At 44.5% G+C, this 115,343-nt stretch carries 87 protein-coding genes, 1 pseudogene and 1 riboswitch (1 of these 89 running past the window's edge); of the genes and pseudogenes, 55 read left to right on the top strand and 33 right to left on the bottom strand.

Translation table 11 applies throughout. The features are described from left to right. Nucleotides 1-45: the 3' end of a hypothetical protein gene (locus MSG35_RS01210; protein WP_248382535.1), read on the top strand. It extends 1,677 nt beyond the left edge of the window; 45 of the gene's 1,722 nt are visible here — the last part of the coding sequence; the start codon falls outside the window, past its left edge; its stop codon occupies nt 43-45. Between the two features lie 458 nt (nt 46-503). Here the strand turns inward: MSG35_RS01210 and MSG35_RS01205 are convergent, their stop codons facing one another. Further along, entirely contained in the window at nt 504-983 is a 480-nt protein-coding gene (locus tag MSG35_RS01205) for a porin (protein ID WP_017094086.1), read from the bottom strand. A 490-nt stretch (nt 984-1,473) separates the two neighbouring features. Here MSG35_RS01205 and MSG35_RS01200 point away from each other — a divergent pair, with 490 nt between their 5' ends. After that, nucleotides 1,474-3,033, top strand: coding sequence for a winged helix-turn-helix domain-containing protein (locus MSG35_RS01200; protein WP_248382533.1), 1,560 nt, complete (start codon nt 1,474-1,476; stop codon nt 3,031-3,033). Between the two features lie 131 nt (nt 3,034-3,164). Here MSG35_RS01200 and MSG35_RS01195 read toward each other — a convergent pair whose 3' ends face one another. Then, nucleotides 3,165-3,713, bottom strand: coding sequence for a mechanosensitive ion channel family protein (locus tag MSG35_RS01195; RefSeq protein WP_017092057.1), 549 nt, complete (start codon nt 3,711-3,713; stop codon nt 3,165-3,167). Nucleotides 3,714-4,076: 363 nt separating this feature from the next. Here MSG35_RS01195 and MSG35_RS24005 point away from each other — a divergent pair, with 363 nt between their 5' ends. Then, nucleotides 4,077-4,208 carry a hypothetical protein gene (locus MSG35_RS24005; RefSeq protein ID WP_256798065.1) on the top strand — a complete coding sequence of 44 codons (132 nt, stop codon included), beginning with the start codon at nt 4,077-4,079 and terminating at the stop codon, nt 4,206-4,208. Between the two features lie 173 nt (nt 4,209-4,381). On the opposite strand, the gene MSG35_RS01190 is transcribed toward MSG35_RS24005, so the two are convergent. Beyond that, nucleotides 4,382-5,056 carry a glutathione binding-like protein gene (locus MSG35_RS01190; RefSeq protein ID WP_248382532.1) on the bottom strand — a complete coding sequence of 225 codons (675 nt, stop codon included), beginning with the start codon at nt 5,054-5,056 and terminating at the stop codon, nt 4,382-4,384. A 498-nt stretch (nt 5,057-5,554) separates the two neighbouring features. Here MSG35_RS01190 and MSG35_RS01185 point away from each other — a divergent pair, with 498 nt between their 5' ends. From MSG35_RS01185 to thiM, 11 genes are all read left to right on the top strand, one after another. Further along, entirely contained in the window at nt 5,555-6,652 is a 1,098-nt protein-coding gene (locus MSG35_RS01185; RefSeq protein ID WP_248382531.1) for a YdcF family protein, read from the top strand. 129 nt (nt 6,653-6,781) lie between these two features. Beyond that, nucleotides 6,782-7,033, top strand: coding sequence for a DUF2999 family protein (locus tag MSG35_RS01180; RefSeq protein WP_004731647.1), 252 nt, complete (start codon nt 6,782-6,784; stop codon nt 7,031-7,033). 422 nt (nt 7,034-7,455) lie between these two features. Beyond that, nucleotides 7,456-8,484 (top strand): DUF4382 domain-containing protein, encoded by a 1,029-nt coding sequence (locus tag MSG35_RS01175; protein WP_248382530.1) that lies wholly within the window; start codon nt 7,456-7,458, stop codon nt 8,482-8,484. A gap of 173 nt (nt 8,485-8,657) precedes the next feature. After that, nucleotides 8,658-9,386 (top strand): AraC family transcriptional regulator, encoded by a 729-nt coding sequence (locus MSG35_RS01170; RefSeq protein WP_048606104.1) that lies wholly within the window; start codon nt 8,658-8,660, stop codon nt 9,384-9,386. Nucleotides 9,387-9,471: 85 nt separating this feature from the next. Further along, nucleotides 9,472-10,389, top strand: coding sequence for an EamA family transporter (locus tag MSG35_RS01165; RefSeq protein ID WP_048606106.1), 918 nt, complete (start codon nt 9,472-9,474; stop codon nt 10,387-10,389). A 98-nt stretch (nt 10,390-10,487) separates the two neighbouring features. Next, nucleotides 10,488-10,599: riboswitch (TPP riboswitch) on the top strand. A 97-nt stretch (nt 10,600-10,696) separates the two neighbouring features. After that, on the top strand, nt 10,697-11,590 hold the full coding sequence (thiD, locus tag MSG35_RS01160; RefSeq protein WP_248382529.1) for a bifunctional hydroxymethylpyrimidine kinase/phosphomethylpyrimidine kinase: 894 nt from the start codon (nt 10,697-10,699) through the stop codon (nt 11,588-11,590). Further along, the gene (locus MSG35_RS01155) at nt 11,580-12,338 is read left to right on the top strand and encodes an ABC transporter ATP-binding protein (protein WP_248382528.1); all 759 of its coding nucleotides are present in this window, start codon (nt 11,580-11,582) and stop codon (nt 12,336-12,338) included. The genes thiD and MSG35_RS01155 overlap by 11 nt, the downstream gene beginning before the upstream one ends. Continuing rightward, nucleotides 12,331-13,146 (top strand): ABC transporter permease, encoded by an 816-nt coding sequence (locus tag MSG35_RS01150; RefSeq protein ID WP_248382527.1) that lies wholly within the window; start codon nt 12,331-12,333, stop codon nt 13,144-13,146. The genes MSG35_RS01155 and MSG35_RS01150 overlap by 8 nt, the downstream gene beginning before the upstream one ends. 46 nt (nt 13,147-13,192) lie before the next feature. After that, the gene (locus MSG35_RS01145; protein ID WP_017068449.1) at nt 13,193-14,149 is read left to right on the top strand and encodes an ABC transporter substrate-binding protein; all 957 of its coding nucleotides are present in this window, start codon (nt 13,193-13,195) and stop codon (nt 14,147-14,149) included. Nucleotides 14,150-14,157: 8 nt separating this feature from the next. Further along, on the top strand, nt 14,158-14,838 hold the full coding sequence (tenA, locus tag MSG35_RS01140; protein WP_004731635.1) for a thiaminase II: 681 nt from the start codon (nt 14,158-14,160) through the stop codon (nt 14,836-14,838). A 29-nt stretch (nt 14,839-14,867) separates the two neighbouring features. Continuing rightward, on the top strand, nt 14,868-15,653 hold the full coding sequence (gene thiM, locus MSG35_RS01135; RefSeq protein WP_248382526.1) for a hydroxyethylthiazole kinase: 786 nt from the start codon (nt 14,868-14,870) through the stop codon (nt 15,651-15,653). Nucleotides 15,654-15,790: 137 nt separating this feature from the next. Here the strand turns inward: thiM and MSG35_RS01130 are convergent, their stop codons facing one another. Beyond that, nucleotides 15,791-17,734 carry a methyl-accepting chemotaxis protein gene (locus MSG35_RS01130; RefSeq protein WP_248382524.1) on the bottom strand — a complete coding sequence of 648 codons (1,944 nt, stop codon included), beginning with the start codon at nt 17,732-17,734 and terminating at the stop codon, nt 15,791-15,793. A 261-nt stretch (nt 17,735-17,995) separates the two neighbouring features. On the opposite strand from MSG35_RS01130, the gene thiE reads away from it, so the two are divergent. Then, nucleotides 17,996-18,613 carry a thiamine phosphate synthase gene (thiE, locus tag MSG35_RS01125; RefSeq protein WP_248382522.1) on the top strand — a complete coding sequence of 206 codons (618 nt, stop codon included), beginning with the start codon at nt 17,996-17,998 and terminating at the stop codon, nt 18,611-18,613. A gap of 130 nt (nt 18,614-18,743) precedes the next feature. Here thiE and MSG35_RS01120 read toward each other — a convergent pair whose 3' ends face one another. Together MSG35_RS01120 and MSG35_RS01115 are read right to left on the bottom strand one after the other, a co-directional pair. Further along, entirely contained in the window at nt 18,744-19,088 is a 345-nt protein-coding gene (locus MSG35_RS01120; protein WP_017064409.1) for a hypothetical protein, read from the bottom strand. Nucleotides 19,089-19,506: 418 nt separating this feature from the next. Next, the gene (locus MSG35_RS01115) at nt 19,507-20,409 is read right to left on the bottom strand and encodes a LysR family transcriptional regulator (RefSeq protein WP_048606118.1); all 903 of its coding nucleotides are present in this window, start codon (nt 20,407-20,409) and stop codon (nt 19,507-19,509) included. A gap of 137 nt (nt 20,410-20,546) precedes the next feature. Between MSG35_RS01115 and MSG35_RS01110 the strand changes: the two genes are divergently transcribed. From MSG35_RS01110 to MSG35_RS01090, 5 genes are all read left to right on the top strand, one after another. Beyond that, nucleotides 20,547-20,975 carry a PACE efflux transporter gene (locus MSG35_RS01110; protein ID WP_248382521.1) on the top strand — a complete coding sequence of 143 codons (429 nt, stop codon included), beginning with the start codon at nt 20,547-20,549 and terminating at the stop codon, nt 20,973-20,975. A gap of 180 nt (nt 20,976-21,155) precedes the next feature. After that, the gene (locus tag MSG35_RS01105; RefSeq protein ID WP_348983476.1) at nt 21,156-22,136 is read left to right on the top strand and encodes a helix-turn-helix transcriptional regulator; all 981 of its coding nucleotides are present in this window, start codon (nt 21,156-21,158) and stop codon (nt 22,134-22,136) included. A gap of 357 nt (nt 22,137-22,493) precedes the next feature. After that, nucleotides 22,494-23,870 (top strand): amidohydrolase family protein, encoded by a 1,377-nt coding sequence (locus MSG35_RS01100; RefSeq protein ID WP_248382519.1) that lies wholly within the window; start codon nt 22,494-22,496, stop codon nt 23,868-23,870. Between the two features lie 87 nt (nt 23,871-23,957). Continuing rightward, complete coding sequence (locus MSG35_RS01095; RefSeq protein ID WP_050644276.1) at nt 23,958-24,623, top strand: DUF3299 domain-containing protein; 666 nt, start codon at nt 23,958-23,960, stop codon at nt 24,621-24,623. 165 nt (nt 24,624-24,788) lie between these two features. After that, a complete protein-coding gene (locus MSG35_RS01090; protein WP_248383228.1) occupies nt 24,789-25,988 on the top strand; it encodes a carbohydrate porin in 1,200 nt (399 codons plus the stop codon). A 96-nt stretch (nt 25,989-26,084) separates the two neighbouring features. Here the strand turns inward: MSG35_RS01090 and MSG35_RS01085 are convergent, their stop codons facing one another. Then, nucleotides 26,085-26,552, bottom strand: coding sequence for a hypothetical protein (locus tag MSG35_RS01085; RefSeq protein ID WP_004731619.1), 468 nt, complete (start codon nt 26,550-26,552; stop codon nt 26,085-26,087). Between the two features lie 343 nt (nt 26,553-26,895). On the opposite strand from MSG35_RS01085, the gene MSG35_RS01080 reads away from it, so the two are divergent. Both MSG35_RS01080 and MSG35_RS01075 read left to right on the top strand, forming a co-directional pair. After that, entirely contained in the window at nt 26,896-27,903 is a 1,008-nt protein-coding gene (locus tag MSG35_RS01080; RefSeq protein ID WP_248382518.1) for a Solitary outer membrane autotransporter beta-barrel domain, read from the top strand. A gap of 118 nt (nt 27,904-28,021) precedes the next feature. Continuing rightward, nucleotides 28,022-29,083 carry a GGDEF domain-containing protein gene (locus MSG35_RS01075; protein WP_248382517.1) on the top strand — a complete coding sequence of 354 codons (1,062 nt, stop codon included), beginning with the start codon at nt 28,022-28,024 and terminating at the stop codon, nt 29,081-29,083. 36 nt (nt 29,084-29,119) lie between these two features. On the opposite strand, the gene MSG35_RS01070 is transcribed toward MSG35_RS01075, so the two are convergent. Beyond that, the gene (locus tag MSG35_RS01070; protein WP_050644271.1) at nt 29,120-30,115 is read right to left on the bottom strand and encodes a helix-turn-helix domain-containing protein; all 996 of its coding nucleotides are present in this window, start codon (nt 30,113-30,115) and stop codon (nt 29,120-29,122) included. Between the two features lie 159 nt (nt 30,116-30,274). Here MSG35_RS01070 and MSG35_RS01065 point away from each other — a divergent pair, with 159 nt between their 5' ends. From MSG35_RS01065 to MSG35_RS01050, 4 genes are read left to right on the top strand one after another with little or no spacing between them, the layout of a single operon-like run. Next, on the top strand, nt 30,275-31,396 hold the full coding sequence (locus MSG35_RS01065; protein WP_009844846.1) for an HlyD family secretion protein: 1,122 nt from the start codon (nt 30,275-30,277) through the stop codon (nt 31,394-31,396). Beyond that, nucleotides 31,386-32,405, top strand: a complete 1,020-nt coding sequence (locus tag MSG35_RS01060; RefSeq protein WP_048606138.1) for a DUF2955 domain-containing protein — start codon at nt 31,386-31,388, stop codon at nt 32,403-32,405. The genes MSG35_RS01065 and MSG35_RS01060 overlap by 11 nt, the downstream gene beginning before the upstream one ends. Before the next feature lie 22 nt (nt 32,406-32,427). Then, a complete protein-coding gene (locus tag MSG35_RS01055; RefSeq protein WP_248382516.1) occupies nt 32,428-33,528 on the top strand; it encodes an AI-2E family transporter in 1,101 nt (366 codons plus the stop codon). Next, nucleotides 33,529-34,188 (top strand): potassium channel family protein, encoded by a 660-nt coding sequence (locus MSG35_RS01050; RefSeq protein ID WP_017086389.1) that lies wholly within the window; start codon nt 33,529-33,531, stop codon nt 34,186-34,188. It begins immediately after the preceding gene. A gap of 112 nt (nt 34,189-34,300) precedes the next feature. On the opposite strand, the gene MSG35_RS01045 is transcribed toward MSG35_RS01050, so the two are convergent. Further along, a complete protein-coding gene (locus tag MSG35_RS01045) occupies nt 34,301-34,840 on the bottom strand; it encodes a DUF3332 domain-containing protein (RefSeq protein ID WP_248382514.1) in 540 nt (179 codons plus the stop codon). 664 nt (nt 34,841-35,504) lie between these two features. Between MSG35_RS01045 and MSG35_RS01040 the strand changes: the two genes are divergently transcribed. Next, the gene (locus tag MSG35_RS01040; RefSeq protein ID WP_248336013.1) at nt 35,505-36,098 is read left to right on the top strand and encodes a hypothetical protein; all 594 of its coding nucleotides are present in this window, start codon (nt 35,505-35,507) and stop codon (nt 36,096-36,098) included. Between the two features lie 230 nt (nt 36,099-36,328). Here the strand turns inward: MSG35_RS01040 and MSG35_RS01035 are convergent, their stop codons facing one another. Then, a complete protein-coding gene (locus MSG35_RS01035) occupies nt 36,329-36,538 on the bottom strand; it encodes a hypothetical protein (protein ID WP_004731601.1) in 210 nt (69 codons plus the stop codon). 621 nt (nt 36,539-37,159) lie between these two features. Here MSG35_RS01035 and MSG35_RS01030 point away from each other — a divergent pair. The 8 genes from MSG35_RS01030 (at nt 37,160) to MSG35_RS00995 (ending at nt 49,600) form a co-directional block, all read left to right on the top strand. After that, complete coding sequence (locus MSG35_RS01030) at nt 37,160-38,539, top strand: HAMP domain-containing sensor histidine kinase (RefSeq protein ID WP_248382513.1); 1,380 nt, start codon at nt 37,160-37,162, stop codon at nt 38,537-38,539. Continuing rightward, complete coding sequence (locus MSG35_RS01025) at nt 38,536-39,168, top strand: response regulator (protein WP_048610910.1); 633 nt, start codon at nt 38,536-38,538, stop codon at nt 39,166-39,168. Before MSG35_RS01030 ends, MSG35_RS01025 begins: the two co-directional genes overlap by 4 nt. A 417-nt stretch (nt 39,169-39,585) precedes the next feature. Continuing rightward, nucleotides 39,586-40,518, top strand: coding sequence for an ABC transporter substrate-binding protein (locus MSG35_RS01020; RefSeq protein ID WP_248382512.1), 933 nt, complete (start codon nt 39,586-39,588; stop codon nt 40,516-40,518). 100 nt (nt 40,519-40,618) lie between these two features. Then, complete coding sequence (locus MSG35_RS01015; RefSeq protein ID WP_248382511.1) at nt 40,619-41,572, top strand: iron chelate uptake ABC transporter family permease subunit; 954 nt, start codon at nt 40,619-40,621, stop codon at nt 41,570-41,572. Next, a complete protein-coding gene (locus MSG35_RS01010) occupies nt 41,565-42,515 on the top strand; it encodes an iron chelate uptake ABC transporter family permease subunit (protein WP_136978264.1) in 951 nt (316 codons plus the stop codon). Before MSG35_RS01015 ends, MSG35_RS01010 begins: the two co-directional genes overlap by 8 nt. Nucleotides 42,516-42,527: 12 nt before the next feature. Beyond that, on the top strand, nt 42,528-43,292 hold the full coding sequence (locus MSG35_RS01005; protein WP_017061894.1) for an ATP-binding cassette domain-containing protein: 765 nt from the start codon (nt 42,528-42,530) through the stop codon (nt 43,290-43,292). A 310-nt stretch (nt 43,293-43,602) separates the two neighbouring features. Further along, nucleotides 43,603-44,628 (top strand): two-component system response regulator, encoded by a 1,026-nt coding sequence (locus MSG35_RS01000; RefSeq protein WP_248382510.1) that lies wholly within the window; start codon nt 43,603-43,605, stop codon nt 44,626-44,628. A 10-nt stretch (nt 44,629-44,638) separates the two neighbouring features. Continuing rightward, the gene (locus tag MSG35_RS00995) at nt 44,639-49,600 is read left to right on the top strand and encodes a transporter substrate-binding domain-containing protein (RefSeq protein ID WP_348983475.1); all 4,962 of its coding nucleotides are present in this window, start codon (nt 44,639-44,641) and stop codon (nt 49,598-49,600) included. A gap of 94 nt (nt 49,601-49,694) precedes the next feature. Here the strand turns inward: MSG35_RS00995 and MSG35_RS00990 are convergent, their stop codons facing one another. Then, complete coding sequence (locus tag MSG35_RS00990) at nt 49,695-50,585, bottom strand: LysR family transcriptional regulator (protein ID WP_248382506.1); 891 nt, start codon at nt 50,583-50,585, stop codon at nt 49,695-49,697. A gap of 243 nt (nt 50,586-50,828) precedes the next feature. On the opposite strand from MSG35_RS00990, the gene MSG35_RS00985 reads away from it, so the two are divergent. Continuing rightward, nucleotides 50,829-52,004: an MFS transporter gene (locus MSG35_RS00985; protein ID WP_248382505.1), complete on the top strand. Its 1,176-nt coding sequence runs from the start codon at nt 50,829-50,831 to the stop codon at nt 52,002-52,004. A 226-nt stretch (nt 52,005-52,230) separates the two neighbouring features. Here MSG35_RS00985 and MSG35_RS00980 read toward each other — a convergent pair whose 3' ends face one another. From MSG35_RS00980 to MSG35_RS00970, 3 genes are all read right to left on the bottom strand, one after another. Further along, nucleotides 52,231-54,987: an immune inhibitor A domain-containing protein gene (locus tag MSG35_RS00980; protein WP_248382504.1), complete on the bottom strand. Its 2,757-nt coding sequence runs from the start codon at nt 54,985-54,987 to the stop codon at nt 52,231-52,233. A 47-nt stretch (nt 54,988-55,034) separates the two neighbouring features. Continuing rightward, nucleotides 55,035-55,346, bottom strand: coding sequence for a hypothetical protein (locus tag MSG35_RS00975; RefSeq protein WP_248382503.1), 312 nt, complete (start codon nt 55,344-55,346; stop codon nt 55,035-55,037). Between the two features lie 575 nt (nt 55,347-55,921). Next, nucleotides 55,922-56,887, bottom strand: coding sequence for a hypothetical protein (locus MSG35_RS00970; RefSeq protein ID WP_248382502.1), 966 nt, complete (start codon nt 56,885-56,887; stop codon nt 55,922-55,924). A gap of 153 nt (nt 56,888-57,040) precedes the next feature. Here MSG35_RS00970 and MSG35_RS00965 point away from each other — a divergent pair, with 153 nt between their 5' ends. Together MSG35_RS00965 and MSG35_RS00960 are read left to right on the top strand one after the other, a co-directional pair. Then, the gene (locus MSG35_RS00965; protein WP_048606174.1) at nt 57,041-57,508 is read left to right on the top strand and encodes an Lrp/AsnC family transcriptional regulator; all 468 of its coding nucleotides are present in this window, start codon (nt 57,041-57,043) and stop codon (nt 57,506-57,508) included. Nucleotides 57,509-57,674: 166 nt separating this feature from the next. After that, entirely contained in the window at nt 57,675-59,237 is a 1,563-nt protein-coding gene (locus MSG35_RS00960; RefSeq protein WP_248382501.1) for a PAS domain-containing methyl-accepting chemotaxis protein, read from the top strand. Nucleotides 59,238-59,422: 185 nt separating this feature from the next. Here the strand turns inward: MSG35_RS00960 and tkt are convergent, their stop codons facing one another. Both tkt and tal read right to left on the bottom strand, forming a co-directional pair. Continuing rightward, nucleotides 59,423-61,414 carry a transketolase gene (gene tkt, locus MSG35_RS00955; RefSeq protein ID WP_248382500.1) on the bottom strand — a complete coding sequence of 664 codons (1,992 nt, stop codon included), beginning with the start codon at nt 61,412-61,414 and terminating at the stop codon, nt 59,423-59,425. A gap of 87 nt (nt 61,415-61,501) precedes the next feature. After that, nucleotides 61,502-62,452 (bottom strand): transaldolase, encoded by a 951-nt coding sequence (gene tal / locus MSG35_RS00950; protein ID WP_009845571.1) that lies wholly within the window; start codon nt 62,450-62,452, stop codon nt 61,502-61,504. 459 nt (nt 62,453-62,911) lie between these two features. On the opposite strand from tal, the gene MSG35_RS00945 reads away from it, so the two are divergent. Both MSG35_RS00945 and MSG35_RS00940 read left to right on the top strand, forming a co-directional pair. Then, a complete protein-coding gene (locus MSG35_RS00945; protein ID WP_017065721.1) occupies nt 62,912-63,916 on the top strand; it encodes a sugar-binding transcriptional regulator in 1,005 nt (334 codons plus the stop codon). A gap of 173 nt (nt 63,917-64,089) precedes the next feature. Continuing rightward, the gene (locus MSG35_RS00940) at nt 64,090-65,457 is read left to right on the top strand and encodes a glycoside hydrolase family 18 protein (RefSeq protein ID WP_248382498.1); all 1,368 of its coding nucleotides are present in this window, start codon (nt 64,090-64,092) and stop codon (nt 65,455-65,457) included. Nucleotides 65,458-65,544: 87 nt separating this feature from the next. Here MSG35_RS00940 and MSG35_RS00935 read toward each other — a convergent pair whose 3' ends face one another. The 7 genes from MSG35_RS00935 to moeA all read right to left on the bottom strand — a co-directional run bounded on the left by MSG35_RS00935 (nt 65,545) and on the right by moeA (nt 74,736). Beyond that, nucleotides 65,545-67,839, bottom strand: a complete 2,295-nt coding sequence (locus MSG35_RS00935; RefSeq protein WP_248382497.1) for an EAL domain-containing protein — start codon at nt 67,837-67,839, stop codon at nt 65,545-65,547. A gap of 386 nt (nt 67,840-68,225) precedes the next feature. After that, nucleotides 68,226-69,074 (bottom strand): sulfurtransferase, encoded by an 849-nt coding sequence (locus MSG35_RS00930; protein WP_248382496.1) that lies wholly within the window; start codon nt 69,072-69,074, stop codon nt 68,226-68,228. A gap of 123 nt (nt 69,075-69,197) precedes the next feature. Next, the gene (locus tag MSG35_RS00925; protein WP_050620744.1) at nt 69,198-69,512 is read right to left on the bottom strand and encodes a hypothetical protein; all 315 of its coding nucleotides are present in this window, start codon (nt 69,510-69,512) and stop codon (nt 69,198-69,200) included. 206 nt (nt 69,513-69,718) lie between these two features. Continuing rightward, complete coding sequence (locus MSG35_RS00920) at nt 69,719-70,336, bottom strand: hypothetical protein (RefSeq protein ID WP_248382495.1); 618 nt, start codon at nt 70,334-70,336, stop codon at nt 69,719-69,721. Between the two features lie 11 nt (nt 70,337-70,347). Then, nucleotides 70,348-72,483, bottom strand: a complete 2,136-nt coding sequence (locus MSG35_RS00915) for an LruC domain-containing protein (protein ID WP_248382494.1) — start codon at nt 72,481-72,483, stop codon at nt 70,348-70,350. A 255-nt stretch (nt 72,484-72,738) separates the two neighbouring features. Further along, entirely contained in the window at nt 72,739-73,488 is a 750-nt protein-coding gene (gene moeB / locus MSG35_RS00910) for a molybdopterin-synthase adenylyltransferase MoeB (protein ID WP_248382493.1), read from the bottom strand. Between the two features lie 12 nt (nt 73,489-73,500). Then, nucleotides 73,501-74,736 (bottom strand): molybdopterin molybdotransferase MoeA, encoded by a 1,236-nt coding sequence (gene moeA / locus MSG35_RS00905; RefSeq protein ID WP_248382492.1) that lies wholly within the window; start codon nt 74,734-74,736, stop codon nt 73,501-73,503. 216 nt (nt 74,737-74,952) lie between these two features. On the opposite strand from moeA, the gene folE reads away from it, so the two are divergent. Next, on the top strand, nt 74,953-75,606 hold the full coding sequence (folE, locus tag MSG35_RS00900; protein WP_017061725.1) for a GTP cyclohydrolase I FolE: 654 nt from the start codon (nt 74,953-74,955) through the stop codon (nt 75,604-75,606). A gap of 463 nt (nt 75,607-76,069) precedes the next feature. On the opposite strand, the gene MSG35_RS00895 is transcribed toward folE, so the two are convergent. The 4 genes from MSG35_RS00895 to MSG35_RS00880 form a co-directional block, all read right to left on the bottom strand. Continuing rightward, nucleotides 76,070-76,723, bottom strand: a complete 654-nt coding sequence (locus MSG35_RS00895; protein ID WP_248382491.1) for a hypothetical protein — start codon at nt 76,721-76,723, stop codon at nt 76,070-76,072. Next, complete coding sequence (locus MSG35_RS00890; RefSeq protein ID WP_248382490.1) at nt 76,716-77,255, bottom strand: YaeQ family protein; 540 nt, start codon at nt 77,253-77,255, stop codon at nt 76,716-76,718. Before MSG35_RS00890 ends, MSG35_RS00895 begins: the two co-directional genes overlap by 8 nt. Before the next feature lie 117 nt (nt 77,256-77,372). Next, nucleotides 77,373-77,582 (bottom strand): cold-shock protein, encoded by a 210-nt coding sequence (locus MSG35_RS00885; RefSeq protein ID WP_010430417.1) that lies wholly within the window; start codon nt 77,580-77,582, stop codon nt 77,373-77,375. 448 nt (nt 77,583-78,030) lie between these two features. Then, nucleotides 78,031-79,116, bottom strand: coding sequence for a PQQ-dependent sugar dehydrogenase (locus MSG35_RS00880; RefSeq protein WP_248382489.1), 1,086 nt, complete (start codon nt 79,114-79,116; stop codon nt 78,031-78,033). Nucleotides 79,117-79,386: 270 nt separating this feature from the next. On the opposite strand from MSG35_RS00880, the gene MSG35_RS00875 reads away from it, so the two are divergent. From MSG35_RS00875 to MSG35_RS00855, 5 genes and pseudogenes are all read left to right on the top strand, one after another. After that, nucleotides 79,387-80,580, top strand: a complete 1,194-nt coding sequence (locus MSG35_RS00875) for a multidrug effflux MFS transporter (protein ID WP_248382488.1) — start codon at nt 79,387-79,389, stop codon at nt 80,578-80,580. A 116-nt stretch (nt 80,581-80,696) separates the two neighbouring features. Beyond that, nucleotides 80,697-80,819 (top strand): annotated as a pseudogene (locus MSG35_RS00870) (iron chelate uptake ABC transporter family permease subunit); the annotation flags it as partial. A 238-nt stretch (nt 80,820-81,057) separates the two neighbouring features. After that, nucleotides 81,058-81,870 (top strand): crotonase/enoyl-CoA hydratase family protein, encoded by an 813-nt coding sequence (locus MSG35_RS00865; RefSeq protein ID WP_248382487.1) that lies wholly within the window; start codon nt 81,058-81,060, stop codon nt 81,868-81,870. A 93-nt stretch (nt 81,871-81,963) separates the two neighbouring features. Continuing rightward, complete coding sequence (locus MSG35_RS00860; protein ID WP_248382486.1) at nt 81,964-83,148, top strand: outer membrane protein transport protein; 1,185 nt, start codon at nt 81,964-81,966, stop codon at nt 83,146-83,148. Further along, nucleotides 83,148-83,837, top strand: a complete 690-nt coding sequence (locus MSG35_RS00855; RefSeq protein ID WP_050648179.1) for a hypothetical protein — start codon at nt 83,148-83,150, stop codon at nt 83,835-83,837. Before MSG35_RS00860 ends, MSG35_RS00855 begins: the two co-directional genes overlap by 1 nt. Before the next feature lie 113 nt (nt 83,838-83,950). On the opposite strand, the gene MSG35_RS00850 is transcribed toward MSG35_RS00855, so the two are convergent. From MSG35_RS00850 to MSG35_RS00840, 3 genes are all read right to left on the bottom strand, one after another. Then, nucleotides 83,951-85,549, bottom strand: a complete 1,599-nt coding sequence (locus tag MSG35_RS00850; RefSeq protein WP_017091283.1) for a bifunctional aspartate transaminase/aspartate 4-decarboxylase — start codon at nt 85,547-85,549, stop codon at nt 83,951-83,953. 147 nt (nt 85,550-85,696) lie between these two features. Then, nucleotides 85,697-87,415: an aspartate-alanine antiporter gene (gene aspT / locus MSG35_RS00845; RefSeq protein WP_248382485.1), complete on the bottom strand. Its 1,719-nt coding sequence runs from the start codon at nt 87,413-87,415 to the stop codon at nt 85,697-85,699. A 109-nt stretch (nt 87,416-87,524) separates the two neighbouring features. Further along, nucleotides 87,525-87,797: a hypothetical protein gene (locus tag MSG35_RS00840; protein ID WP_017109456.1), complete on the bottom strand. Its 273-nt coding sequence runs from the start codon at nt 87,795-87,797 to the stop codon at nt 87,525-87,527. A 245-nt stretch (nt 87,798-88,042) separates the two neighbouring features. On the opposite strand from MSG35_RS00840, the gene MSG35_RS00835 reads away from it, so the two are divergent. The 9 genes from MSG35_RS00835 (at nt 88,043) to MSG35_RS00795 (ending at nt 101,683) form a co-directional block, all read left to right on the top strand. Beyond that, complete coding sequence (locus tag MSG35_RS00835; protein WP_248382484.1) at nt 88,043-89,182, top strand: efflux RND transporter periplasmic adaptor subunit; 1,140 nt, start codon at nt 88,043-88,045, stop codon at nt 89,180-89,182. Nucleotides 89,183-89,191: 9 nt separating this feature from the next. Continuing rightward, nucleotides 89,192-92,239, top strand: coding sequence for an efflux RND transporter permease subunit (locus tag MSG35_RS00830; protein WP_248382483.1), 3,048 nt, complete (start codon nt 89,192-89,194; stop codon nt 92,237-92,239). A 143-nt stretch (nt 92,240-92,382) separates the two neighbouring features. Beyond that, a complete protein-coding gene (locus MSG35_RS00825) occupies nt 92,383-93,063 on the top strand; it encodes a DUF3313 family protein (protein ID WP_248382482.1) in 681 nt (226 codons plus the stop codon). Between the two features lie 188 nt (nt 93,064-93,251). After that, nucleotides 93,252-93,887: an SDR family oxidoreductase gene (locus MSG35_RS00820; protein WP_248382481.1), complete on the top strand. Its 636-nt coding sequence runs from the start codon at nt 93,252-93,254 to the stop codon at nt 93,885-93,887. Between the two features lie 261 nt (nt 93,888-94,148). Beyond that, nucleotides 94,149-95,261 (top strand): NADH:flavin oxidoreductase, encoded by a 1,113-nt coding sequence (locus MSG35_RS00815; RefSeq protein ID WP_282449797.1) that lies wholly within the window; start codon nt 94,149-94,151, stop codon nt 95,259-95,261. Between the two features lie 419 nt (nt 95,262-95,680). Then, nucleotides 95,681-96,316 carry a CatB-related O-acetyltransferase gene (locus MSG35_RS00810; RefSeq protein ID WP_017082045.1) on the top strand — a complete coding sequence of 212 codons (636 nt, stop codon included), beginning with the start codon at nt 95,681-95,683 and terminating at the stop codon, nt 96,314-96,316. A 165-nt stretch (nt 96,317-96,481) separates the two neighbouring features. Then, nucleotides 96,482-98,128: an ABC transporter ATP-binding protein gene (locus MSG35_RS00805; RefSeq protein ID WP_248382480.1), complete on the top strand. Its 1,647-nt coding sequence runs from the start codon at nt 96,482-96,484 to the stop codon at nt 98,126-98,128. Continuing rightward, nucleotides 98,125-100,377: an ABC transporter transmembrane domain-containing protein gene (locus MSG35_RS00800; RefSeq protein WP_248382479.1), complete on the top strand. Its 2,253-nt coding sequence runs from the start codon at nt 98,125-98,127 to the stop codon at nt 100,375-100,377. Before MSG35_RS00805 ends, MSG35_RS00800 begins: the two co-directional genes overlap by 4 nt. Continuing rightward, on the top strand, nt 100,370-101,683 hold the full coding sequence (locus MSG35_RS00795; RefSeq protein ID WP_248382477.1) for an HlyD family type I secretion periplasmic adaptor subunit: 1,314 nt from the start codon (nt 100,370-100,372) through the stop codon (nt 101,681-101,683). Before MSG35_RS00800 ends, MSG35_RS00795 begins: the two co-directional genes overlap by 8 nt. A 98-nt stretch (nt 101,684-101,781) precedes the next feature. Here MSG35_RS00795 and MSG35_RS00790 read toward each other — a convergent pair whose 3' ends face one another. The 3 genes from MSG35_RS00790 to MSG35_RS00780 form a co-directional block, all read right to left on the bottom strand. Then, nucleotides 101,782-111,645, bottom strand: coding sequence for a VCBS domain-containing protein (locus MSG35_RS00790; RefSeq protein ID WP_248382476.1), 9,864 nt, complete (start codon nt 111,643-111,645; stop codon nt 101,782-101,784). 263 nt (nt 111,646-111,908) lie between these two features. Further along, nucleotides 111,909-113,930, bottom strand: a complete 2,022-nt coding sequence (locus MSG35_RS00785; RefSeq protein WP_248382474.1) for an FAD-dependent oxidoreductase — start codon at nt 113,928-113,930, stop codon at nt 111,909-111,911. A 153-nt stretch (nt 113,931-114,083) separates the two neighbouring features. Further along, entirely contained in the window at nt 114,084-115,112 is a 1,029-nt protein-coding gene (locus tag MSG35_RS00780; RefSeq protein WP_248382473.1) for an AraC family transcriptional regulator, read from the bottom strand. Between the last annotated feature and the right edge of the window lie 231 nt (nt 115,113-115,343).

Raw genomic sequence — 115,343 nt, 5'->3', positions numbered from 1 at the left:
GAGCTTGAGAATTACAATATTGTTGCAATCGGCATTGGGGTATAACCGGCACGGCAAGACTATGAAGCCCCTTGCCTGAAAGGACTTGAGAAAGATAAATACCACCGTTTAACTGCTTCTCTGCTGTCAGTAGTAGGTTAGTGCTATATGTTGGACGACTACAAAGCTCTCCCTGCCTGCTCTCTGCGTATTCGGCATGTGGTGGTTGACTGATTTCGGCCTACCGATTAGATGCTTTGCTATACCTTATGTAATCCGTTACGTGCTAATTGAGTAGGACCCGAAAACAGTTCTGTCCAGAAATATGTTTGAGATCCTCTGTAATTTCGGGCAGTTAAGCCTCAAGTCTCCTCTACGTCTCATAATTCGAAGGAAACAGTGCTCGTTTAGCCTCTTCATCACGTCCAGTTTTAAATTCAACGCAAAAAGCCTCTGATGGTATGTCAGAGGTTTGATGGTGTTCGTTGTGTAGGGAAGGCTAGGGAGCCTTAATACTTACCCTATTAGAAACGGAATTCAGCGCTTAGTGCGTAGCTGTTGTCTACGATTTTTGCTTCGTACATTGTGTATTCCAGCGCAACACGAACAGGACCTAGAGTCACACCTGTACCCACACCGTAGTAAATGTCGTCTGTATCACCTAGGTTACTTTGGAAGTGACCGATACCTAGACGACCGTATACGTCAAAAATCGTAATAGGTAGTGTTAGTTTTGTACTTGCTAACCATGCATCTGAATAAATGTGCTCGAAGTCTTTGTGTGTATCAACAAAATCCGCGTATCCAGCTTCAACCGATAGTAGGTCATTAATCTGGTAGCCTAAGTAAAGGCTGTAGCCGCTATTTTCATCACTGAAATCTGTATTGTCGCTTTCAGCTTGGTACTCAGAATATAGGTAGCTAGCACCAATATATGGGTCAGCGCTTGCTTGAGTTACGAAGAAGATAGCAGCGATAGGAAGAATAAATTTGTTCAGTTTCATGGTTTAAAGCTCTTAATATAAAGGTTAACTAATGTTCCCTAGTCCGTCAGCGGGTGATGTGTCTACATCAATTCTTATGTCCTTATTGCAAGTGACTACAGGGAACGTTATGCCTTTCTCTCGTTTGCATGTCGCCCCTCACTTGCGGTGTGGAGCTATCATGCAGATTTTGTGATTCGCTGACATAACGTAAAGCTCACCAGTTCATAAAGTTTCATAACTTCAATGTCAAGAAAATATAAAGTTAATTATTACAGTTAGTTAGGCTCTATTTTTGTTGAGAGAATTTTAGGGGCGCTCGTATTAATTTTTGCTTGCTCTGAGTTTTGACAATAACCGCCGTGAATTTTATGGAAATGCTTCTGAATGATGTCGGCTGAAACGAAAATTGTGAAAAATCACACACAACAGGTCGAAATTATCAGCAAAATCATTGGATTGAAGCTATGTTTAGACGATAAGAAGAGCCATAAAGAGTGAGTGAGCGTGAATGCTTGAGAAAAACATCAGTTTTATCGTCGATGAGTGGCAGTTTATGCCTAACGAAGGGCAGATTCAGTTTGCTGATTCGTGTATTACGATTGATAACCGCCTCACTAAATTGCTTGAGTTTTTATGCTTGAACCCGGGGTTGACTCATACGCGTGATGAGTTAATTGAAGAGGTTTGGAGTGGTAGTGTATTAACCGATCAAGTTGTCACTCAAGCGGTATTTGAACTACGAAAAGTTCTGAAAACACACAGTAAAAGGACAAGCAGTTATATTGTTACCGTTCCAAAGCGTGGTTACCGATTTGATGGTGAAGTGAGGGTTGAGAAAGTAGAGCTCCAAAAACCTGATTTCCAAAAACCAGCTTCCCAAAAACCTGCTCTCCAAAAAACTGAGCAGCTTGATGTTAATGAGCGCCAATCAACGCCTGAAGCCAAAGAGCTTGTCAAAAGAGAAGATCGGGAAGAGGGCTATGTAAATCCATCAGAAAATTCTCCGAGAAGTAGAAAGCTGCATTACATACTGGCGTTTTTGGCGGTTGTCATTGTTTTACAATCATCATATATGTGGTTTTCTCAGAACAAACAAAGCCCTTCGCAAGCAGGCTCAACTCACTCATTAAGTCATTATGAATTTCGTTATGTTGTATTGAATGTAACGGAAGAGGTTAAGGCGCAGCCAGAGCTCTATGGAATCGTAATTAAACTGATTGAACATATTGGTTTTTATAGCAATATCAGAGTGGTTAAGTCTGATGAGCATAAGAAGTTGGCCGCGATTGAGTTTAATATCTCAACGGCAAAAAGCAGTGACGGCAAGAAAACACGTTTATTGGTGAAGTATGTTAACCGAGCGTCGGGAGGCGTGCATTTAAACCGCCGTTATTCCACCAACTTTGCTCGTTTCCATGAGACGTTTCCAGCGATGATCGACGATCTATTGCGTGCTATGTATATCGATGTGCCTGAAGAAGAGTTACAGCGCAATATTTCTGTGTTCCCACAGGATAAAGAATCGGTCAAGGCGTTGATGTCTGCGACCGGGGTTTCTTATAGCACAGTGGATTTTGATATGGCGCTTAAGCATTTTCGAGAGGCCAGAGCGCTGGCTCCAGATAACGCTTATGCTATTTCAGTGAGTTACATAAGTGAAGTGCTGGCGGTTTTCTCTAAAGATGAGGAAAATATTCAACCTAGAATCAAGGCGTTGAATGAGCAATATTCCTCGTCTTTGTCTGCCATTCTTAAGCGAGGAAATAATCCTCGTGTTTGTGAAGCGAACGCAATATTAGCGCTGTCTCAAAGTGAGCCTGATAAGGCGTTAAAGATCTTGTTGTCGATTCCTTACAATCAACATACCCCTCTGACTTATCTGTTAATGGCTAAAGCAGAAGAGGCGCGTGGCCATATCACGGGCGCCAAAGAGTTGTATTTACAAGCGACACAAAATACCTCTTCACCGATTGCATTGACGCTAGCCGGTCCGTTGTTCTTTGACAGTAATTTAGACAAACTGATTGAACAACTTCAGGGCGTCAAACTCGATGTTGACGGTAAATAGTCAAAGTTAAAAGCAGATAAAAGCGGTAGCACTAGAATGAGCAGTCGCACTGGAAATAGCAGTTGCACTAGAAACAGCAACTGAAACCTAACTAATGCGTTTCGCTTCTCTATTACATGATAAGGCCTCGGTTACCGAGGCCTTTCTGTACGTGGAGAGTTCTTCTTTAATACCTTAGTTACGCTTTTCTGCAACAGCAGAGAATTTGGGTAAGCAATTAAGTTGCCGCTTGGGTGTTTGATTAGAGTATGAAACATCTTAATCTCAAGGATCTTTCCTTCGATATCATCACCATCTGCAACAATTATTGAATCGCCAATTCGGTAAGGGAATACGAAGAAGATCAGAAAGCTCGCGGTGATATTACTCAGAATTGACCATTGGGCGATGAAGGCGACACCAAAAACCGTCACCAAGGACGAGATGAAAATGGTGAAGTTCCCATAGCCAATTCCACTGACGATGATATAGGTCGCAAACAACAGTATGAACGAGAAAATGTTGAAGCAGCGAATGATGAACATTGTGCGTGTCGTCGCGACAGACTTTACCTGTGCAAGGTTGATAACGGTCGTCGAAATAAAGCGCTTGAGAAGCCAATAGGCAAGAATAAATACAAGGGCAAGCAGCAAATCATATTGCTTTAGTGTATTAAAAATGTGGACTAGAAAGTTCGGCATAACGACCTCTATTGTGATGAGCCGTTATTGTGCATAGTTGTTTGAATGTGCGCATCATCAAACGATTATCGTTTTATAATATGAGAAATGAATAGAAGTCCTTTTTGATTTCAACAAACCTGGTCGTTATGGGGCCGAGTGACAAGCTATTGATAAATATTACTTTATATTTTGTTTATATTTTTATAACTGATATGTAAGCCTTCTGTGATGTCTGATGTCATTCAATTTGTAGAATAAGCGCTCCTTTGTTCTTCATCGAGTTAGTCATGACAATCATAGTTATAAAATTAGTGTTTATTTATATCCATAAAAGGCGAAAAACCAAGCAGTCAAAGCCGTTAGAAATGAGGTTCTTTTAAGATGCTGACCTTACTCATTACTCAATTCGTAATTTTCTGGACAGTGGTTGGTCGTATTCGCGCAACGTCTGTTTCTACACGTTTGAAATCGAGAGTCGGTACTGCTTCTAAAGGCTTTAAAGGAAATAGATAAGGATTGCTTTATAACAGGCGAGCTTTATAACGGATGAACTTAATAGAACGAGCTTAACTCACCAATCAAGCTCTGTTTTGACAATACGGCTCAGTGCGTAACTGAGCTTCGTATTCATGTTCTGAACGCTTAATTGGTGAGTGTCGGTAATAGAGTTCTTGTTACTGTTACTGCTATTCAGCGAAGTTAGATGGGAATAACGCTCTAAGTGCCTCTTCATCACGTTCGGTTTTAAATTCAACGCCTTTGCCGATTTCGCGAGCACGCAGTGCGGCAGGGCGGGCGTTGATTGCATCGAACCAGCGCTTTAAGTTCGGGTAAGGTGCTAGGCCTTCTTCACCAAGCACGAAAGGTGCTTTATCAACCCAACCCCATGCCGCGACATCGACAATGGTGTACTCATTTCCGACGAAAAACTCACGACCTTCCATATGTTTCTCTAACACCTCGTAGTGACGTTGTGCTTCGCGTAGATAACGGTTTACCGCGTAATCTAAGCCTGCTGGCGCAGCATGACGGAAGTGTACCGATTGGCCAGAGTATGGACCAAGGCCGCTCGCGATAAACATCATCCAAGAGAGCAGTTCGGCTCTATCTTCTGGCTGACCAGCTAGCTTGCCTGTTTTCTCAGATAGGTACAGCAGGATAGCGTTAGAGTCGAATACACGTTGTCCTTCGTCTTCAATCGCAGGCGTTTTGCCATTTGGATTGATTAAACGATATTCCGGTGAATGCTGCTCACCCTTTAAGGTATCGACAGGAACAAGTTCAAAATCTAGGCCTGTCTCTTCCAAAAACAGAGCGATCTTCATTGGGTTTGGTGTTTGGTGAAAATAGAACTTAAGCATGGGGTAACTCCTTGTATTGGTCATTTATTAAAGCACCACTTGAACGATCGTTCAATGATTGATTTTGAATTATTTGAAAATATGTCGATTCGCATTTCGCGGCCATATGTTTAGAGCTTCGTTATCTGTGGGTAGGATCAACATCGAACAATTCGGTGTGTTGGATTTTAAGTTGTTGAAAAAATGAGCTTAAAGTTGTTGTTTGGGCGTGTTGTTTTCTGCGGAGTTTGGATTTGTGATGGGTGGTTTTCGGTGGAATAGGGCGTATGAAATCCGCAGTTAGATATTCCAAAATGATCGGTGAATTCCCCTTTAAACCAAAATTATCTGGATACACAGGCTTATTGGTAAGTTCAAAATCGTGATCTGTTGCCACACCTTATGCAACAAATGAATATTAACCTCGGAGATTCTGGTGTGGTTCACAGTTTTTTAATCTTAGGGACTTACATTGGTGAGCAAATCTGATGTGAACACTTAACGACACAGGATCTTTCCATGAAAAAGAACATTATCGCCCTCGCTCTTGGTGGCATGCTCGCTTTTGGCGCAACACCTTATTCTTTTGCTGCTAACGATGGCGCAGTACAGGCTTCAGCGGATTACGCGCAGTTGGTGACTAAGCGACAAGTTGTCGACCAATTACTTCTTGATGCGTTGCAGGCGTTTAAGTCTCCGGCAAGAATTTCTCACGCGGGCTTCACGGCTAAAATGCCAAGCAACATGGAAATTGTGACTAACCGATTGTTAGAGGCGTACCAGCTAGAACCTTACCGTACTGACCTGTTGATTTCGGCTGCCAATGCTCAGATCTACAACAAGAATGCAGAGCGCGCTATTGAGCTATTTGAGCAAGCATTGACGGTTGCGCCAGACGATGTTGACCTTCACGCTTACCTCGCGGTTTGGCAAAGATTTGAAGGTAATGAAAATGAATCCAACAAGCATATGGAGAAACTGGAAAGCCTGAACAAAGGTAAAGCAGAAGACATCAAACGTATTTTTGCTACGGTTGACCGCGTGTTGGAAACACCGTTGAAAGAGTCGGCGGACAAAGGGTTATTGGATGAACATGGCGCCATTGTGACTTTGGGCTACGCGCTTAACCCTGATGGTTCTATGCATCAAATCTTGATTGAACGCCTTGAAACCACATTAGCAATGTCGAAAGCGAACCCTGATGCAATGATCGTGTTAACGGGTGGCGTGCCTAAGAACCACAAGACAGAAGGTAAGTTGATGGCAGATTGGCTTATCGAAAAAGGGGTAAGCAAAGATCGCATCATTGAAGAGAATTACGCGACCAGCACGGTAGGCAATGCCTTATTCAGTAGCTATGCGCTTGCTCGTCATGATATTAAGCACGCGACCATTATTAGCTCGGCAAGCCATGTTCGTCGTGGTCAAACTCTGTTTGAAATTGCGAGCTGGCAAACTGGCCCTCAGGGCATTACCTTCGATACGGTTTCTTACCCAGACAAGCCGCTAGAAGATCTTAAGAAAGCGAGCAGTGGTGAGCTATTAGGTATCTACCGTGATGCTTTAAGAACTTATGGCATGTGGAGCTACCGTTCTTACCCACTGGAATCTCGTTAAGCCAAGCATTGTTTGCGTTTGGGAAAAGTGCGGTTCGCGTTAAACCAAAGCGTCACTTGTTAGTACAATCGAGCACAGCTAGATGATATGCTGTGCTCCTATTTAATTTAGTGTTTCAAAGGCAAAAAAATGAATCCGATTTTAGCAATGTTGAAAGAGAACAATATTAGCGACGAGCAGATCAGTGAGCTATTCAAAACGCTGACAGAGAACCCTCTTGCAGCAATGGCGACAATCAGCCAACTTGGTTTACCACAAGATAAGCTTCAAATGCTGATGGGTCAGGTGATGCAAAACCCTGCGCTAATCAAAGAAGCAGTTGAAGAGCTTGGCCTAGATTTTTCTAAGGTTGAAGCGGCTAAAGAGCAACTTCAAAAATAAGTGAATTTGAATGAGCTAATATCGAATTAGCGTTATCCACATTCAATAAAAAGGTCGTTTAAGTTCAGCAATAGGCTGTCTTAACGGCCTTTTTTGATCTTGGGGGCGATTTTTGACTTTGATTTGAGTGCTTTCAATCATCCTCTCCGACCCTATACATACCGACCATTCCAACACAATTGACAGCAACCTTGCCAAATATGTGCGACTACTGACAATTTACTTACTAGACTTAATTAACCTATGTGCGACCTGAGATGTGCACCTTGATGAACAGAGTTTTTGGATGAAGACAGCCCTAAATAATAGGGCTAGCCGATTTGGGCCATAAACGCGGTTTGTCTATGAGTCACATTAAGGAAAAGAATAAGAGGGCAACAAACTAAGCCCTTTATCGAGCAGTGATTTATAGGAAATTAGTTATGAAGTATTTAAAGGAAACCGCTTTAGCGAGCCTTGTGCTGGCTGGGCTTGTTGGTTGTGGCGGTGATTCAGGTTCATCAAGCAGCACGACACCCATTACTTTGAGCGTGAGTGATGCGCCCATTGATGATGTTAAAGACGTAACTGTGACATTCAGTAAGGTCGCTTTACTTCCTCAAGGGGGAGGTTCGCCACTGATTTATGATGTGTATAAAACGGACGAAAACGGCGATTACGTTGATGAAAATGGCGATCCATTGCCAGATGGTGAGGATCCGATTCCATTAAGTGTGAATTTGCTGGATTACCAAGGCAGCGATGCGCTTCCTTTGATTGAAAATGAGGTCATTCCGGTAGGCAGCTATAAGTTGTGTGTGTTTGCCAATGATGGCGATCACCCAACAGATCCATCTTACGTGATAGAAAACGATGATACGCCCCGTGAGTTAACGGTGAAAGGTAATGGGGCGTGCCCGCAAGGTGTGGGTAAAGAAGATAACGCTGGCGTGCTTTACTTTAATGATTTATTTAATGTGAACCAACAGAGTAACGATTTTGTTGTCGAGTTCGATCTTCGACGCGGCCTAAAGAACAGTTCAACATATCCTGATTACACTATTCAAAGAACGTCTGTAAGCCTTATCAATACGGTTGAGACCGGAAATATTGAAGGTACTGTTGCGAAGCAAACCTTTGATGCTTGTAGGCTTACAACCGATAATACATTTGTTCAGGCGGTCTACTTGTATGAAGGCAACATCGACAAAGATGACATGACACCGATTGGTGGTAGTGAGGAAGTAAAACCAGTCACTTCAACTTCCGTTGTGCTTGGTGAAGACCAAACTAATTTTGAATTCTCACTGGGCTTTATTGATCCAGGTACTTACTCATTGGGTTATACCTGTACCGCACAGCATGACAGTGATGAAGATAATGCAGCGCCACTAGCCGCTGGGTTCGCAATATACGAAGCTCAAAATGGCGTGCAAGTAACGGTTGGTCAAGACAGCCAAGTGTCATTCTAACGTTTATGTGAATGACGCTTTTTAATCAAAACGGCCTCTTGTTTGGAGGCCGTTTTTGATCATGTCGCCTAGCTAGCATGAATTTGATGCGCATTGAGTGTGACTCTAGGGAAGTGATAATGTAACTTTGTATCTCTTACTTTAACCTAGCGAAATGTACTCCGGCGTTGATTATGAAATCTAGCTTAAGCATTCGATCTTACACCAAGCAATTTAATACTCATGCTCATGATGACCATCATCAATTGGTATTGCCGATCCAAGGCAGTATCAATATCGAGATGGTGGGGTATGTCGGTAAGGTGGCCGTGGGAGAATGTGTGGTGATTCCGGTAACCACAGCGCATGCGTTTAAGGCGGATGAAGCCGCGCGGTTTATTGTCGCGGATATGGCGGAGTTGCCGCAGCACTTGTTAGAACATGAGCTCTCGGTTTTCACGATAACACCACCTTTGATGAGCTTCTTGTTGTTTGTTGAGAAGCAGCTGGAGTATCAGGTCGATAGTGGTATTGAGTCATCAATCTTGGATGTGTTTTCACTGCTGTTAGATCAACAACAAGTGAGCAAGAGCATCGACCCTCGAATCCGTGCGGTACAGAGGTTGATTGCGGATAACTACACCCAGCCGTTATCCATTTCACAACTTGCTGAAACGGCCTGTTTGAGCCCTACCCAATTCAAAAAACGCTTCAAAGAGTGCCTGGGGATCAGTGCGCTTAAATACATCACTCGATATCGTATGGAGAAAGCCCAAGCCTTGTTAACCCACACCGATTTACCGGTTCAGTTGATTGCCGAAAATGTGGGGTATAGTGATGTATCTGCTTTCAGTCGTCGCTTCTCTCAGCACTTTGGAATGTCTCCAAGGGCGTTTCTAGGCTCAATGAAAGACAGTCTTTAGAAACAACAATAGCGTCCTTTCAGCAAACTAACTTTTATCAATTTTCACTATTATCTATTTCAGAACTGAAAATTGGGTAATAGAAATGAATCTTGCCATCAATCGCATTAACGAATTCCAAACGGGCACTTTAGCCATCTTGTTTGCTTCTATTTTATGGGGCACGACAGGCACTGCCGCAAGTTTTGCTCCCGATCTAAGTCCATTGGCGATTGGCGCTTTCTCTATGGGCGTTGGCGGCCTAATGCAAGCGGGCTTAGCGTATCGAAAAATCCTATTCGCTTTCGACAAACTTTGGCAGAACAAGAGGCTGTTGGCAGTGAGCGCTTTGGCTTTGGCGGTCTATCCTTTAGCTTTCTATTCTTCAATGAAATTATCTGGCGTGGCGATTGGTACCGTGGTTTCGATTGCTACAGCACCTTTCTTTTCTGCATTGTTAGAGTGTCTGATTAGCAAAAAGAATAATATCAACCGACGTTGGCTCACTAGCTTTGCAATTGGTGTGGTGGGTATTGGGATGTTGGTGTTTTCAGAATCTTCATCGGTGAGCGAATCCGGTGATGATCTCAAGCTATTGGGTATTGCTTTAGGTCTGCTCGCGGGGTTGTGTTACGCCATTTATTCTTGGGCGACAAAAGCACTGATAGATAAAGGGATTAAGTCGCAAGCGGCGATGGGCAGTATTTTTGGCCTCGGCGCGATACTGTTGCTGCCAACACTCTGGTTTACGGGTGATAACCTGTTTTCCTCGCAGACCAACGTATTAGTGATCAGTTATCTGACCTTAATCCCACAATGCTTGGGCTATGTCGCCTTCAGTTTTGGTTTACGCCATGTCACCGCGAGCAGTGCCAATCTGCTGACTCTGTTTGAACCAGTAGTTGCAGCGGTGCTTGCCGTCTGCGTTGTCGGTGAGCTGATTCCTTTTACAGGCTGGCTAGGTATGTCTCTGATTGTGCTGTGCTTGTTTATACAGTCGAAGCCAGCTAAAGGAACGTTATAAGTGTTTGTTTTGTAGTGCCTAATTGAAATTTATTCATGCGTAATTCTTATAATTGAATAAAATCAGTATCTCAGTTGTGAGAGTGCTGTTACTATCGCTATCAATAGTCGGGGGGCATATACCTTATTTGGTGTTTGCTGAGATCGTTAGTCGAGACCCGTTGAACCTGATTCAGTTAACACTGGCGTAGGGAACTATAAGCACTCGATCTACGTCTGCACTCATGAAGACTGTTCATGAATCTATTGCGACTTCTCGTTCGATCAGTGTTCGTTCTCCTACGTCTTGTAAGATAGTAGGAGCGACAATGACACACAGTTCTATTTCAAAAGATTTAACGCCAAAAGCCTCAGCTTCACAGCACTCTGCTGATGGTTCGATTCGCACGAACACTCCGATTGTATTGACGATCGCCGGCTCAGACAGCGGCGGCGGAGCAGGTATCCAAGCGGATATTAAAGCTATGTCTGCGACAGGTAGTTTCGCTTGTTCGGTAATTACCGCGATCACATCTCAGAACACGCAAGGCGTTTCCGCCATTTTTCCTATTCCACTCGACCATGTCGCTAGCCAGTTAGATGCGGTTTTCACTGATCTCAATATCGTAGCTGTGAAAGTCGGCATGTTGGCCGATTCGCAAATCATCAAAGTCGTTGCGGACAAAATTAAGCAGTACCAACCTAAGCATCTAGTGATTGACCCTGTGATGGTCGCGACAAGTGGTGACCTTCTTCTAGAAAACTCGGCTATCACGACGCTAAAGCAAGAGTTGATTCCGCTGGCAGACATCATTACTCCTAATTTACCTGAAGGCGCAGCATTAACAGGCAAGCCAGTACCTGAAAGCGAAGCTGAAATGCAGGGCATGATTGAAGACCTGCGTGCTTTGGGTGCTAAAGCCGTTCTCTTGAAAGGTGGCCACTTAGAGAAGGATGAGAACAGTAACGACCTACTGATTCTGCAGACTACCTCTGCCTTGATTAGCGCTAAGCGTTTCCCGACTAAAAACACGCACGGTACGGGTTGTACGCTTTCTTCTGCTATTGCTTCTTTCTTAGCGCAAGGCAACACGCTGTCAGAGGCTGTCGACCTAGGCAAACAATACATTTCTCGCGCGATTGCTCACGCTGATGAGTTACAAGTCGGTCAAGGTCATGGCCCTGTAAATCACTTCTTCGCTGGACACGGTAATGTCCGTTAATACGGTTGGTGTTCAGCTCAGCAATGCCTCCTTACGTTATAACGACAGTGAGCACGCGACCTTGTCTGGGTTGTCGCTTAGCCTAAACGCGGGTAAGTGGACGGTATTGCTGGGTCGAAGTGGCTGCGGAAAAACCACGGTATTGCGTTATCTGGCTGGCTTGTTGGACGAGAAGGTGGAGTGGCAGGGCACATTGGCAACGTCCGATGAATTGCCTTTAACGGATCGAATCGCTTACATGGCGCAGCAGGATTTGTTATTGCCGTGGCTATCGGTCATCGACAATGTTTGCCTGAGTCATCGTTTTCAAAATCCAGCTTCTGATAAAGCAGTGCAAACTAATCAAGCACTCGAGTTGTTAGCTGCGGTTGGTTTGGCTGATTATGCGAATGCGATGCCGGATCAGTTGTCTGGAGGCATGCGTCAACGTGTCGCTTTGGCTCGAACTTTAATGCAAGACAAGCCAGTTGTGCTGATGGATGAACCCTTCTCTGCGCTGGATGCAGTAACAAGACACAAGCTGCAAAGTTTAGCGTGTGAATTGTTAAGAGATAAAACCGTTGTGTTGATTACTCATGATCCACAAGAAGCGGTGCGTTTGGCGGACAATTTGTATGTGTTGCAAGGCACACCTGCGAATGCTCAATCTTTATCCGTGCCTCTCACGTCAACACCACGAGTGTTGGATGGAGAATGCGCTGAGTTACAACAAGCGATCTTAGATCAGTTGGAGCGTGATTATGAATGATCTAACGCGAAGCGAAGCTGTGGCTCGTTCAACTAACGCACAGGCTACCACTACACGCCCTCGTCAGATGAATCCAGTTGTTCGTTTGCTTATCAGCAGTGCTGTGATTCTCGGTTTATGGCAGTTAGTTGTGGTTGTCTTCGAGATGCCGAGCTTCATTCTGCCAGCGCCAGCAGAAGTCTTTTTAAAGCTGATTGAACGTTACGATGTGTTACTCAAACACACTTGGGTGACTGCGCAAGAGATCTTACTTGGCTTGTTACTCGGATTGTCTATGGGGCTATTTTTCGCCCTGCAGATGTTGATGTTTGATCCGCTAAAGCGTTGGCTATTGCCTATCTTAATTGCCAGCCAAGCGATCCCCGTGTTTGCTATCGCGCCAGTATTGATGCTGTGGCTTGGTTACGGCATTGCCTCAAAAGTGGTGATGGCGGCGATCATTATCTTCTTCCCTGTGACCACATGTTGCTACGACGGCCTACGTAATACACCGACAGGCTATCTCGATCTTGCCAAGACGATGGGTGCATCGAAGTGGCAATTGCTACGCCATATCCAACTGCCTGCCGCATTGCCAACCTTAGCGTCTGGCATTCGTGTGGCGGTGGTGATTGCCCCAATTGGCGCGGTCGTCGGGGAGTGGGTGGGTTCGAGTGAAGGGCTGGGTTACCTAATGCTGCAGGCCAACGCGCGCATGATCATTGATGAGATGTTTGCTGCCTTGTTCATCTTGGCGGTGCTGTCTATCTCGCTCTACTTCGTTACAGATAAATTACTCAAAAAAGCTATCCCTTGGGAAAACCAATGATGGCTTCGCTCAACATAAGAATAATATTCAAAAGGAAAGGTTAACCGTGAAAAATACAAAATTGATAGGTGCAGTGGCACTGCTTGCTTCGCTAGTTTCAGGTCATGCTTTAGCGGACTCTGAACAAAAGAAACTGACACTGATGTTGGATTGGTTTGTGAACCCGAACCATGGCCCGATTGTGATCGCTCAAGAGCGTGGCTACTTTGCTGACCAAGGCTTAGATATTGAAATTCAAGAACCTGCAGACCCAAGCACGCCAGCAAAATTGGTCGCGGCAGGTAAGGTCGATTTAGCGGTAACTTACCAACCAAGTTTAACCATGGATGTGGCGGCAGGCCTTCCTTTAGTTCGTGCATCAACCCTTATCGCGACGCCACTGAACACACTAATGGTACTGGATAACGGCAAGAACGATTCGTTAGCGGATCTGAAAGGCAAGAAGATCGGTATTGCGATCGCAGGAAACGAAGAAGCGACTATCGGCACTATGTTAGCGCAAGAAAACGTTGCGTTTACAGATGTGCAAACCATCAATGTCGGTTGGGCACTTTCATCTTCATTGGCATCAGGCAAGGTAGATGCAATCTGGGGCGGCTTACGTAACTTTGAAACTAACCAATTAGCCCTTGAAGGCTTTAAAGCAAAAGCGTTCTTCCCAGAAGAGCACGGTGTGCCAGCTTACGATGAGCTTATCTTTGTGGCGAATGCAAAGCAGCACGACGATGAAGCGATCAAAGCGTTCAATAAAGCATTGGAACAAGCAACGACTTACATCGTGAACCACCCACAAGAGTCATGGAGCGAGTTTGTTGCGTATTCACCAGATACGTTGAACAACGAGCTTAACCAACGCGCATGGAACGACACACTGACTCGTTTTGCACTTCGTCCTTCTGCTGTAGACCTAAAGCGTTACGACGATTATGCACAGTTCATGTTCGACAAAGGCATCATCAAATCACTACCAAAAGCCGCTGACTACGTACCGACTTTTGACTAAGGAATCTCATGAAATACCAAGACTTAATCCAAGCCTGTCAACAAGATTGGCAAGACTACACAGAGCATGATTTTGTTAAAACGTTGGCAAACGGCACACTCGCTCAGCCTTGTTTTCTGCATTATTTGAAACAAGATTTTCTGTTCTTAAAACAGTATGCCCGCGCTTATGCATTAGCGATTTACAAGGCAAAAACACTGGCTGATATGCGTCGTGCACTGCCAAGTGTTCATGCTCTGCTAGATTCTGAAATCTCTCACCACGTGACTTACTGTGGTCAGTGGGGTTTAACTGAATCTGACCTAGAAAACGAACCGGAAGATTTCGGTACAGTTGCTTACACGCGCTACGTTCTAGATGCGGGTATGACGGGTGATCTTGTCGACTTATATGCGGCACTGGCTCCGTGTTCCATTGGTTACGCTGTGATTGGTAAAGCACTTTTAGAAAGCAGCGATACCGTATTAGAAGGCAACCCATACGCAAGTTGGCTGCAACTGTATGGCAGTGAAGAGTTCCAGTCTGGCGTAGCAACGGGCGCGGAATACTTCAACCAGCTGCTTGCTGAAATTGATATCAACAGCGAGCGCGGCCAAAACATCGTTCATATCTTCAAAACCGCAACGCGTATGGAAGTGGCTTTTTGGCAGCAAGGGCTGAACGCTCTTAATGATTCAACAGCGGCTTAAAAGCGACTTTCACGAATAAGGATTTACCCATGCTAACTGAACAAATCATCCAATCGCTGCGCGCAGTACGAGAGCAAAAACCACTGGTTGTGAACATCACCAACTACGTCGTGATGAACAATACGGCCAATGCGTTATTGGCGATTGGCGCTTCGCCTATCATGGCACACTCGCAGCAAGAACTGGCTGAGATGATGTCTTTCTCTGGCGCGCTTGTGATTAACATTGGCACGTTAGACAGTGTTTGGACGCCGAGAATGCGCTTCGCGGTTGAACAAGCCAACGCGAACAACAGGGTTGTGGTTCTTGATCCAGTAGGTTGTGGCGCAAGCACGCTGCGTACCGAGACTTCTCGAGAAATCGCACGCTTAGCGGATAAGCTAATCATTCGTGGCAACGCGTCTGAGATTATCGCGTTAGCGGGTGAGCAAGCACAGAGCAAAGGCGTTGATGCACTAGATAGCAGTGATGCTGCATTAGGCGCAGCGCAATGCTTAGTGGCTGAATATGGCGCAAATGTGGTGATTTCTGGTGAGACGGATTACGTTGTCACGAAAGACTGTGTTGTGACGTTAAATAACGGGCACCCAATGATGCCGTATGTGACGGGCATGGGTTGTACCTTAACTACTTTGGCGGGCGCGTTTGCTGCTGTCGGTGATGAAAGTGGTTTGGCTGCTGCAGCGGTGTTGGGTGTGGTTGGCGAAATCGCGGCTGAGAACTCTGGTGGCCCAGGTAGCTTGCAAATGAACTTGCTTGATGAGTTGTATCAACTAGATGAAGAGACACTGATTCAGCGTCTGAAGATTCAGTAGGCTTAATCTAGCTCTAAGCCATCAGTTAGAAGCCTAACTTAAAACGCTTTAGTTAAAGAAAAGCCCCCGACACTTATGTGTAGGGGGCTTTTGTTTGTGACTCAGAACTGTATCAGCTTTGTGAAAGGCTGGTTTCGTTAGGTTCTAAATCGATTCACTTGGCTTTCTAGATGGTGAGCAACCTCGGTTAAGTTGCTTGCTGCACCAGAAATACTGCTGACCGATTCTTGGTTGCTTTGCGCGATGGTATTGGCACCTTGCGCATTTTCACCCAGTGACTTGGTTAAGCAATCCTGCTCATCGACGGATATCGCGATTTGGCTATTGGCCTGATTCAAATCTTGGATATGTTGGTTAATAACATGCAAGTTCTGAGAAGCTTGTTGCGCCTGAGTCGAAGCATCAGAAACCGTGCTGTGACTCTCTTTGATCGATTCGAGTGCGTCTTTAGCGCCACGTTGTAACGAGGTGATGAGTTCGTCAATCTGGCTCGCAGAATCTTGAGTACGCTTAGCTAGCGTTCTCACTTCATCGGCTACGACAGCAAATCCACGACCTTGTTCACCCGCACGAGCGGCTTCAATCGCCGCATTTAATGCCAGTAGATTGGTTTGCTCAGATACACCTTTAATTACTTCGAGAATGGCACCAATGTTCATCGACTCTTTGTGTAGGTCAGTCACTTTCTGGCTGCTGACCTGCATGCTTTCATCGGCGCTGCCAATCTCATGCAGAGTTTTGTCTACTTCTTTGAGTCCCATCGCCACATTCTCGGTGGCTTGGTTAGCAACTTGAGATGCGTGGTTAGCACTTGCCGCAATTTCTGATGTGCTGGAAGCCAATTGATCAACGGCAGAAGAGATGTTGATCATCTCACTGTTCAACTGTGTTGCGTTGGTCGAGCTGTTGTTAGTCACTTGATTAAGAGATTCGGACATCTCACCAATGCGCACACTAGAGCGGTTTACTTGGCCAACAATATCGCGCAGAGACTCAATGGTGATCTCCATATTAGTCAGCAGTTCGCCAATCTCATTTTTGCTCTCAATGTTCACTTCCACATTTAAGTTACCTTGAGAAAGCTCGTTGGTGATCTGTTTAACTTGTGCGATGCCTTTAGTAATAGAGCGAGTCACCAACACGGCGCTCGTCATGCCAATAACTAAAGCCACACCCGTCAGCAATATGATGATTTGAATTGAACGCTTTTCACTGGCTTGCAGTACAGGCGTGAGCGCTTGTTTCTGTTGCTCGAGAATACTTTGAGCATCCGCGACCGCAATCGCTAAGCTGTCACCAATAGAGGCAAGGCTAGCGGTTCTTTGCGTGTTCTCAATCATTTGTTGATGAACTTGCTCAAAGCCTTTTGCATACGCTTCGCGTTGGTTCGAGAAGTCTTCAATCAGCTCACTTTGATAAGGCGATGATTTAAGAGATTCAATGTCGCCTTCAATACCTGGTAGCGCGTATTCAAAGATATCTTTACCCGCCTCATAGGTTTTGAGGTCGTTGCTGTTTGAGTAACTCAGCACAGTGATCTTGGCTGCGAGGAAATTCTCCATCAACATGCCCGCGTATAAGCTCGCGTTTGGATCGTTGTTATTGTAAGACTCATACAACAAGCTCTGAGCCGCTTTCAGTGCGTTGGTTTCTCGTTTGACCATCTCAACGTTGACCAGTTGGTCAATGAGGATCTCACTCTGTTTCATTGACCCATAAGCCACATCAAACGCCGCCACGCTGTCTTGCACTAATTGCAGGCTAGCTAGGCTATCGGTTTTGGTGGTGGACTGGATTAAGTTGTTGAGCAGTTCATCAATCGCAAGTTTGCTTGATTGATAATTCGTTTCGTACTGTTCATCCAATGACTCTAAGTAACGTTCAGAAGCTAAACGCATCTGAAGAAAGTGCACTTGAATGTTGCTTGATAATGTCGCTTTTTGGCTGAGTTCGCTGTATTGGCTAAAGCCGTTCGACAAGGTTTGGATACCTTTGTAACTCACAAAGCCTGAAATGACGAAAAAGAGCAAGCAGATGGCATAACCTAGCTTGATCTTGAGCGCTATAGAAAGGTGGCGCATAACTATCCCTATATTTACCTGATTCCTTCACTGTGGAGTATTTCATAAAACAGCGTTCTGGACAGGCTTAAGTGAATAGTTTGTGTAATAAGTAACGCTTTCGTTAAAAATTCCAGGATTTTCGGTATGTTTTCAACGAGTTGCATATTCAATGGTGCGCGCTTAATTGAGCTAATTTAGTATTAACTTCCATGCACATGATGCGATTTGTCGGTAAAATGGTACAACGCCAATTTTAGACATCGACTCCAAAGGTACGATATGAACCCTTATAAGCTCTATTTAGTAACGGATGACCAGCAAGATATAGAAACGCTTAAGGTCGTGGTTGAACAAGCGGTTGCGGGTGGCGTCACTATGGTTCAAGTAAGAGAGAAACATGGGGACGTAAGGGCCTTCATTGAACGAGCACAAGCCGTAAAGTCGATTTTGGTTGGCTCAGGTGTTCCGCTGATCATCAATGACCGAGTGGACGTTGCATTGGCTGTCGACGCCAATGGTTTGCACTTAGGGCAATCGGATATGCCTGCAGAGTTAGCCCGTCAGTTGATTGGCCCAGACAAGATTCTTGGTCTGTCGATCGAAACTGAGCAACAGCTTCAAGAAGCCGATAGTTTGCCGATCGATTACATTGGGCTCAGTGCGCTTTTTGCCACACCGACTAAGACGAATCTAAAGAAATATTGGGGTTATGAAGGCATTCAAATGGCTTTGGGAACAACGAAGTTGCCGATTGTGGGTATCGGTGGAATCAACGAGTCGAACATTCCGCAGTTGGTTAAGACTGGTATTCATGGATTAGCCTTGGTATCAGCGATATGTCACGCTGAAAGCCCAAAACAAGCGACGCAGGATTTGCTATCTCTGATGGGAGAGTGAAGGGGGGAGTAGAACTAGAAAACAAATGAGGTTGGTCATCTGTTTTCTAGTGGAAGCACAAGCACAGAGTTGTGCTACATGTGTTTATCGATGGAGCATTTAAGGAGCTCTATCTAACACATCGTTTGGTCTATTGAATGCACAGAGCAACCGTGCCGATGACCATAAGAACGATCGCAGCGTACCAACCGTATTGTGCAGTTTTATCAGCAACAAACACCTTAATGTAGTTGATCTCTTCATGCGCCATTGCGATGAAGTCCGTGTAGTTAATCGACAACTCACGGCTAGCCTCTTTCAGGTCTTGTTGAAGCTTGTTGAAAGACTCATCTATGAAGCCCTTTGTTTCCGAAGCAGACGGAGTAGCAGTTAACGCTAGGCTATTCCAAACCGCCATACGCGATTCATATTCGCTTTCACTGACACAATTAAGTACGCGTAAATCATACTCTCGTTTGTTACGCTCTTTACCCATTTTCTCAGGGCAAATATTTCTTAAAACGTTCACGACAAATTTTCCAAAAGGTTCATTTAGATATAAAAAAGCACTCAAAGAGCGCTCATAAACTGGGTGCGAATCAATATTCAAAAAGTGATCTATTTGAAACCGATGTAAGCGACTGCAAGGCTGAGCGCTTATCTGGGAGATTTGAAGTTGGATCAGTGGTGTTAAAGAGCGATTTGGGTCTGTCTATATTCGTTTGAAAAGACAAACCCGTTGGGATCGCATAGTAGTTATGTCACTTTGGGACATCAACTAGGGTGTTTTATCCACACGACAAAGAAAATTATCGGCACTAAAAGCGGAAATGAGGTAGTGCTGGAGAAAACACCACCGTCATTGACTTAGGATTCAGTTGCTGAAATAGGCTGAACTCAAGAATTGGGGGAGGCTAGTTGGCTTGCCATTGATTGTTTTCTAATGAGTGGCCTTTTAGTTTTTCAAGTAAACTTGTTAACACTGGGCCATTGATATGGCTGCGAGACACTAAGCAACCTACTGGAGTAATCCAACCACCATGCTCGTGTGAGACAGGTAACGCCACAAGTTCGCCTTTTTGAATGCCTTCCATCACCATCATTTCAGGCACATTTGCCCAGCCAACGTTCTGTTCAACGAGATCGATGATCGTTTTGTGATTGTTGGCATACCAAAGCATTGAACTAATACCGTAGGTGAACCACAGTTCGCGCTGCTTTGAACTGCGATGCACACATTGGCGGTAACGCTTTAGATCTGAGTCTTGTACTACCGACATTTGGCTGAGTTCGTGAGTGGCGGAGCTAACCGTAAGAAATCGGGCTTGGCCCAGTAAGAAGAAGTCCATATCCACTTTAAGTTCACCATCCGCATAGATGATGCCAATCTGCGCTTTGCCGCGTCTTACGAGGTCTTCCACATCGAAGGTTGAGGCCGTAATAATATCGAAGTGCGTGATTGGGAACTGATCGGCCAGTGAGCTGATTATCTTAATGAAATTCTTATCTATGATGCTTTCATCAACCGCAATGATCAGTTCGTGCTCATCTTCTTGTGTGAGCGATTCTACTTTTTGGTCGAAGTACTTTTGTTGGTCGAGAATCGACTTAGCGACAGGTAATAACGCTTTACCTGTGTTGGTCAAAACGGGGATGTTTTTCTCTCGGTTAAACAGCTCTTGGTCGATGGCTATTTCGAGATTCGCGATCGACTGGCTGACTCCAGACTGAGCGCGTTTCAGTTTGCGAGCGGCGGCAGAGAAAGAGCCACTTTCACACACAGTGACGAAGACTTTTAATTGCTCAAAACTGTACATGTTATCTCTCGCTCAATACCAAAGGGGGTAATAACTCCTAGGCTATCACTATTCGTGATGGCTGTTAACTTTCTCTTATTATTTTAGGTGACATAATCTCGACCAATCCACACGTAATAGATTATTTAGAGGAATGTATGAGTACGTTAGAAAGAGTGTTTCACTCTGTGTTATTTGAAGTATTGGCCGTCACACTATCAATTATAGGCTTAGCGATATTTACCGATCATGATGTGAATGCCTTATCAGGAACCATGATAATTGTTGCGACCATCGCGATGATTTGGAACTACTGTTTCAACCGCATTTTTGATCGCTACTTCACGGGTGAAAAATCAAAGCGTTCGCTAAAGTTACGTGTTTTTCATGTCGTGCTATTTGAGGCAGGCTTGCTGGTGGCGACGATCCCAGTGATGGCTTACTTACTTGATGTGGGGATTTGGCAGGCATTTTTAATGGATATCGGCGTGACCATTTTTATTACCATTTACGCGTTTGTGTTTAATCTGATTTACGATCATATACGAGCATTCTGGGTACGCAGAGCGGACTTAGCCGTTCAGTAATCTACCAAGTCAGTAAACACGAGTTTGGCTACTAACCGTTTGTTTATTCGTTATTTTGACGGAGACATCCGGTTAGTAGGTCTAGGTAACGCGGCGTTTGTTCTGCTATCTTAAAAAAGGTGATAATTTGAGTTCGTGAACGAATAGATAAGGGAAAGGATGCCAAATACCCCTCAGATAATGACAGTTGTCGATAAGAAAGAAGTCGAATTGTTCGCGGAACTGTTCAAACATATTGATGGTGAAATCTACACCTTACTACGCAGTGCCCAAATCCCTAATGATATTCTCACCAGTAATGACCATTACGATTATCTCCCTGAGACAACAGTTAAAAACGTGGTCAAGATTATGGGGGAATCTGCGTCGAGAGAAGAGTTTTCGCTGTTTATGTGGAGTTTTTGCAAGCAAACCTATGTGCCAAGGTTTGTGGCTAAGCTAAGCCAGCAGGATTCATTGAAAAACGCGCTAGACCAATTTGGTGAGCAGCTGAAGCTCGTATCCAATGGTGCGAATGTCTATACCAAGCAATCCGGAGGCAAGTGGTGGTTGGTTCGCGAGAAGCCGTTTACTAACGCACCGTGGTTTAAGTTCGCTGAACTGTTCTCTGTTATTTTCATTAACGAGCTGCTTTCAGTATTAACACAAGGTCGTTGGAAGCCGTCTGAGGTCGGAATTCAAAATGGCGATCTCGAATGTTTTCAATCTCTACCACAAATGGGCAGTGCTCAGTTTTATACGTATAGACCGGTCACTGCCTTTGAGATCCCTGAAGACATCATGCTTGCACCGATTGTTTTACCCAAAATTGCTCAAGTATCAGATCTCACTAAGCCTTTACCTAGCTCATTCCTGAGCGCTTTTAAGCTTGTTATTAAACCTTATCTCACGATGGGGAAACTCCCAATTAGCTTAGCTTCTGAGATTCTGAATATTCATGTCAGAACAATCCAGCGTCGGTTGGAAAGTGAAGGGGTGGTCTACAAAACCTTGATTGAAGAGATGGTTCTTGAGCAGGTCTTGGAGTTGCTAGAGCAGTCCGATCTATCGATCACGCAAGTGGGCGCGAAGATGGGGTATTCCGATTCTTCCCACTTTACCCGTGCCTTCAAACGACAGATGAACATGACGCCAAGACAGTACCGAAAAGAGCACAGCTAACGCCGGTAAGCAGCAGTACCAAGCTACCAGTAAGAGCTTCGGCAATAACCGCTCCGCAGCGAAACTCTAGCCAGTAAGTAAAAATTCCAGCCAGTAAGCAGAAACCGTAGCCTGAACGCATAATTATTTATTGTCACCAAATGGCCATTTATCAACCTTGAACACTGGCAGTATCACTACTAAGTTATTGAATGTTGATGAGTTGTTTTTGCCTCGATTTTTTCCCGGAATTTTGATTAGATTTTTGTGATTATCGCGGCCAATAAAAACACCTTTGAAACCTCATAACACTCATTTGTAGTTACGGAATCGTTATGGGAAGTGGACGCCACTAACAAACGGAATCAAGGTGTAAAAATGAAAAATGCAGGTTTAAAGCTCTCTGTTGTTGCTCTTTCGTGTTCATTTGCTCTTTCTGCAAATGCAGCATCAACGCTATTTACTAACGTCGATATTTTCAATGGTACAGAAAACAAACTCTACGAAGATCATCACGTACTGGTTGAAGACAACCTAATCAAACAAATCTCGGCAAACCCTATTGAAGCCGGTGAAGCTACCGTCATTGAAGGTGAGGGCAAAACGTTAATGCCTGGCTTAATCGATGGCCATGCCCACGTTATGATTAACTATAATTTTGGTGATATCGAAACCAATAAAGATCTCACCGACATCTCTATTCATGCAACGCAAGTGGCTAAGCGCTACTTAGATGATGGTTTTACAACCGTTCGTGATATGGGCGGACCTGCTTTCGGTTTGGCTCGCGAAATTGAGAGTGGCAATGTCGTTGGTCCTCGAATTTATCCGTCTGGCGCATTTATCTCTCAAACATCAGGTCACGGTGATTTCCGAGATAGAAGTGATCCCGGTTTCACGCCTAATTCGGTTGGAGATATTTCTAACTTTGAAAGAATGGGCATTGGCGCTGTAGCCGATGGTGTGCCTGAAGTACTCAAAGCGACAAGACTGAACTTACGTAATGGTGCGACTCAGATAAAGATCATGGCCGGTGGTGGTGGTTCATCTCGATTTGACCCGATTGATACAACTCAATACTCGGTAGACGAAACCTGTGCCATCGTTGAAGCAGCAAAAGATTGGAACACTTATGTTGCTGCGCATACATTCAATGATCGCTCGGTAAATCGTCTGCTTGATTGTGGCGTAAAAACCTTTGAGCACGGATTCTTTATTAACGACGATACGATGAAAAGAATTGCAAAAGAGGGCGGATACGTTGTTCCACAGATGTGGGGCCTATCGCCAGATCTAGCAAAGAACCCGCTTATGCCTGCAGAAAAACTGCCGATGGTTGCTCAGCTTCAAGAGCAGTATGGTGACTACGGTAAACGCCTACTTGAAAATAACGTGAAAGTTGTTTTTGCATCAGACTATGTAGGTGCAGATTCGGATGCCGAGAGAGCTCGTCGTTACGAAATTTACTGGAGAACACAAGCGTTTGGTAGCAACTTCGAAGTGCTGAAACAAATGACTTCTACAGCTGGTGAAATGTTAGCGATGTCAGGTCCTAGAGGCACAACCCAAGGTAAGTTAGGTGTCATCGAAAAGGATGCCGTTGCAGATATTCTACTGGTAGATGGTAATCCACTGGAAGACATGACGGTATTAGGTGCGACCACCGAGTGGTTCGACGCTGACCCTGAATACAAGACTATCGATACGATTAAATTGGTAATGAAAGATGGCGTTGTATACCGCAACGAAATGTAATCTTTGGTTTGATGTTTAATAGTTAGGTAGGGGGAATTTCTCCTCTACCTAACGTAGTTTTACGATGTTTGTGTGAGGTAAAGTGTCATGGTTATTTTGAAGCCAATTTGTTCTCTGTTTGTATTGTGTTGTTTGTCGTTTTCATTATTGGCTAGCGAAGTGAAAGTTACATACTGGGACGAGTTAGTTCCAAGCATGGAGTTGATAGAAGACCCATTTCAAAAGCTTGATCGAAATCAGATGTTTGATATGGCGACCATTGCTCGCTTTAAAGACGCGCAAACTGAAGACGGTTTTGTCGCAAGTGACGAAGCAACGCAAGAAATAATTGAAGTGACAGAGAGATTGAGAAAGCAGGACGTCGATGTTGAAGCGCTGTTTGTTGCTCGTGAGCAAATTATGAAGCAACGAGAAGCGTTAGGTTCTAAACCAAATAATGAGGTTGTCGGTAGTAAGCATCGAATCCCTGGCTATATCACTCCGATTGAAATGGACGGAACTAAAGTTACTAAGTTCTTCTTAGTGCCTTCTGCAGGAGCTTGTATCCACACACCACCACCTCCAGCGAATCAATTGGTGCTGATAGATTACCCTCAAGGCATTGAATTGGTGAGCTTAATGACGCCAGTTTGGGTTGAAGGTGAGTTAACAGGGCATCAATCGAAAGAAAATGTGAATTACTCTGACGGCGCAGCCAACGTGCAGTCGGTCTATGCGATGAAAGCGGACGGTATAGAGCAGTATCAACCTTAAGCTAGCGCATCTAGTGCGCTCTAATCTCATGTTGGAAGTATTTAAATCACCCAGTGTCATCAAATGACAATTTTCAATGTGAGTAATAACTAAAATAAAACTAACTTAAAAAGCACTGGTGACGTGATGAACTCAAGATTTTCTAAAATAAGTATGGCAATTGTGATGGCGGCTAGTCCAATGAGCGGCATTGTTTACGGCGCTAACTTTGAAGGCCCAGATTCTGTTGAAAATACAATTGCAGAGCAGAAAGCACAAAAGAAATCTTGGAGGGAGTCATTAGCTGAAGATGGTTTTACATTTGGTGCCGATTACTTTGCTTTGGGGCTGACCTCAGGGGATGGGGTTGGCGGGGATAGCGTTGATGCATCGTCGGGAGTGGCGCGATTATACGGTTCATGGCATCTATTGGGAAAGGACACACAGAACTCAGGTAGCTTAGTTTGGAAGGTGGAACATAGGCATGCCTATGGTGATACTGCGCCAAAAGACTATTCATTCGGCCCACTTGGCTATGTCGGTTCAATTGGCCCTGCATACAGTGACCAAGGGTTTCGTGTTACGGACTTAAATTGGAAGCAAAAAATCAACGATGGCAAAGGCACTATTGTTGTCGGTTGGCAGGATGTAACGAACTACGCCGATGTTTACGCTCTAGCAAGCCCATGGTCTGGTTTTACTAACTTGGCATTCTCGACAGGCTCTGGTGCGATGGGCTTACCTGATGATGGTGTACTTGCGCTTTCTGCTGGTCATATGTTGGGCGAGAATTTTTATGTCGTCGGTGGTATCGCCGATGCAAATGGTCAGTCAGATGATATTTTTGATGGCTTTGATACCGCTTTTGGTAGCGATGCGTCTTACTTCACAACACTGGAATTAGGTTGGACGGCTTCGCAAGAGCAGATCTACACCGATAACTTCCATGTGACTTTCTGGGATTTTGGTGACGATACGCGCCACAGTAATAGCCTTGCTGCGGAAGGTGGCTCGGGCGTCAATTTCTCATGGAGCCAGTTTATGACGCCGCAAGTTATGCCGTTTGTGCGAGGTGGTTTCTCTGAAGGGGATGTTGCCCTTTACGATAAATCGATTTCTGTTGGTATGGGTTACTTTGGATTAGGAAAACCGACCAACAACCTTGGTGTAGCGCTAAACTGGGCGGAAGTGAATGGTGATTCTTTTGCAGCTAATGCGAAAGCGATAAGCGGTAGCACAGAGCAATGGACAGCGGAGATCTACTACAACATGCAGTTTGGTGACCATTTCCAAGTAACGCCAGACATCCAGTACATCAAAGATCCTGCGTTCTCTAGTGAGAGCAGCGCTTGGGTATTCGGTATTAGAGCGAGAGTCTTTATCTAACTTCTCTGCTTGTTAATCGCTGAAACGTAAAGAATAGATGTAAAAAGTGAGCCTTGATAGGCTCACTTTTTTGTCTTAGGTGTGTATCAAAAGAGGCTATGCTTTTTCGGCTTTGGGCGTGTCATCGAGTGCGAAGTAGATCTTTGAAACAATAATCTCTGCGACCAAAATAGTGAATACCACAGCGAAGAACGCCACCACACCATTCCATGGGCCTGTGAAATCGACCTTGTCTCCAAATAAGATATTGATGGCTTCCAGCATCACAAACTTAGAGCCCACTAGAATCACGTAACTGGATAAACCGCGATAAATCTTAGGCGCAGTGCCGGGTTTAGACTTGAAGTAATCTGCGAGCTTATGTTCTAAGCCAATAGACAGTTTGAGCAGGAGTTGTAGCAGAATCGCAGCTGCAAATGAGATGGTGAAAGACTCGATATTGACGAAGTCCCAGTATTCATCAAAAAAATTAAGAACGGTTAAATCGACGAGTACCGCAAGCGTGTATCCGACAAAGAGTCGTTGGGGCGTATTAAATCCATATACTTTTTCTATATTGCTCATCTACTTCTTCCTGAGTAAAGGGTTATAAAAAACTTAGGAGTTAATCCTATAATTTTCAACCGCTTATTGTTTTATATGCGAAACAGGTCTTAAAGTCAGTTTGGCGCATTATGGTAAGTAAGGGTTTTAAGAATGATCCAAGATAAGACTCCAATTTAGACAGAGGCGCATATGATTATTCATTTTAGAATCCAAGACGTAGAAGAACTTTCGGGAGCCATCGATTTAGCAACGCTCTTGCAGTTGGAACTGAGAGCAGTATCAACCACACCGTTAACTCTCTGATTGAATTAGTTAAGTTACCAATTACACTTAAAGCATAAGTTTGAATGGAGTCAACTTAATGCTTTCACCCCTATCGCACTATCCCCGTTATATTATTCTGCTCTTAATGGGCCTCAGTTCTTCCTCGGCCTATGCATCCAATGAATTGATTCAGAACCGCTTAGAGAAGATATTTTCTGTGTCAATTGCGCTGACTGACAGCGATGCCATTTCAATTGGCTTTGTGGATTTTGATCCTAATTCGTTTATCAACTTAAACGACAGTGGTTTTGGATCCGATAAAACCATCGATACTCGAAGCCAAGTGAGTGTGGGCTCCATCCCTTACTCTTCCGTGATTAAAACGGAGGATGACCCTGACTTTGAGCTTATTTGGTCTGTGCGAGGGTCTTATGCGCTTTCTGAACAGGATATTGAGATCTCATCAGATGTGACTCCTGACCGTCGTGTTAACCCAAATGAAGACTCGGTATTGGGCCTGTATGGCTTTTTTGGAGGGCAAAACCATTTAAACCAACATTGGTCTATCGCCTATGGCTTAGGCACTCACTTGCTCTATTACCGCAATAAATACGAATACAACAACAGCTACTCTCAAGCATTTCAATCTCAGCTAGACGGCTACGCGTTGAATACATCAGCATGGGCGCTTGTTGCAGAACCTTCAGTCAAACTTCAATACTTGCAACCAAAGGAGTGGGGCAGTTGGAATGTGTCTTCAAGAGTTCGTTACTTTTATGGAACAGGCTGGGGCGAAGCGAACGATGGCGATATCGGTAACCCAGAAGGGATGCGATTCATTAATGAACTAGAGTTTAGGCAAAATGTAGCGCTCGATGCTTGGTCGCTGAATAACCCTCAAATCCACTATAACTTAACAAGAATCGATGTCGCGGGTGATTTGACGGCTCCTTTAGATACGCACTATTACTATGAATTTGGGGCAGGATTAGTATTTGATGTGCCTTATGACTCTTACTTTTTTGACAACTTCGGGATTGGAATTAACTTCAATTATGGCAGCTCACTCAGTGGCGGTAGCTTGCTATTCTTACTCAACAATTAGCATAAGTTGTTGATCTTCAAAGTACTCATATAATTTGAATTTGTATGTGTCGTAAAATGGTAAATATCTTAATCAAAACTTAGCCATCATAGTCATTCGCCCATCACCAGAGCAAACTATGAACAAGTTAAGTTATGACCGAAAAATGCCGCTATACGTGGTGTCTGCACTTGTCCTCAATATGGCATTTAGCTTGTGGTTGCTGAGTATTGCTTCTACGCCAGCCATGGTTTTTTCGGTGTGCGCCTTGTTTTTACTTAGCACTCTGATTACCGCACGCCTTTATCGACATGAAATGGCTCAAAGTAAGAATAACTTGTCGGAAGCGATTATTGATGGTGTCGCAGGTTTTATTGTCCTCGATAGTCAATTGAGGGTTATACAAGTCAATCAACAGTTCTCTCGGGTTTCAGGTTATGCCTTTGACCAAGTTGAATCTCGTCCGATTTCTGATCTCTGTTTTATGAATAACAGCAGTCTCATTGCGACCATTACTCGCTCACTGAAGGAAAACCAGAGATGGAAAGGTGAGTTGAGTGGCGTCAGTCGACTTGGTGAGCAGTTTACCGTAAACGTTGTGGTGGAAAAGCTAACTGAAATTCTGCCGCACAATAACAAGTACGTGGTGACCTTTACGGATATTAGCCGACGCAAGATATTGGAGCGTCGATTAAGAATGCTGGTGGAAACGGATTCACTGACAGGGTGCTGGAATCGACGCCGTTTTGATAACGACTTAAAACATTATTCAAACCTGGCAGAGCGTTATGGTTACACGCATTCCTGTTTGGCGTTGATCGATTTAGATCACTTCAAGGCTATCAATGATAATCACGGCCATGACCAAGGTGATTCAGCGCTGAAAGAGGTCGCTGAACTGTTGAGAAACAATATCCGAGACACTGACATCGTCGCGCGAGTAGGCGGAGAAGAGTTCGCTATCTTGATGCCTGAAACCAATTTGGCAGAAGCGTTTGAGGCGATGTATCGATTGAAAGAAGTGATTACCAAAGGAACAACATTGAACCTGACTGTGAGCAGTGGTGTGTCTGAAATACAGGCGCAAGCCGAAGCGACCTATCGCAGTGCAGATAAGGCACTTTACCGCGCTAAAGGTAACGGGCGAAATAGAGTGTGTAGCTCTAGCCCAGACTGTGCTACTCCAATTGCCCTTGGTTAGATGCAGGCCGTGCTTGGTTGATCAATCGAGCGGAGCCTATGCCGAGATTGAGCGTTGGTAAATCTTCGGCGTAAGGCCAGACACACGCTTAAACGCACGAGAGAAATGAGAGATGTTGGTGTAACCGAGTTGGCTAGAAATGTAGGTCAGTGTGTGGCCTTCTTCCATCAGCTCGCAAGCTACAGAAAACATCAGGTTCTCTTTGATCTTTCGATAAGTGGTGTTTTCATTCTTGAGTTTGCGTTGGAACGTTCGCACTGAAAAGTTGAGCAGCTCTGCCGCCTCTTCAAGAGAGAGGTCTTGTTCTTTCATGTACGGTTTTAGAAGCTCATAAATACTATCGGTAAAGCTGGTATGCCACTCAATAAGTGTCGGTTTTGTACTGAGGTCTTTAGACGTAAGACGGATTGGGAGTTGTAAGATCTCATCAGGAATCTGCACAGCAGTCGACGAATGATCAACAAACAGTTGGCAGTTACTTGATACCAGTGTTTTGACGACATCGATGTCATGCCCTTGCAAGCGAACCTTAGTCGGTAACCATGGTGATTGCGACAAAATGGTTATTAACTCAATGATATAAATAACAGCGAAAGCTTCGCCCCATTGAAACATAGGTGAGTTGTCTTCCGGTGCTGTGCGGCAAAACCAGCTCTGACCGTGTTCTTGGATAAACTCGACTTTGCTGCCTGGTGAATCATAGGCAAAGATTGAATTGATCTGTTTTAGTGCATCACCAATGGTTTCGAATTCGGTAAATTGATGCAAGACATTTGGGATGATTCGACGTCGAAATGCAAGTCCGAGAATATCTGTGAACCGAGAAACACCAAGTTGGGCGGATGTCAGATAAATCAAACGTTTAATCGATTCTGATGGCACGAAGTCGCTTTCTGATTCGATGAGATCGGGCGGCAAACCAGAATCTTTGAGCAAAAGGTGAAGGTCGAGACCATAGTCAGAAAACACCTGAACCAGAATTTTGGCGTAGTTCGTTTGAATTACCGGGACTTGGTAGTGACTAGAGCTCATTAGAATACAATCCTGTATATATTGTCGCATTATTAGACGTGCATATCATTTGCAACGTTTTGTTTACTAAATCTAACCCTATTTACTTGAGTTTTCCATTACCGGGTTTATTTTTAAAGTATTAATTTTGTTGATGTTAGTTATCTAGAAGGGAGTCCCATGTCAGAAGTCAACGGGAATACGCAAGAAGCCAAGGAAGAAGTTGGCCAGCAAGAAAATGGAAAAGACAAAGTAAGAAAGGTCACCAACTACTTATTATTGTTCGTGGCGTTCATGTTGATCTTCAGTATCATTTCAGACCGCATCATTCCTATTACTGATAATGCTCGTGTAAAAGGTTATATCGTTCCAATCAAGCCTGAGGTGTCGGGTAAAGTACTCGATATTCTTGTTCAACCTAACCAACTCGTTAATCAGGGCGACAAGTTAGCCATTTTAGACGAGTCTGATTACCAAATAGCCGTCCAACAAGCGGAGCAAAATTTAGAGATCGCTGGCCAAAATGTTGGTGCGCAAACCGCGAGCATTGCTTCAGCCCAAGCGAAACTCACTTCAGCGATTGTTGAAAGACAAAACACCAAACTGCAAGCTAAGCGTGTTTTAGAGATGGCCGATAAAGGTGTCGTTTCTAAATCAGATGCAGATAAAGCGCGAGCAGCATTAGCAACTTCTCGTGCGGCGGTTGTGAATGCAGAAGCTGACCTTGACCGTGCTAAGAAACAAATGGGTAAAGAAGGCGAAGAAAATAGCCAAGTGAAAGCGGCGTTGCTGGCACTTGAACAAGCTCAATTGAATCTAGAGCGCACCGTGATTACTGCACCGACACAAGGTGGTGTTTCTAACTTTAGCCTCTCTGAAGGTTTCTATGCATCAGCAGGGCAAGCAATCATGACCTTTGTTTCAACCGAAGATATCTGGATTGAAGCTTATTATCGAGAGAACAGCCTAGGTAATGTAACGGTCGGTGATGAAGTTGAAGTGGCGTTAGATTTCGCACCGGGCAAAGTGGTAAAAGGGCGCGTAAGCAGTATCGATTGGGGTGTTGATTGGGGGCAAAATGATCAAGCAGGTAAGCTTGCTCAAGCTAGCCAACAAACGGGTTGGTTGCGCCAAACACAGATGCTTCCTATCACCATTGAATTTGATAATGAAGAAGTGACAGGCATGCTCCGAGTGGGTGGCCAAGCGGATGTGATTGTTTATAGCGGCGATAACTTTGTGTTCAACGCGATAGGCAAGGTATGGATTCGTTTGATTAGCGTATTGTCTTATGTCCGATAAGCCGATTCCTGACCAACAAACACAACAACGGATCCTGCGATTTACGGTCGGGGTCACGTTGGCTGTTTTCTTGGCGGCGTGGATAAACTGGCCACTTGCGTTTGTGGCGCCAGTGTTCACTGCTAAGTTCTTAATTGATAAACCAAACCTCCATAAGGAAACGGTCTACGAATTGCTCTTGGCCGTTGTAGTGACCATGGGGTTAGGTTTATTGCTGTCGCGAGGAATTACCCATTATCCAATCCCATTGCTGATTTTAGTGGGGCTAATGATGCTTTGGGGTTACTACTTGTTTGTCGACCCAAAATGGAACCTGTTCGCTACCATACTGTTGATTGCGGTCTTGATGTTGCCATTCATGGCGATTGATAACCCTGGCGTTTCAGTAATGTTGGCCTCTGGCTTAGCGACCTCTGGTGTGGTTTCAGTAATGCTTTTTGCGTTAGTACATGTGTTTTTTCCTGAGCCTAAATCGGCGTTCTCAGGCTTCGCTGCTGCGCCACTCGAAAAGAAACAGCGTTGGTATGCGGCCTTTAGGGCGATGATCATCTCCTATCCAGTGGTTTGTTTTTTCTTTATTTTTCAAATATCTGAAGCTTTACTGACAATGATGTTCATTGCGTTGTTATCGTTGATGATTACGTCAGAGAAGTCGATAAAGTTGAGCGCTTTTCTGGTGATAAGTAATGGTATCGGGGGATTGCTGGCGATTGCTGCTTTTTCAATTCTTTCTATAGTACCCAACATTGTCTTCTATTCTTTGTTTATAGGACTTATTGCCATTCTTATGGCTACCAAGATCTACACGGTTCCCGAAAAAGCACCTATTTTCGCCACTGCATTTAGTACGTTGCTCGTACTGGTTGGTAGCACATTGATGAGCTCCGGTGATATCGATAGCAACACCCTTATACGCATATTCCAATTAGTGTTAATTGGCATATATATGATTTTGGCTTCTCTATTCCTAGAAACACGGAATTGGAAGTTCCTACAAAATCAGCCTTAATTTTGTCTAACAAGGACGTCTCATGAAGTTAACCGATGATTTTTCAAAACAGGCGATAGACGCTGCCATTAAGATCGCAGCGATTGCCATGCTCGTGTATTGGTGTTTTTCGATTTTGCGCCCATTCATTCTTTTGGTGATATGGGGTGCGATCATTGCGACTGCGTTGTATCCAGTGGCGGTCGCAATTTCAAATAAAACCGGGATGTCGAAAGGTAAAGCCAGTGCATTGCTGAGCTTTATTGGTGTGATTCTTCTATTTATTCCTTTGGCGGCGCTTTCTTCTGGTATCTACACCAGCGCGACAGACCTGATGACAGGGCTTCAAGATGGCACATTGTCATTGCCTAAACCGAAAGAGTCTTTACAAGATATTCCATTAATAGGGGAAAAGGTTTATTCAACCTTGGTTGCCGCCTCGAACAATATTGAAGGCACTTTCATAAAGTATGCAGACGAAGTTAAACAGTTCGCGACGAAAGCGGCTTCGGTTCTTGGCTCGCTAGGTGGTGGCTTTATTCAGTTCATTATCTCTACCATCATTGCTGGTGCATTCATGAGTAATGCCGATAAATGCAAAACCGGTGTGACTCACCTAGTGGCGCGTTTAACGGACGGTAAAGGTGAAGAATTGGTACAGCTCTCTAAATCGACCGTGCGAAGCGTTGTGCAAGGTGTGATTGGTGTGGCTGTGATTCAATCCATGATGTCGGCAATCGGTTTGGTGATTGCAGGCGTTCCAGCAGCTGCGTTTTGGGCGCTAGCTGTGCTGCTCATTGCGATAATCCAACTTCCACCGATTCTCGCTCTATTACCGGCGATCATCTACATGTTCAGCGTTGAATCGACACTGGCGGCGAGCTTGTTCTTAGTGTGGTGTATTTTGGTGAGCGGCAGTGACGCTATCTTAAAGCCAGTATTGCTGAGCCGTGGCTCTCACATTCCAATGTTGGTTATTCTATTGGGCGCGCTGGGCGGCATGGCGATGTCAGGCATCGTCGGTCTGTTTGTCGGTGCTGTAATACTGAGTTTAAGCTATGAGCTTATGATGGCGTGGCTTGGACTTGAAGAGAAAAACCAAGAAGAAACTGAGGAAAAACCTGCAGAGGTCGAGGAAAAATAGATGAAGCCAGTCTCTAAAGACGACAACTTCTACTTCTTATTCTATGCACTGTTGGTGTTGTTTTTTGGTTGCGCGGTGATGCAGCAGTTTTATCCGCAAGGTCAAAAAACAATCCTATTTCTCATCATCATTACGCTGGCGAGTTCGATTGTCGGTATTCATAAAGAGCGAGCCTTGTATCGCTCTTGGTACGGACTGTTATTGATTACGGCGCTCGTGTCTGGTGTGTTTTCGTTTTTGGAAGGTTATAACCTGTCGATAGTGACGCTATCGGCGCTGGCTGTGTTTTTGTTTTCACACATTTACTCAGCGTTGAAGCAGGTGATGAAAGCAAAAACGGTGACGCCTAATCACATCATCGGCTCAATCTGTATCTACTTGTTGTTAGGGTTTGCTTGGTCGACCATCTACTTGTTAATTTTAGAGATCTTTCCGAATGCCTTTAACGGGTTAGAAGAGCAAGTCTGGCTGACAAACTTGTTCAATGCGATGTACTTTAGCTTTATCACCTTGACTACGGTTGGTTACGGCGACATATCACCAGCTCTGCCTATTGCTCAGTTCTTCGTTTTTATGGAATCCATTATCGGCAGCTTTTACTTAGCTATCATGGTGGCGAGTTTGGTGAGCATTCGACTTGCACAGTCTCAGTCCCAATAGAGCATTTACAAATAATAGAGCACATACAAACAAGCCCGACAATTGCCGGGCTTGTTCTATTTTATGAGCTTCAAAGTCTGTCTAAGTTTGAACTCTTTGTGGGCGATGAACCTTAAGCTTCAGTACCTTGAATCTTCTCTAATTCAGCAATAGTCGTTTGCGATACAAGCTGACCATCCATGTAATAGGTAACGTTTTGACCGTCTTTGATGCCCGTTAGAGTCGCTGTTTCACCAGAGGTATAGACGATGTCCATTTGAATTATGTTTTCGTCAATCTTAATCATCTCACCCGTTTCAATGGTGCGATTGTTTGAAATTGGGCCTACAGGGGCTTCTTTCAGGCTTGGGTCTAGGTCGTCGTTCACTTCGAAGTGTGTATCTGTTTTTGTATCAAATACGTGTGGCGAACCGCTGATAGGGTTTTTACCTGTCCAAAATTCAAGTGAGTTGAATACGACATAGTCTGCAGCGGTAGTAATACCGTATACAGGCGCTAATAAGAAGTTTACACCTGCACGAGCATAGCGGTTATCGACAACTTCAACGTTAAATTTCATCACTTTCCCTGTTACGGCGTTACTACCGATACAACCAGTTAGCGCAGAAGCCAAAACCGTTAGTCCTACAATTTTAAGTGCAATCTTTTTCATTTTAGTACCTGTATAAGTTAGAAGTCTGTTTCGTTGGAACAGGTGTAGTATGGTTTTTATTCGATGGTCAGTTTTACCATTTAGCGCCACTGACGATATAAAATGCACTCGGACTTTTGGCATAAATCTAGGTATAAAGTGAGGTATAAAACTGGGCACAAAAAAAGCGCGACCTAATAGGGCGCGCTTTGGGGTATTTAGATAAGTCGTAATGAAAACAACGACTCTAATATAGAATTACTTCATCACGTAGGTATAAGCCGATACGACAAGCCAGCGGAAAAATCGAAATAAAAGGGTAGTGGCTTTAAAGGCAAATTTGGCAATGGATACCATTGCTTCTGAACCAATGCTTACGCACTTATGCAAATCGGATTCTTTGTATTCTGAATAGGTCATCTGTCTTCTCATTTCTCGCGGTTGTCTTTCATATGTAAGTAACGACTCCTGTCTGGCGATATCCCCTGAGCACGTAATGTACGAATTTTCGCCGGTGGAGATTTACCATTTCATGCCATATGGATTAATAACTAGCCAAAAGAGAAAGGGCTGAGAGAATTTAACGGCATAGCGAGGTGTAACTGATCAAGTTACCGAAAAAACGAGGGTAATAGTGGTATGATCGCGGGCTCAGCACCATAAGTAATGAAGAATAGGAAACAGAATGACTCACCTTACCGAACAGCAAGAAGCTGCAATGGCGACGTTTAAGGAAAACTTACACCTTCCAAACGGTGGTTTTCATAAACTGATTATCGAGCTAAGTAAGGAGTATCAGCTGCCTTTCCAAAAGGTGCGTGCGGTTTTAAAGAAAGCTCAAAAAGACGTTGAACGCCAAATACGAGAAGACTTTACCAGCGTTGATGACACAGTACTGAGCCAAGCAAATTGGGTACACATCATTAAGTCGAAGCTTGTTGAGTTAGCGGAAAAAAACCAAACGGTCATGGATAAGCTGCAACAAAACCTGAAGTATCAAAAAGTGTTGTCGGCAATCGAGGGTTCAATCGCAAGCGAAGACGAACGTGACGAGTTGATTGAAGAGTTGATTCAAGCTTATGAGAAAGAGGTGTTCAAACCGTTACTGGCGATGCTGCATACAACAAAGCTGTATTGGAAGTTAATGCTGGTGGATGAGACATGTAAGATGAATGAGGAGAATCGCGAGAAATTCAGTGATTACCCTCAACACATGCAAGCTGCAGAACACTTATATACTCTTGATCAGAAGTTAAGGTCGATGCCGTTAACTTATTAGTCCATGAATGCACTGATAATGACTCATTGGTGATTCAGAGTTTGATATAAGTTGGTTTCAATAGAAGCACGATAACCTAGCTAGCGTTAGCCGCGTGTGAAATGCAAAAAGGGCTAGGTTTCTGATCTGTTTTACTTCTACTCTATTTTGTTCTGCTAGAGCGAATTGAGGGTGACATCTTTTACATCTTTGGGACTAGATGGTGTTTCTTTTGTAGCCTTTGGGAAATGCTATAGGAGTGTGAAATGTCCTAGGGTGTTTCCGTTGCCTGAAACGATAGTTCCGATGCTTTCTCGTTCATTAAATTCAAAGTCGATGAGATAACTGTGATGTTGTAGCTTGGGCAATATGTGGCGGTGGAGTATATCGCTATTGAGCTGTCGAATCTCGGTGACCCATGAAATCTCTTCTTTGTGTAAGTCTATTTTAATCTTGAGCATTTATTACCTTTTAGTTTATTGACTGTTTTTTCGCGTGATAGTTGGTACCAATGGGTTTGTCGTGTTGTTCTGCGTGACATAACTGTGCCTTGTGTTTATTACATTTGTATTTAAGTGCTCGATCTATTCTGACTTCGCTGATAAAAGAGCGAATGACGAGAGATCGGTAGTAGGATCGAATTTAAAAGCTATTGAATGACTATCTGGGTGAAAGCTGACGCAGAGATGGTGTAACGAGGGAATCGAGAACTGTCTATGTGGAACTTGGACTTACTTTAGCATTAACAGCTCTATAGATTAGAGCCAGGTGGCGAACTATACGCCTAGTTTTTAAAATTACAACCATATTTTCAATTAAATTTAAAAATATTTTTGAGTGATTTGCCATCGCTTACTGAAGGTTAAATGAGCAAAGGTCGGGGGTTGACCATGATATCAGACTGAGGTTTGGTTTTTCATTTGTCCGTCTTCAGTATAATTAGTGATTTAAATTAAATGGCAAAATCACTCAATCTTAAGTGGCTGTTATATATCATCTTTACATTGTAAATTACAAATCGTAACTTTTGGGTCAAGTGTTGTGATTGCAGGGCTTGGGGGCTTTGTTTACACTTAATGCTTATGGATATATTAGTCGTATTTACCCTTTATCTGATCTACGGTTTGGCTTTCTTCGCCATCGGTTTTTCTGTTGTCTTTAGAAACTATAAAAACAGCCAGATCAGTATCTCCAAACTTCTCCCGATCCTTGCCATCTTTGGCTTTGTTCATGGTGTTCATGAATGGTCTGAGCTTTATTTGATTCTCTATCAAGACCAATTTCAACGTTCTCAGTCGATCGAACTCTTCAAGGTATTCAAGTTACTCTTTTCTTACCTCGCCTTAGGCGCCTTTGGTTGGAAAATGCTGGATCTGTTTGACTGGCGTTGGGTGAAGTGGGGCAAGATCTTCATTGGGCTGTTACTGGTCGCGTTTACTTTGAGTTTGGTTGATCGCTTTGATGAGCAAGCATTTACCGACTACATCAACATCAGTAATAGCCACATCCGAGTGTTGTTCGGCTTAGGCTCCGGCCTGTTAGCTGGTGTCACCATGATCATTTACGGCAAACAGTTTTATGATGTTGAGCACCAAGCTGCGTCTCCTTTTGTTTATACCGGCGCTGCTTTGATCTTCTATGGTATTACTTCGGGCATTTTGAGCTCTGAATACGGCATCTGGGTTATCTTTTTAAGAACAATGTGTGCTTTGGCAACGCTTCATTTCTTGTGGAAAGCGCTGCGAGTATTCGATAGAGAAAGAGAACTGCAAATTGAAGCCATGGTGCACCGCTCGTTTCAAGACGATAAGCTTAAGGAATTAGGCGAGCTGACTTCAGCTGTTGCTCATGAAGTGAAAACACCGCTGAGCAGCGCAATGATGAGTTGCGACTTACTCGAGAAAAGACTGCCTGATGATGAGAATGTGGCTAGGCAATTGGTGAGGATCCGCAGTGGTATCGAGCGCGCAGCCCATATCAGCCAAGAAGTGTTGAATTATGCCCATCATCGAAAGGTGTCATTCAAAGCTGTTGGTGTGCGAGGTTTATGTCAATCGTCGCTTTCGCTGGTGGAATACCGACTGTCAGACTTTGATATCGAATTGGATGTTAGTAAGAAGCTGCAAGTGCATGGCGACGCGATTCATCTAGAAGAAGTGCTCGTCAATATACTGGTAAATGCTGTTGATGCGAGTGAGCATACCAAGAGTATTTCTATCTCAGCGTACCCATTGGGCTCTAATGTGATCATAGAGCTCACCAATCGTGGTCCTGCCATTCCGGAATATGTGATCGAGAAAGTGATGCAACCTTTCTTTACCACTAAGCCAGTAGGGAAGGGGACAGGAATGGGACTGGCTATCTGCCGACAAATTATGACGCAACATCATGGTGAACTTGCCTTGCATAATATTGAGAACGGACTCATGGTGCGACTACAACTACCTAAGGCAACCCAATGAAATTAAAGCTATTGCTTGCAGAAGATGATGAGCAATTAAGAGAAGTGTTGGTCGAAGCGCTGGCACTCGAAGAGTTTGACGTTGTCGCGTTTGATAACGCAGAAGACGCGTTGGATGCAGCAGGGGAGGAGACGTTTGATCTTGCCTTGTTTGATGTGGTGATGGGTGGCATGACAGGTGTTGAAGCCCTATCTAACTTGCGCCGATTGCAACCCAAAATCGGGATTGTGATAACCACGGCGTTCGCGACTGTGGATGTTGCCGTTGATGCCATGAAAAAAGGGGCGGACGAGTTCTTAACCAAACCCTTTAATTTGGCGGCACTGTCGGTAACGCTTAGAAGGGTTTATGCGGAACGATCTCCGCAGACTCCTGTGGAAGAGCGCAGTAACGACCAGGTGTTTAGTGCATTAGCTAACCCAATTCGACGTGCGGTGTTGAACCACTTGAGTATTCATCAGAAGTTAAAATTCATGGATTTATGCCGCGTTGTGGGTATTGAAGACCATACCAAGTTCAATTTCCATTTAAGGCAGTTAGTGAATAGTGGATTGGTGAAAAAAGGTGAGAGCCGTATTTACTCCCTGACTCGTCGCGGAAAAGAAGTGCACTCGAGCATGCTCAAGTAAACGCTGAGTTTTTATTATCTTTTGATAAATAAGGATTAAAACCTAAATTTCTTACCAACCGTTTTTATGGTTCACGCAAAGAATATCGTGGGCCATTGGTGTGTTCTCTTCTTGGCTTCTCCATTCCATATCCTCGTTATATGGCCGTTTTTGTGCATTCATACCTGCCATTGTTAGCAGCCTAACAAAATATGAATACTGACTTTTACGTTTCTGAATAATAAAGTTGTTGTGTCGCCAAATTAGTGCAAATATAATTGATAATAGTTCTCACTTGCGTTACAAGTTTGTTGTCAATCCAATGACAGACTTTAAATTATCGTTATTTAGCAGTTGTGTACGCCCCATGCTCGTCTATGAGTAGTGTGACTTTCATTGTCATGAGTGGTGGTTTGTATCAATGGCAAAGGAAGAAACATGAAGAAAACAATCAATTCAGTTCGCCAGTTATTGAGCGGGCTTGCCATCGTTTTAGCATCATCATTCATGATGACCGCGCATGCGGAAACCGTCACTATTGAGCATGTAAAAGGCACAGCGCAGTTTACTGAAGTACCACTGCGAGTGGTGGTTCTAGGCCACGGTAGCTTAGACGTGCTTGATAAAATTGGTGTACAGCCAGTTGGCGCGCCTCATAGCTTGCTGCCTGATTACCTAGCTTCGTACAAAGATACGACGGCAAATACAGGCTCATTAAGCGAACCTGATTTTGAAGCTATCTACATGTTGAAGCCTGACATCATCATCGCGGAAAACCGCATGCTTAAGGTTTACGACAAACTGGCACAAATTGCTCCTACTATCATGTTCTCTATTGAAGGCGACAAGTACTGGGCTGATGCTCAGCAAAACTGGCGCGCGCTAGGCGACATCTTTGGTAAGCAAGCTGAAGTCGAAGCGATCATTAAAGAGACTCAAGCTTCTATTACTGCGGTAAACGACAAAGTAGCGTCTGACGAAACTTCAGCAATGATGCTAATGAACAACGGCAACAACATTGCGATGTTCAACAAAGGCAGCCGTTTCTCAATCATCTTTGATGACTTTGGTTTCGTGGAATCAAAGAGTGCAACCGTGGCTCCGATCAAAGGAACACACGGCAACTTAATCTCTTTTGAATACATTGCTGATGCAAAACCTGAAGTGCTTTACGTGCTTGACCGCGAAAAAGCGATTGGCAAATCAGAAGGACGCGCTCAACAACTGTTTAATAACCCACTGGTTGCGGCAACACCTGCAGCGCAGCACGGCAACATCGTTTACCTTGATTCAAGTGCTTGGTATCTGGCTGGTGGCGGTGTGACGGCGATTCACAGAATGCTTAGTGACATTGAACGTACGATTCAATAGTTATTAACCATCAGATTTTCGGGCTTATAAGAGTGTTCTTATAAGCCCTTTTTCACTTTTTTATACGGGCTACCCGAGACCTACCTTTAGTATTATTTCTATGTTGAAACCCATTGCAGCTGCTGTATTTCTTGTTGTGTTATGCGTTGCGTCATTGATGATTGGAGTCGCTGAAATCAGTTTTGGTGACTTCTTCAATGGCAACCAACACGCCAACTCTATTTATATTGTTAGTCGGATCCCTCGACTACTCGCGATCGTGCTTGCCGGAGCGGGATTGAGTGTTTCTGGTTTGATCATGCAACAAATCGTACAGAACAAGTTTGCCGCGCCTTCGACGATGGGCACCATTGACTGTGCGATGTTGGGCTACATAGTCGGTATTCTCGTGCTAGGCAATGCTGCGCAATGGAGCTACTTAGGCTTTATCTTCGCATTTGCAGTGTTTGGCACCATGCTATTGGTACGCTTCCTGCAACACCTCAAGTTTAAGAACGCGGTATTGGTGCCTTTGATCGGCATCATGTATGGCAATGTGGTTTCAGCGTTGACCACATTTATCGCCTACAAACACGACTTAGTACAAACCATGTCTGCATGGACGATGGCGAACTTTGCGAGCGTATTGCAGGGCAGCTATGAAATCCTTTATCTCGCAGTGCCTGCTTGTGTGCTGGCTTACTACTTTGCGAGTCAGTTCAGTGCGGCGAGCATTGGTGAGAGCTTCGCGAAAAACATCGGCTTGAATTACCAGAAGATCGTCTTCATTGGTGTTGCATTGGTCGCTATCTGCGCCTCTTCTGTGGTGATGATCGTTGGTGTTATCCCATTCCTTGGCCTTATCGTGCCGAATATCGTGTCGCTGATGATGGGCGATAACATGAAGAAGATTCTGCCTTGGACGGCCTACTGGGGCGTGATCTTGGTGTTGGCTTGTGATCTGTTAGCTCGAATCGTCATCTTCCCTTATGAGATTCCAATCTCGATGGTAATCAGCATCTTTGGTGGCTTGATTTTTATCTACCTAATCATGAGAGACAAGTCGAATGCGTGATTCAGTAAAAATTGCGATTCTGGCTATCGCGTCTTTGGGTATGACAGCGTTATTCATCGGGCAGGGGCTTACTTGGGATAACTATGAGTTCTTCTTGTCTCTGCGACTACCAAAACTGCTGTCGATTGTGTTGGCGGCGGTAGCGATCTCGGCGTCGTCACTGGTTTTCCAAACCATTACTAATAACCGAATTCTAACCCCATCCATCTTGGGCTTTGACAGCTTGTATATGCTGGTACAAACGGTACTTCTGTTTGTGTTTGGCAGTGCTAGCTTCTGGGTAATTGACTCAATCGCAAACTTTTCGATGTCTGTGACTGTGATGATCTTGTTCTCGTTTGCTCTGTTCCATTTCTACTTTAAGAGCAAGCGAAACAACGTATTCACACTGCTGTTGATAGGCATCGTATGTGGCAGCGTATTCTCGAGTTTGTCTAACTTCTTGGCGATGTTGATTGATCCCAATGAATTCGCGGTGCTGCAGAATGTGATGTTCGCAAGCTTCAATAACGTGAAAGGCGAACTGGTTTACCTCAGCCTTATTCCATTAGGTTTGAGCTTGCTTGGCCTGTGGTTGTTGGCGCCTAAGCTTGACGTACTTTGGCTTGGCGTAGATAACGCAACAAGCTTGGGTGTGAACACTAAACGACTGACTCAGATTACCTTGGTGATTGTGTCAGTGATGGTCGCGGTGTCTACGGCTTTGGTTGGCCCTGTGCTGTTCTTTGGCTTAATCACCGTGAGTTTAGCTCGTCAGATATTCCGATCTTATCAGCATCGTGTGCTTATCATCGCAAGCAGCTTACTAGCGATCGTGCTATTGGTTTCTGGCCAATGGTTTATCGAAAAAGTGATGGCGTTTGAAACCACTGTGAGTGTGATTATTAACTTGGTCGGCGGTTTGTATTTTATGTTCTTGTTGTTACGCACCAGAATTCAGTAAAGGTAGTAAGTAGTGATTAAATTAACAGGTTTAAGTAAGAAGTATGGCAAGTCACTCGTGGTTGATGATGCCAGTGCTATGTTCCCGAAAGGCGAAGTGACTTCTATCATTGGCCCAAATGGTGCGGGTAAAAGTACACTGCTTTCAATGGCGAGCCGCTTAACCGACAGTGACGCAGGTGAAGTGGTCATTGGCGATAAGTTACTGGCTGAGTGGGATACCAAAGAGCTAGCCAAGCACCTTGCCGTGTTAAGACAATCAAACAACATCAATATGCGATTTACGATTCGTGAGTTGGTCTGTTTTGGTCGTTTCCCACACTCTCAAGGTCGCTTGAAAGACGAAGATCATAAGATCGTCGATACAGCACTAGAACACCTTGGCATTACTGACATCCAAAATAAATACCTTGATGAGTTGAGTGGCGGTCAGCGTCAAATGGCGTTTATCGCGATGGTTGTGGCGCAAGATACGGATTATGTGTTCTTAGATGAGCCACTGAACAATCTTGATATTAAACACTCGGTCGAAATTATGCAGACGTTGCGTCGTTTAGCGCATGAGTTCAATAAAGCGGTCGTTATCGTGATTCATGACATCAACTTCGCTTCTTGTTACTCAGATAACATTGTTGCGATGAAGAAAGGCAAAGTGGTTAAGTCGGGTAAGGTTTCGGAAGTGGTTGAAAAATCAGTGATGGAGTCTATCTACGAGATCCCATTTGAGATTCGTGAGTTCGATGGTGTTCGAATCTGTATGTATTATTCTGGTCGTTAGATTACTGAATAACTCGGTTGTTTTGCTTTCTAGCCGTTGAATGAAAAGAGCTCCCATATGAGGAGCTCTTTTTGTTTTCGGATAGTGTTTTTGTTGTTAGTGAAATGTTGCAATTCAAAGGTGGTTTCCCTTGTATTATAATAACTTAACTGACGTAATATTGACTGGTCGTACTTCTAATAACGCCAGTTTGAAGTCACTCACAGATCTACTCTTCATTTTTGAAAATCAATTGCTTTTTTTTCTGCTTAACCTCTAAAAACCGTTCTACACTAGGGTTATAACTGTTTGATTTGTATACGAGGTATCAATGAGTCGGAAACCCATAGTGTTAGTCGTGGATGACACCCCAAGTAACTTGGATGTGTTAACGGCAATACTCAAAGATACTTATCAAGTGAAAGTAGCGATTAACGGCACAATTGGTATCAAGATCGCGAAGATGGTGCCGCAGCCAGACCTTATCCTCCTTGATATCATGATGCCTGACATCGATGGTTACGAGGTGTGCCGCCAACTTAAAGCTCAGCCGAATACGGCTCACATTCCTATCATTTTCGTGACTGCCACAATTGGTCCAGAAGCCGAAGTGAAAGGCTTGTCTTTAGGTGCTGTCGATTACCTAACGAAACCTATCACGCCTGAAATCGCGCTCCAGCGTGTCAAAACCCACATCGCTTTGTATGACCAACAACGAGCATTGTTCCATCAAGTGAAAGACAAAACCGTCGAGATAAACCTAGGCAAACTTGAGACACTCAATATCTTAGGTCGAGCAGCGGAATTTAAAGACAACGAAACGGGTATGCACGTTAAGCGCATGAGCCACTACTGTGAGGTGTTGGGCAAGGCGTTGGGCATGACTGACGAAGATGCCGAAACGCTCCGAGACGCGGCGCCAATGCACGATATTGGTAAGATAGGTATTCCTGATAACGTGTTACTTAAGCCCGGAAAACTCGATGCGGAAGAGTGGACGATCATGCAGAAACATGTCGAGTATGGTGTGGAGATTTTAGGGCAGCAAAGTGATTCAAAACTGATGCGCATGGCGATTCAAGTGGCGCAGTATCACCACGAGAAATGGGATGGTTCCGGTTACCCAAGTCAAGTGGCAGGGGAAGACATCCCATTGGTTGGCAGAATCGCTGCTGTGGCTGATGTGTTTGATGCACTGACTGCAGAACGCCCTTATAAAAAAGCTTGGAGTGTCGAAGATGCTTTGGCCTTAATCACTGAGCAGAAAGGTAAGCATTTTGACCCGACTATCGTTGATCTGTTTTTCATTAAATTGCCTGAGATTCTAGAGATTAAAGAGAAGTTCAAAGATGAGTGACCTCTGGCAGATGTGGGGTAAGTGGGGTAAGCGTTATGTCATCGCCATAATTTTGTTTGTTGTATTCGTTGTTCGTGCCGCTAGCGTCAACGCAGAGGCGGCTCCAGAGCAACAACCAAACCTATGGCACGACCCTGATCGTGAAATCACGTTTGTTGCGCTATCCAGTCATTATCCTTACTCATTTATTGGTGATGACGGAAAAGTCGACGGGATTATTCGAGATTGGGCTTACGATCTTGAAGAGCGTTTCAACGTAAAAACCAACTTCATCAGCGTAGATTCTCACGCTGAAGCAAAGCAAGCTTTGTTAGACGGGAAAGGCGATGTGTTTCCTTTTCAACAGTTTGATCCCAGCGAAGGAGGTCGTTTCCTTCAAACCGATCCTTATATCTCGTACCAAATTGCCGTCATTCTTCCTACCGATGACCACCTCAACAATAAAATTGAGCAAGAGGCCAAGAGACGAATTGCCATGGTTCGTGAAAGCATCGACCTTGAGCGATCTGGCGTGCAGCTTAGTTCGATTGAGAGAGTTGAGTTCGATACGGCCATTGATGCTATTCGTGCATTAGAAGATGGGTCGGTTGATGGCTTACTGGCTGAACCTGTAACCACCATGGATCTTGCTCATAAAAGCGGAGTAGAGAATTTAGCGGTCAACCATGTACTTGATCGCTGGAAGAGTATCAAAGCAGCCATGGTTATTCGTTCAAACGACAATGAGTTGCTTAACTTGTTGAATCAACAGATTGCAACGTTTGATATCGGTAAAAAGAACCGTATTTTATCTAAATGGTTAGATGACTCGCCTTATCGCTCTCCCATTAAAGGTGTATTTGGATTCGGCAACCCGCCTTACATGTATCCAGACAGTACTTCTGTTGGCTTAGAGCATGACATTATGCAAAGGGCATTGAACGATATGGGGTATCGACTGGGTGACGTTGTCACTTTGCCGCGTAGTGCGGCTCGTCAAGCCATTGATAGCAATAGCTCAATATCGTTTGTTTCTGGCGTTCAACTGGATGACTCTTCATTGCACTTTGTCAGTGACAAGGTGATGGATGTTGATTTTGTGCCAGTGTCATTAAAGAGGCGTAAGCTGGATTTGAAGTCGGCAAAAAATTTGTCATTGGGTGCTTTGCTGTTCGATGAAACATCGCCGATTAAAAACTCTGTAGAAGTGTTGGAAAGCCAATTGAGCATTGATCGGATAGAAGATCTCGACAGCCTAGAGTCGGCATTTTCCCAGCTGAGAGCTCAAAATGTTGATCTTCTGATGGTAGAAAGGCGCGTATTAACCTGGTTTGTTACCAATACCCGGTTTATTGAAATGCGCGAGATACAGCTCCATGAAGATTATAAAGTCAGTTATCCCATCTACGTGGATTTCAGGGGGGCCGAACTAAGAGACCGCTTCAACGCCGCATTGGCAAACCTGAAAAGGGAAGACGGTGAGTTTGAGCCAATCCTTAGAAGACAAATTAAGAACGACCTGACTCCAGTTTTGAAGAAGGCCGATATTATTGCTCAAATCTCAGCGTACTTTATCGTCAATGACCGCTTTGACGAATTGCCTAAGATTTTTGACATATTTGATGCAGATAATACCTTCACGGTGATTTCGGCACTGGCTGATAATAATAAGCGACCGCTTGAATCTTGGTTCCTAGGAGATGTATCAACGTCATCATTGGACAAGAAAAACACCTCTAAATTGTCATCCGTGACGAAAGGCGCTGGCTATAAAACGCAGACGGGCAGCACCAATGCTGGGTTTATGACGTTCTATTTCGATGTGGATTCCGTGGAAGGAAGCTATGTATATTTCCCAGCCATTGAGCAGTTCAATTCATTCGGAGATGGCGCAAAGCGTTATATTTCAGATATTTACCAATCAAACAACTTAGCCGGTGAACTTCTTAATCTTAGTCAAAATGAACGTCAGTGGATAAAGTCTCATCCAGTATTAAAAATCGGTATTGATCCTAACTCTTTGCCTTATGAGGCAGTATCGAGCAAAGGGGAATACATCGGCATGATCGATGATTACCTAAAGCTGATCGAACAGAAAACAGGTTTACGCTTGGAACATGTTGATGTCGGCAGTTGGCAGGAGACTCGACGACTCGTTGATCATAGAAAAGTGCACCTTGTCTCGGCCGCTGTGGAGAATCGTTCACTTAGCGAGAGCGTGAAGGCGGGTAAACCGTTATTTTCTAGTCGCTTGGCCATTGCCTCAAGACGAGATGTGAATAGCCTTGTGTTAGAAGAAGCGACTGGATGGAACATTGGTATTTTGGAAGGGGGAGCCAACACAGAAGCTATCGTAGAGAGTTACCCTGATATCAATTGGTCTATGGTGCCATCGACCAATGATGGCTTAGAACGTGTCGACTCGGGAGAGTTTGATGCAATGATTGATACCGTTGATGTCCTAAATTACTTAATCGACTCCTTTGGCTACCGAGGAATTGGCATTATCGGTCGATTAGATTTCTTCTTGTCTCCAACACTGCATGTCATCAAGTCTGAGCCATTACTGTTGTCTATTGTGAACAAAGCGATAGGCAGCATCTCGGCTGAAGAACATCAGAAAATCTCAGCAAAGTGGGCGGCACCCAAAGCGATAGAGAGAGTTGACTATCAATTGGTTTACACCATTTCGGTTTTTTCTCTGGTGATCCTTCTTCTTATTATTTTTTGGAATCGTAAATTAACTAAGCAGATCATTATTGCTAAGGAAGCGACCGAAGCTCTAGAAAAGGCGCAGAACCAACTCTACAACATGCTAAATAGCTCTCCAATCGCCGCTAGTGTTGTGTTAGAAGAGAAGGTTCGCTATGCCAACGATACTGCGAAACGCCTGTTTGGGGTTGAAGATCTGGATCTTGATTCTATCGATGCGGCTGCTATTCATGATTCCTTAGCCGTTCGGGACGATGTACATAAGGAGCTTAATCTCAATGGAAAGGTGGTAAACAGAGAGTTGGTGCTAAGAAAGTCTGACGGAACCCGTTTCGTCGCGCTCGTCAGCTATTATTTGTTTGAGCTAGATGGCGAGATAGCAACACTATTTTGGGCATTCGATATTTCAGAAATGAAACGCCTAAACGAACAACTTGAAGAAGAGAAACAGAGAGCCGATCTGGCTAGCCAAGCTAAATCGGAATTCTTAGCCAATATGAGTCACGAAATTAGAACGCCAATGAACGCAATAATTGGTTTGTCTTATCTGGCCATTGGCGAAATATCTAATCCTGTTGCTCGAAACTATATTGAGAAAGTGCACCGTTCGGGGCATTCACTGTTAAGCATCATTAATGACATCCTCGACTTCTCTAAGATAGAGGCGGGACAGCTTGCCATTGATAGCATCCCATTTGATCCCGCAACGACCTTTAAAGATGTGATTGAGTTGATGGAGTCGAAAGCGGCTGAGAAACAACTCAATTTGTCGATGGTCATCGACCCAGAATTAGACACGCCATTACAAGGCGATCCCTTGAGGTTGTTCCAAGTCATACTCAACCTTGTGGGCAACGCGATTAAGTTTACGGAAAAAGGCAGCGTAGCGTTAACGGTGGAGCATCTTGACTCGAACGATAGCAGCCTAACCATGAAAGTGAGTGTGATGGATACCGGGATAGGCATCTCGGATGAGAACCGTCACAAGCTGTTTGAAGCCTTTAGCCAAGCGGATACCACAACGACACGTCGATTTGGCGGTACAGGGCTTGGGCTCAACATTAGCCAGAAATTAGTGCATGCGATGGGCAGTCAAATTACTGTGGAAAGTGTTTACGGGCAAGGCAGTGAGTTCTCCTTTGTACTGACATTGCCACGATCAAGCTCGGATGCGTTAGCCGACTTCAAAGCCCAAGAGCTGCAACTGGATTACCAGATAGAGTTCAAAGGCCAAAGGGTGCTATTGGTTGAAGACAATGATCTGAACCAAGATCTAGCCTTAGCATTTTTCAGTCGTTCCAAATTGAATGCCGATCTTGCTGAAAACGGAAAGGAAGCGCTGGAGTTAGCTAAAAACAACGACTACGAAATAATCTTCATGGATCTTCAAATGCCAATTATGGACGGCTTTGAAGCAACCCGCTTGATTCGTGAGTTCGATACAGATGTACCGATTATTGCAATGTCGGCCAATGTTTTTGCTGATGCGAAACAACGAGCGAGGGCGTCGGGCGTCACGGACTTCTTGGATAAGCCAATTGTTATTGATAAAGCGATGTCTTTGATTACTCGTTACATTGTTCCTGAGGTATTAGTTGAAGGTCGAGCGCCATCAGACACGTCTTCAGATGCGATCCAGACAGGTGATTCTGTTGAGAGTGCGGAATTACACTCCGATACTCACATAGAACCGCCTGTTTTCTCTCAGTCGAGGTTTGAGCAACTGACTTATCATGATGTGCAGCTGCAAGCCAAAATGCTTGATAGGTTCTGCCAAGGCTCGCCAGACATGATGTCGGAAGCTTTCGATAATTTAGTACAAGGTGAATGGGAGACGTTAGAGCGTAATCTTCATACCTTAAAAAGCATGGCAGCTGCGATTGGTGGATTGCGATTGGCAGAGTTACTCAGTGATTTAGAAAGCAAAGCTCATAACAAGGCGTGTGATGAAGAAGATCTTAAGCAAGGTGAACTTAGGTTAATCGAACTGACTAAAGCAGTTGAGATCAGCTTTGATGTGTCTGGTGTTGAGGGATTCAATACGACAAGTACTGAAGAAGCCGATGCGAGTCTTGCTGATACCTCTGATTCACCGAGCATCACGTCAGAACAGCATGCTCAGTTGCTATCACTGCTGGAAGCTTATGATAACGATGCAACGCAATATGTGACTGAGTTACTGGCACAGTATCCAGATTCTGCGGTTCTCAAAGATGTTCAAAGTGCTTTAGATAATTACGACTTTGAACGAGCCAAAGAGGGGCTTGGCGCTTCTGAGTAGTTGTCTTTTAAAAATATCACTTCAACATTAAAGCCTTTAGTTCTTACAGCGAAATAATGAGCTAGCTAAAGGCTTTAAATCTATTTATACCGAACTAACCACTCACGTTCTGTTTGATCAATTCAACAACCGTATCGTATCTGTGCGGCAGTTTTCGGTTTCGTTTTTGAACCAAATACAGCGTTTCCTCAACTTCTACCTTTGGCGCCACAACGTGTAGCTTGTCTCGTTCTGGGAAGTGCTCAACCGCGCCAGCCGGTAACACGGTAAAACCTAACCCTTTTGATACGGGTAGCAAGATCTGGTGAAGCTGATTGATGTAGCCAGATCTTGGTATCTCATTAACGTTGATGTTCGCTAAGTCTTTATCTCCGCACAGGTCGAAATACAAAGACAGATAGTGTGCAGAATCTGGGTGCGCAATCAGGCCAATGTCATGAAGTACTTGCGGCGTTATCTCTAAATCAGCAAGGCTGTGATGGACAATAAGACACAGTGCTTCTTTGCCGATGACTTGGCTTTGGTAGTAGCTGTCGTTCGGGGAATGCCTAACAATGCCGATATCGGTAGTGCCTTCGCTTAGGTCATTCAATATCTTTTTGTTTGGAGCTGCTTCTAAGTTAATGCTGAGCTCTTGGTGTTGCTGTTGAAGTTCAAGAAGCTTGGGATATAGACGTAAAGAGAGTGAGCCAGAGCAAGACAAGTGACATTGCCCAGCATAAGGATTATCAAAACTCAGAGACTCAAAAAGATCTTCTTGGTCTTTCTCTAGCTTGAGCGCATAGCGATACATAATCCGACCCTGTTCGGTCAGCTCGAAGCTCTTATTTTCTCGAGAGAGCAGGTCACAATTACAAGCTTGTTCAAGCTTCTTGATGTGTTGGCTGACTCCTGGTTGTGTCATGTACAACTTTTCTGCCGTTTGGGTGAAATGTCCAACTTCAACCAGAGTCTTAAACGTATTGAGCCAAAGTGGATTAATCATACTCACCTTCAAATGCTAAAGCCTATAAACAACAAAGCCAATAAATAACAGAAAATTATTATTATCTTAAGTAATGATAATTTCAACTCTAGTGTCTTAAGTAACGCTAATCAAAGTCATATGGTGGTAACACTTTATATTGGTCTATTGGTCGCTTTGTAGAGTTGCTATGAGTAACAAAGTGTTGCGACTTTGTTGAATTTTTGGTCTATTGACCAACTGTGCTCATATTTAGGAACGAAGATGAATAGAAATGTTTGGCTGCTCTCACTGTGTCAGGCCCTGTTGATGACGGGTAACATATTACTGATCTCTGTGATTGGTTTGATCGGTAAGCAGATTGCGCCCAGTGTCAGCATGATTACCTTGCCGGTTGCACTGCAGTTTTTGGGTTTAATGGCAGCCACTATTCCTGCATCTTTAATTTCTGGCAAGTTAGGGAGAAAGCGAGGGTTTAGCATTGGTAATGTGGTTGGCATTACAGGGGCTAGTCTTGCCACCTACGCACTGTCTCAACAACACTTCTATCTGTTCTGTTTCGCTACGTTCTTACTTGGGATAGGCATAGGTTTTGGCACGCTTTATCGTTTTGCTGCAATCGAGGTGTGTGATGAAAATGCCCGTCATCGAGCGATATCTATCTCTATGGCTGGTGGCGTTCTAGCAGCAGTATTAGGGCCAAACTTGGCGATTATGTCTCAGCAGTGGTCGCAAGATGGCTTGTACATTGGTGCTTTTGCTTCTTTGATTGGATTGAACATTCTTGCGTTACTCATCTTACAAACCATTCAATTCCCAAAAGTCTCTTTTAATAGTCAGGCGCCTAAATCCGATCCTCTCAGTGTGATAGTGAAAGCACCTAACTTTATTGGCGCAGTGTTTGCTGCCATGGTCGCTTATGCGGTGATGAATATCCTGATGACAGCAACACCATTGGCAATGATTGGCTGTGGCTTTGACTTTACTAAAGCGGCGGGTGTGATTGAGTGGCATGTGTTGGGGATGTTTGTACCTGCATTCTTTACTGGTTCACTTATCGAGAAGTTTGGCTCAAGAATGATGATCTTAGCAGGCGGGGTGCTGTTCGTTGTCTGTATCGCGATTAACATTCATGGCGAATCTATTTGGCACTTCAGAGCGGCCTTGGTTGTGCTAGGTGTCGGTTGGAACTTCATGTTTATCGCGGCCACGGGTTTGTTTAGTCAGTCTTACCAATCGCAGAACAAAGCCAAGGCACAAGCGTTTAATGAATTTATTGTCTTTGGTTGTGTGACGATTACCGCCATGCTCTCTGGCTGGTTAGAATCGACAGCTGGATGGCAGAACCTCAATATCTATGTCTTACCATTCGTGTTAGCTGTTATCTTGTTGTTCGCGTTCAGCGCACGTAAATCACACATTCAAAAACAACCGGTTTAAGGACCAGTTGAACCGCTGAAAATTGAACGTATTGCTACGGTAACCGATTTACAGTACTAATGATGCTATCCAAACACAGACAAATAAAAAGCCCTACCAATAAGGTAGGGCTTTTGCTTACGGCTTAAATAATAACGTTTTCTTAAAACTGCTGTCTTGGCTTATATCCTGTAACAACAGTACTTAAGCTTGTGTTGTAAATACGCATGACAGAGCCTGCGATGATTTACAGGTCGACCAAAATCGTTTTGGTGGTAATCCCACCTTGGTCATCGATTATCTTGAGTGTCACCTCGTGCTTTCCGTATGAAGGGAAAATTGACGTGAATGTGCGACCTCGTTTGACCTTTCCGTTTGGAAGTGTCCACTCGGTATCAACAATACGACCATCGCTGTCTGAACTTGTAGACCACATGGTGACCCAGCGGCCCAAGTGAATGTACTTCGCGCTCGCTTCTGGAAGGGCGTTTGGAGATTCAACACTCACTACGGAGCTAAATGAATCGGTAGCGCCTTTGTCGTCGACAACAGTCAAGTTCACCGTGTATTCACCCGCTTGCTCGTAAGACCAAGTTGGTGCCACTTCGTTACTTGTTGTGCCGTTCCCAAAGTCCCATAGGTAACGGGTGATCTCACCGTCTTGGTCTGAGCTGAAGTTACGTGCTGAAACGTTCAGGTCAGTCACATTCAGCTCGAAGTTCGCAGTAGGAGCGACGTTGTGTTGGCTTACTTTAGATAAGCGAACCACGCCGTATTCGTTGTTATCACTTTGATTCACAATATCGACCGCTAAACCAAACTCCGTCAGGATACGTCCTGAATCTGGTGCTTGAGGCGATGTGTAATCTTGGTCATCCGAGAAGCTAGCATTGCCAACCAAACTGGTATCTTCGAGTACATCATTGTCGCTGTTTACAAGACGCATTGGAGTATGATCTTTGAGTGAAAACGCTGCGTCTCGAACTTGGTAGCGTGTTTGAGCTACTTCACCAGAGTTTGCCCACACCATGGCATTTTGGTCTGCATCGACCACGCCTAACCAACCTTCACCAGGGTGTTTACCTATCCAGTTGTCAGTTAGTGATTCGTCGACGTACCAAATGATCAAGCCTGGGTCGAATGACATCAGTTGTCCCATGCGTTTGATGTTCGCTAGGCCTTCATCAACATCCATGTGGCTGCGCCATTGCAATAGATAGTAGTGCTGCGCTTGATGGAATCCATTACTCAGCTTGTAGCCATTTAGGGCGAAGGTGGAGTTACTTTCAGCATCGTCTATTGGAGTCACTTCACCATCAACGACCACACTGAGGTTATCCAAATAGAAGCCTTCCATTGCTAAGCCGCCATCGGTGATGTATTCAAAAGACAGCTCAACTTCTTGGCCTGCCCATTGTGAAACGTCGAACTCAGCGTCTATCCATCCGCCAGACTCGCCGCCAATAGCAGGAACGAGGCCAGTATTGTATGGGTCGTCCATTGAGGTAATGTTGCCTGCAATGGCTTGTCCGTTGATTAGCACGCGCGCAAAGTCGTAGTCTTTTTCAATCTCATACCAAGTTTTGAACGAAAGCAGAGCAGAACCACCCGCTGGGATCACCAACTTGCGAGTCATACTGTTTTTAAGGTCATCGCCTTTTTGAGAGTGGAATGAATACTCGCCCTCAAAGGGTTTCAGACCTTCAATCTGCTTTTCAGGAAGATCCACTTTAATCATGTTCGGACGGCTGTTATCCGTTGTTTGGAACAGCGTATACACTTGTGGGTTGTCTTCTAGGTCATTAATCGAGATCTGATCATCGTTAACCCAACGGCCGCCAATCGATTTCTGTAGGAAGTGTTTTGCCCAAGAGCTAAATGCCGTTGGTTGTGTACCGCCAATTTGACCTGCCCAACTCCCCGAAGACATGATTGACCAGTAAGAAACCGGTTCGCCTTTGCCTGTGTATTGCGTGTCATACTCGTCTGGTAAGCCTAAATCATGGCCATATTCGTGGGCACAAACACCCGCAGCCGCATCAATCGGTTGAATGGTGTAATCGAACGCCGCGTATTGGCCACCAAATCGATCTGGAAGCGAGCTAGAAGTACCTTCCAGTACATGAGTGCGACCAAGGTTGAATCGGTGAGACCAAATCGCATCAGGGCCTAACACGCCACCACCGGCTTCTTCGCCTACCGATGCATGAAACACCATCAGGTGATCAATCACACCATCGGGTTCGCGGAAATTTCCGTCACCGTCGTAATCGTAACGATCTTCGATGTCGTAATCGGCTAGGTTGATACTCGGATCTTGAGCCAGTTGATTCAGCGCTTCACGAACCAGTTCTTGGGCGTTTAGGTCGTTGTCGGTGGTAGGGGAGTTGCCACCATAGAATGAAGCGGGCTTTGAGGCGCGATACCAACCTGCCGCTTGACCTGCAACGCTGTAGCTGTCACCTGACTCGCTTTGGTAATATTGGCGCATCGAGATTAGGTTCTCGCCATTGGGCCCTGTGTAGCCAGAATTTGAGAACAACAGCTCTTGGTAATGCTCTGGGTTGTAGCTCTCGTAGAGCATCTGCGTGTGCTCTTCAGTCAGCTTGTTGTTATCCCAGTTCAAATCAGGGAAATCGACCAATAGAGCGAGTACTTTATCGGTACGCTTGGTGCCGACTTCCAAAGCAAAGACACTGACCTTTTTAACGCCAGATCCTTTCTCAATGGCTTTGAGTATTTTCGCGCGTTGCTCAAGTGCTTTTTTACCGAATTGAGCATCGCCTTTAAAACCAGAATTGATTTTATTTTTCAAGTAACGGTCAAGTGCATCCTGCTTTGCCACATCGGTTGCATCTTGGTCGACTAAGCCTTGTCTAACTAGCATTTCAATGAGTTTGTCTTCATTAACTACGCCTAAATCAATAGGTGTTTTTGCATAACCACTGACGCTAAATAGAGTAAGCATTGCTGAAGCCAACAATGTTTTTCTCATCATTTTCATTATATTTCCTTTTTATATTTCCATGTCGATATCAGTATCAACTTGCCTTATTCGGATCTGTTCTCCGAGTTTGGCCTAATACACTCTCGTGGTGTCTTATTTAACTGACGTGTGTTTGTTGTATGTTTTTTACCTTCTATCTCTTTTGTATTGGTTGTCTCTTTTCTATTTTTTGAATCAAACGGAGTGCTCTTTACTTTTTTAGCGTTGAGATAGATACGCAAAGCTTCTTGATTTTCCTCATAGGTTAAGCCTGAACATATAACACCTCGTTTAATCAATGACTTCAGCAATAGTTCGTCGTTCTCAATAGTGGAAGCCTGTGACAGTGAGGAAAAAATTAGAACCATTAAAGCCATTGTTTTTCTGGGTGTTTTTGTAAGAGCCCTAGTTGTACGAGTCTCGGTTGTAAGAGGCGCTGTTATAAGGAACATAGTCATAAGAGCCATCAGTTTTGATTATGTAACAAAATATATTTATAAAATTTACCAATCAAATAGATAATTATTACAATTAATTATTCGTTCCGGTTTCAACATTTAGAGTTAATATAAAATAAGGAGTGTTATTTATTCTATTATCAGTTATTTAATGGGTTTTGTTGAATGAATATCTGATAGTTTGGATGTTTAATAACATTGATTAGAATGCGGTTATTATTCTGGAGGGCGCTTTATAAAAGGAGTTGGCTTCTAAATAATAAGATAATTTTTTATTATCGGTGTTTTAAAATACGCATGTAATAACTGAGTCATTAGTAAATACCCATGCTAAAATTATTTTCACTCGAAATATCAATAATTAGGGTATTGAGAGTAACTTTCAGTGTTTCAATGACGTGAAATTTAACAATAACGGCGGTGATAGGATCGACGAGTAGCAAAAAGAGCCCGTATTTGAGCTCTTTTTCTTTTAGTCTCGTTGGTATTTTTACTTATGACTGAGAGACATCGCGATAAAAGTAACGTTCGCAAGTGCTCGGATTCATGCGCTTAATGATGTTGGATATTAAAGCGATAACCAGCACTGAGAATACCAACCTTCCCCAAAATATGGTGTAGAAGTCTGCCCCAATGAGCATGATCAACAACGTATCTTCAATCAAGCTGTGGAGCAAGTTGAGCAGCATGATTGCGGTGAATACATCCCTCGCGGAGATATGTCCTTTCTTGGCTTCGTTGATCAATAAGCCGCCGCCAAACGAAAGACCTAGCGTGATTCCTATAATCGTTAGGTTGGTTGCGTCCTTGCTGATTCCTAGTAGTCTCAAGAACGGTCTTAACAATATTGCCATGAGCTTTTCAATGCCGAGAATCTTTAAAACCTTGAGTAGCAGTAATAGCGCTGAAATCACCATGAAGATAACCGCAAAGCTCTTGAGCTGTTCAACTGCCCAACCCAAATAGCTTGTGTCTCCTGATACCTCCGGCTGCCAAAGCACGGTTGCTGGGTAGTTGAGCAAATCCCCGTATTGATAGCTGAGGTTGAGTAGCCATGCCAGCACCAAGCTACCACCGACTCGCACCGACAGCGTAGCCAGCCAGCTCACGCCTGCCTTTTTGGCTATCGCTCCTTCAATCGGCAGTGAGTGGGCGAGAAGCATCATACTGCCTAAAACCGAGGCTTGAGCAACCGTTAAGGGAGCGTCGGAATTGATGAGAATAATGATCCCCGCATAGATGTTAGTGAGTATGGTGGTTGCCCATACCAAGCCCATTTCTTTCGGTAAGCCGACGCTTTCCATTATTGGGCTCAGCCATTCGCTAAGAATCACGATGCCGCCGAGCTCTTCAATGACCTTTATCACGATGATAATTGGAATCATGATTCGGAAAAGAGTCGAGGTGACATCGAAAATCTCTCTAAGGAGTTCTTTAAAAAATTGATAGGTTGATTTCATAGTTACGACCATGGTTCGATTGTTTGGTATGAGAAGATCTTACCGTGATTGTTGTGATTCAGATTTCTAAATTGACCTTTAAAGTTGCGATAGATTTTTTAATTATCGTAGTATTAAAAATTATAAGTCATAAATGTATTGGTTTAAGAAATTATGGTGATTGACCGTATAGATAGAAGCATTCTGGTTGAACTGCAAAAGAACAACAGAATCCCTAATCAGACATTGGCTGAGCTGGTCGGGTTGTCACCGCCTGCTTGCTTAAAGCGAGTGAAACGGCTGAGAGAAGAGGGCGTGATAGTCGGTGATGTGTCCATCATTAATCCAGAACTGACTGGTAGTAAGATGACTTTGGTTGTGTCCGTGGAAATGGAGCGTGACCGAGGGGATATTTATCAAATATTTCGCCATTCTATTTCAAAGGCAGAAGAGGTCACGCAGTGCTATCAGATATCAGGCAGCTTTGATTTCATGCTGATTGTGACGGTCAAAGACATTCAAGCCTACGAAGACTTTGTGGAGCGAGTACTGCGCAAAGATCTGAATATTCGTAAATTCCATACCTCTGTTTCAATGAGAACCGTGAAATTTACCACTGCAGTAAACTTAGATGAGTCGTGACTGTTAGCTCGAGAAGGTATGTGAAGTTATTAGCTTTGTGAGGTACTTAGCTAATATTTGTATAAATAGCAGGCATTTACACAAAATGTGACGTTCACATTTTGTCATAACTTTAATAATTGTATATATTCCTCGCCTAAAATAATAATTAACCTAAGTTAATATAATGACTGTCAGCTCATCTACTCAATCTCGTGAAACGCTTCTCAGCGAAAACGAACAACTTGTCTCTACCACTGACTTAAAAGGTGTGATTACGTACAGTAATGATGCTTTTTGTCGCATAGCGGAATACAGCCAACAAGAATTGCTAGGGCAACACCACAATATCGTAAGGCATAACGATATGCCGAAAGCCGCTTTTGCTGATATGTGGGTTAACCTAAAGCAAGGTAAAGCGTGGCGTGGCATCGTAAAAAACAAAACCAAATCCGGCGGGTTTTATTGGGTCGATGCTTACGTAACTCCGATTTACGACAATGGTAAGGTGAGTGGCTACCAGTCTGTTCGTGTTAAGCCAAAGAATGAATGGATACAAGTTGCAGACAAGGCTTATCAAGGCCTCTTGAAGGCTGAAAAGTCGGGTCGCCAATGGTCCTTAAAGATTAGTGACAGTGTTCGTTACGCCGTGTTGCTAGGCTCTTTGGCTGCGCCTCTGATTTCAAATCTCGTTGAAGTAGGGCAAGTATCACAATGGTTGTTGAGCCTACTTCCCGTTTCAGCATTGGCGTTACTTTTCCGACAAGAGCTGATAGATACCCCACTGCAGTTGAAAAAGCTGCAATCGAAATTCGATAGTGTCAGTCGCTTTGTCTATTCAGGTAATAGTCAGTTCTCTATTGCCGACTTTCACTTAAAACTATTGTCTGCAAGAATCCGCACCGTATTAGGTCGTATGACAGACTCTGCCAAGCCGTTACAAGATTTGGCTGACAACCTGAATGCCACGTCATTTGAAGTATCAGAAGCCTTAGATCAACAAACAAAAGACATTCTTCAAGTACGAGAGGCGACTGAAGAGGTTGAAGTCACCGCCAATGAGGTATCTTCTCGCACAGAAGAGGCGCACCAGATTGTCGATGTGACTTTGCAAACCTGTGCTGGCGCTAAAGAGAGTATTAATCAAACTCATCAAAACTTAGAGAGCCTAGCTTCTCAGGCCGAAAAGGCGACTCAAACGACTTACCAACTGAGCGACCAAGCGCAGAGCGTAAGTAAGATAATGGAAGAGATTGGTGGAATCGCCGAACAAACCAACTTGTTGGCCTTGAACGCTGCGATTGAAGCGGCGAGAGCGGGCGAGCAAGGACGAGGCTTTGCTGTCGTTGCAGACGAAGTCCGTGCGTTGTCGGGTCGAACCTCAAAGGCTACGGTTCAGATCAAAGAGAGCATCGATACCATGCTAACGACGATTGAAGGGTGGCAAAAAGATATTCTGGCGAACCGAGAGCAAACGGACGCGTGTGGTGATGTTGCGAAGGTGAGTGCAGAGCGCTTGTCGGAAGTCGAAAACCTAATGCAATCCATGAATGAACTCATGCAGTCTGTTGAAAGTTCTGCTCATAAGCAACGTGAGCTGTCGAGTGAGGTCAATCTGCATATGCAGTCTATCGCCTCGACGGCAGAGCAAAACTTAGTAGCAACGCATTCTGTGAAAGACCACTCCACAGAGCTCAAAGAACAAGTGAATGAATTCTATCAATTGGCGAAGCGTTTCGAAGAGAAATAGTCGTTAAAGACAAGCTGAATGAGAGATAAGAGAAAGCCTTGCGAAATTAGCAGGGCTTTTTTGTGTGCCAAAAGAACAGTTAACAATTAGTAGATAACAGGCAACAGATACAAAAAAGCCCCGCATTTTCATGCGGGGCTTTCAGTATGCATCACCCATTTAAGGGCGAGACAATTTAATCAAGACTAAGCTAGAAGCTCTTTTGCTGTGTTTACTACGTTTTCAGTAGTGAAACCGAACATCTTGAATAGCTCGCCTGCTGGTGCAGATTCGCCGAACGTTGTCATACCGATGATCTTGCCACCGAAACCAACGTACTTGTACCAGAAGTCAGCGATGCCAGCTTCTACTGCGATACGTGCGGTAACGTCAGATGGAAGTACAGACTCACGGTACTGCGCGTCTTGCTTGTCGAATGCGTCAGTTGCAGGCATAGATACTACGCGTACCGCTTTACCTTCAGCTGTTAGTTCAGCCGCAGCGCTAACCGCTAGCTCAACTTCAGAACCAGTTGCAATGATGATTAGCTCTGGCTTACCAGCGCAATCTTTCAGGATGTAACCACCCTTAGCGATGTTTGCTACTTGCTCAGCGTCACGATCTTGCTGTGCAAGGTTTTGACGAGAGAAGATAAGTGCAGAAGGACCATCTTTGCGTTCGATTGCCAGTTTCCAAGCAACAGCAGACTCAACTTGGTCACATGGACGCCATGTGCTCATGTTTGGAGTCAGACGTAGAGAAGCGATCTGCTCAACTGGTTGGTGAGTTGGACCATCTTCGCCAAGACCGATAGAGTCGTGCGTGTAAACTTGGATGTTCTGAGTTTTCATCAGAGCAGCCATACGCATAGCGTTACGAGCGTATTCCATGAACATTAGGAATGTTGCGCCGTATGGTACGAAACCACCGTGCAGAGCGATACCGTTCATGATAGCTGTCATACCGAATTCACGTACACCGTAGTGGATGTAGTTACCAGAGAAGTCGTTTGCTTCAAGAGACTTAGAACCAGACCACATAGTCAGGTTAGAAGGCGCAAGGTCAGCAGAGCCGCCCATGAATTCCGGTAGCATAGCACCGAACGCTTCTAGTGCATTTTGAGATGCTTTGCGTGAAGCGATGTTTGCTGGGTTAGCTTGAAGATCAGCGATGATTGCCGATGCTTTCTCTTCCCATTCAGCAGGTAGGTCACCGTTTACGCGGCGTTTGAATTCAGCTGCCAGCTCAGGGTATGCTGCTTCATAAGCTGCAAGTTTCTCGTTCCACGCTGCTTCCTTAGCTGCGCCTGCTTCTTTCGCATCCCACTCTGAGTAAACTTCCGACGGAATTTCAAAAGGACCGTGCTCCCAACCTAATTCTTTACGTGTTGCTGCAATTTCTTCAGCGCCTAGTGGTGCACCGTGACAGTCGTGCGTACCTGCTTTGTTTGGAGAACCAAAGCCAATTACTGTTTTAGTACAGATTAGAGTAGGGCGAGGGTCTGCTTTAGCCGCTTCAATCGCTGCGTTGATAGCGTCAGAGTCGTGGCCGTCTACCGCTGGGATTACGTGCCAGCCGTAAGCTTCGAAACGCTTAGGTGTATCGTCAGAGAACCAACCTTCAACTTCGCCATCGATAGAGATACCGTTGTCATCCCAGAAAGCAACCAGCTTACCAAGACCAAGCGTACCTGCTAGAGAACATGCTTCGTGAGAGATACCTTCCATCAGACAGCCATCACCCATGAATGCATAAGTGTAGTGGTCTACGATGTCGTGGCCTTCTTTGTTGAACTGTGCAGCTAGCGCTTTCTCAGCCATAGCCATACCAACAGCGTTAGTAATGCCTTGACCTAGAGGACCAGTCGTTGTTTCGATGCCTGGTGCGTAGCCGTACTCTGGATGACCTGGAGTCTTAGAGTGCAGTTGACGGAAGTTCTTAAGGTCTTCAATTGAAAGCTCGTAACCTGCTAGGTGCAGCAGAGAGTAAATCAGCATTGAGCCGTGGCCGTTAGACAGGATAAAACGGTCGCGGTCAGCCCACTCTGGGTTTGCTGGGTTGTGGTTTAGGTGAGAACGCCAAAGTACTTCAGCGATGTCAGCCATACCCATAGGTGCGCCTGGGTGACCAGAGTTTGCTTGTTGTACGCCGTCCATGCTTAGAGCACGAATAGCGTTAGCTAGATGTTTGCGATTCATAAGAACTTCCGAATAAAAATTAAGAAAAACAAAATTGATAAAAGTAGGGGAACTGAACGTTCCCCTATTTGAATTTGGTGAGAGTGATTACAGCTTAGCTGCGATCATGTCTTCTAGTTTGCCTTGGTCAACGGCGAAGTTGCGGATGCCTTCAGCCAGTTTCTCAACAGCCATTGCATCTTGGTTGTGGTCCCATAGGAACTCAGCGTGAGTCATCGCTGCTGGACGCTCTTTAGTACCGTTAGAGTCGATAAGCTTCTCAACTACTTCGCCTTCTGCTGCTTCTAGGTCTGCTAGAAGTTGAGGAGCGATAGTTAGACGGTCACAACCCGCAAGTTCAAGGATCTCGCCGATGTTACGGAAGCTTGCGCCCATAACAACAGTTTTGTAGCCGTGGTCTTTGTAGTAGTTGTAGATATCTGAAACTGAGATTACACCTGGATCTTCTGAAGCTTCGAAATCACGACCTTCTTTCGCTTTGTACCAGTCCATGATGCGACCTACGAAAGGAGAGATTAGGAATACGCCAGCTTCAGCACAAGCACGAGCTTGAGCGAAAGAGAATAGAAGCGTTAGGTTACAGTTGATGCCTTCTTTCTCTAGGATTTCAGCAGCACGGATACCTTCCCAAGTAGAAGCCAGTTTGATAAGGATGCGGTCGTTAGTGATGCCAGCGTCGTTGTACATTTTGATAAGTTGACGAGCTTTAGCAACGCTGCCTTCCATGTCGTAAGAAAGACGAGCATCTACTTCAGTAGAGATACGGCCAGGTACAACTTTTAGGATTTCTTTACCGATGTTCACGTTAAGCATGTCGCAAGTATCTTGAACTTGCTGTGCTTTATCACCGCTTTGCGCTTTTGCGTATTCTATAGAAGCATCGATTAGAGGAGCGTACTCAGCAATTTGAGCAGCTTTAAGAATTAGAGATGGGTTAGTTGTTGCATCTTCAGGAGTGTACTTGCTGATAGCTTCGATATCGCCAGTGTCAGCTACAACAGTTGTTAGTTTACGAAGTTGCTCTAATTTATTGCTCATTTTGATCATCCTATGTATCGCATAACACCTCGTTAATGGGAGAGGTGTGGGCATTTGCAAGCTAACTAATGAAGTTCTCAATGGTTGTACCAGTGAGCCAAACTTACATTAATTTAAATTTTTCTCCGAACGAACATTTGCACAGAACATTTGATCGCTCGATGAGTAAATGATGTAGCCATATTTATCCGATCTAGCCCCAAAGTCAACGGTAAATAGTGCTGTATGGTGACTTCAGTCAAATATATTTCGCTCTAGTAATCATGGGGCATGCAAGCAAACGTTTAACGAGCAAAGTGAGGTGAATTAATCAACAACAAAACCATGGTTATGACGATGAGCAAATGTACCTTGATGTTACATATGTTCAGGGTGTAAACTTGTGTATCACTTGCTTAAGCATCGAACATTTGTTCTTCAAGCAGGTAAAATAATTGTTAAATATTGGTTGAGTGGTATATGAGTAAGAATATCCAAGATGTTTCCGAAGAAAACACTGATCTCCTCACTGAAGTAGCGGTTGCTTATTATCAAGATGGTGCCACGCAAGAAGAGATATCTAAAAAGTACTCTATCTCTCGTGCAAAGGTTGGTCGAATGCTCAAGCAAGCCAGAGATGAGGGCATTGTTGAGATCACCGTGAAATATCACCCTGTTTTTAGTGCGAAGATCGAGCAACGTTTGATCGAACGATTTGGTGTGAAGCGAGCACTTGTGGCACTAGACCAACCGAATGAAGAGAAGCAGCGATTACAGGTTGCTGGTTTAGTGTCTAACTATCTTACCAGTACACTGAAAAACGGTATGGTGGTGACAGTAGGACAAGGGCGAAACGTATCGTCTGTTGCTCACCACACTGGCGTTATTACGCCACGAGACTGTAAATTCGTGTGTGGTATCGGCGGTATTCACCCAAGAGGCGGTATGTTTAATGCCGACCATATATGCAGGCAGCTAGCCAAAAAGTACGGTGGATCTTCTGAAACCTTATACGCGCCCGCTTATGCGGAGAATAAAGCGCAAAAAACCGCATTCATGGAAAACAGCACCGTTAAGCAGACCCTCGATCTCGCTCGAAAAGCCGATGTCGCTTTAGTCGGTATCGGTGATATGAGCGAAAACAGTTATATGGTCGACTTAGGTTGGTTTACCGCAGGTGAGGTCGTTCAATCTCGTTTATTACAAGGTGTCGTCGGTGACTTTGCGGGTTATGACTTTTTCGATGTTCACGGTAAAACAGCAAACACAGTAATGAGTGACCGTGTGATTGGTTTGGCCTTGGAAGAATTCCGGCCAATAGCAGAAGTCATTGCCATCGCAGCAGAGAACAGTAAACCTCTCGCTTTGTTAGGTGCACTAAGAACCGGCGTGGTCGATGTGATCGCAACCAGCGTAAGTAATGCATTGACGGTACTTAACTTGGACGAACAACTTAGCGTGAATAAACCAAACGGCAGTGAATAGTAAGATATTTGTGCTTCGTTGAATTCACTATTTGAGTAATCATGGCAATTCCTCCCTAATGAAACCAGTGCAATAAGGGGGATAACTATTAGACATGACTCGAATAGTGAATTTGTTCAGCGGTTGAAAGAATTATCACTCTTTAATGTTAAGCCACACTAATGGAGATAATTATGAAACTGTCATTTATCACACACGCTATTTCTAGCAACAGTGACCAATCAAGTTCTATCTTTAAATCTAATTCTATCATTGCGCTTAGCTTAATAGCCACGGCTTGTATGCTCACACCTACAGTACATGCCGATGATAAAGTCGTCGCAGGGTATTTTGCGGATTGGCAATATCTGAATAAAGATAACCCTTATACCGTTGACGACATACCGGCAGACAAGCTCTCACATATTATTTACGCCTTCTTGAGCATGTGTGGTCCTCATAGCGGTGCTGGTGAGCCCGTCCAAAAACAAATTCAGCAGCAATGTGCAGACAAACAACCCTATACCGCGATTATTGTGGATAAAGAAGCTGCGTTAGAAGTCGATTTCGGAGACGTGGATGTTGATGTCGCCTACAAAGGTCACTTTGCCCAGTTAGCTCAATTGAAGGCCGACAATCAAAATATCAAAATCTTGCCATCATTTGGTGGATGGACAATGTCTGAACCTTTCCATGCGATGGCGAAAGATCCTCAAGCCATTGCGCACTTTTCAAAAACTGCTGTTGAGTTGATTCAAAAATATGACTTCTTTGATGGTATTGATCTTGATTGGGAATACCCAGGAGGCGGCGGCTTAACCACTTCGCCTTGGAACCCAGAGACTAAACTAACGGATGAGCAGAAAGCGCAAGAGCGTGAAGCTTTCACACTTTTAGTAAAAACAATCAGAAGTGATTTGGACGCTCTATCAAAGACGACTCAAAGAGATTACGAGCTTTCAACGGCTGTCGGTGTTGGTGCTAAGGCTGCCCAAATTGACTGGAACGCAGCCAGCCCATATTTGACGAATATGTTTGCGATGACGTATGACTTCCTCGGAGGCTGGGGAACTCAGACTGGTCACACAACAAACTTACATGCCACAGAGCGCAGTTGGTGGGGAATGGGAGCTGATGTCTTCATTAATCAGATGATAGAGCAAGGTATTCCTAGCGAGAAGCTCGTGATCGGGGCGGCTTTTTATGGGCGAGGCTGGCAAGGGACAAAAGACTTTGCTGGAGAGCTGCCTAAAGGTGACCTAGTTTCTGAACAAGGGGCACAGTTTGGTACCGGTGAAAACGGTTACTTCATGTTTTGGGATCTTATGAATAACTACAGCAGCAAACAAGGTTATGAGTATAAGTACGATGAGCAAGCTCAAGCACCTTATTTGTGGAACCCAGATAAAAAAGTTTTCATATCTTTTGAAGATCAGCGTTCTATTAAAGCAAAGGCAGAATGGGCGAAGAAATCAGACCTAGGCGGCATTTTTACTTGGGAATTATCAGGAGATCCTTCCGGACAGTTGATCGATGTTATGCATAGTGAAATGAATAAATAACCGATCAGAAAAGACCTAGAAAATAAGGTAGGTGTTTATCCGCCTACCTTATTTATTTTGCTCGTCTATTTAACTTAACTCGCGTTCTTAAACAGAACATTCCGCGTGCTCGGTCACTTGCTTGTTTAGGTGAGTAGCCAGCTCATCATAAGGAATAGGGCGAGAGAAGTAATAGCCTTGCATTAAATCACATCCACATGCCTTTAGAATTGCGAAGTGTTCGTTTGATTCTACGCCTTCTGCTAATACCACCATGCCGAAGTTCTTACCGATAGCGATGATGTTTTGCACCATGGTGAGTGACTGCTGATCGACAGCAATGTTCTCGATAAAGCTCTTATCGATTTTAAGCTCATCGATAGGCAGTGCTTTCAACATGCTTAGTGATGAATAACCTGTCCCGAAATCATCTAAAGAGATCTTTATATTCTTCTCTTTGAGGGCTTCAAAAGTCGGTTTCACCAAGGTTACATCTTCAATGAATAAGCTCTCCGTAATTTCTAGCGTTAAACAGCTAGGAGACAGTTGATACTTTTCTAGCGTCGCGAACAAGTGCTCAGAGAAGGATTGATGAGAAAACTGACGCACTGATATGTTGATCGACAGCCCGATCTTTTGTTCTGTTGTTCGGTGCAAGTGGGCGATCTGCATAATGCTGGACTCAATAATAAAAGTCCCCAGCTTTTGCATTAAGCCTGTGTTCTCAGCTATCGGTATAAAGATATCTGGAGGAACAAAACCCAATTCGTCATCAATCCAGCGCACGAGTGCTTCTACACCGTGAATACTCTCATTTGCACGAACCAGTGGTTGGAAAACCATGAACAGTGTTTGTTTCTCAATAGCGATGCGTAGCCTTTGTTCTACTTTCATTTTGTAGAGGTGCGCGTCTTGCATTTCCGTTGTGAAAATACTGTACGAGTTTTGCTGCTGTTTCGCTTTGTACATCGAAATATCGGCAGAACGTAACAGGCTATCCAGATCTTTTCCGTGTTCAGGGAAACGTGCTACGCCGATGCTGCAACCTAACAAAAACTGAGCGCTTTCAACTTCATAAGGTTGAGAAAGCACTTCAATAATGCGCTTGGCGAGTCGTTTAATTTCAGCTTCATTCGACAAGGGCGTTAAGAACAAAAACTCATCACTGGATTCACGTACCAATAGGCTGAGGCGAGATCGGAACCTCATCAAACGCAAAGCGATCTGTTTGAGAACCTTGTCTCCAAAGTCATGCCCGTGGGTGTCATTGACGCATTTAAAGTTATCGATATCGATAAATAATAGCGAAAATGGCTCTGACTCATCGTCAATCCATTTGCCAATGTTTCTACGCATGTACAAACGGTTTGGCAGAGAGGTTAAAGGGTCATGGTTCGCCTGATAAATGAGTTGGCTACGAGTACGCTGTTCATTCTTGGCAATCGACTTAACCAAAAAGTAGAAACCGAACTGAAGAAAAATAAAGGCAACGAAAAGAATGCTGAACTCTTGTATGAATATACTATCGACGTGAGTTAGATCCGTACGTCCTACCACCCACAATTTGTAGTTCGGGATGTATTTCGCGCTCATTAAAGAGTGGTATTGTTCATCGTCGACGACAAAAGAGTAGGTTTCTTGCCCATTCATCGCTTCTTGCACGCTAATTCCGAAGCGGTCGGTAAAGATACTTGCAATACGCTGTATGACATCTTTGCCTACCGGAGAGGAATACGCAGTCTCAGATTCGATATCACTCGAATAAAATTGGCGATAGCTGTCTTTTCTGATCAGGCTTAGTGTATTGAAACTTCCGGCGTGAGCATTATTTTCAAATACGATCGTTGCGTCTAATCGTAGCCCTGCGGTCATTACTGCATCGGTTTTCTTGCCATCGATTGAAATGGATTTTCTCAGCGGGATAACCAAGCTATTCAACGATTCTTGAAAATAGGTACGGCCAAGCACCATGCTACTGCTTGATAGGGCGTCTAAAAAGGAGTCTCTTGTTGGCGCGTATTGCAGCAAGTTCCTTTGATTCGCAAGTTCAAGATTTGAGCTGATCGAGAGGTAGTCGCCGTCGGTGTTCAACAAGCCAAACGCTGCAATCGCAGGGTGGGTTTCAAGTAGCTTGTCTAAAATTGGCCTAATTTGGATAGACGCAGTACGTGTGAAATCAGACTGTTGAGCCAGTTGATGGCCGACCACTTCTAACAAGGCTTCTTGACTGGTCAGCAGCGAGTTGACGGAGCTAGAAAAAAGCTCAACCTGAATGTGTTGCTGCTCTATGAAGTCGTCTCTGTTCGCTTTCCAGTTTGTTATTCCCAACGCGGCGAAAAGTATCAGGGTCAGTAGTACGATAAACGCGTACAGCGACCAGATATTTTTCTTAAATAGAGCCATGAGATGCCTTTTGTTGGTTACTACTTTTAACAGACTGCAAATGACAAACTATTGGGTTGTCAGTGTGATTCATGCAACGAAAGATACAAACACAAATGGTGAAAGTATCAATGATTAAATAGTGTAACGACTATGAGCAGAGATTCTTGAGTGAAATATTAGTATTCATAACGTCGATAACGATTAGTTTATGATTAATCACAAATTATCGTTAGCAACTTAATGTAGGCTATAAATCAAACGGCGTGAATCGAGTCTTGGTCTCAAACGAACATAGCGTTAACTGCGACATAAAGGCTTACTTCATGAGACGAGAGGCCATCATTATCAGTAAGCTCTTTATGCATGCGCAGTATATTCTAACAGTGGCAGTAAGCGAAGTTGAATTACTTTTTAGTCACGGCGATAGGCAGTTTGTCGTTAGCACCCCATTCCGTCCATGAACCATCGTAAACGCCCATGTCACCTTTATAGCCAGCGAGTTTAGCGGCTAATAATATGATGCAAGCTGTTACGCCAGAGCCACAGCTAAAAAACATAGGTTGAGAAGGCGTTAATTCTAACGTTGAAAAGATATCAATAAGCTCTTCTTGAGGCTTTAACTTACCGTTATCGAGTACTTGGGCAAATGGTAGGCAAATAGAATTCGGTATATGGCCACTACGTAAGCCTTCACGTGGTTCAGGAACTTCTGAATCGAAGCGAGCTTGAGAACGCGCATCGACAATGTTTGCGCTCTTGTCAGTTGAGTAACTTTCAATCTGCTGAGCACTGACAAAGTAGTTGTCTTGAATGTGGCCTTCAAAATTGCCCGCTTTTACTTCGGTGCGATAGTCAGTCTCGGTCTCATAACCGGCTTCGACCCAAGCGGGCAAACCGCCATCTAAGATGAATACGTCGTTGTGTCCCATTGCCATAAACATCCACCACGCACGAGGAGAAGCGAAGGTTCCGGAGTTATCGTAAACCACAATCGTACTGTCTTGATTGATGCCAATTTCTTTTGCGCGAGTGTTGAAATGTTTTTCGGTCGGGAACATGTGAGGAAGCAGAGTATGCTTGTTACAAAAGTCTTTGTCGTAGTCAAAACGAATAGCACCAGGAATCATTTGTCCTTTGATCTTTTCTGACTCGCTTGGAATTTGAAACTCGATACTGGCGTCGAGGAGGATGATGTTGTCTTCTGCTAGCAAACGTTGTTGAAGTTGTTCTGGTGAGATGAGTGGCTGATTCATTATTGTTATATCCATTCTTGTTGTTTTAGCGATTCTTGCTGTTATAGCAAATACAGTGTTAGAGCGATTACAGTTGCTTTGCGAATACAGTTGCTTTTACGAATACCGTTGTTGTATCGATGGCTACTGTGCAGCTCGACAATGTATGAACTGATAACTGCTTTGTCCGGTTATTTGATTGTTTAATGTATCAAGCGCGACCACAGAATCAATAGGGCAGTCTGTGGTAGGAGCAATAGAGACCCGAAATACGTCATTATCTTTTGTCTGAACCGTAAGATAACGCCTGTGTCCATCTAAGGATTGAGTCAGCGTGTTCGAAATGACTTTGGCTTGAATGCGTTGCCCCGTCTCTGATGTTAGCGGGAAATAGGCAAGGGCAACTAACACGCCTACGCCACACATTAAGATAAATAGACCTATTTTTAACTGTTTCATGAGAGTAAGTCTTTGAAGGTTATATTGAAAATATAAGTGAGATTGGTGGTAAAGTGAATGCTACTCGCTAAGAAAGCTGAATTAATCGCTCTTCGACGAAAACAAAAAAGTGAGCATTTCTGCTCACTTCTTACTTACAAACAACTAATTTTGACTCTGTTTCGTCATAGACCTAACTAACGACAAGTTACCTGCTGTTAAACGATTTACTGCCAGACAATCTGAGAGTCGCCGCTAGAAACCACTTGTTGTAATGGAGGTTGACCATCGTAGAACCAAATCTCTATCAAGAGTGCTTCATGGTTTACCGGTGCTGCAAAGTTCGAGGCGAACACACCATTATCTAATGGACCTGCAATGACCTTACTGGAGTAATCCGGCTTCAAGGTTGAGTCATCTCTTGTACTAAATCGGCTATAAACGGTCACAAAAGAACGGTCTGTCGAAATGCTGCTGATGTCGATGTCGAGATCAAATTGTTCAACAGAGTTGTAGTCAAACCCGTCAGGTACCACCAAATCACTCATCGTATAGCTCTGTGCTGCTACCGCACTCGTCGCGGGAGACGGCGAAGGCGTTGCTGTTACCGGATTCGACGGGATTGCAGGTGCCGAGGGTGTAGATGGTGATGGAGTAGATGCACCGCCACCACCGCCCCCGCCGCCCCCACAACCGGCTAATACTAATGGCGCTGCTGCTAAAATAACGGCTAGTGACTTCTTCATGTTCCAAGTGCTTTGTACAGACATACGTTTTTCCTCAAAGAGATTGCGACTTGAATCAACGCAATGATTGTCTCGATATTGTTTAGTGTGAATAGTCATAACGTCTCTCCTTATGGTTCGTAACGTTGGTTGTCTGCAGGTGATTGGTACCATGTCTGGTTCGTTTCACCGCCGGATTCTGCGTATGGTTTAAATTCTGGGTAAGCGGTAACAATATCGACGTACTCTAAAGGCCACTCCCATTCGTCATCCGAAGTTACTATTAGCGCCCAAGGGTGGTTTTCTACTGTTTTGAAGTATTTACCTGTTGATGGATTACTGTCATCAACGCCTAATCCAGCTTCAAAGAGGTTAGTGGTATCAAATGCTTCGGTTGGCGCTTGGTCTGGCAAGTGAACCTCCCAGCTGCGTCCTGGATGTAGAGGTAGGTTTTCACCATGATAATACCCAGGCGTTGCGAAGATGAACGGGTCGTAAGGCATATCAGTCCAGCTGCCCGTACTCACACCGTCACCGGCTAAAGTAATACCAATTTGGAACGAGAACTGCTCATCTTCTTTACATCCATTATTGGTGCGGTAGAAGGTACAGCCAGTGCTGATTTTTTCTGTCAGGTCATTGGCGATAACAAAGATTGCTTCGCTACGTCCATCTTCTAGATCGAGGTCAGTGAATACGCCATTGTGTTTCATGTAAGAGCTGCCACTACTCACCAAGCTCGGGTCGAGGTTAGGAAGTCGAACAGCAAAACCATTTCTGTACGTTGCCCCGACAGCAGCTAGGCGGCCGTCTATAGTGGACTTAACGACTTTTCCATCTTTGAGGATTTCGGTAATGCGATACATAAGAACAGCGTCGTTCATGTCGTAGTCGGCTTTATATGGCCAGTTATCTTCGTACGCGAGCGTTGCGTAGCCAGAAGCACTTGGGAAGTAACGAGCGGTGGCACCATCGTTAAGAACATCGACTTGAATATCGACCACCTCACCAGAGGTTGAACCGCCAAAGTAACTTAGGTTGGTTTGTTGACTGAATCTAAATCGAGCCCACGTCGTACCGGTCAGTGCGTTGATATCGACATTTAGGAACAGATCGTTTTCACCAGCGTCTAACAGGTAATCTGTAAACACTTGCTCGTTGGCGCCATCAAAGCTGCCATCTTGGTTCCAGTCTATCCAAGCTGAAAGGTAACCGGTTGTTGAAGCTTCAATCACTACTTTTGAATCAAGTCCGGCTTCAAGCGCAGTAACAAAACCGATACCGCCGTTTGCCCATTCATCATCAATGCCCACACTTTCATCCGATTGCGGTGTTACGTAGCCATCAAGGTCAGCGTCGGGCGCGTCTGTACCTAACCAAGTCACGCCATCCAGTTCATGTCGAGGACCGTTACTTGCTAATAACGTTAGGTAGGTATCTGGAGCGTCACCGAAGTCGATGTTGGAATCTTCATCCACAACAGGCGCATTCGCACAGCGAGCACCATCATTTTGATTAGAAGAAGGGCCATTCGATACGAACTCTACAGCGGGAACGACACCTGCAGCGATGTTTGCAGCGTTCTCTGGGGATAGGTTGATACGGTAGATCTTACCGTCTTGATTTCGAGATACGTAGTAGTAGCCGTTTACATCGAAATAACCTGCGCCGAATGTCCCTGTTTCTCCAGTGTCACCTATGTAGGTTTCTGCGCCTGTAGTTGGGTTGAATTGGTACAAGCCACCCGAGTTATTGTCGATACCATATAAAGAGCCATCACTTGGGTGGAAGGCAAAGTCGGTCAACCTCACAGTTGCTGGACTACCAGCGATTTTGTTGACCGTGACGGTCGCATTCGGATCAGAGTCTAAAGGAGAGAGGTCAACGGTGAATAGCCCTTTTCCTGTACGGTATAAGTAGTAAACGTGATCATATACGTCACCTACATAAAAGGTGTGATCGGTTGGTAAGCCACTGGTATTGATGACTTCAGCTTGGAAATCCTGTCCAAGGCGCACCAAGCGTTTGTTGGTGGTGTCATAGCCATAAATATATCTGTCTTGGAAGTCGAAACCAACACCATTGATATTGGCATTCATACCCGTATCGTCTTCCAACAGAGTGGTTGAGCCGGTTACTAGGTTCACCCCCCAAACTTGCACTGGGGTGGATTGAAAGAGGTACGCCTTACTTGGACAGGTATCGAATGGCGCTGCGTTGGCGACTAGGGGGGCACTTAATAGCAAACTTAACGTTGTAATTCTCATATCTACATCCTTGTGATGGAAGGTCTAGATACTTTTACAAGTTACGTGCCAATTTTAAATTATTGATTTTTAAGGTTTATATTTTATGGCTCTGGGTTTCTCGTTGTATTCTCAAAATGAGAATTCAAATGAAACTAATCTCTCATAGAGTATTTCAAATTGATAAAGCGAGTTGCGAAGCTGATGTTAAGGCCTAAAAAAGCCCTGACTTTTAGTCAAGGCTTAGGCTTTCGATAAGAGGGGATAGGATTTAGCTTATCCACAAACCGAACAATTAGGCATCTTCATTAAATTCATTTCACGCCAGCTGTGAGACATGGCATCGAGAATCAAAAGTTTGCCTTGCTTTGGTTGTCCAAACTTGGCAATAACCTTGATAGCTTCCAAAGCCTGAGCCGCGCCTACCATGCCAACAACAGGTGCCATCACACCGGCTTCGACACAGCTTAGAGCAGCACTACCAAATAGAGCGCTCAAGCACTGGTAGCAAGGTGCATTTTCATCTTGATAAGTGAATACGCTAATCTGACCTTCCATGCGAATCGCAGCACCTGATACGAGTGGCGTTTTTGATGCGTAACATAAGCGGTTCAACTGATTGCGCGTTTCGACGTTGTCACTGGCATCAAGAACAAGAGAGTGTGCTTCGATCAAACTTGCTAGCGCTTCGTCATCAAGCCTGTGATCGACAGTTTCAATCGTCAGATGAGGGTTCAATACCTGCAAAGACTCAGCGGCAGAATCGACCTTCTTCTTACCAATATCAGCATCGGTGTGAAGTACTTGTCGCTGCAAGTTTGAAAGCTCGACAATATCATCATCGATCAGTGTTAGCTTACCAATGCCCGCAGTCGCCAGGTATTGAGCAGAGGCACAGCCTAAACCACCTGCACCTAACACTAAGATTGAACTCTGTTTCAGCGCTTCTTGGCCTTCAAAATCAAACTGTTTGAGAATGATCTGGCGATTGTAACGAAGCATCTCTGCGTCAGACAGTATTTCCATCAGCAAGCCTCGTTAGTAAAGCGTCGAGTTAAACAGTTGAATCTGAACCGTTTCACCGACTTCAACACGGCCACGTTCGCGCTCTAGTACCACAAAGCAGTTTGCTAAGCTCATTGAGCGGAAAGCGCCGGAGCTTTGGTTACCGGTTGTTTCTACTACAAACTGACCGTTTTCGATCGAGTAGATGCCACGTTGGTAATCAGTACGGCCTGGGCCTTTTTTGAATGCAGATTTAGTGATAGCAGGAATCGATTCTGGTGCTGTCCATGCGGTGTGACCTGCCAATTTAGCCAGCATAGGTTGAACTAACACATACATAGTCATCATTGCTGATACTGGGTTACCCGGTAAGCCACAGAACCACGCGTTATCCAACTCACCAAATGCGAACGGTTTTCCGGGTTTGATAGCGAGCTTCCAAAAGCCAATTTGACCGAGTTCTTCCAAAATATCTTTGGTGTAATCCGCTTCACCAACACTCACACCGCCAGAAGTCACAACAACATCTGCGAGTTCTTGAGCTTTCTCGAAGGTTTCTTTAAGCGTTGCAGGGCAATCAGGGATGATGCCTAGGTCAATCGCTTCACAACCAAACGCTTCAATCAGTGGTTTAATGCCGTAGCGGTTGCTGTCGTAGATCTGACCGTCTTCAAGAGGTTGCCCTAATGGCTTGAGCTCATCGCCAGTAGAGAAGAAAGCGACTTTGGGTTTGTGTGCCACAGTTACATGGCTCACACCGAGCGAAGCAATCATTGGAATGTCACGCGGTGTTAAACGTTCGCCACGGCTAAGAACGATATCGCCTTGTTTTATGTCGTCACCAGTAGGGCGAATGTTATTGTTCAGCTTGATGTCGTCTTGCTGAATCTCAATGCCAGCGTCAGTTTCAGCGGTGTTTTCTTGCATAATTACGGCGTCACAACCTTCAGGGATCTTCGCGCCCGTCATAATGCGAATACAGGTGTTTGCAGGCCATTCACCTTCAAATGGTTGACCCGCAAAGGACTTGCCCGCTAAAGGCAGCACTTTACCGGTCTCTAGGTCTGCTAAGCGCAGTGCATAGCCGTCCATTGCTGAGTTATCAAAAGGAGGTACAAAAATAGGGGATAGAATATCTTCAGCAAGTACGTAACCCAATGCTTCTGCTAATGGCAGTGATAAGGTCGTTTGAATAGGTTGAATTGGTGATAGCAGCTTATCTAGTGCTTCTTCAATTGGCATCAAGCCCGGAGCGTCGCAACAGCCCATAATTGAAATCCTTTGGTCGTTATTATTTTGATTTGGTGGTTGGCAATAGGGATTCAATAATTATCAAATCATGATGGTTCGCCAACGAAATTGCAGCCACTTTAGCATAGTTTAAGCCCCGTAAATAATGACCTCCCTTAAAATATGGGTGTATTTATTCAAAATTCCGAGTATCCTTGTTTGCCATCCAGAAGGGGTAATAAAAGAGGAAGTTCAATGTCAGGTCTTAGCGAATCAGCGAAGTTGGTTAAAGATGCGCTAGCAAGCCGCGGATTAGAGACACCAATGAGTCCTAACCAGGTTAGCCGAGAAGAGAAAAAGGAACGAATCGAACACCATATGCGTGAGATTCTCACTCTCCTTGAACTTGATCTTACGGACGATAGTCTGGAAGAAACACCGCAACGTATTGCTAAAATGTACGTGGATGAAATTTTCTCTGGTTTGGATTACGCTAATTTCCCTAAAATTACTGTAATCGAAAACAAGATGGGCGTTCGTGAGATGGTACGAGTAAAAGACATTACCGTGACCAGTACTTGTGAGCACCACTTAGTGACGATTGATGGTAAGACTGCGGTCGCTTATATCCCGCGTGGGAAAATCATCGGCCTTTCAAAGATTAATCGTATTGTTCGATTCTTTGCTCAGCGCCCACAAGTTCAAGAGCGTATGACTCAGCAGATCCTTGTTGCATTGCAAACGCTACTCGAAACTGATGACGTTGCTGTAACCATGGACGCCGTTCACTACTGCGTGAAGTCTCGTGGTGTAATGGATGCGACCAGCGAAACGACAACAACAGCTCTGGGCGGTATTTTCAGATCAAACCCAGCAACGCGCCACGAGTTCTTACACGGCCTGCGTTAATTCACTGCATTATTAGATGAATTCAATTTAGTCTCTGTAAATTGAAGTTCGTTGAAAATATTCTAAGCCTCGCTTTATGCGGGGCTTTTTTACGCCTGTAATGAAGTCAATTGTAATGACTACGAATGTCGTCATTCCCTAAAGCGAGGAACGAACGTAATAGGGAATCTTTTTTGATGAAGTGTTTATGGTATAGCTGGCTCGAGATCCCCGATCCAGTCGTTCCTCCTTCTCGGGGATGACGGCGTGTGAGGTAAAATACGAGGGTGAGGGGCCAGTGTGTATTCTATCTCCAGCCTTTTAGAAGAAAACGCTGCTGATCTTGCAGAATGAGCGACTCCTTAACTTTCGTCATTCCCTAAAGTAAGGAACGAGCGTAATAGGGAATCTCTTGCGGCCAAGCAGAAAAAGCACGCTCTGTAAAAATATAGAGCGTAACTAGAGTCAGTCGCTGGTGGGGTGCTTAAGAAAGGTTAAACAAACGCTTTAAGTGGTGAACAATACCGGATGGCTTGTTCTCAGCTTGATAGATGTTCAAACCATCGTAAAAACTGGCCATGAACTCTACGCGAATCTCATCATTACTGCTTCTCGATATGCGAGACAGTAGCGTAGCGGCTACAGCTGCGTGATCATTGGCTAGGCTGTAATCCATTCCTAGTCGTCCTTGAATGAACAACCACAAATGCGTGACTAGTTTTAACTGTTGAGCGTTAGAGTTTTGAAACTTGTCGCTGTGTTCAGTGCCCACTGTATTATCGAATACATTTTGCATCGCCTCATTCGCTTCTTTATTGCTTTCAAAGCGATAGCTTGCATCGATATGTACCTTGGTTAACAGGCCAAGTAACGTCTGACGTGCCGAGTTGTCCGGCTTGTTCTCGCAGGCGTGTTTAAACAAAGCGTGGTTTTCATCAATAAATGACGACAGCTCTTTCTCGTAGCCTGACGAAAGCGCTTTGACTGAGTCTAAACCTGCTTCCTTTAAACACTGGTGAAGCTTGGTTCTAGCTTGTTGTTTAGCTTTGATTTCTTGCTGCGCGTCGGCTTGCTGCTTGGCTTCTTCTTGCAGGCTAGCTTCTGTTTGCGAACTATTCGGGGTTGGACGCTCAGTCATTACTCTGTAGCTCTTCCCACGTTACTTCTGCCGATTGAGTATCGCTGTTAATGAAAGCAGAGTTGCCTGACAGCATGACTGAAAGATCCATCGTACGTTGTGTCATCGCTGCTAGCTGCTCAATGCCATCGTTGTCTAGACGAACGATCTGAGCTTTTAGGTAACCGAATTTACCTTTGTTCTGCTCCCACCAAACGTTTGATTTAGTGTTGAAGCTAAATACACGCACGGATTTAGATAGGCGAGTTGCCTTCTTAACACGCTCTGGATCGGGTTCGCCTACATCAACCCATTCTAGGATTTGATCATCTAACGACTTCTGCCATAAATCGGGTTCTTCAATGCTAGACAACCCTTTAGTGAACTCAAGTTCAGGAGATGCATTGATACAGAAAGCCATGATACGAGCCATCATTCGCTGTTCTGTTTCAGAAGGGTGTTGTGCAACCGTTAGATTAAAAGAGTCGTAATAGTCGCGATTCATATCGGTTAAAGAGATACGAAACTTGTAGATTGTCGGTTTAAGAGCCATTGAGAGGGTGTCTTAGGTAGAAATAGTGAAGGGGAATATTACCTTAAATCTCTGAATAGCGGGTAAAAAAATAGCCAGCAGAGGCTGGCTATTTTTAGAAAGCTTTAAAATACCAGATTAAAGTACTTTGATGCTGTCAGCTTGTGGGCCTTTTTGACCTTGAGATACTACGAACTCAACTTTTTGGCCTTCAGCAAGAGTTTTGAAACCGTCGCCAGTGATAGCAGAGAAGTGTGCGAATACGTCTGGGCCGTTTTCTTGTTGAATGAAGCCGAAGCCTTTAGTTTCGTTGAACCATTTTACTGTACCAGTAACTGTGTTAGACATGATGATATCCTAAAATTAAATTTTTATTTTGAGCCAATTGTGGCACTGATAGCGCGGAAAAGTTTATTGCTATTGCGTACAACACAACGGGGTTACTAGTAATCCAACGAAATGTTTATATACAAAGAACTTTCTTTCTAGCCGGAGTGAAGTCTAAATCAAATCAGGGGATAGTCAATCGAATCCATAGTGAAAGGTTGCAGAAACTTGGGGGTAGTCAAACTTTGCATTCCTTAAATATCATGGAGTTACAGTTGTATGGTGATTTGTTGTAGTTTTTGTGAAAAAGGTGGTCGAAATTGATGACGAATTTGGAGTAATTGCACTGTTTTAGCGCATTCATTTTTGCAAATTTAAAGCCGCTAACTGGGCGTTAAGCCCACTTTTAACGGCTTATATTTATAAATGTCGTTGTAAGGTAAATGCCTTTACTTGAACGAGGTCTCGGCTACTTTTTCAAGCGGTACAGGTTGCCATTATCAGTGCTGAAGAAGATGTCTCCGTTTGGTGAAGTTTCGATGTCTCTTATCCTTTCGCCCAAGTCCTCTAAAATGCGTTCTTCCTCGATTGCCTCACCTTGCTCATTGACTGTCACAATATTGATGTGAGTAAGTTTTAGTGCTCCAGCCAGCAGTTTGCCTTTCAGCTCTGGGTATTTGTCTCCTTGGTAAACAATCAAACTGCCCGGAGCGATTGAAGGAACATAGACTTTTTTAGGCGCTTCAATGCCATCTTTGGTTTCAGATTCGCCAACGCTGATAGGGCCCCAATACTCTTTTCCGTGTGAGGTGACTGGCCACCCGTAGTTGGCACCTGCTTTTATTAGGTTGATTTCATCACCACCGCGAGGGCCGTGTTCAATTGACCAAAGCTTCTGAGTCGGGAAATCGTAATACAGGCCTTGTGGATTGCGATGGCCAAAGCTCCAAATCTCATTGAGCACCTTGCTGTTATCCGAGAATGGGTTATCGCTTGGTGTGCTCCCATCGGCATTCAGTCGTAATATTGAGCCGGCGTGAGTCATGGTATCTTGGCCGTTGTCTCGATCACCACGGTCACCGATTGAAAAATACAGGTGGCTATCATCAAAGGTGATACGGCTACCAAAGTGACGTCCGGTGTCCGTTCTGGATTTCGACACAAAAACGTCTGTCCAATTGGTGACTTCATTATTGCTGTAATTAGCAGAAGCCAGTGTTGTTACACCTTCACCATCGACGTCTTTACTGTAAGTGACGTAGAACTTTCCGTTTTCAAAAGGGGAGAGTGCAATATCCAATAATCCACCTTGGCCTTTCGCCCATACATTGGGTAGCCTGAACAGTGTGTTTTGATCGCCTGTTTTTAAATCGACATGTTTAATGACGCCTGATTTTTCTGTGACTAGCATCGACTTATCGTTGACGTAAGCTAAGCCCCAAGGGATAACGAGTCCGTCGGTGATCTTCTCTGCCTGCCACGCAAAGGCTGACGTTACAGGACCTGAGGCAAACAGCGCCAAAGCACTTGAAAAAATACGGTGATGAGTGTTCATTGAAGTCCCTTGATTATGAGCATCTAGTGTTAGTCTAGCGCTTGTGGCCGATAGGCGGAAAGCCGAGGTTGCTGAAAAGTGACTATTCACATATTTAGTTGAACGACTATTGTATGATTATACAAGCTCACGTATGTTTACTGTGCCTTTCTCTATTTGATCCCGTCGGAGCATTATGAACAACTCGTCAGCAGCATTTTCGCTATTTTCTCAGTTTTTATGTTGTGAGTTAGATACGCACGATTTTTCTTCAAATGGACGTATTAAACGATGAGTCGTGGATTTGATTTTAAATCGATCTTACTTGCGTGTTTGGTCATCAGTGTCGGCCAGCTCAGTATGGGCTTGGTGTTTCCTTCTTTACCTTGGATCGCAAAAGATTTTAATGTCTCGCTAGAGCAAGCTCAGCTTTTGGTGAGTGTGTATTTATTGGGCTTTGGTCCTTCCCAGTTTATTTATGGCCCTATTTCCGATGCTTTGGGACGCAAGAAGGTGCTGTTAAGCGGTTTGTTGATTGCCATGCTGGGTCTCTTGATGATCATCTTCTTCAGTCACTCGTTTACTAGCATGGTGATGGGGCGATTCCTGCAAGGCTTAGGAACCGGTTGTTGCGCGGTACTTGCTCGTGCGTCTACGCGAGACAGATTCAGTGGGGCAGATTTGCCGCTCGCGATGTCTTACATTGCTATGGTTGCGTCTATTACACCTTTGATTGCGCCGGTTATCGGTGGATTCATTAACTTCCACTTCGGTTGGAGCATGGTGTTCATCTCACTACTTGGCTATGTCTCATTAGCTTGGGTGGTGTTAGCGTTCAAATTTAAGGAAACCGTCACTCAGGTTTCGGCGATCCCTTCGCCTAAGAAAATGGTTTCTCAATATAAAGAGTTACTCACTTCTCGTTATTTTATGAGCTTTGCGAGTATCGGTTGGCTTAACTTTAGCTTGATGATCACCACTGTGTCGGTGATGCCATTTATCATGCAGAACCAGATTGGTATGACGTCAGATGAATACGCGATGTGGGCGGTGATTCCTGCATTAGGCATGCTGGGCGGAACAAGCTTATGTAACCGCATTCGCCCTATGCTAGGTAACAAGAAAACTCTGTTATGCACACCTGTGTTACACGTTGCTGCGGCTTTGTGGCTGTTCTTCTGTCCACTCGAGCCTTTGTATCTCATGCTTGGCCAGTTCTTGATGATTCTTGGTAATGGTATTGCGTTACCTTGTGCTCAGGCGTTAGTGATGTTGCCTTATAAGAAGAACGCTGGCGCGGCTGCTGCGATGTCTGGCGGCGGGCAGATGGTGGTCTCTTCAATGGTGAGTATGGGGCTGGTTCAGTTAGGGCTAGGGGAAGCGTGGCATTTATCGCTCGTCATCATGCTGTTCACATTGATTACCCTGTTTAACATTTTGCGTGGTTTCAGTAGCCAAGAAGCGAGAGAGTCCCAGCTCAGTTAGTTGTTTAGGTAATTAGCTAGCTGCCTCGCTAGTGGAAACGAAAAGGCCATTGAAATGATGAATTTCAATGGCCTTTTTAATGTTCAGCGTTTGGGCTTAATTTGTCAGAATATAAGCTATTCGCCGACTGGTTAGGGCAAGTGGTGGTGTTCCCAGCGCAGCTTGCAGCAGGGACGTTAGTTTCCATTATTGGTGGCAGCTACTTCATCTTCTTGTTACTGAAATCTCGAAGAACATAGCTTCTGCTAATGACCTCACGCCATTGCTAATCAAAGCTATTGGCAATCAAATCCATTGGCGATAAAAGCTACGAATAAAAAGCAGTGAATGGAGCGATCCATCACTGCTTTTTTGTTGGTGTCGTTTATGTAAGGGAGAATCGTTAAGCAACACAGGTCTCGCTTCTTAATGTGCAAGTTTGGCATATGTTAATAAAATGTATAACCTGAAGGTCTGACCACTGATAAGGTAGCCACCATGCCAAACCTCGATCGTATTACTTGTTCTATCGATGAAAACCAAATTGCGACGGTTGTGTTGAATCGACCCGATAAGCTCAATGCTATTGATATGGCAATGTTCCAAGGCGTGAATAACATGGTTACTCAGCTGAAAAAGAACACCGAGATTCGAGCTGTAATAGTAAAAGGCGAGGGTTCTGATTTTTGTTCAGGGCTTGATGTTAAGTCTCTTTTGACCAGTAAATCCGGGGCGATGAAGCTGTTGTTTAAATGGCTACCGACATTGCCTAACGCTGCACAACACTTTTCATTGGGTTGGCGAGATATTCCATGCCCAGTCATTTTTGCGATTCATGGTCGTTGTTGGGGAGGTGGTCTGCAATTGGTCAGTGGTGGTGATTTTAGAATTGCTAGCCCGGATGCGAACTTCTCAATATTGGAAGCAAAGTGGGGTCTGATTCCAGACATGGGAGGCGCTATCGCCTTTAGAGAGCTGATGCGTAAAGATCACACCCTTGAAATGGCGATGACGGCCAAAGTGATCGACTGTGAAACCGCGAAAGAATATGGGTTGGTGACCAAGATTGCCAAAGATCCTTACGCTGAAGCCTATGCGTTGGCACTTGAGTGTGCGAATCGGTCGCCAGATGTCGTTGCTGCTAACAAGAAACTCTACAACAAGACTTGGTGGTCAAGCCCAGGCATGGCTGTGTTCTACGAGACTTGGTATCAGATAAAGGTTGGGTTAGGTAAGAACAGGGCGATTGCTGCTCAACGTGAAATTCATCGAGACAAACCACGCCCTTACGTCGCCAGAAAGTTTAAATAGCGTTTGTACAGGAATAATGGATATTCCCTTTGTTTATAGGGCTTTGCGGTAACCTTAGAGCAATTTAATGTCTAAGGCTAAATGAGCGCTCTGATGAACAAAACTTTTACTTACTCTCTAGCTGCCACTGCAATTTTTACTAGCTTAAATGCATTCGCAAGTGGCCTGTTTTTGCAAGAAGCTGTCGTTGCTAATGCCGGTACTACTGGCGCTGGTGACGGTGTTTACACTCGCTCTGCAGCGGCGATGTGGACTAACCCTGCCACTATGTCTCACATGGGCGAAAGCAAAACGACCATTAACACTATGGCGTTTGATCTTGAGATGCAATATCAAGACAACTTGGATTCAAATGACAATGGTAAAGCTCATTCCATAATGCCTTCATTTGGCGCCTTCCACGCGCATCAAGTCACAGACAAATTACACCTTGGTATTGCGCTTGGCGCTGTTGGCGGCTCTAGCCTTGATTACGGCAGTGAGTGGGCGGGTGCTGCACTTCTAGAAGATATCACTCTCACTGCAATGCAAGTAAACCCATCACTGAGTTATAAGCTGAATGACCAGTGGTCAGTGGGCGCGGGTGTTCAATTCAGCTGGGCTGCGTTTCAACAAACGACATCAATGCTTACTGCTAAACAAGATACTGACTGGGCATACGGTTATAACCTTGGCGTAATGTACACACCAACAGATAAACTCAAATTAGGTGCGAGCTACCGTTCTAAACTCGAGCATGAATTCAACAATGATGTAAACGGTAAGCTAGGTGCTGACGCTTTGAATTCGTTGTCTACAGATATTGCTCTTCCTGAAATCATCGATGTCAGTGCAAGTTATGCATTGAACTCTCAACTTGATCTACTTGCTAGCATTCAGTTCCACCGCTGGAGTGCGTGGGACGAAACGGTATTAGATTTCGGAGCAACTAATTTAGGCGGAATTCCAATCGAGCGCGATTGGGACGACGTGTGGAAGTTTGCGGTTGGTGCTGACTATCAATTGAATTCAGATTGGCGTTTAAAAGCGGGCTTCTCTTATGAGACTTCTCCGCAGGATGATCCTTCAATGCAGTGGGTTGACCTTCCTGTAGGTGAACAGTATCGCTACTCGGTAGGTGCTTCAACGTATTGGGATGATATCTTGATCGAAGTGTTCTACGAATACGCAGATTTGGGTTCAGTTGATATGAACCGCAGTGGACCAAAAGGTAATGCTTTGCTAAACGGCTCATTCGATGGCCGTATCCACTTTGTTGGCGTTAGCGCAACCTTCTAATGACATTACGTAATCTATTACTTGTTGCTGCGGCAATGCTTGGTTCGACGGGTGCTTTTGCTGAAGAGAAGCACCCTGACGACCCGACTAAAATCGTAACCAAAGCTGGCGTTGCTTATAACGAAGATTTGCAGTTCTCTGGGTCTATTGGGCTTGATGAAGCGCGAATGATTAATGCTCGTGTCAATGCGGACGGCGAAGAGTGGCGAGTAGGCGGCTCATGGCTGTTGCCCATGGGAATCGTCAATTTCAACTTTAGTCGCTCTGAGTATGATAACGATGCTTACAAGAACAACTACAGTATTGGTACGTTTATACCACTGAGTTATTTTGATATTGAGCCGTTTGGTTGGCAAATCTTCCCTATGGCTGGCTACAGTTATAATGATGGCGAAGTAGCGGTTTTCGATGATGACAACGTTGGCTCTGACTATGTATTGATGCCGAGTGCAACACACGGTGGCTACATTGGTGCGTTTGGCTTAAAAACGATCACTGATGAATGGTCTATCATGGGCTTCGGTGGTGGTTCAATGGGCTCTGATGATTATTCAGGGTATTGGGCAGGTGTCGGTGCTAGCTACAAGTTGAGTGATGCTCAATCATTCAACTTCTTCACTATTTTTGCTGAGGATGATTTCGGTGAAAATAACAGTGTTGGTGCGTCTTACACCTATGAATTCAAATAGTTATTCTCATATATCGTCTTAGATAAAAAGAACTGAGTGTAGGGTCACCAATTTAGTGAATCTACACTCAGAACTTATCGCTTTTCTATGAGCTTTCTAGTACTGAAGTCTTGCTAGCAAGCCGCTTCGTAACGTTCAACATAGCTTTGCATTACCGCGTTCATCGCTTTCGTGATATTGGCGTATTGTGCTTCTTCTAGGTTCGCTAGAGAGACACGCAGAGACCACGTTGGCGCATCAAAACCCGCTCCTGGCATCACAATCACGCCATGTTCTTCTGCAAGGCGAACCAAGAAATCCAGCGGCTCATACGTTTCTTCTAACCATGCGAAGAAGTCGTTGCTGTGAATCGTTTGAGCAATTTCTTTCAGATCAATCTCCACGTAATAGAACGCACCGGTTTGATCGCCTTCAGCAACGATTGGCGCGGCTAAGTTCTTCTGCATTAGAGTGTGGTAGCGACGACGCACTATCTGTTTTGCGAGTCGTTTGTACTCTTCGCCATCCTTCATCAAAGACAACAACGAGAACATTGTCATTTGAATCTGCTGAGGTGTTGAAAGGCCGGCTGTATGGTTCAGGGCGACTGCACGGCTGTCTGCAACTAAACGGTCAATGAACTTAATCTTACTAGGCTCAAGTGCAATTCCTTGGTATCGCTGAGATAACGTGCTTCGAGTGTCTTCAGGAAGATCTCGAATCATGCGGTCGAAATTATTGTCTTCGTGTACGCCAATCACGCCTAAACGCCAGCCTGTTGCACCAAAGTACTTAGAATACGAATACACTAGAATCGTGTTCTTCGGAGCCAGCATCGCTAGTGATGTGAAGTTATCAGCGAAAGTGCCATAAACATCATCAGTAAGTAGGATGAGATCAGGACGACGGTTAGCAACCTCGGCAATCTTATAGAGTGTCTCATCACTTAATCGAACCGAAGCTGGATTGCTTGGGTTAACGAGGAAGAAAGCTTTAACACTTGGATCGTTCAGTTTTTCTAATTCAGAGTCTGGGATTTGCCACGCAGACGCTTCATCAGCCATGATTTCTACTTTGTTGAGCGCGTAATCTTCTAGCTCTGGCATTTCGATATACGGAGTGAAAATCGGCGCACCAATCGCGATGGTGTCACCAGGGTTTAATAGTCGGTTGCTCTTTAGCGTGTTAAAGATGTAAACCATTGCCGCCGTGCCACCCTCAACGGCGAACAAGTCAAACTTTCCTGCAGGTAATGGCTGCGAGCCCGCCATTTCTTGTTCAATGTATTTACGAGCAATGAGTTCCGAATATTTGAGCATGCGATCAGGCACTGGGTAGTTGTTACCTAGAATCCCCTCAACCCATTCATAAATAAGCGCATCACCGTCTACCTGATATTGATCCGTAATAAACTGGAAGGCTTCAATGAGGAATTGCACACCTTCTTGGTCTTCGTATTTTTCACAAAACTGAAGAAAGCGCAGGCTAATATCTTGTTGAACTCCCATTCCACCGAAGCCTTCATACCCTGAGAAATTCGATTTTGATTCTTCTAGTGCAAACATACCTAATTGGAAAAAGGCTTCACGTGGCGCTGTCGCGACCCAGTTTGGGTTACCACGACCAGCGTTGATCATGGTTTTTTCATGTGAATGCTGAGCTAGGTCGATCAGTGTGTTTTTTACTTCGAATGGGCTTAGTGTTTCTAGGCGTTTTTCATCTGTGCGTTTCATAGTCGTTTCTCTTTTAATTTGTTTAAGATCCAAGTTTTTTGGATAGATAAGTGAGTCATTTCTTTGAGCAGCTAGCCTGCTTGGCTAGCTACTGTGTTAAGTCGTTAATTAATAAGTTGAATCATCTATTGGCTGATTCGGTGTTGATTACGAGATTTTGGTGATTAGGTTGATGATGATTGGACCCCATAAGGTGAGGAAGATATTGGCAACCGCATAAGTCATCGTGAAACTCGGTACTGGTGTGCTGTTTTGTGTTTTTTCTAGTAGCGATGCGAATGCAGGGTTAGCACTGCGACTACCAGCCACAACGGCTAAGGCTTCTACCGGGTTTTTGATTTTCAATACGTAGTAGTTGAACAGGAACGTAAGTATCTGAGGAATGAGTGTGACCAACACACCAAGCAGCAGCAGGGTTACGCCATTTTGTTTGATAGCCGTCAGTGCTGGAGCACCTGCATTGATGCCCACTACAGCAACGAACACAGCAAGGCCAAAGGTTTGCATGAAGTTAGCGGCACCGTGGTTAATGCTGCCCATACGTGGTGTGCGCATTCTTAAGTAGCCAACCAATAGGCCAGATACCAAACAACCTAAACCTGAACCTAGAGCGATATGAGAACCGCCGATGGTGAAACCAATCTCGCCAATTAGATAGCCAAGCACCATGCCGAAAGACATTGTTACGAAGTCAGTTACGCTTGGAAGCGGGCTGTTGTAGCCGACCTTTTTGGCTACTTTGGCTAGGTCTTCTTTTTGGCCGACAAGAGTGACTTCATCACCAAGGTGAAGTTCGGTTTCTGGTAGCGTTGAGATGTCGTGCCCCATACGAGAAACCTGTGTTACGTATACGCCTCGACGTACGTTCGCATTGGTTTCATCACGCAGTTTACGCAGAGTAACGCCAGCGAGTTTTTTGTTGGTCAGTACGATTTTTTGTCGTGTGTGAACCACATTGTTTTCTTCGCTAAATTCACCGATCTCAATACCCAGCGAGGTCACTTTAGGGAATGCTTGAGTTAACCCTGTAAGGTAGACTTTGTCGTTGGCTGCCAAGATTGGGTTTTTGGTCAGATCTAAGCTTGTGTCTTTGTCTTCATTTCCTCGGTGAATCGCTTCAATTGTTAGGTCTGCATTGAACGCTTCTTCAATCTCAAGCACGCTTTTGCCAACAAATATTGAATTGCTACCTACTTGATAAGCACGTGATGACACTCGGCTTAGTGCTGAGAATTCCCCTTCATTTAACTGTTTGCTTCCAGAGCCCATTTGTTCAGCGAGCTTTTTCGCTTCTTTAGTGATGTTCCAACCCATTACCATAGGAATGAGTGACATCATTAGAATCGGACCAAGAGAACCGAAGATGTAGGTGATTGAGTAACCCACAGCCACGTTTGTTTTAAGTGTTGAGGTGACATCGGGTGCTAGGTTCAGCTGTTCGATAGCATTACCTGCAGTACCTATGATTGCCGATTGTGTTAAGCCACCAGCCGCAAGGCCCGCCGCTAAACCTTTATCTAGTCCTGCCCATTTAGAGAGCAATACAACCGTGATTAATCCTACAAACGTCATCACAAACGAAGCGAATAAGCGTGTTAGCGATGAAAGGCGGAATGACGAGAAAAACTGAGGACCGCCGTTGTATCCCACCATAAAAATAAATAAAGCAAAGAAGATGCTTTTTACTTCGTTAGAGATCGCGATACCGCCGATCTGACCAAGTGCAACGGCTACCAGAAGTGAACCAGCAATACCGCCAAGTTCAAATTTACCTATTTTGATTTTGCCAATTAGGTAACCAAGACCTAATGAGAGAAAAAGAGCTATGAATGGATAGTCTCTTAATTGTTCAATTATAAATGACATAGTAAATCCTTAATGGAACATCATGTTAATAACTCGACGTTCCAATTTTTAGATATGTTTTATTTAAAGTGGCGTTTCATTATTAACGCCACTTAGACAATCATAGTGCTTAAGAACTTTGCTTTTTATGGTGTAAGCGTGATGATTTCTTATGTGCGTGCGTTTTATCTTTATGGTGCTTATTGTGGTGACCATCTGGATGATGATTAACTAAATGTTTGTGACCTTCAGGTTCTCCGCCATGAGGGTGGCCAGAATGAGAGGGTTGATGTTCTCTATATTCTAAATGGTCTTTATTATGTTTATGGTCGACATCTTCTCCATATACACGTTTCATTTTTTCTTTAATTGCTACTTTTGTATGGTGTGCTTGATTAGACATATTTATCTCGGTTAGTTGTTTAAGGAACGAGGAGGATTATATCTATTTGTGGCTAAGATAAATCACGTGATAATAAAATCGACATAAATAAGGTAAATGATTTTTACTTGATTGTTTTTAACTAAGTTGTTGTATTTATTTGTTTTATTTTTATTTTATATAGGCTGGATACGATGTTATAGGAGTTTTATTTATTGGGGGTGGTGAACGTTATAATGGCCGGACTTTAAACACGAGGTGAACACATGAGTAAATATAAAGGCGTTATCGTCGGGTCAGCTCTATTTATATTGTTATCTTTTGTCTTTGGCTTTCATTATGTGAAAGGCGAAGTTATCAAAGAAAAACTAGCAAGTTTTAAATTACCAGCGACTTCAGTAACAACACAGAAAGTAAATAAAGAAGTATGGAATGAAAGTTTACAGGTGATTGGTAATATCCATGCCAACCAATCAGTCAATGTTTCGAGTCAAATGTCAGGGCAAGTAAAAGAAGTACTTTTTAATTCGGGTCAGTATGTAAATAAAGGTGATGTGTTGATACAGCTTGATGATGCTCTATTGAAATCTAATTATAAAAGCCAGTTATCGAAATTGGAATTAGCAAGAGTTGAATTAGTGAGAAACAAAAAGCTATTAAGAAATAACAGCGTATCTCAAAATTCGGTTGATAAGCTTACTGCTCAATTTAATTCGGAATCTGCAAAGCTTGATTACATTGCTACTCAGATTGAATACATGAAAGTGAAAGCACCATTTTCTGGCAATGTGGGAATTAGAAAAATTGATGTGGGTGATTTTATTAATTCAAGCACCGAGATTGTAGACCTAGAAGATAGCTCTAAACAGTTTGTCGATTTCTCTATTTCGGAGCTTTACCTTCACGACGTTCAAGTAGGGCAGACGTTACAGTTTGAATCTGATGCCGCTAACGATGAAGAGTTTCATGCAACGATTTCAGCGATTGAACCGAGTTCAGACGCGAGTACACATAACATCGAACTGCGCGCGGTGACGACAGAACCAGTGCCGTTGGAGTCGGGCATGTACGTCGATGCGACATTAACGACATCAGAATCAAACACCGTGATCAGTGTGCCTTCAGTGGCGATCAGCTACACATTGTCTGGCGATACAGTATTCGTTTTGGACCTAGCAACTAAGGCTGTAAGTCAGCACTCAATTGATACACCTTTTTATGAGTATAAGGTGGTGCAACGCACCGTTGAGGTTGGCCCAAAACAAGACGGGTATGTAGGGATCCTTTCTGGATTAACAGAAGGGGATGTAGTAGTGACGTCGAATCAGCACCAACTCAAAAATGGCGGTTTGGTGCTGGTTAATAATCAACGACCACTCGTTACCGATACCAAGAAAAGTAACTAGGATACTCCCATGACATTTACTGATGTATTTATCAAACGCCCCGTTTTGGCGACGGTATTGAGCCTTGTGTTGTTGGTCTTGGGTTTAAAAGCCTTTACCTCTCTACAAGTCCGCCAATACCCAGAAATTGAAACCGGCGTTATTACGATCACAACAAGCTACCCAGGTGCCAGTGCATCCAGTGTACAAGGTTATGTAACGCAGCCGCTTCAGGCCGAGATCGCTCAAACAGCAGGCATTGATTACATGACATCGGATAGTGCCTTGGGTAAGTCCGTGATTACCGTGTATTTGAAGCTGGGTTATCCGTCGGACGGCGCGTTGACTGAAATTCTGTCTCTGGTACAGCAAGTGAAGTACAAGCTTCCTTCTGGCGTTCTAGACCCGAGTATCCTTAAGTCGACATCGCAATCACCGATCTTATATGTCTCATTCTCGAGTGACACGTTGAAAACCGAACAGGTGTCAGATTACGTAAGCCGAGTTGTGAAACCGACCTTTTCAACCGTAGAAGGGGTGTCGAAGGTCGATATTTTAGGTCAAGAAGACTTTGCGATGCGTATTTGGCTGAAACCTCAAAAGCTTGCTTCGTATGGTTTAACAGCGACTGACGTACAAAACGCTTTGCGTTCAAACAACATTGTGAGTGCGGCGGGTAAATTGCAGAGCCCTTATATCGAAGTTGATATTAACGCGCACACAGACTCTAGCTCCGTTGCTGACTTTAAAAACATGTCGTTGAAGACACACGATGGCCAGTTGGTGCATTTAAAAGATGTGGCGACCGTCGAATTAGGGGCGACAAATTATGATTCAGATGTTTTGTTTAACGGTGTCACAACGGTTGCAACCGCGATCAGTAACACGGCGACGTCTAACCCATTAACCGTAGTGCAGGGGATCTATGAATTACTGCCACAGTTAAAAGCAAGCTTACCTGACGGTATCAAAGCCAATGTTATTTATGACTCGACTAAGTTCATCGAGACATCGATTGATGAAGTAGCAAAAACGCTGATGGAAGCAGCTCTGATTGTTGTGATTGTTATCTTTGCGTTCTTAGGTTCAATGCGAGCAATGTTAATTCCACTCGTAACGATTCCGCTGTCACTGATTGGGTCAATGTTCTTTATGTTAAGCATGGGTTTCAGCATCAACTTGCTGACGCTATTGGCGATGGTATTAGCAATTTCTTTGGTGGTTGATGATGCAATTGTGGTGGTGGAGAACACTTTCCGTCACCTAGAGGATGGCACGAGCCCAATTAAAGCTGCCATGGACAGCGCACGTGAGATCGCGGGGTCGATTATTGCGATGACCATTACATTGGCGGCGGTATACGCACCAATCGGTTTCATGGGTGGCTTAACCGGTAAGCTGTTTACTGAGTTTGCGTTTACCTTGGCGGGTTCGGTTCTGATCTCTGGATTTATTGCTTTAACACTGACACCCATGATGTGTTCAAAAATCCTAAACAAGTCTGTTTTAGATGGAAAACTGGTTAAGAAAATCGATGCAGTTATTGCAGGTGTAACCGAGCAATACCGTAAGGTTCTAGAGCATGTGCTGAATAACCGAGTGTACATTTGGCCAGTCGTTGGCACGTTATTGATAAGCCTAGTGTTCATGTTTATGAATACCGCATCCGAGCTTGCTCCTGAAGAAGATCAGGGCGTAATGATTGTCATGGGGCAAGGGCCAGCACAAGCGAACACGGACTATATACGTCACTTTACTCCAGCATTGACTGAAGCGATTTCAGATAATGATGAAGTACAAATGACCATGTTGGATAACGGCTATATGCACAACAACGCTTTCTTTGGCCTAGGTGTATTGAAAGATTGGGATTCACGCGAAGCAACGGCGAAAGAGGTGATGCAACGCTTCGAGAAACAGAGTTCTGTGTTACCGGGCTTGCAGGTGTATACCTTCTCTCCACCGGATCTACCAGGAACACCACAGGGCTTGCCATTCCAGATGGTACTGAAGACACCAACAGGCTCGTATCAAGATCTTTACCAGTACGCAGAGAAATTGAAAGAGTACGCACAGAAGAGCGGTAAGTTTATCTATGTTCAAAATGACCTTAACTTCAACAAACCACAGGTAGAGATAGAGATCGACCGCGACAAAGCCGCGCAAATGAACGTGAGTGCGCAAGATATCGGTACGGTATTGTCTCGCTTCATCAGTGAAGGGTTCGTCAACTACTTCTCGATGGATCAGCGTAGCTATCAGGTGATCACTCAAGTTCCGAACGAGAATCGTAACTCTTGGGATGACTTGAAGAACTACCACGTTCGATCGAATACCGGTGAGATGGTACCGCTGGCTTCGTTAATTGAAATTAGTGAATCTGTTCAGCCATCAAAAGTGGATCAATTCCAGCAGCTAAACAGTGCAATGATTGAAGCGAAAATGATGCCGGGTGTCAGTATTGGTGAAGCGTACAAAGTAATGGAAGAGGGAGCCGCGAAGATTCTGCCTACGTCGTACAGCACAGATACATCTGGTCAGCTTCGTCAGTTCTTACAAGAAGGTTCTTCGTTGGTAACAACGTTCTTCCTAGCTTTGGTGATCATCTACTTGGTACTGGCTGCGCAGTTCGAAAGCTTGCGTGACCCATTGGTGGTATTAACCAGTGTTCCATTGTCGATTTTTGGTGCTTTGATGCCGCTCTACTTGGGCATTGATACGCTCAACATTTACACCGAGGTGGGCTTGGTTACCTTAATCGGATTGATCAGTAAGCACGGTATCTTGATTGTGGAGTTCGCGAACCAGATGCAGCAGGAGCTGAAATGCAGTCGTCGTGAAGCTGCCATCCGTTCGGCAACGGTTCGAATGCGACCAGTGTTGATGACAACGGCAGCGATGGTGGTTGGTGTTGTTCCACTGCTAGTGGCATCGGGCGCAGGCGCACAAAGTCGATTCTCGATAGGCTTGGTGATTACGGTCGGCATGTCGGTGGGTACATTGTTCACCTTGTTCGTTGTACCAACCATCTACACCTACTTGGCTGCGGATCATACCGTTCAAGAACAAGAAGCTTAACTATAGTGACGAACGAATTGTTATGAAGAGTTCGTCCAACAAAATTATTTACTAACACCAAAATTAACTTAACACGAATCCTATCCATGAGCTTGACCGCTTAGGGATTCGTGCACTCAAAATTCAGGAAATTAGAGGTTCACATGAAACTACATTACTTATACCCACTACTTGCGTTATTCACTGTTGGTTGCGCTAGCTCAGTCCCGAACAAAGAAGAAATTAAAAGTGTCGATTCAGAGCACTATTTTGTAGATAGCAAGTTTGATGACGACATGGCAGGCATGTCTTGGATAGCAAAAGACAGTGCTTCACATTATTTTAACCAATTCAAATTCAACAGCATAGAGATTAAAAGTGCAGGTATCGACAAGCGAGTATCTAAAGAGGTGCAAGAGCAATTCAAGGCGCAGATTCTTAGCAGTATGAACGATAAATTGAAGCACAAACTGCAAGGTTACGAGAACGTGATGTTGGAAAATAAAGTGCTCGATATTAGCGTTGTATTGTATGGTATTGATGACGTCCCGGAAGATATTCGTGTTACAGAATTTATTCCTGTTGGCTCGGTTATTGGTGCAATTAAATATGCAGCGGGTACTCGAGACCGCTCTATTCGTGTGTTGGCGAGCGTTGACTTAAAGGACCATGATTCTGCTGAATTGATCGGTCGTCGTATCTTTGTAGTAAATGACAACGGTGTACTAGAGAACGATAAGTCAGAGATAACTATTAAGATGCTCGATAAAAATATCGATCAGATAACCAAACAAGCGGTCGATTTTGCTTTTGAGGCGACTTATCTAAATAACAAAAAAGGTTAAGTGTATGCTCAGTGTGAGTACGTCACTTTATTGTTATGAGCGATTAGGTGGTAGAACAGTTGTCGTTGGTGATGATGATAAATTATATACTTAATATTGAGACTTATTCGCATTTATTGATCTGGGCGAAAGAACCGATTAGATTGTGTCGTTAGTATTATGAACAACATGATTTTTTTGAGGTATTTATGAGTACAGTCGTTGTATGGGGGGCAGGTAGCGGTTTGGGTGCCGCAATGGTCGAGCACTTTCACCAACAAGGTTTTGAAGTTATCGCGATTGCTAGAAACCCAGAAAAGAACCCACGCTTGGCTATCCTTGGAGTAACAACACTGAGCTGCGATGCGACCGACAAGCAACAAGTTGAGAAGACGGTGGCTGAGTTGCCGAAATCGGCGTTGGTGATTTCAAGTATGGGCAGTTTTAGAGCGGATGTGCCAGTTGACTATATTGGTCACCGGTATGTGATTGATGCTTTGGAAACGAATGACATTAAGCGCTTTGTATTGGTGACGTCTTTAGGTTGTGGTGATTCATGGCAATACTTGTCAGAGCGCTCTAAGAAAGGATTTGGCGCTGCCGTTCGTGAAAAATCGTTGGCAGAAGCGTGGTTAATGTCGAGCTCGCTGGATTACACGATTTTACGTCCTGGTGGCTTGTTAGATGGTGAAGTGACGGGTAACGGTGAGTTTTCTCAACATGTGGAAGTGCATGGTGTGATTTACCGACAAGAAGTAGCGCGACTTATTGAAACCTTGTTGACGAACGAAGCGAGTATCGGCCAAGTGTACCAATGTATCGACCCTACGGTTAAATACGGCTAACTCTTTTAAAGCGTTAGTCAGAGGTATCTCTACCTAACTATAAACTTCTAAAGCCGTTTAGCCTGACTGAACGGCTTTTTGTTTGCTTCCTATATTTTCTCTATCTCCTCGCTTTTGAATTCATTTATAGCCTGTTTCTTATGTGAGAGTGCCGCTCTCTTAATCTAGATTAAGTTTTGCTTGTCATATTCTCTGTAGTATCCGCGTCAATTAGCCCCGTTAGATGGGCACTTGCGTAACACGATTGAGTGAGGAATAGATTTGAGTACTTTGTTTACAGAAACCCGCATTGGCACCATGACGCTTAAAAACCGCTTCATGAGAAGTGCAACGTGGGAAAATATGGCCACCGAAGATGGGCATATGACAGATAAACTGTACGCTATCTACGAAGAGTTGGCTCAAGGTGAAGTTGGCCTGATCGTGACGGGTTACGCGAACATCGTTGAAGAAGAAAAGCCGAATGCGGGCATGATGGGGATGTATAACGACTCATTCATTGAAGAGTATCAGAAGCTGACTCAACTGGTGCACGACAACGACTCTAAAATCGTGATGCAATTGGCTTATGGTGGCACCAAAACCACGCATGATCTTGGCGAACGAGTGATCTACGCACCAAGTGAGGTTCCAGAAAAAGGCACTCAAACACTAGGCAAAGCGATGACTAAAGACGAGATCGACTACATTGTTGATGCCTTTGCTCAAGCGTCTTTGAGAGCACAAAAATCAGGCTTTGATGGCGTTGAAATTCATGCCGCTCACACTTATCTGATTAACCAGTTCTTAAGCCCTTATTACAACCAACGTGAAGATGAGTACGGCGGTAGCTTAGAAAACCGCATGAGATTTTTGTTAGAGATCTATACCGCGACGCGCAAGCTGGTGGGCGACGACTTCCCAATTTTAGTTAAGCTCACGGCATCTGAATTTTTTGAAGGTGGCGTCACCTTTGAGGAAACACGTATTGTCTGTAAAAAGCTTGAACAAGTGGGCGTGGATGGCATTGTCGTGTCAGGTAATATTCATGGTAAAGCAGACACTATGATTGGCGAGTCGCACGATGGTTTTACCATTCAAGCTGAAGGCTACTTCCATGAGTATGGTCACGCGATCAGCCAAGACGTTAACATCCCAGTGATCACGGTAGGTGGCCTAACGGATTTTGATGCTATCGAAGCGATTGCAAACAACACGGGCATTGAGTACTTCGCGCTTTCAAGACCGCTGCTTTCTGAACCGTATTTAGTGAAGCGTTGGAAGGAAGGGGATAGAAGCCCTGTTGAATGCGAACGATGCTCTAAGTGTCGTACTAAGCGCGGTAACTTCTGCGTGGTGAATAAAGACAGAAAAGTACAGCTTGCACGCATGTAGTCGCTGAGCCCAGCTCCAAGCGAGCTCCGAAGTTTATAGCTGAGTCTAAGTTTGAGCCTGTGTAATCGCGCAGGCTCTTGTTCATTCCGTATTCCACGAAACGAAATTTGAAACCTTATTACTCACATCTTCCTGTCAAATTGGCGCGACTAAACAGTTACAATACGCCTGTAAATTATCCAACCAAGTTATCGATAAAAACTGGGCAAACTTTGAAACTACTTCCTCTTCTTAAGCAACCTCGAATCCACTGACGCCTCTTTAGTTTTAGCGACATTGCTATGATTTAAGCGTGATACTCACTATTCATCCCTGTGAACCCTGTGTTTATAGGGCGTTAGTTTGTGCACCTTGGATTTGCATCGTCGAACATTTTGATAGTTAACGAATAAAACTTAATAGATCATTCAGAGGTAAAAATGCAAAAGAAGCATTGGTCCAAATTCGAGTTGCTGCATGAAGTCGTAACCAACCCCAATATTCACGTAAAAGGTCAACACAGTTATTACAGCGATTGCTGGGATAACGGTTTTGAACAATCGGTAGTGCGTTATTTACACGGCGACGAAGTCAGCCGCCAGTGGGAGCCTCGATGGGAAATCGACGAACTCTATATCGGTGATTATGTCTGTATTGGCGCAGAGGTCGTGATTTTGATGGGCGGCAACCATACACACAGAGTTGATTGGTTTTCGCTGTATCCATTTATGGATGTCATCGACGATGCCTACATTGGCAAAGGTGACACTCACATTGAAGATGGGGTGTGGTTAGGCATGAGAGCGATGGTGATGCCCGGTGTGACGATTGGCGAAGGCGCTGTGGTTGCAGCGAATAGTGTGGTGACTAAAGACGTCGCTCCATACAGCATTGTTGGTGGTTCTCCAGCTAAAGTCGTCAAATACCGCTTTGATGAGTCCGTTATTGACGAACTCATGTCATTCAAAATATACGAGTGGCCCTCAGATAAATTTGAAGCGCTGAAACCGTATTTATGTAACTCAGACTTTTCAAAGTTAAAGCAGGCGATAACGGATTACGACAATTGTTTGTAAGGAGCACTTGTAACGAGCGTTTTTAAGGTACGGGTATAGCCACAGATTTTTGTAGAAAGATCTGTGTCATATTTATATTGAAAAACACGTTAAATCAGTCCGTTACCTTGCAATACTCAACATGGTGTACCAATCTTATTTCATAAGCATGGATAAGGATTGTGTATGCCCGCAAGTTCAATGAAAAACAAAGGGGTGGTGGGGAAAGTCCTACTGCCTTCTTTACTCATAAATCTTCTCTCTCTCGCCGTTCCGTTAACGGTTTTACAAATTTACGATCGTATTTTACCTAACCAAAGTTACGGTACTGCCACTTTGTTGTTGGCGGGTGCAGCGTTGGCTGTTGCCATGGAAGCATTGATCCGGTTTGTGCGTACTTGGCTTTTGTCAGCCGCGGCCAGCAATACCGAGAAAGCGACCTATCAAACCTTGGTTGAAAGAGTAACAACGGCTTCATCAGGACATCTTCGCCACATTGGTGTTGGCGGCGTGGAAGAGGGGCTGGGCTCAGTATCAAAAGTCAAAGATTGGTATTCCGGTGGTGTGATTGCAGGCTTTATTGATTTGCCTTTTGCCTTGATCTTCTTGGGCTTGGTGGCTTACATCGGCGGTGAGCTGGTGGCGATACCTTTGGCAGTTTGGCTGATTACTCTTGGAATCGTTTGGTTATCTTCTATTCGTGTTAAAAGCTTAAGTGAAGAGGCTTCCCAAGATGAGCAGGAGCGAAAAGCGTTTTTGATTTTGCTAAGCCAAACCATTCAGGGAATCAAACGCCAGGCCGTTGAGTCTCGAATCTTTAATCAGTTTAAATCCCTCAATAATGTTCGCTCTCAGTCTAAAGCGAGAGAAGAAGAACAGAACGCCTTCGCCCAAGAATGTATTCAGCTTGCTGCACTAGCTACGTCAGTTTTACTGGTGATCACGGGCAGCTTATGGGTGTTGGATGGTCAGTTAACTACTGGTGGCTTGGCGGCATGTTCTATCTTATCTGGCAGAGCGGTTGCGCCTTTGAGTGCTCTGGTTGGGGTTAGAATCAAGCTTAATTCAATACACAGTGCCAATCAGGCAATAGAAAAATTGAGTGACTTATCATTATCGGAATCTTCAGATTCTGAGCAAGTTGAGAACCACTTATCTGACTTTGAGACGTTGGAAATCAAGCAAGCGACCGTTGAAAGATACGGTGAACTCGCTCATGCAGATGTCATATTGAATAAAGGTGAGTTGGTATTGTTAGAGAGTGAAGACCGCCACACCAACAGTCATTTATTGTCGTCGATTGCAGGTATTGATGATCTGAAAGCGGGTGAGTGCTTCATTAACGGAGCTGCAGTTTCAATCGCATCCGTAACCAATATTGCGGCCTACTGTGGCGTTAAAGGGCAGTTGGTGTCAGGTACTATTCTCGACAACTTGTGTGGCTTTGACCCTGAGAAAACACAAAGCGCCAGTGACTATGCAAAGCGTTTGGGTTTAATCAAGGAAATCACTCGATTACCCGATGGACTAGAGACACAAATTGGCCATACGAGTGCGTCTCTGCTGAGTATGGGTAACGTGAAAATGCTCAATATCGCGACTCAACTGGCAAGTGATAAGCCCATTATCATGTTAGAAAGGCCAGATTCCTCGCTTGATTTAGATGCCCTTGGAAACCTAGCGAAGGTGTTGGAAGAAGAAGTGGCGGCAGGACGGACGATACTGATGGTGAGCTACCATTCTAAACTTCGCGAATTTGCCAATCGAATCATTACAGTGGAAAGTCGAGCTATTACGGTCGACAGCGAGAGCAATCAGGAGGCCGTCGTATGAATCGTTTAGATATTGGTAACCCTTCAGGTACGAACAACCGTGCAGATACCAGCGGTCGACAAGAGGTGATGAATCATTTAGAAACCGAGAGCCTTTCCGTTCTTAAGCAATTGGAAGTTAATGCTAATATCCAGTTGTTCGCACATCAATGGGTCGATGAAAATGGCATTGAATCAATCGACGATATGTTTGCCTTGTTCGACAGGCTTGCACTGCCTTATCGCTTGGTTGCCAACCTAGATGAAGTTGGTGAACATAAATTGGTCTTACTGGTACTTGGTGAACATGAGCTGGTCTCTGGTCATTTAGAATCCAAGCAATTTGTTGCCTTTAATGCCAATGACGACATTACCGATGTCCCTCAGTTTTGTATTGTTATCGAAGGGCCACCACTAGAGAAGGCCTCTCCTGATTGGGTTGGCGAAAGGTTACATGCGTTTCGTCCCATCATTCCTAAATTGTTGTTGGTCAGCTTTATCACTAACTTATTTGCGCTTGCTGTTCCCTTCATCACGATGTCGATTTATGACCATGTGATTGGTGGTGATGCTGGGCATGAGTTGCAAGGTATCGCCATTGGCGCGGCGTTGTTGTTTGTGATGATGGGTTGGTTGAGAACATTACGTAGCCGAGTGTTTGCTTCAGTTTCCAACCGAGTAAGTCGTGAGATTTCTCAATCCCTCGTGCAGCGTCTGCTTCGTAATAGCTATGCTCAAAATCAGCAAACAGCTTCTTCTAGTCAGCAAAACCAAGTGATGTTGTCAGAGCGTATTTCAGGTGTGCTATCGGGGCCATTAGGAAATGCGTTATTTGACTTACCATTCATTCTTATTTTTGTACTTGCGATAGGTGTTTTAGGTGGATGGTTGGTACTGGTTCCAGTCGTCTCTTTAATCCTTTATTACTTGTTAGCAAAACGTTCGATACGCTCTAGCAGCAAGCGCTCGATGCAATCGACAGTGGCAGGTACGAATCGTCAAAACATGACTAATGAGCTGTCATCCAAGCTTGCCTTTATTCGCAGTGCTGGATTCTCAGAGCACTGGATTCAACGCTTCAAAAAGGCCAATCTTCTTGCTTCAACAGTGACCTTTAATCAATCGGTTCTCCAGAGTCGGTACACCTCGATTTACTATTTTATTGGTGTGGGATCGACACTCGCCGTGATGGGGTTAGGTATAGGACTTATTTTTGAACAAGTGATGACCCCTGGTGGTTTGATTGCTTCAATGATGTTGATATCTAAAGTGACGGGTCCTGCTCAGGTGTTGGCAAACAGTGCGATGCGTTTTAATAGCTTTAATCAATCCAAGCTGCAAGTGAACCGTATTTTGTCTCAGCCGTCTGAGCGTGAATTCAGTTACCAGCATCACCCGTTACCCGTGTTAGCGCCTAACTTGAAATTAGACCAAGTGACGCTGCGCTATCCCAAACAGAGTCGCCCGGCCTTGAATGGTGTGAGTTTTGATATTGAAGCCGGTGAAATTGTCGCGATTACCGGCCCTTCTGGGAGCGGTAAATCAACATTAATTGAAGTGCTGTCTGGCTTGCAGCCTATCCAAAACGGCATGGTCGAGCTTGAAGGCGTTAACCTCGTTCAATACGATCCGCAGCTTTATCGCCACTGGTGTTTCATTCGAGCCGCATATCCTGATTTGCTTACGCTGAGTATTCGAGAGTGGCTAAACGACGGTCACAAAGTCGAAGATCAGAAAATGATCTCTGCAATTGAAATGGTCGGCGGAAAGCGTTGGTTCGAGACATTATCAGGTGGGCTCGATACTTCCATCAGCAGTATTCAGCCGGACAGCCTTTTTGACATGTTGTCTGGCAGCGTCGCGCAGATCCTCATTGACGCGAAAGCGCTGGTTTATGACTACCCAATGTTCTTAATGGATAATCCTGTGCCTGATGCTCACCCAAATGCTAAACGTATATTTGGTGAGTTTGTGCAGTCGAAAAAAGGAAAAGCAACGGTGATTTACACGTCCCACGATCCGGATTTAATCAAGCTTGCCGATAAAGTGGTGGTATTAAATGAAGGTGCAGTGGTTTATGCCGGTCCATTAGAGCCGGAGCAGTCTTTGAAGCAGGAACAGCCTTCAGAGCCTCAAGCTTCTCAAGAACCGCAGTTATCTGAGCAACCGTTATCTCAAGAGCTACAGCCGTCAACTCAAGAGGCGTCTGCTCAACAAAATGCAGCCCAACAAGAACAATCAAAGTCTAAGCAAGGAGTCGCTAATGACTAAACAATCTATCGAGAAGGGCAAGCGCTACGGTGAACTTGTTGAATCACAAAATACGGCTCGTACATTGGCGCTGGCCACATGGTCGGTTGCCTTATGTGTTATTGCTTTTGCCACTTGGTCTGTAGTCACTCAAGTTGATGAAATCGCCAAAGCCAAAGGTGCTGTGATTCCAGAAGGCGAGAAGCAAGTATTACAAAGCGCGATTGGCGGTAAGTTAAAGCAAATTCTCGTTAAAGAAGGGCAGTTGGTTGAGAAAGGCCAGCCGCTTGTTGAGTTTGATGCCACTTTCCAGCGTACCGCCCTTGAAGAGCTAAAGTCCCAACAAGTGACGCTTCTAGCCAGTGTGGAACGTATGAATGCGCTGCTTGAGCAACGTGAGCCTAACCTTGCTGAGTTTGAGGTCAATTACCCAGAGATCGTCAGCCAACAAAAAGCGCAGCTGAACGCGCAAAAAGCCCTCTACTTCCAAAAGCGTGTGGTGCTTGAGAAAGAGAGCGAACAAATTGCGGAGCAGCTTCGTAGTGTAGACAAGTCATTGCCTAGCTATGAGAAAGAGCTGAATGCGACCAAGCAAGAGTTGAACATACTGGAAAAGGGTTATAAAGCGGGTAACATTTCACGCTTACGTGTGCTTGAAATGCGACAAAAACTGGCCAGTATCGAACAGAAAATCGAAGAAGCTCGTGGTAAGAAAGCTGTGTTAATCAAGCAAGCAGACAGTACAGAGCAAAAAATTGAACAGCTTTTAGCAGAGGCGAAGGCGAAGGTCAGCGACGATCGTTCTAAAGCCGTATCTGACTTATCAGCATTGAATGCTAGAGTTCGTTCAAGCCAAGCTAAATTGACCAACACTATGTTGGTGTCACCGCTACAAGGCTTGGTGCAAAGCCTGCCAAGCACGCAAAACGGTGGTGTTATTCAGCCTGGTGGCACTGTGGTTGAAATCGTTCCTGTTGGTGGGAAAGCCGACTTTAAAGCTCGTTTATCGCCAAGAGATATTGGTTTTGTGAGTGTAGGGCAGCCGACTCGTATTAAGATTGATGCGTTTGATTACAGCCGCTTCGGTGCGCTAAAAGGGGCGGTTGAGAGTATTTCACCGACCACAAGTCAAAGCGAACGTGGCGAGATCTATTATGAAGTCGTCGTGTCGGTTGATACGCCATACTTCCGCGATAATCCTGAAAGCTTTTCTATTTTGCCAGGTATGACGGGGGAGGTAGATATTACTACGGGTGAGAAATCTGTATTCCAGTATTTATGGAAACCGATCTACACCAATGTCAGTGTCGCATTTGGTGAAAGGTAATCGTTATAAAGAGTCGCTGATAGTAAACGAATAACAACAGCAAATAATAAAAAGGGAGCACATTATGTGCTCCCTTCTGTTTGGTCACTCGTTATCGGTTAACTATTTGGATCAATGTCCGGCAGCCCGTCTACGTCGTTGTGATGATGGTGCTCATCATCTTGGTTATGGTTGATGTTTGCATCATGGTGTTCCAGCGCGTCTGACATATCCAAGTGCGCTTGGTCATGTGTTGTTGCATCTGGTTGGTCGACTTGTGCAAGTATGATATCCATATCCGCAGGTTGATCGTGAACCGTTGTCGATGTCGCATCGGGTTTAATGCCCAATGCATCCAGATAAGCGGCTGCACCATGGTGACTGGTTTTGTGATCGGGTTCTTGATGGGTCTGCTGGGTTAAATCCAGATTACTATCATCGCTTAGAGTGACGGTAAAGTCGGCTTGTGAAGCCATGTCTGGCTCGTCATGTTGAACAGGAGGCGGTGGTGGGGGAGCAGGGTGTGATGTATGGACCAAAGGTGTGATTGTCATATCAACCACTTCAGTTCCAACTGTCAGCTTTCCACTATGTCCAGGCCCATGACTGAGTATCTGGATATTCACATGGGCGACAACTTCATCTTGATTTGTCCCTTGCAATGCCACTTCAAATTTATCTTCATGTTGACCTATACCAGAAGCGCTGCCATGAGGGCCCGTGTGAACTTGGGCTTGCTCTTGATAATGTAAATGACCAGTCTGAGGGTCAATGGTTAATGTCCCGTATTGGCCATGATGACTAGTGACGTACTGTCCGTTAGGTAAATGGATTCGCCAACCGCTTTGTGCTGTTGGTACCGGAGTTAACGATGGTAATAGTGGTGGGACCCCAAGCGTGCCAGATACTTGGTGGCTTCCCGATGGTGGTCTGACAATGATAGGTTCAGGAATAGCGCTTGCAGCGAAACCTTGGCTACCTGCGGTATTACCGTGTTCGTCAGTCATTGTTGCTTGTACATTAGAACCGGGATGAACTTCAATTTGTATTCCATGCTGCAGAGTATGAGCATCTAATACATGATCTTGTCCGTTAACGACAAGATGCTCTCCGATTTTGGCATCACCAGGAGGCGTAACGGTTGCAGTGATCGTGTTTGCTTGTCCTCGGGCGATTTCAGCTTTGCTGTATAAGTTGTCTGCCCCAGCGTTTTCAAAGGTAATCGTAGGAACGCTAACCTGTGTATCGATTTGGTAAGTAACATCTGCAGTGGCATGAGCGCTATTACCTGCGGTATCTGTTACCGCTACTGATGCCTCTATTTTTTGGTTAGCATCGGCAATGAGTTCACTGCCAGGTACGGCAATTGAATAGTGTCCTTTTGCATCGACCACGCCAGTATGCTGTGTCCCATTTACATCTAAAGTCACAATGTCTCCTGCATTATAATCGCCAGAAACGGATCCGGTGATGTCAATGGAGCTGTTGGATTCTTGAGCATTAATCACATTGTCGGCGGTAATTGGGTCTGTTTGAATACCGACGTGTACTTGTGTATCTATATGGACGGAAAGAAGCGAAGAGGTAGCCGGTAGCACTGACGAAGGAGCCAACGCTTTGGCGGATAGATTATGATCGCCTTCCGATAAGCTGCTTACGGCAACACTATATTGGCCAGAGGCATCAGACACCGCGTGTCCAACGGGTGTGGAACCATCGTAAATAGTGACTTTCGAGAATGGAATATCAGTGTGTCCTGTAATCGTTGGCGTAGTGTCGTTGGTCAGGTTGTCAGTGTTCGACGAACCCGAGTCACTCGTTGATGCCAAATTCAATGTCACCGAGTTTGTTGGCGCTACGTTGGTGACCATTAGCAAGGTTGGTAGTGTCGTTGTAACCGTAGGTTGTTGAGGCACGGTGGTTGATATGACTAGGCCACCCGTTGGTGACATGGTGACATGTCCCGAGGCATCAAAGGTGATGAATTTCGAATCTTCAGTATGGCCGTCACTGACTTTTACTTCGAATACATCGACACCATGATAGGAGTTGGTGGCAGAGTTATAACTCATCCCTGTGATAGACGTATTTGGTGTGTAGACGTAGTCACCAGTGTTTGGATCGACGGACAGTGAACCGAACTGACCCGCAGAGCTGACGACAGAGAACGTATGAGTGTCATTAACGTCTACATCTGTCTCTGTTAATGTGCCTGTCGTTGATGATGTTTGGTTAACGCCGAGAATCGGTGCGTCATTGGTTCCGGTAATGGTAACCACGATATCATGGTGCGTGCCATCTGCAGATTGAACCGTGATGGTTTCAGTGTCTGTCTGACCTTCGCCAAGCTGTTGAACTATAGGATGGTTGTTATCAAGGTCGTAAGTCCAGTGACCATTTACATCGATATGAACGTGCCCATAGCCTTTGCTTCCGGCTATTCCAGCTCCACCCTGTACCGCGGTAAACCCTGCTGTTCCATCAGGATCACTCGCCGTCAACGTACCTGAAGCTTGAAGTGTTATGTCTTCTTTGGCCACTCCTGTGGAGTCTCCACTGAATGTTGCAGGGTCAGCGACACTCGCTATATTAATGAGTATTGACCCTTCTTTTGAATCAAGATGACCATCGTTTGCGGTAAATTGCACCCCTCCTAATCCGCTGACACCAGAACTAAAGTAGTTGTGAGTTGGGGTGAAGATGAGTGATGAAACGTCGGAGGCGCTGACGTCATCACCAACATTCACTGTGGTGCCATTCAGCGATAACACGCCATGGGCGACATTGGTAATCGTGATGTGGTTTAACGCATCTCCATCAATATCAGAATATTTAAAGTCTGCGGTGGTGAACGCATGAGGCTTATCTTCTAAAGAACTAATAAAACTCGATCCAACGATAGGTGCATCATTGACTGCATTGACATCCACTACCATCGTTGCGTTTGCCGAATTTTTATGGCCATCATTCGCAGTAAATGTAAATTGCGCATAGTTGGCGCCGTTTTCATTATTGATCGGCGTGAAAGTTAAATGGCCTGCGTCTAAGTCAGCCTTGCTGATTTGCTGGTTGGCGGTTACGGCGTTACCGTTTAGAAGTAATAATCCATGACTCGGTATGCTGCTAATAGTCACGAACTGTAACGTGTCGCCATCTTGATCACTGTAACCAAATTCACTGGTTGTAAAGGTTCTGGTGATGTCTTCATTTGTAGAAACGGTTTGCCCTGTCACCGTTGGTGCATGTTGTAGAGGAGGGGTGACTTCAATAGAGAGAGAATTTTGAGAAGAGTCTCCTATTGGGTTACCGCCATCATCGCCGACGCGATAAACCATACTTGGCACTTTACCTGTAAAGCCAGCTTCCGGGGTGAAGGTATAATGACCATTCGCTTCGATCGCGAGTGTACCGATACCGGCCATAGTATGTGGTTGCCCCGGCCTTACCGCGACATAACCTGACACCGGGTCTTTTATTTGAATATCTTGCAACACCAGATGTGCGTTGGAATCGGTGTCTGTTGCTGCACCACTCAATCCTTGATCCGTCCCAGAGCCAGTAAGTAGATTCCCTTCAACTGGACCACTATGTTGAACACCAGAATCACTGAGGCTGTGTAGAACAGGATCGTCGGTGGTCCCATTAATCGTGACGGTTATTGAATGCTTGGTACCGTCTTTTGATGTGACTTCAATGCTATCTGTGAGTGTTTGTCCATTGTCTAAGTCTTGAATCTGCGTACTCTTGTTGTCTGCTTTATAAACCCATATCCCAGTACTAGTGATGTCGAAATGACCGTAGGTTCCATCCAGAGATATTTTCGGTTGCCCCTTAAGATCTAATGCAGCTTCGCCATGACCATCAGCGTCAGAAACAATCAGGTGCCCATGACAAGAAAGGGCATCTGGAATAGTTGCTGACCCCGTGATATGCGCGTTGTGGTGAATGTTTGTATCTTCTTTTATGCTGCTGGAGTCACCGGCAAATGTGGCGGCATCATTAACAGCAGCAAGAGACGTGTTTGCTCCTGTATGAGTCGTTCCACCATGCGCATCTGTGACGTCATAGCTAAAATGAACTTGGCCGTTATAGTCTTTGGTTGGAGTAAAAGTGTAGGTGCCGTCTTTGTTATCGACTACAGAGCCGTGATCGACTAACAGATTCTCAATGGAAAGCTTACCTGCGTCATTGGCATCCACGTCGACAGTATTGGCTAATAAATCAGCTTTGGTGAAAGTAAGAGCTGTATCTTCTGTGCCTGTGGAAAGTGTTACTTCAGAACTGATATAAGGTCTATCATTATCACCATGAATGGTAATGACTATGTCTTGCGCAGTACCATCTTTAGAATAAATGGTAATCGTATCTGTTAATTCTTGCCCATCGCCTAATTGATCGATCTTTGTGGCTACGTTTTGTTGGTTACTACCAACGGTAACCTTATAATGCCAATTACCATCGGCATTTAGTATTAATTGACCATAAGTGCCATGGTAGGAGTAGCCTACGCCTTTTGTATCAAATTGTGCTTCGCCAGTGTCTGGGTCAATAATCTCTAACTTGCCATCAGTATATAAAGGGTCATTGGTTAATTTAGCCATCCCAGGCTGTGCGTAGTTTGGTGACCGATCATGATAGGTGCCATGCCCTTCATCGACATCGCCAGTTGTAGTTCCAGTGATTACTGCTGCGTCCCCAACGGCATCAATATGAAGAGTGTTAGTAGCCTCTTGTGAGTCAACATGCCCATCGTTAACAGTATATTTAAACTGAACATCGCCATTAAAATCTTGCGCAGGAACGAACTGAAGTTTACTGATGTCAGCTGTAGGGATGTGTTGCCCCGCTGTAACATCGTGTCCATCAAGCACAAACTTACCTTGTGTTGCTGATGGTAGATCTGTGACTGCTATGGAATGTAACGTATCGCCTGTGTCGATATCACTGAATCCAAACTGACTGGCTTGCATTTGGTAATGTGTGTCTTCAGTGCCATGTGCAAGTGTCGTCGCAGTGATGGTTGGCTTATCATTGGTGCCTGTCACCGTTATTGTTATATCGTGGGCAGTGTGGTCTGCAGAGTAAACACGATATACAACTTTTTCTACTTCACCTTCAGCTAATGATTGCAAGCGACTATTGGCTACTTCATATCCCCAAGCGCCACTTGGTGTAATGCGTAAAAAACCACCAAAGGGATCGTGAATCGCCTGTTCTCCTAATAACAGATTGACCTGAAAATGGTCTTGCCCTGCATCAGGATCTGTCACACTCAGCAAACCCGATGCAACGACAGGCTGTAATGAACTGTGACCCACATTATGATCTTCTTTAATTGAACCAGTATCATCGCCTGAAATCACAGCAGAATCACGGGTGGGAGTGAGAGTTATTGAGGCTGATGTAGCGACACTTCCACCATGTGCATCCTGCACATCATAGGTAAAGGAGACTTTGCCGTTGTAATCTTGGTTAGGGTGAAAGGTGAAGGTTCCGTCGTGATTATCGGTAATCTTTCCATGATCCGCGATAAGATTTGCTACAGAGAGTTTCCCCGCATCATTGTGGTCGATGTCTGTAGCGTTGGCGAGTAAATCAGAAGCATGTAGAACGACATCTATATCTTCAGTTCCAGCCGTAAGTGTAACTGCGGAGCTAACAACTGGAGCATCATTGTCACCTTGGATAGTGACTTGAATTTGATGAGGCGTACCATCAGCAGAACGTACAGTAACAGTATCAATTAACGTTTCACTACTACCGAGAGATTGAATCTTTGCGAGGCTATTATCAATTTCATAGCGATATGAACCATTGGATTGAAGAATGAGTTTTCCACCTTCCTGTGTTGTATATCCGGTATCCCATGTGCCTGTTTGTTGGTTTTGATGAAGATTCCCATCAAAATGATCTTCTCCAGCATCGGCGTCAGTAATGGTCAATTGGCCGTTGTATATGATCGTATTACCGGAGTTTAGGGTAAGGTTATGATCCTCTTGAACAGTAAAGGTGTCTTGTCCGCCAATTGTTGCACTGTCATTCGTTCCGTGTACAACTAACGTTAGAGTCTTCGTATCCGTACCACCATTATGGTCATCCACTTTTACCTGAACATGTATAACTTGGTCATTGTTTACTCCCAAGTTTTGATAACTTGCATGGGAGGGGTCAAAAGTGTAACTACCATCATTGTTAAAGGTTAAGCCATCTACAGGTTTATCAATAGTGAATGTATGCGTGTCTTTTGTATCCACATCCGTGGCATGCATCTGGCCAGATAAAAGGGTTCCACCTTCAGTTACCGATTGTGATTGGGCAGAGAGGACGGGTTTATCATTGGTCCCCTCAACGGTAAACTCCACTTTGTGTTGAGTTCCATCAACGCTGTGAATGGTATACTCCTCTTTGAGTGTTTCACCCTCTGAGAGATGTTGTACTAAATAATTACTTATATGATAGTAATAGTTACCATTACTATTCACCTGAAGATCTCCACCATGAGACCCTTGATAAATACCACCATAGAGCACATCTGGGAATTGCGACTGTGCAGGACCATCAGGGTCAACAACATGGAACACACCAGAAGCTCCAAGGAGATGCCCACTCGAGATATCCACATTGATATCCTCTTTAACCCCAGAACCGGAGCCTGTAATAACCGCTGCATCACTGGTTGGTGCTAACGTCATACTCGCTGAAGTCGCTGTACTGCCAGCATGTGCATCTTTTACATCATAGCTAAAAGAGACTTTCCCATTGTAATCTAGGGCAGGATGAAAGGTAAAAGTACCGTCATGATTATCGGTGATTTTGCCATGGTCGGCGGTGAGGTTGGCCACTAAGAGTTGCCCTGCATCATTGTGGTCGATGTCTGTAGCGTTGGCGAGTAAATCAGAAGCGTGTAGAACGACATCTGTATCTTCAGTTCCTGCAGGAAGAGTTGTTACCGAAGAAACCTTAGGCTCATCATTTGTACCGTGGATTGTGATCTGAATTTCATGACTTGTTCCATCGACACTGTGGATTGTCACCTTATCGACAAGAGTCTCTGTTGACCCAAGATTTTGAATTTCTGGTTTACGATTATCAATTGTATAAGTATAAGTACCATCTTGTTGTAAAAGTACCCACCCACCCATTTTTGTATCATAGCCAATTCCGTGATAGGTGTGGCCTCTTTGAATATCAAACTGAGCTTCACCTTGGTCGGGGTCAACAATATCTAATTTTCCATCAAAATGAAGATTATATTGTGTATCAATATAACCACGATCTTCTGTCACATTCCCTTGATCAATTCCAGTAATAGTCGCAGCATCGCCAGTTGCTTGTAAGTGTAAATTCGCGCCTGTTGCAGTGATACCACCATGCGCATCTGTCACGTCATAAGTGAAGTGCACTTGGCCGTTGTAGTCTTTGGTTGGTGTGAAAGTGAAGGTACCGTCTTGATTATCTAGAATAGATCCATGATCGGCATGAAGATTCGTAATCGTCAGTTTGCCTAAGTCATTGGTATCTACATCTATGGTGTTTGCCAATAGCTCAGTTGCAGTGAGGGTTTGGGCAAGATCTTCTTTTCCGCTGTTGAGCTGCACTTCTGAAGAACAGTATGGGCGGTCGTTATCGCCATGAATGGTGACAACGATATCGTGTGTGGTGCCATCTGCAGATCTAACGGTGACAGTATCGGTTAGTGATTCACCTTTACCCAGATGATCAATAGCTCTGCCGGTTGCATCTTGGCCGATGGAAGCATAGTAGGTCCAGTCCCCGTTAGTTTGAAGTATGACACGACCATGAGTGCCGTAATAAGTGCCTGTTTGGGCATAGCTTTCACCGGCATCAGCATCCACTACCGATAGGTGGCCATCGGTATGGATTTCATCGTTCCACAATTTCCCTATGTTTCCGTGCTGATGATCAGGTGAACGGTCATCAACATAACCGCCAGTCATACTGCCGTCTAGCGCGGTAAAAGTGTGTCCTTCATGGACATCGCCTGTCGATGTCCCCATTATCACCGCAGTATCATTGGTGCCATTCACTGTGATCGTTACTTGATGTGACGTCCCATCAGCAGAATGAACGGTAATAGTATCGGTGGCGGTTGCTCCTTTTCCTAACGCTTGAACTGTAGGATTTGTGTTATCGAGGTCGTAAGTCCAAGCACCAGAATCGGTCAGATGTAGAGTCCCTAAGCTGCCTGCAACATCTGTGTTTGAGAAGTGTGCTTCGCCAGTATCTACATCAGTGACAGTCAACGTACCGGATGTTTGCAATTGAGATTCTTCGGTTACCGCACCTGAGTTGGTGCCACCAATCACAGCAGTATCATTGGTGCCATTTACCGTAATCGTAACTTGATGCGGCGTGCCGTCAGCAGAATGGACAGTAATAGTATCAGTGGCTGTTTTATTCACGCCTAACGCTTGAACGATAGGATTTGTGTTATCGAGGTCGTAAGTCCAAGCACCTGAGTCGGTCAGATGTAGAGTCCCCAAGTTGCCTACTATATCTGTGTTGGAGAAATGTGCCTCGCCAGTATCGATATCAGTGACAGTCAACGTACCAGAGGTTTGAAGCTGAGACTCTTCAGTCACCGAACCGGAGTTGGTGCCACCAATAACTGCTTTGTCGTTAGTGCCATTAATCGTAACCATAACTTGATGCGCTGTACCATCAGCTGAGTGAACAGTGACGATGTCTGTCGCAGTTGAACCTTGGCCAAGTCTTTGAACTACTGGGTTATTGTTGTCTAAACTGTATGTCCACGCACCGTCTTTGGTGATGCTTAGCGTACCGAAATTACTAGTCACTTGTGAGGCTTGAAAGTGGTCCTCTCCAAGATCAGAGTCCGTTACCGAAAGCTGCCCTTGAACTTGTGTCGTTAAATCTTCAGTTAACGTGCCAGCATCCACACCCGTAATTACGGCATTGTCGTCGTTCCCGCCAATCGTCATATCGATCGTTTGCGGTGTGCCATCTTTGGTGTGAATTGTGAAACTTTCATGCAGTGAAGTGGCTGCGGTTAAAGCTTGAACATTAGAGAGCGAGTTATCAACTTGATACTGCCAATGTCCATCAGCATCGATAGTTAATGAACCATATTTACCTGAGATAACTTCCGGTGTAACCGAACTTTCATTTTGGTCAGGGTCTATGACATCGATTTTGCCGTTCGCATGTAACAAGCCTTGTGAATCAATATTGTGATCTTCTGTTACGACACCTGTTAAGTCTCCAGAAATACTTGGCGTGTCTTGCTTACCTGTTACTGGTATCTGGACAATGATGCTCGAGCCATTAGATAGATGTAACGCAAAATGGTCAGTACCTGGTTGGTGCTGATTTAACAGGATGTATTGAGGAGAATTTGGATTCAATATGAATGTGTATTGACCATTTGCATCAACATGAAGCTCTCCGTACGTACCTTTTATGACTTCTGGCATGAAGGTGACGGGTAAAGCGGGTGTCGTCGGCGCATTTGAATGAGTCGGCTGACCGTTACTTCCTGAGGAGATAGTCGGCATCGATACCGAAGGAATGTAATGGACTTGCGGGTGAGAAAGCGTCGATAAATGATGAGAAGGAACCAAGTGAGAGCTCGAACCATGGGCGGCATGACTTGCACTTAAGGTTGAGTTTACGTCGTTGTCATTCGTCTGAGCTTCTTGGAGAGCAACCGCTGATGAGTCCGCCTTGCTATGGTCATCGGTGACATCTTTTTCGGTCACGTTATTTGCGGTTACTTGATCTGCAGCGTCGCTGGAATTGTCTATACTTTCTGCAGCAGCGTGTTTAGCCAATGATGGCAAAATCATCATGAGTGACTGAAAAAGTGGGATATTCACTTTTAGATGTGAATGCAGTCTGCGCTTCTTTTTTTGTGTTGGTTTCTTTTGTTCTATCTCGTTACTTTTCTTATTTTTGATTTCTGTATTTTTCTTGTTTGCTTTGACGTTCTTTTTGTTAGCCATTTTTATCATCCGTGAATCGTGGTTGCACTATTTTAAGTAAAATACACAGATAGAGGTTTCGCTAGCTAATTGGATAATTTTTAAAGAAAAAACTGTAAAGTTGAAGAATTATCTCGTTTTGATGTAACGAGACGAAAGTGAGGAGGGCACTTAAGGAAAGATACAGTGAGAGGCAGGAACCAAACGTCCATGTTTGGTTTCGGTGTTTTAACTAAGCGGGACTAAATTAAAATGTACGACTCACTTTAAGAGGTACGACTAACTTAAAGCGTGCGACCTACTTCAAAGCCATCCCAGATAGCGGCCATGATCGTTCTTGCTTTTTGGCTGTCACCGATATTGAATACTTCATCAACATCCAGTTGATTCGCAAGTTCTTCATGCAAGTGATCTTCAGCTTTATAGCCAAGCGCTAGCACAACGTGATCGGAAAGCATTTCAACACTGCTGTTTTCAATGTTTAGACAAACGCCCGTATCGGTGATTCGCTCTAATCGTGTTGAAGTAAGAACGTTCACTTGTTCTTTGACTAGAAGCTCTTTCAACATCTGGTAGTTAGCAAAACAGGTACCGTGAGGGCCGCCAATGATATCGTCTGATGCCTCAACTAATGTGACCGCTTTACCTTGTTGAGCCATCCATAGAGCGGCTTCTGCGCCCACTAAACCCGCGCCAATCACACAGACTTTGTCGCCTGTAATTAGTTCAGGGTTCATCAACATATTTTCGGCAACTAAAACGTGCGGCTTATCTTTTCCTTCCAACCAGTTAGGTTGAGTTGGGCGAGAGCCGGTAGCGAAAATAACACTGTCTGGCTTTTCGCTTTCAATCGATGCTTTGTCTGCCGCTGAATTGAGTTTTACGTCTACCTTGTGTCGAGTCATTTCACCGCTGAACCACGCAATCAAGGCTTTATCATCATGCTTGAATGGAGGTTGGCTTCCCGGGATGACATTGCCACCCAGTTGGCTGCCTTTTTCGAAAAGGACTACATCATGTCCGCGCTCAGAAGCAATTCTAGCGGCTTCCATTCCCGCAACACCACCACCGACAACGACGACCTTTTTGGTTTTGTGCGTTGGTAGTAATCTGAACTCTTCTTCTCGTCCACAGCTTGGGTTAACCGCGCAAGATAGGTTACCCACTTCAGCCATACGACCTAGGCAACCAAGGTGACAAGATAAGCAAGGACGAACTTCTTCAAAACGACCTCGTCGGATCTTATTCACCGTGTCTGGATCGGCGAGCAGGGGTCTACCCAGTGACACGCCATCACAAATGCCATTTTGAACAGCATGCGAAGCGAGGTCTGGGTTCTCCATACGGCCAGCCATTAATACGGGAATATCGACCACTTCTGAAACGGCTTTGCAGTAGGGTTTGTACATGCCCGGTTGGAAGTAGTTTGGCGGGTGATTCCAGTACCATGAATCATAGGTGCCGGCATCAACGTTCAGAGCATCGAACCCTGCGCTTTGCAGGTATTCAGCCGCTTTGAGGCCTTCTTCCATATCGCGACCCACTTCTTCAGCGCGCTCGCCCGGAAGGATACCTTGGCCGAAACCTTTCATATTGCCTTTAACGGAGTAGCGCAGTGATACTGGGAAGTCTTTGCCACAAACAGCTTTGATACCTTCAACAATCTCTACCGCAAAGCGATAACGATTTTCGAAGCTGCCACCGTATTGGTCTGTACGTTGGTTGAAAAATTCCATTGTGAATTGGTCAAGTAAGTAGCCTTCATGAACCGCGTGTATTTCTACACCATCAAAACCTGATTTTTGAGCAATAGCAGCCGACTCAACAAACTTAGAGATGAAATATTTTACTTCTTCAGTGGTCAGTTCACGGTGAGTGATTGAAGGGTCGAAGCGGTTCGGCGCTTCAGAAGGCGCAATGGATTTGTCTTCAGGAGTGAAGCCCGGAATGCAAGAGCGTCCCCAACCAGCGGTAAGCTGTGCGAATATTTTAGTACCGTAGGTATGAACACGTTCGGTCATCTCTTTTGCGCTGCGGATATAAGCGGTTGGATGGTTGGTTGGGCATGGAAGGGAAGGCATAGGGAACTGTTCAAGTTCATTTTCTACCATTTGCACACCGGTAATGATCAGGCCAACACCACCACGAGCACGAGCAACGTAATATTCAACGCCACGGCTGTTATACGCACCATCACCATCGACACAACCTAAGGTGCCCATCGGGGCCATAGAGTAACGATTCTTTAGCTTTAAAGAGCCGATCTTCATCGGTTCAAAAAGCACGTTATGCTCTTGTTTTAACATAATCTAATCTCCAATAATTGAATGCATTGGGTGTTAACCAAGCAAGTACTGGTGATATTAAAGCAAGGGACGAACGTGCTAACTTTGCATTTTAGGACAAAAGTTTTGCCGAATATGCCATCGAATGTAACGTTGATTTAGATCAGTCTTTACCTAGGTGATATTCTGACTTCGCCTTAATTTTATTGGACTTAGTCCCGTCCATCTCTTAAAAGCACGTGAGAAAGTGCTCAAGTCAGCAAAGCCGAGTTGGTAGGCAATCTCGGTCATGTTGATGTGTTGGTCTTCTAACAAGTGCAGTGCTTTTTCTAGCTTGTATTTTTCGACTACGCCTCGATAGTTTGTGTTGAGTTCAGCAAGCCTTCTATTCAACGTTCGGATGTTCATGTTGAGCGACTGAGCAAGGCTCTCACCCGAAACGTTCTCCAAGTTATTCGCTTGATTGAGCGCATTGTAGATCTGGAGAATCAGGTCGCCTTTCTTTAGGGACTCTGCGTCTTTTCTCAGTAGGTTCAGTGCCGAAAAATAGATCCCTTCATCGTAATTATCTAAAGGTTTACGAAGATGCTTTTTGTCGATAGCGATCTTTCTTATAGGGTGTCCGGCGGTAATTTTTGTTCCCGTTAACTGCTCGAGTTGTTCGGTGCGCTCGGGAGAGAATTTGTGCTCAATCAGTTTGACGCTCACTTCGATGTCTTCGCTGAGGATCACATGCTTGATGATGTAAATGAGTGTGGCGATCAGCATTGTTACGCCAAGGTAGGTGACGTGGCTTTCTTGGCTAAAAGGTTCGCTGTTGAGTACCCACAACTCGGCGCTACCTTGCTTATTTTCTCGATATTGAAGCCGGATAGGTGACGCAATAATGAACGAGAATTCAGCCGCAGTTTTTAGCATCGCCTCGAGGTTTGGAGCAGTCCATAGTGCTAGGGAGTAACTGCCAAAGGTTAAGGGAGTAACGTGCTTCGAGGCTCTTACGGGGATCAGCTCATCATCGGTATATTCACACAGTTTTACTAACTCTTCACGAAGGTCGTGGAAATGCAATCGGCCATCTGAATTCTTACGCTTTGGCGGAAAAAATTGACTCTCCACTTTATGCTCTTTTGCTGTTAAAGCGAGCAAGGCTTGCCAGCCAGCGTGAACTGAAAGGGAGTTATGAAAGCGTTGTTCCAATGCCATTTTATGACCTTATAAATCGGAGATGTGATCAAAAACACAAAGTGATTAATTGTCCAGAATAGTGAATTTCTTGTCCTGAATTGCAAAGTTAAAGCCTAGGGAAATTGTATTCTGAATGCCGTGAAAAGGATATTTACCTGTACCCTACGTTCATGCATAACATACAAGTTTTGGTTTTAATGGAAAAGTAATATTCAAAATTTAGCCTGTTATGCAAAGTATAATGAGAAC

The organism is Vibrio sp. 1CM23M (genome assembly GCF_023161755.1).
GTDB classification, from domain to species: Bacteria; Pseudomonadota; Gammaproteobacteria; order Enterobacterales; family Vibrionaceae; genus Vibrio; species Vibrio coralliirubri.
This window is presented reverse-complemented; position numbering and strand designations above follow the sequence as displayed.

Coding starts and splice junctions, on each gene's coding strand:
- thiD (WP_248382529.1), top strand. CDS start 10,697: ATGACACACAGTTCTATTTCAAAAGATTTAACGCCAAAAGCCTCAGCT.
- MSG35_RS00855 (WP_050648179.1), top strand. CDS start 83,148: ATGACATTACGTAATCTATTACTTGTTGCTGCGGCAATGCTTGGTTCG.
- MSG35_RS00985 (WP_248382505.1), top strand. CDS start 50,829: ATGAATAGAAATGTTTGGCTGCTCTCACTGTGTCAGGCCCTGTTGATG.
- MSG35_RS00860 (WP_248382486.1), top strand. CDS start 81,964: ATGAACAAAACTTTTACTTACTCTCTAGCTGCCACTGCAATTTTTACT.
- MSG35_RS01075 (WP_248382517.1), top strand. CDS start 28,022: ATGAACAAGTTAAGTTATGACCGAAAAATGCCGCTATACGTGGTGTCT.
- MSG35_RS01020 (WP_248382512.1), top strand. CDS start 39,586: ATGAAGAAAACAATCAATTCAGTTCGCCAGTTATTGAGCGGGCTTGCC.
- MSG35_RS00970 (WP_248382502.1), bottom strand. CDS start 56,887: ATGAAATCAACCTATCAATTTTTTAAAGAACTCCTTAGAGAGATTTTC.
- MSG35_RS01095 (WP_050644276.1), top strand. CDS start 23,958: ATGGTTATTTTGAAGCCAATTTGTTCTCTGTTTGTATTGTGTTGTTTG.
- MSG35_RS00940 (WP_248382498.1), top strand. CDS start 64,090: ATGAAACTGTCATTTATCACACACGCTATTTCTAGCAACAGTGACCAA.
- aspT (WP_248382485.1), bottom strand. CDS start 87,415: ATGTCATTTATAATTGAACAATTAAGAGACTATCCATTCATAGCTCTT.
- MSG35_RS01180 (WP_004731647.1), top strand. CDS start 6,782: ATGAATCCGATTTTAGCAATGTTGAAAGAGAACAATATTAGCGACGAG.
- MSG35_RS01025 (WP_048610910.1), top strand. CDS start 38,536: ATGAAATTAAAGCTATTGCTTGCAGAAGATGATGAGCAATTAAGAGAA.
- MSG35_RS00990 (WP_248382506.1), bottom strand. CDS start 50,585: ATGATTAATCCACTTTGGCTCAATACGTTTAAGACTCTGGTTGAAGTT.
- MSG35_RS00820 (WP_248382481.1), top strand. CDS start 93,252: ATGAGTACAGTCGTTGTATGGGGGGCAGGTAGCGGTTTGGGTGCCGCA.
- MSG35_RS00975 (WP_248382503.1), bottom strand. CDS start 55,346: ATGGCTTTAATGGTTCTAATTTTTTCCTCACTGTCACAGGCTTCCACT.
- MSG35_RS01015 (WP_248382511.1), top strand. CDS start 40,619: ATGTTGAAACCCATTGCAGCTGCTGTATTTCTTGTTGTGTTATGCGTT.
- MSG35_RS01080 (WP_248382518.1), top strand. CDS start 26,896: ATGCTTTCACCCCTATCGCACTATCCCCGTTATATTATTCTGCTCTTA.
- tkt (WP_248382500.1), bottom strand. CDS start 61,414: ATGAATCGCAAACATCTAGCTAACGCTATTCGTGCTCTAAGCATGGAC.
- MSG35_RS01000 (WP_248382510.1), top strand. CDS start 43,603: ATGAGTCGGAAACCCATAGTGTTAGTCGTGGATGACACCCCAAGTAAC.
- MSG35_RS01085 (WP_004731619.1), bottom strand. CDS start 26,552: ATGAGCAATATAGAAAAAGTATATGGATTTAATACGCCCCAACGACTC.
- MSG35_RS01120 (WP_017064409.1), bottom strand. CDS start 19,088: ATGGGTAAAGAGCGTAACAAACGAGAGTATGATTTACGCGTACTTAAT.
- MSG35_RS01205 (WP_017094086.1), bottom strand. CDS start 983: ATGAAACTGAACAAATTTATTCTTCCTATCGCTGCTATCTTCTTCGTA.
- MSG35_RS01200 (WP_248382533.1), top strand. CDS start 1,474: ATGCTTGAGAAAAACATCAGTTTTATCGTCGATGAGTGGCAGTTTATG.
- MSG35_RS01155 (WP_248382528.1), top strand. CDS start 11,580: ATGTCCGTTAATACGGTTGGTGTTCAGCTCAGCAATGCCTCCTTACGT.
- MSG35_RS01060 (WP_048606138.1), top strand. CDS start 31,386: ATGTCCGATAAGCCGATTCCTGACCAACAAACACAACAACGGATCCTG.
- MSG35_RS01055 (WP_248382516.1), top strand. CDS start 32,428: ATGAAGTTAACCGATGATTTTTCAAAACAGGCGATAGACGCTGCCATT.
- MSG35_RS00880 (WP_248382489.1), bottom strand. CDS start 79,116: ATGAACACTCATCACCGTATTTTTTCAAGTGCTTTGGCGCTGTTTGCC.
- MSG35_RS01090 (WP_248383228.1), top strand. CDS start 24,789: ATGGCGGCTAGTCCAATGAGCGGCATTGTTTACGGCGCTAACTTTGAA.
- MSG35_RS01100 (WP_248382519.1), top strand. CDS start 22,494: ATGAAAAATGCAGGTTTAAAGCTCTCTGTTGTTGCTCTTTCGTGTTCA.
- MSG35_RS01050 (WP_017086389.1), top strand. CDS start 33,529: ATGAAGCCAGTCTCTAAAGACGACAACTTCTACTTCTTATTCTATGCA.
- MSG35_RS00895 (WP_248382491.1), bottom strand. CDS start 76,723: ATGACTGAGCGTCCAACCCCGAATAGTTCGCAAACAGAAGCTAGCCTG.
- MSG35_RS00935 (WP_248382497.1), bottom strand. CDS start 67,839: ATGGCTCTATTTAAGAAAAATATCTGGTCGCTGTACGCGTTTATCGTA.
- MSG35_RS00885 (WP_010430417.1), bottom strand. CDS start 77,582: ATGTCTAACACAGTTACTGGTACAGTAAAATGGTTCAACGAAACTAAA.
- thiM (WP_248382526.1), top strand. CDS start 14,868: ATGCTAACTGAACAAATCATCCAATCGCTGCGCGCAGTACGAGAGCAA.
- MSG35_RS01115 (WP_048606118.1), bottom strand. CDS start 20,409: ATGTACAGTTTTGAGCAATTAAAAGTCTTCGTCACTGTGTGTGAAAGT.
- MSG35_RS00830 (WP_248382483.1), top strand. CDS start 89,192: ATGACATTTACTGATGTATTTATCAAACGCCCCGTTTTGGCGACGGTA.
- MSG35_RS01010 (WP_136978264.1), top strand. CDS start 41,565: ATGCGTGATTCAGTAAAAATTGCGATTCTGGCTATCGCGTCTTTGGGT.
- MSG35_RS00850 (WP_017091283.1), bottom strand. CDS start 85,549: ATGAAACGCACAGATGAAAAACGCCTAGAAACACTAAGCCCATTCGAA.
- MSG35_RS00890 (WP_248382490.1), bottom strand. CDS start 77,255: ATGGCTCTTAAACCGACAATCTACAAGTTTCGTATCTCTTTAACCGAT.
- MSG35_RS00795 (WP_248382477.1), top strand. CDS start 100,370: ATGACTAAACAATCTATCGAGAAGGGCAAGCGCTACGGTGAACTTGTT.
- tal (WP_009845571.1), bottom strand. CDS start 62,452: ATGAGCAATAAATTAGAGCAACTTCGTAAACTAACAACTGTTGTAGCT.
- MSG35_RS01105 (WP_348983476.1), top strand. CDS start 21,156: ATGACAGTTGTCGATAAGAAAGAAGTCGAATTGTTCGCGGAACTGTTC.
- MSG35_RS01040 (WP_248336013.1), top strand. CDS start 35,505: ATGACTCACCTTACCGAACAGCAAGAAGCTGCAATGGCGACGTTTAAG.
- MSG35_RS01170 (WP_048606104.1), top strand. CDS start 8,658: ATGAAATCTAGCTTAAGCATTCGATCTTACACCAAGCAATTTAATACT.
- MSG35_RS00995 (WP_348983475.1), top strand. CDS start 44,639: ATGTGGGGTAAGTGGGGTAAGCGTTATGTCATCGCCATAATTTTGTTT.
- MSG35_RS01165 (WP_048606106.1), top strand. CDS start 9,472: ATGAATCTTGCCATCAATCGCATTAACGAATTCCAAACGGGCACTTTA.
- moeB (WP_248382493.1), bottom strand. CDS start 73,488: ATGGAAATACTGTCTGACGCAGAGATGCTTCGTTACAATCGCCAGATC.
- moeA (WP_248382492.1), bottom strand. CDS start 74,736: ATGGGCTGTTGCGACGCTCCGGGCTTGATGCCAATTGAAGAAGCACTA.
- MSG35_RS01065 (WP_009844846.1), top strand. CDS start 30,275: ATGTCAGAAGTCAACGGGAATACGCAAGAAGCCAAGGAAGAAGTTGGC.
- MSG35_RS00810 (WP_017082045.1), top strand. CDS start 95,681: ATGCAAAAGAAGCATTGGTCCAAATTCGAGTTGCTGCATGAAGTCGTA.
- MSG35_RS00835 (WP_248382484.1), top strand. CDS start 88,043: ATGAGTAAATATAAAGGCGTTATCGTCGGGTCAGCTCTATTTATATTG.
- MSG35_RS01070 (WP_050644271.1), bottom strand. CDS start 30,115: ATGAGCTCTAGTCACTACCAAGTCCCGGTAATTCAAACGAACTACGCC.
- MSG35_RS00930 (WP_248382496.1), bottom strand. CDS start 69,074: ATGAATCAGCCACTCATCTCACCAGAACAACTTCAACAACGTTTGCTA.
- MSG35_RS00960 (WP_248382501.1), top strand. CDS start 57,675: ATGACTGTCAGCTCATCTACTCAATCTCGTGAAACGCTTCTCAGCGAA.
- MSG35_RS00805 (WP_248382480.1), top strand. CDS start 96,482: ATGCCCGCAAGTTCAATGAAAAACAAAGGGGTGGTGGGGAAAGTCCTA.
- MSG35_RS00825 (WP_248382482.1), top strand. CDS start 92,383: ATGAAACTACATTACTTATACCCACTACTTGCGTTATTCACTGTTGGT.
- MSG35_RS00790 (WP_248382476.1), bottom strand. CDS start 111,645: ATGGCTAACAAAAAGAACGTCAAAGCAAACAAGAAAAATACAGAAATC.
- MSG35_RS00945 (WP_017065721.1), top strand. CDS start 62,912: ATGAGTAAGAATATCCAAGATGTTTCCGAAGAAAACACTGATCTCCTC.
- MSG35_RS01175 (WP_248382530.1), top strand. CDS start 7,456: ATGAAGTATTTAAAGGAAACCGCTTTAGCGAGCCTTGTGCTGGCTGGG.
- MSG35_RS00785 (WP_248382474.1), bottom strand. CDS start 113,930: ATGTTAAAACAAGAGCATAACGTGCTTTTTGAACCGATGAAGATCGGC.
- MSG35_RS01150 (WP_248382527.1), top strand. CDS start 12,331: ATGAATGATCTAACGCGAAGCGAAGCTGTGGCTCGTTCAACTAACGCA.
- MSG35_RS01130 (WP_248382524.1), bottom strand. CDS start 17,734: ATGCGCCACCTTTCTATAGCGCTCAAGATCAAGCTAGGTTATGCCATC.
- MSG35_RS00780 (WP_248382473.1), bottom strand. CDS start 115,112: ATGGCATTGGAACAACGCTTTCATAACTCCCTTTCAGTTCACGCTGGC.
- MSG35_RS00800 (WP_248382479.1), top strand. CDS start 98,125: ATGAATCGTTTAGATATTGGTAACCCTTCAGGTACGAACAACCGTGCA.
- MSG35_RS01045 (WP_248382514.1), bottom strand. CDS start 34,840: ATGAAAAAGATTGCACTTAAAATTGTAGGACTAACGGTTTTGGCTTCT.
- thiE (WP_248382522.1), top strand. CDS start 17,996: ATGAACCCTTATAAGCTCTATTTAGTAACGGATGACCAGCAAGATATA.
- MSG35_RS01185 (WP_248382531.1), top strand. CDS start 5,555: ATGAAAAAGAACATTATCGCCCTCGCTCTTGGTGGCATGCTCGCTTTT.
- MSG35_RS00865 (WP_248382487.1), top strand. CDS start 81,058: ATGCCAAACCTCGATCGTATTACTTGTTCTATCGATGAAAACCAAATT.
- folE (WP_017061725.1), top strand. CDS start 74,953: ATGTCAGGTCTTAGCGAATCAGCGAAGTTGGTTAAAGATGCGCTAGCA.
- MSG35_RS00965 (WP_048606174.1), top strand. CDS start 57,041: ATGGTGATTGACCGTATAGATAGAAGCATTCTGGTTGAACTGCAAAAG.
- MSG35_RS00920 (WP_248382495.1), bottom strand. CDS start 70,336: ATGACTATTCACACTAAACAATATCGAGACAATCATTGCGTTGATTCA.
- MSG35_RS01030 (WP_248382513.1), top strand. CDS start 37,160: ATGGATATATTAGTCGTATTTACCCTTTATCTGATCTACGGTTTGGCT.
- MSG35_RS01110 (WP_248382521.1), top strand. CDS start 20,547: ATGAGTACGTTAGAAAGAGTGTTTCACTCTGTGTTATTTGAAGTATTG.
- MSG35_RS01190 (WP_248382532.1), bottom strand. CDS start 5,056: ATGCTTAAGTTCTATTTTCACCAAACACCAAACCCAATGAAGATCGCT.
- MSG35_RS01035 (WP_004731601.1), bottom strand. CDS start 36,538: ATGCTCAAGATTAAAATAGACTTACACAAAGAAGAGATTTCATGGGTC.
- tenA (WP_004731635.1), top strand. CDS start 14,158: ATGAAATACCAAGACTTAATCCAAGCCTGTCAACAAGATTGGCAAGAC.
- MSG35_RS00915 (WP_248382494.1), bottom strand. CDS start 72,483: ATGAGAATTACAACGTTAAGTTTGCTATTAAGTGCCCCCCTAGTCGCC.
- MSG35_RS00840 (WP_017109456.1), bottom strand. CDS start 87,797: ATGTCTAATCAAGCACACCATACAAAAGTAGCAATTAAAGAAAAAATG.
- MSG35_RS00925 (WP_050620744.1), bottom strand. CDS start 69,512: ATGAAACAGTTAAAAATAGGTCTATTTATCTTAATGTGTGGCGTAGGC.
- MSG35_RS01195 (WP_017092057.1), bottom strand. CDS start 3,713: ATGCCGAACTTTCTAGTCCACATTTTTAATACACTAAAGCAATATGAT.
- MSG35_RS00875 (WP_248382488.1), top strand. CDS start 79,387: ATGAGTCGTGGATTTGATTTTAAATCGATCTTACTTGCGTGTTTGGTC.
- MSG35_RS00980 (WP_248382504.1), bottom strand. CDS start 54,987: ATGAAAATGATGAGAAAAACATTGTTGGCTTCAGCAATGCTTACTCTA.
- MSG35_RS24005 (WP_256798065.1), top strand. CDS start 4,077: ATGCTGACCTTACTCATTACTCAATTCGTAATTTTCTGGACAGTGGTT.